Raw genomic sequence first — 108,319 nt, forward strand, 5'->3', positions numbered from 1 at the left:
CCCCTCCCCCGCCCTCGGACGCCCACTGATGCCCAGAGTCGCCGGACAGATTGACGTCGCCAAGACCGAAGCCATCCTCGACGCCGCCGTCGAGGTGATCGGCCAGCGCGGCCTGGGCGCGCCCATGGAGGCGATCGCCAAGCGGGCGGGCGTGTCCAAGCAGACCGTCTACAACCACTACGGCTCCAAGGCCGAGCTGATGCGGGCCCTGATGCACCGCCGCGTGGAGTCGATCACCGCCCCGCTTCGCGACCCCGGCGCCGTGGACAATCCCACCGAGACCCTGGAGGCCTACGCCCTCTCGCTGCTGGACACGGTGATCACCAACAAGAGCTATTCGATGATGCGGGTGGTCATGCTGGGCGCGGGCGAGATGCCCGACGTGGCCCAGGAGGTCTACGAGGCCGGCCCCCTCAGCGCCCGCCGCCAGCTGGCCGCCTTCCTCAAGGCCGAGACCGAGCTGGGCCGGATGAAGGTCGAGGACTTCGAGCAGGCCGCCGAGCTGTTCTCCGGCATGGTCATGGGCCAGGCCCAGATGCGCTCGCTGCTGCGCCTGCCGTCCGACAAGACGCCGGACGACTATCGTCGCCTGGCCCGGGAAGCCGCCGAGCGGTTCATGAAGGCCTACGCCGTCTAGAAGAAAGGCCCCCGCCGGAGAAGCGAGGGCCTTTTTCGTATCCTAGGCTTCGGCCTCGTCGGGCATGCCCATCATGTGGAAGCCCGCGTCGACGTGGACCACCTCGCCGGTGGTCGAGCGGCCCAGGTCCGAGGCCAGCCACAGGGCGGCGCCGGCGACGCCTTCCATCGAGGTGTCTTCCTTCATCGCCGAGAACGCCCGGCCCTGGGCGATCATGCCGCGACCGCCCGAGATGCCGGCCAGGGCCAGGGTGCGCATGGCGCCGGCCGAGATGGCGTTGCAGCGGATGCCCTTGGGACCCAGGTCGCGGGCGATGTAGCGGGTCGAGGCCTCGAGCGCCGCCTTGGCCACGCCCATGGTGTTGTAGTTCGGGATGGTCCGCTCCGACCCCAGATAGGTCATGGTGATCAGCGAGCCGCCGTTCGGCATGATCTTGCTGGCGCGCTTGGCCACGTCCACGAAGCTGAAGGCCGAGATGTTCATGGCCAGCAGGAAACCCTCGCGGGTGGTGTTGTCCACGAACGAGCCCTTCAGCTCGTTCTTGTTGGCGAAGGCCACCGAGTGGACGACGAAGTCGATCGTGCCAAACACCTTCTCGATTTCGGCGAAGGCGGCGTCCATCGAGGCGTCGTCGGTGACGTCGGCCGGGATCATCGTCTTGACGCCGATGCTCTCGGCCAGCGGGCGCACGCGGCGCTCCAGCTCTTCGCCCTGGTAGGTGAAGGCCATCTCGGCGCCCTGGGCGGCCAGTTGGCTGGCGATGCCCCAGGCGATCGAATTGTGGTTGGCCACGCCCATGACGAGGCCCTTCTTGCCCCGCATCAGCTCGCCCTTGGGGAATGCGTAATCGTCGGCCATTGGTCGGCTCTCCTAGAATTCGTGAGCGCTAGCTAGCAGGAGGTTTCCTCCTGGGAAACCTTTCAGAGGGGATCGATGTCGAAGCTCCGGGCCGCCGAACCGGCCGCGCGCAACCGGACCATGGCCTCGAACGCGCGCTCCAGCCCCCGCGCGAAGGCGGCCGGATCGAACGCCGACGTCTCGCGGAGGGCCTTGTCCAGGCGGGTCTTCAGGCCTTCCAGCGCGACATGGTCGCCGGCCAGGCGGGCGGCTTCGGCGACATAGGCCTGTGCATCCGGCGCGATCAGCTCGGGCAGCTCCAGCGCTGTCAGCAGCCCGGCCCCCACCCGGCTGGCGAAGCTTCGTCCCGGCAGGGTCAGCAGCGGCACGCCCATCCGCAGGGCGTCGCTGGCCGTGGTGTGGGCGCCGTAGGGCCAGGTGTCCATCATCAGGTCGGCCAGCCCCTGCCGCGCCAGGTGCCGGGCGGGCGGGACCGGGCGGGCGAACACCAGCCGGCCGGGATCGATCCCCGCCCGTTCGGCTTCGCCGCGCAGGTTGTCGACGACCCCGGGCCCGCCCTCGTAGAGCCAGAGCACCGAGCCCGGCGCGGCGTCCAGCACGGCCATCCAGGCGGCGAACACTTCGGGCGTGATCTTGGCGGGGTTGTTCAGGCAGGCGAACACGAAGGCGTCGTCCGGCAAACCCTCTTCGGCCCGCGTCGGCGGGGGCCCGTCGGGCTCGGCCAAGGCGTCGTTGGGCTGGTAGAGCGGCAGGCGCACCACCGCCTCGCTCCAGTCCGCCTCGGCGCCCGGCGGCAGCACCACCGCGTCGGCGATCACATAGTCCGCATAGGGCGCGGCCAGGGTCCCGGGATAGCCCAGCCAGCTGACCTGGATCGGCGCGGCGCGGTGGGCCAGGATCCCGGGACGGCCGTCCTGGGTGTAGCCCTTCAGGTCGACGACGATGTCGACGCCCAGCTCGCGGGCCAGGGCGGCGACGGCGGCGTCGGACATCCGGCGCACGTCGATCCGGCGCTCGAACGCCGCGTCGATCCGCCCGCGCAGGGCCCCGCCCAGGTCGGGACCGTAGGACAGGGCCAGGATCTCGAACCGCGCCCGGTCGTGGGCCTCCAGCATGCCGGCCATCAGCCGGGCGGTGGCGTGGTCGTGCAGGTCGGCCGACAGATAGGCGACGCGTATCCGCGCGGCCGGCGAGCGCTCGGGCCAGGACGGCGCCGCGACGGGCGGCGGGGCGACCAGCGCCGCGCAGGCCCGGTGCAGGGCCGGGTCGTCGAACACCGACAGGGCGGCGAACGGGCTGATCGCGGGACGGCCCGCCTCCAGCTCGCTCCGCACGGCCCGGCGCAGGGTCGCGTCGTCGCGCCAGTCGCAGGCCTGGCGGCGGACGTGCAGCAGGTCGCCCAGGGCGCGGGGATGGCGGGGATCGAGCGCGACCACCGCCTCCAGGTCGCGCGCCGCCTCGACCGGACGCCCCAGCAGGGTCAGCAGGGCCGCGCGGTTGGCCAGGGTCTTGGGGTCGCGCGGCGCGGCCACGCAGGCCCGATCGTGGGCGGCCAGGGCCTCGTCGAACCGGCCGAGATCGGTCAGGGCCGCCCCCAGGTTGGACAGGGCGTCCCCGAAGCCCGGCGACAGGACCAGAGCGCGGTCATAAGCCGACAGGGCTTCGACCGGACGTCCCAGGCGGCGGAGGGCCACGCCCTGGGCGTTCAGGACCGGCGGATTGTCGGGGTCGGCCGCCAGGGCCGCGGCGCAGGCCGGCAGGGCCTCCTCGAACCGCTCCAGCGCCACCAGGGCGGCGGCGCGGGCCGACAGGACGCCGGACCGGGCGGGATCGAGGGCCAGGGCCCCGTCGAGCGCCTCGAGGGCCTCGACCGTCAGCCCCAGGGCCAGTCGCGACACGCCCAGCACGTGCCAGGCGGCGATGGCGCCGGGATCGTCCCGGACCAGGCGCTCGCACAAGGCCGCCGCCTCCGCCGGCCGTCCGGCCTGGTAGAGGTCGAAGGCCTGGCGCGCGGTCATTTCCGGGCCATCAGGGGCGAGCGGTCAGGCTCAATCGGCCTTGCTGAAGATCAGCGTGCCGTTGGTGCCGCCGAAGCCGAAGCTGTTGGACATGACCGTGGTCAGCGGCTTGTCCGAGCGCTCGCGCAGGATCGGCAGGTCGGCGAACTCGGGGTCGAGGGTCTCGATGTTGGCGCTCTCGGCCGCGAAGCCGTTGTCCAGCATCAGGATCGAATAGATCGCCTCCTGCGCGCCGGCCGCGCCCAGGCTATGGCCGGTCAGCGACTTGGTGGAGGAGATCAGCGGGGCCTTGTCGCCGAACACGTCGCGGACAGCGCCCATCTCCTTGCTGTCGCCGACGGGGGTCGAGGTGCCGTGCGGGTTCAGGTAGTCGATGGTCCGGCCGCCGGCCTGGGCCATGGCCAACTTCATGCAGCGCGCCGCGCCCTCGCCCGACGGGGCGACCATGTCGTAGCCGTCGGAATTGGCGGCGTAGCCCACGACTTCGCCGTAGATCTTGGCCCCACGCGCCTTGGCGTGTTCGTACTCTTCCAGGACGACGATACCCGCGCCCCCGGCAATCACGAAGCCGTCGCGGTCCTTGTCGTAGGCGCGGCTGGCCACGGCCGGGCGGTCGTTGAAGTTGCTGCTCATCGCGCCCATGGCGTCGAACAGGTTGGACAGGGTCCAGTCCAGCTCCTCGCAGCCGCCGGCGAAGACGATGTCCTGCTTGCCCATCTGGATCTGCTCGGCGCCCGCGCCGATGCAGTGGGCGCTGGTCGCGCAGGCCGAGCTGATCGAATAGTTGATCCCGCGGATCTTGAACCAGGTCGATAGCACGGCCGACGGGCCCGAGCTCATCGCCTTGGGCACTGCGAACGGACCGATCCGCTTGGGACCCTTTTCCTGGGTCGTGGCCGCCGCCTCGACGATCACCCGGGTGGACGGGCCGCCCGAACCGACGATCAGGCCGGTGCGCTCGTTGGAGATCTGGGCCTCTTCCAGCCCGGCGTCGGCGATCGCCTGTTCCATGGCGATGTGCGCATAGGCGGTGCCCGGCGCCAGGAAGCGCGCGGCGCGGCGATCGACCAGAGCTTCCCAGCTGTCGAGCTTGACCGTGGCGTGGACCTGGCAGCGGAAGCCCAGTTCCGCGTATTCCGGCGCGGAGACCACGCCGGACTTGGCTTCACGCAGTGAGGCGAGCACCTCATTGGCGTTGTTGCCGATGGACGAGACGATTCCCAGTCCGGTGACGACGACGCGACGCATGAATAATCCTCTTCTCTTCCCCTGATCCCGAAGGGGTCGGCTCTAGGACGGCCGACCCTGCGACGGTGTCAGGACGCCATCTGATCGGCGGTGAACAGGCCGACCTTCAGGTCCTTGGTTTCGTAGATGACCTTGCCGTCGGCCTCCATGACGCCGTCCGCGATGCCCATCACCAGCTTGCGCATGATGACGCGCTTGAGGTCGATCTTGTAGGTGACCTTCTTGATGTCCGGAGTCACCTGGCCGGTGAACTTCACCTCGCCCACGCCCAGGGCGCGGCCGCGGCCGGGACCGCCGGACCAACCCAGGAAGAAGCCGACCAGCTGCCACAGGGCGTCCAGGCCCAGGCAGCCCGGCATGACCGGGTCGCCGATGAAGTGGCAGGCGAAGAACCAGAGATCGGGATTGATGTCGAACTCGGCCTCGACATAGCCCTTGCCGTACTTGCCGCCCTCGGCCTCGATGCGGACGATGCGATTGAACATCAGCATCGGCGGCGCGGGCAGCTGGGCGTTGCCGGGGCCGAACAGTTCGCCACGGCCGCAGGCCAGAAGTTCGTCGTAGGTGAAGGAACTTTGTTGCATGGCCTCGCCCTAGCACGGCGGCGGGCCGCGCCTCAATGTTACTTTCGGTAACGCCTGTGATCGTCAAACGCTGCCCAGGGGCGAAAACGCCCTATTCCTTGCACTGCGCGCCGGGGGCCGCGCCCCAGATCTGGTCCTGCGGGGCCCAGCCCGATTCGCCGTCGGCCTTCAGCTTGCACCAGCCCTTTTCGCAACGATCGAGATTGGCGGTGGCCCGGCCGGCCAGATAGGCGGTGACGCGGGCCCCGGCCTTGGGCTGGGCGCGCAGCGGCAGCGGCGTGGCCTGGACCCGCATCGCCGTGCGGCGGCCGTCGGTCGTGCGCTTGTGCACCCAGGCCAGGTTGCCTTCCGGATCGCAGATGCGCCGCCATTCGCGGGTCTCGGCCACCACCTGCACCGGCAGGCCCCGGACCTTGTAGATCCACAGCAGGCGATGGGCCTCGTCGGGCCCGACGCGCGCGTTCACCTCGCCGTACTTCAGCGACACGTAGCGCGGCACCTCCATGCCCGACGGCGTGACCTTCGGCGCTTGGGCCTGAGCCCCGTCCGCGAGCGCGATCAACCCGATCGCGGCGATCACCGGGGCGCCGAGCGAACGATGTTTGCAATTCGTCGGCATGTTGCTTGGCCGCATGGGGCCCCTTTGCTACAGATTTCGAACACCCGCCCGGAAACCCCGTTTGGGGAAACACCCAGCAGGCGAAGGCTTTTCGAACCGCTCATGTCAGCTCGCAAGCTCAAAGTCATCGTCACCCGCAAACTCCCCGATCCGGTGGAGACGCGGATGTGCGAGCTGTTCGACACCCAGCTGAACGTCACCGACAAACCCTTGACGGCCGATGAACTGGTCGAGGCGATGAACCAGGCCGACGTCCTGGTGCCCACCATCACCGACCGCATCGACAGCCGCCTGCTGTCGCGGGCCGGCGACCGTCTCAAGCTGATCGCCAATTTCGGCGCCGGCGTCGACAACATCGACGTCGCCACGGCCAACGCCCGGGGCATCATCGTCACCAACACCCCCGGCGTGCTGACCGAGGACACCGCCGACCTGACCATGACCCTGATCATGGCCGCCTCGCGCCGGGTGGTCGAAGGCGCCGAGGTGGTCAAGGCGGGCGGCTTCCACGGCTGGTCGCCGACCTGGATGCTCGGCCGCCGCCTATGGGGCAAGCGCCTGGGCATCATCGGCATGGGCCGCATCGGCCAGGCCGTGGCCCGCCGCGCCAAGGCCTTCGGCATGCAGGTGCACTACCACAACCGCAAGCCCGTCAGCCCGCGCATCGCCGAGGAGGTCGGGGCCACCTACTGGGAAAGCCTGGACCAGATGCTGGCCCGGATGGACTTCATCTCGGTCAACTGCCCGCACACCCCGGCCACCTACCACCTGCTGTCGGCCCGACGGCTCAAGCTGCTGCGGCCGCAGAGCATCATCGTCAACACCGCCCGCGGCGAGGTGATCGATGAAGGGGCCCTTGCCAACATGCTGGCGCGCGGCGAGATCGCCGGAGCAGGCCTGGACGTCTACGAGCACGAGCCGGCCATCAACCCCAAGCTCCTGAAGCTGCCCAACGTCGTGCTCCTGCCCCACATGGGCTCGGCCACCGTCGAGGGCCGCGTCGACATGGGCGAGAAGGTCATCGTCAACGTGAAGACCTTCATGGACGGCCACCGCCCGCCGGACCGCGTGATCCCGTCGATGCTGTAGCGGGTCAGGCTTGACCTTTCGGTTCTGAAACTCTTCTTTCGCCGAAGTTGAGTTGGGGGCCGACCATGATTTCCAGACGCCGTATCCTGGCGGGCGCCGCGGCGTCGCCTTTGGCGGCGATGGCCGGCGGCGCGACCGCCCAGGCGCCCACGCCGCCCACCCTCGAAGAGATCCTGGCCCCGCCTACCCTGCTTGGCGCGGCGCTTTCGCCCGACGGCCGGCAGCTAGCCTGCCTGCGCATGGAGCGCAAGGGCGAGCTTATGAAGGCTTATGTCCTGCTGCAACCGGCCGATCGCCCACGCGATCCGCCGACCGTCGTGCTGATCGGCGACTATGACGTCCAGCGGCTGGAATGGGCCAACAACGAGCGCCTGCTGATCTGGGTGCTGATCCACAAGAACCTCGACGGTTCGCCCACCGGCCAGACCTATGGCGAACTGTTCTTCCCCTCGCCTCAAATTCGCGTGCTGTCGGTCAGTCTGGACGGCGCGGACTCGGCGGTCCTGTTCGGCAAGGAAGGCGGCCCCGTGTCGCGCGCGGCCGATCTGGGCTCGATCGTCGACCTGCTGGTGGATGATCCCAAGAACGTGCTGATGCAGGCCTGGGACTACGACAAGGGCTGCCTGCTGCTCTACAAGGTGGACATCTACACCGGCGAGGCCGTGTTCTTCGAACGCGGAGCCCAGGAAACCTACGGCTGGCTCACCCAGAACGGCCTGCCGGTCATCCGCCTGGACACCAATCGGCGCGGCAACATCGTCTGGATCTACACCCGGCCCCCGGGTCAGACCCGCTGGACGCTGTATCGCAAACTGCGCCGCAACGAACTGGAGCAGATCTCCGATTTCAACGTTGTGGGCGCGACCGCCGAGGCCGGCGTCATGCTGGTCACCACCCAGCATGAGCGCGGCGGCGACCGGGTGCTGCAGCGCTTCGACCTGCAGACCCTGCAGCTGGGCGAGGTCCTGGCCTCCAGGAGCGATCGCGACATCGACAGCGTGGTGATGGACGAGCGCGGCGGCCTCCTGGCGGCCAGCTTCACCGACGATCGCGAGGACTACGTCTTCTTCGACCAGGCCCTGAAGGCGCATTACCGGGGCCTTCAGTCCTACTTCAAGAACGACGTCAATCTGGGCTTTATCGACGTCAGCCTGGACCACAATCGCTTCGTGATCAGCGCCAGCAGCCCCACCCGGCCCGGCTCGCTCTGGCTCTACGACAAGCCCGCCGGCGCCCTGACGCCGCTGGGCGAGATGAGGCCCTGGCTGACCGGTCGCCTGGCTCCGACCACGATCCTCAAGCTGAAGAGCCGCGACGGCCTGGATCTGACCGCCTACCTGACCACCCCGCTCAACGCGGCCGTCGGGCCTCGCCCGCTCGTGATCTTCCCGCACGGCGGCCCCGAAGCGCGCGACGCCTACGGCTTCGACCAGTTCGTCCAGGCCTTCGCGGCCCGGGGCTGGTACGTGCTGCAGGTCAATTTCCGGGGCTCCTCGGGCTACGGCAAGGCATTCGCCGACGCCGGGCGCAAGCGCTGGGGCGAGGAGATGCAGAACGACATCGAGGACGCCCTGGTCGCCGTGGTCGCCAAGGGCGGGATCGATCAGGGCCGCATCGCCATCTGCGGCGCCAGCTACGGCGGCTACGCGGCCCTGATGGGGGCGGTGAAGACCCCGAAGGTCTACCGCGCCGTGGTCTCGATCGCCGGGGTCAGCGACCTGCCGGAAATGGTGGCCTATACGCGGCGCGAAGACGGCGGCGACTCGCTGGTCTACGCCTATGTCGTCGAGACGATCGGCGATCCCGTCGCCGACAAGGCGCTTCTGGAAAGGAGCTCGCCCGCCTTCCGTGCCAAGGAGATCACGGCGCCGGTCATGCTGATCCACGGCGTGCACGACGGCGTGGTGCCGATCGAGCAATCCAACCGCATGGCCAAGGCCCTGAAGGCCGCCGGAAATCCGGCCAAGCGGCTGGACATCAAGTGGGTGGGTCACCGCGGCTGGGACGGGTTCACCACCAAGACCATCCTCAGCGCGGCGATCACCCACATCGAAACGGCGTTCAACACCGCCCAGGCCTAGCCGCCGCAGCTGGGACAGACGGGATCCGCCCCGATCCGCACCGTGCGTGTCTCGGCGGCCAGGGCGTCGTAGATCAGCAGGCGGCCGGCCAGGGTATGGCCGGCGCCGGTGATCGTCTTCACGGCCTCCAGCGCCATCATCGAGCCGATCACCCCGGCCAGGGCCCCCACCACCCCGACCAGGGCGCAGGTCTCGGCGTCGGGCGGGATCTCCGGCACCAGGCACCGGTAGCAGGGCTTTCCCTGGAACACCCCGACCTGGCCGGTCCAGCGGCCCAGGGCGCCGCTGACCAGGGTCTTGCCCTCGGCCAGGCAGGCGTCGCTGACGGCGAAGCGGGTGGCGAAATCGTCGGCGCCATCCAGCACAAGGTCATACCGGGAAATCAGCTCGCGGGCGTTGGCCTCACCCAGCCATACCGGATGGGTCTCGACGGTCAGGTGGGGGTTGAGGGCCGTCAGGTGTTCGGCCGCCGCCTCGACCTTGGGCCGGCCCGTGTCGGCGGTGGCGAACAGCACCTGGCGCTGCAGGTTCGACAGCGAGACCGTGTCGGCGTCGACCAGGCCCAGGGTCCCGACCCCGGCGGCGGCCAGGTAGAGGGCGGCGGGCGCGCCCAGCCCCCCGGCCCCGACCACCAGCACCCGCGCGGCCTTCAGCTTCTGCTGGCCCGGCCCGCCGATCTCGCGCAGCACCAAGTGGCGGGCGTAGCGTTCGACCTCGGCCTCGGAAAAGCTCATGGCGCTTGACCCTCACCGCACGGCTCGCCACATGCGAAGCCATGCAAAACAGCAATTCCTTCCCCGACTGGCACGGCACGACCATTCTGGCGGTGCGCAAGAACGGCCAGACCGTGATCGCCGGCGACGGACAGGTCTCCATGGGCCCAACCGTCGTCAAGGGCAACGCCCGCAAGGTGCGACGTCTGGCCGGCGGCAAGGTGGTGGCCGGCTTCGCCGGGGCCACCGCCGACGCCTTCACCCTGATCGAACGGCTGGAAGCCAAGCTGGAGCAGTATCCCGACCAGCTGGCCCGGGCCTGCGTGGACCTGGCCAAGGACTGGCGCACCGACCGCTACCTGCGCCGGCTGGAGGCCATGCTGCTGGTGGCCGACGCCACCTCGATCTACACGGTCACCGGCGTGGGCGACGTGCTGGAGCCCGGCGAAAGCCAGGGCGGCGGCTCGGTGGCGGCCATCGGCTCGGGCGGCAACTACGCCCTGGCGGCGGCCAAGGCCCTGATCGACCAGGACCTGAGCGCCGAGGAGATCGCCCGGCGCGCGATGGCCATCGCCGCCGAGATCTGCGTCTACACCAACGGCAACCTGACGGTCGAAAGCCTGTAAGGCCTTCAAGTTACGGCGAATTCACGAGCGGACGGCGCGTCCGCGCGCTTAGCTGCGGGCGGGAGGGGCCCTTCATGCTCAAGACCGCTCTGATCGCCTGCGCCCTGCTGGCCGCCGCGCCGGCCCTGGCCTCGACCCCATCGCCCGCCTTGTCTTCGCCTGGGGAGATCGAGAAGGCCGAGCGTGCCTTCGCGGCCGACGGCGCGGCCCTGGGGATCCGGGACTCGTTCCTGGCCCACATGGCCGACGACGCCATCGTCTTCTCGCCCGGGCCGGTCAACGCCAAGGCGCTGTACGCGGCGCGGCCCTCCAGCAAGACGCCGAAGCTGGAATGGTGGCCGCAGCGCGTGGTCATCGCCCGCTCGGGCGACCTGGGCCTGTCGGTCGGCCCCTGGGCCATCAACGGCAAGCGCGGCGCCTACTACGCCACCATCTGGCGCAAGGAACCCGACGGGACCTGGAAGTGGGTCTATGACGGCGGCGGCGACGCCGACGGCGGCAAGGGCCCCGATCCCGCCGCTCCCTCCACCCAGGGCCCGACGGCCACGACGGGCGCGGGAAGCCCGGCCGCCGGCTTCGCCCAGGCCCGCGCCGCCGAGGACCAACTGGCGAAGGCCGCAGCCCAGGACGCGGCAGGCGCCTATGACGCCGTGCTCAGCGCCGACGCGCTGCTGACCGGTCCCGGCGGGACCAAGACCCAGGCCGTCGACGACCTGGAAGGCCGCCGCAAGCTGCGTCCCGCCGCCCTGACCCTGACCCCGGTCGGCGGCGGCGCGTCCAGAGCCGGCGACCTGGTCTGGATCCACGGCCAGGCGCAATGGACGGCCGACGGTCCCAAACCCGTCGCCGCGCACTATATGCATGTCTGGCAAAGGCGCGCCGAAGGGTGGCGCCTGATCTTCGAGACCCTGATCAACGACACATGACCGAATTCTCCCCCCGCGAAATCGTCTCCGAGCTGGACCGCTACATCGTCGGCCATACCGAGGCGAAGAAGGCCGTGGCCGTGGCCCTGCGCAACCGCTGGCGTCGGCGCCGCGTGCCGGACGACCTGCGTGACGAGGTCACCCCCAAGAACATCCTGCTGATCGGCCCCACGGGCGTGGGCAAGACCGAAATCGCCCGCCGCCTGGCCAAGCTGGCCCAGGCGCCGTTCCTGAAGGTCGAGGCCACCAAGTTCACCGAGGTCGGCTATGTGGGCCGCGACGTCGACCAGATCGTCCGCGACCTGGTCGAGAGCGCCCTGTCCATGGTCCGCGACAAGCGCCGGGCGGGCGTGAAGGCCAAGGCCGAGGCCGCGGCCGAGGAGCGCATCCTCGACGCCCTGACCGGTCCCGGCGCCAGCGCCGCCCGCGACAGCTTCCGCAAGAAGCTGCGGGCCGGCGAGCTGGACGACAAGGAAGTGGAGCTGCAGCTGGCCGACACCGGCGGCGGCGGCATGTTCGAGATCCCCGGCCAGCCCGGCGCCTCGGTGCTGAACCTGTCGGAGATGATGAAGTCGTTCGGCGGCGGCGGCCGCACCAAGACCCACAAGACCACCGTGGTCGGCGCCTGGGCCCCGCTGATCGCCGAGGAGAGCGACAAGCTGCTGGACCAGGAGGCCCTGACGCAAGAGGCGCTGGAACTGGCCGAGAACCACGGCATCGTCTTCCTGGACGAGATCGACAAGGTCGCTTCGTCCAGCCAGCGCGGCGGCGCCGACGTCTCCCGCGAGGGCGTGCAGCGCGACCTGCTGCCGCTGATCGAGGGCACGACGGTCTCGACCAAGTACGGGCCGGTGAAGACCGACCACATCCTGTTCATCGCCTCGGGCGCCTTCCACGTGGCCAAGCCGTCGGATCTGCTGCCCGAGCTGCAGGGCCGCCTGCCGATCCGGGTGGAGCTGAAGGGCCTGACCCGCGACGACCTGCGCCGCATCCTCACCGAGCCGGAAGCCAACCTGATCCGCCAGCACCAGGCCCTGATGCTGACCGAGGGCGTGACCCTGGTGTTCAGCGACGAGGCCATCGACGCCGTCGCCGACGCGGCCGTGGCGGTCAACGCCTCGGTCGAGAACATCGGCGCTCGCCGGCTGCAGACCATCCTGGAGAAGGTGGTCGAGGAGATCAGCTTCTCGGCCGCCGACCGCTCCGGCGAGACGGTCACCGTGGACGCGGCCTATGTGAACGACCGCATCGGCGCCCTGGCGGGCAACGCCGACTTGAGCCGCTTCATCCTCTGAAGTCCCGCCAGTCGTCCTCGACCCCGCGCGCGGCCGCCTTGGCGTGGCCGCGCAGCCAGCCGGACTGCAAGCTGGCCAGGTGACCCGCCACGGCCGCGCGGTCGCCCACGTGGCAGGCGGCGATCTCGCGGCCCATGGCCGTCAGCATGTGGATCGACAGCAGATCGTCGACCGAGTCCTCGGCTTCGATCTTGCGGCTGTTGGGCGACAGGCGGCGGACCACCAGGCCGTCCGTGACCCGGTAGTGCGGATCGACGGCCCGGAACCGGCCCTCGGCCAGCTCGCCGCCTCGGATCGACGGGTCGCCCCCATGGCGCAGCGTCCAGGCCGAGACGACCACCGCCTTGACCTCGCGCAGCACGGGGCCGCCCCGCCAGTCGGCCCGGGCCACGAAACGCGGCCGGCCCAGGCTGCCGACGCCGGCCGTGCGCGGGAAGGTCTCGAAGGGTCCCGTCGGATCCGGCAAGGCGTCCTGCAGGGCCTGGGCGTAGCGGGCCCCGATCGGCCGCGCCTCGGACGTCATGAACTTCGCCCAGAACCGGGTGCGTTCCTTCTCGGGCAGCATGACCGCCTCGCGCAGCCACCGGTGGTCCCGCTCGAGGATGAACGGCTCGGGCGCGAGGAGACCCTGCCGATAGCCCTCGGCGACGGCGTCGCAGATGTCGCCGGCGTCTGGGCCCTTGCCGTCGCGGGCCAGCAGGGCGCTGGCCGCCAGCCGCACCAGGTCCAGCGGCCAGGGCATGACGGCCGCGTCGTCGAAATCGTTGGCGCCCCAGACCAGCCGGCCCTCGGCGTCGCGCCAGCAGCCGAAATTCTCGACGTGGGTGTCGCCGATCGCCAGCACCGGCGGGGCCGAGGCCAGGTCCGGACAGACCTTCAGGACGGTCTCGGCCCAGCGCCAGTAGGTCGCCCGCAGGAACGGGAACGCGCCCTGGCGCATCTTGTCGTGCTTCCTGGCCAGATCGGCCTCGACCAGGTCGCCGCCCAGGGCCGCGCCCAGCCAGGTCTCGTAGGCCTTGGCCGAAGCCTTGATCGAGGCGGTCATGGAGCGGTTCCCGAGGCGGCGGTCGCCCGCGAGACTAGGCCCAGGGGCGTCAGGCCGAAAGCCGCCCGCTGGCCCCGACGGCCTCCATGCCCAGCATCGCCGCCTTGCGGCCCAGGCCCCAGTGATAGCCGGTCAGCCGCCCGTCCTTGGCGATGGCCCGGTGGCAGGGGATCAGCAGCGAGATCGGATTGGCCCCGATCGCCCCGCCGGTGGCCTGGTAGGCCCGAGGCTTGCCCGCCCAGGCGGCGATCTCGCCATAGGTGCTGGTCTGGCCGGGCGGGATGCGCAGCAGGGCCTTCCAGACCTGGACGTTGAACGGCGAGCCGATCAGCACCACCGGCAGGGGCTGGTCGCCGCCGTGGAAGGCGTGGATGGCGGTGCGGGCGGCCGCCTCGTCGTCGCGGCGCCAGTCGGCGGCCGGAAAGCGCCGGTGCATGTCGTCGTAGGTCGCCTCGTCGTCGCCGTCCGAGAAGGCCAGGCCCGCCAGGCCGCGCGGGGCCATGACGAACAGGCCCTTGCCGTAGGGCGTGGGCGCCCAGCCCCAGGTCAGGCTGATCCCCTCCCCGCGCCGGCGCACGTCGCCGGGGGTGACCGCCTCCTGGGCGATGAACAGGTCGTGCAGCCGCGAGGGGCCCGAAAGGCCGGCGTCGTAGGCCGCGTCGAGCACGCTGGCCCCCTCCTCCAGCGACCGCCGGGCCTCGGCGTGGGCGATGGCGGCGACGAAGGTCTTGGGGCTGACCCCGGCCCAGCGGCTGAACACCCGCTGGAAATGGAACGGCGACAGGCCGACGGCCTGGGCGGCCTCGTCCAGGGACGGGCGTTCCTGCCAGCGGTCGGCCAGCCAGGCCAGGGCCTTGGCCATGCGATCGTAGTCGGCCGACCGCTCGGTCAGGTGGGCGAAGGCTTGCGAGGGGGAGATATCGAGGGCCATGGGGGAGAAGATAGTGGTTTGGGCGAACGCCGTCCGCCCGGTTCTTGCGGCCCTATGCGTGCCGTTCAGCGCGGGCCTTCAGGATCGCCCGCTCCAGCGCCTGGGCGAAGTCCACCCGCTCGGGCGGGCTCAAGGCGCGGCCCAGGGTCAGGCGCTTGCGCGACATCATCAGCCGCACCCGGGTCTCGTGCTCGCCCGGCTGGTCGACGCCGACGCGGGTGAAGGCGGTGGGCGAGGTCCAGATCACCCGCGCGCCCTTCTCGTCCTCGCGGCTGACGGTCACGGCCTCGGCGGTGACCCGCACCCGTTCGGACCGCTCGGCGGCCCGGAAGCTGGCCCGCATGGCCAGCACCACCGCCAGGACGTCCAGCCCCAGGAACGGCAGCACCGGCGGCGCGCCGACCACCAGCAGGAACACCGCGACCATCAGGTTGAAGGCGATCATCACGCCCAGCACGACGTACAGCCCGCGCCGGCTCATCGAGCGGTTCGGCTTGATCACGGCGTCCATGTACAGCGGCGCGGCCATGGCGCTGATTTAGGCTTCGCCCCACGCCTTGGCGAGAGGCGCGCATCACGGCATGGTCGCCGCCCATGGCCAAGCCCGCTCGCAAACCCTCCAAGCCCCTCGTGAAGAAGCGCCCCGCCGCCAAACGCGTCTCGCCGGCCGAGCGCGAGCGCGTCGAGGTGCTGTTCTCGCGGTTCGAGAGCCTGGAGCACCACCCCAAGACCGAGCTGCACTATTCCAACCCCTACACCCTGGTGACCGCCGTGGCCCTATCGGCCCAGGCCACCGACGTGCAGGTGAACAAGGCCACCGGCCCGCTGTTCGCCAAGGTCGACAGCGCCGCCAAGATGCTGGAGCTGGGAGAAGAGGGCCTGGTCCCCTACATCGCCTCGATCGGCCTGTTCCGCACCAAGGCCAAGAACGTCATCGCCGCGGCCCGCATCCTGGTCGATCAGTACGGCGGCGAGGTGCCGCTGAACCGCCAGGCGCTGGAAAGCCTGCCCGGCGTGGGCCGCAAGACCGCCAGCGTGGTGCTCAACGAGCTGGACATCGAACCGGCCATCGCCGTCGACACCCATGTATTCCGCGTCTCGCACCGCCTGAAGCTGTCGGCCGGCAAGACGCCGGACGCGGTCGAGGACGACCTGATGCGCATCGTGCCCGACCGCTTCAAGACCCGAGCGCACCACTGGCTGATCCTGCACGGACGCTATGTCTGCGTGGCGCGCAAGCCCAAGTGCGAGGTCTGCCGGATCGCGGACCTGTGTCCGTCTAGAGAACTATTCCTCGGCGCATAGGCGGCGAACACTTGCCCCCTACGGGTCGCTTCGCGACCGTCTTCCCCCGGAGGGGGAAGAGCGCTGGTGCGAAGGCTCCGCCCCCTATGGGGGCGGACGGGCGGCGAAGCCGCCAGGTGGGGGCAAGTGGGCGAGCTACAGCGCCCGTTCCACCGCCGCCGCGAACGCCGCCCCGTCGTCGTGCACGTGCTCCAGGAACAGGTCCGGTTCGATGACCTCCAGCTCCATCAGCTGCGGCGCGCCGTCCAGGCCCCGGATCAGGTCGACGCGGGCGTAGGTCAGGGGGGCTCCAGCCGCCTTCAGCACCATCTCGGCCGCGTGCAGGGCCTCGGGCTCGGGCGCGACGCCGCTGACCTGGCCGCCGAACTGCGGCTGGACCCGGAAGTCGCCGGCCACGGCCACCTTGGTCACCGCGTGGCTGAACACGCCGTCGAAATAGAACAGCGACAGCTCGCCCTCCTCGCCCACGGCCGGCAGGAACGGCTGGATCAGGGCCGGACCGGTCGTGCAGCCGGTCAGGCCGTCGGCGTGGCGCAGCTTGACCGTGTCCTGCGAGCCGCCCGAGATCTGCGGCTTGGTCACCAGCACGTCGACGCCGAACACGTCGCGGGCGTGGTCCAGGGCCTCCAGGGTCAGGCGGTCCACGGCATGGGTCGGCACGACGGGTGCGCCCTTGGCGGCCAGATCGGCCAGATAGGTCTTGGTGGTGTTCCAGCGCAGCACCGACACCGGATTGGCCAGGCGCGCGCCGGCGGCCTCCAGGGCGTCGAGCCGGACGAACCACTCGTCCGACCGCAGGTGATAGCCCCAGCTGAGCAGCGGCAGCACCACGCGGGCGCGGGCCGTGTCGGCGTCGACCCAGCTGGCGGCCGAGACCTCCAGCCCTCGGGCCCGCAGCGGCGCCGCCAGGCGCTCAAACAGCGGCGACCAGCTGTTGGCGAAGCGGGGTTCGTCGGGCGCGGGGGTGAGGATAAGGACGTCTGTTGAGGCTGGGGTCATACTTCTGGCGGTAGAACGCCGTGATCGCCGGGGCAAGGCTCGCGTTGCCTTGCGGGCCCCGATCCGGTACTCCGCGCGCGTCGCCCATTCGAAAAGGCCTTCCATGACCGCTCTCTACGACGTCGCCGCCATCGGCAACGCCATCGTCGATGTCATCGCCCAGTGCGACGACGCCTTCCTGGAGCGGGAGGGCCTGGTGAAGGGGTCCATGGCCCTGATCGATCCGGCCCGCGCGGCCAGCCTGTACGACGTCATGTCGGCGGCCATCGAGGCCTCGGGCGGTTCGGCCGCCAACACCGCCGCCGGCGTCGCCAGCTTCGGCGGCAAGGTGGCCTTCATCGGCAAGGTCGCCGACGACCAGCTGGGCGGCGTGTTCCGCCACGACATGCAGGCCATCGGCTGCGCCTTCACCACCCCGCCGCTGGCCGAAGGCCCGGCCACGGCCCAGAGCCTGATCAACGTCACGCCGGACGCCCAGCGCACGATGTCGACCTATCTGGGCGCCTGCGTCGAGCTGAACCCGGCCGACGTCGACCCGGCGATCATCGAGGCCGCCAGCTATTCGTACCTGGAAGGCTATCTGTTCGACCCGCCCGAAGCCCGCCGCGCCTTCGCCAAGGCCGCCGCCCTGAGCCACGGCGCCGGCCGCAAGATCGCCCTGACCCTCAGCGACAGCTTCGTCGTCGACCGCCACCGCGGCGGCCTGCTGGGTTTCATCGAGACCCAGTGCGACATCGTCTTCGCCAACGAGAGCGAGATCTGCTCGCTGTTCGAGACCACCGACTTCGACGCCGCCGTGAAGGCTCTGGCCAGCCGGGTCGAGATCGCCGCGGTCACCCGCAGCGAAAAAGGCTCGATCGTCGCCTCCGGAGCGGCCTTGCACGAAATCTCGGCCTATCCGGTGGAAAAAGTCGTGGACACGACCGGCGCGGGCGACCAATACGCCGCAGGTTTCCTCTACGGCCTCTCCCAGGGCCGCCCGCTGCCGGTCTGCGGCCAGCTGGGCTCCCTGGCCGCCGCCGAGGTGATCGACCACTACGGTCCGCGCCCGCAGGTCAGCCTGCGGGAACTGGCCCAGAAGAACGGACTCTAGGACGCACATGGCCCGCACCGCTGAAGTGGTCCGCGAGACGAAGGAGACCCAGATCCGGGTCTGGATCGATCTCGACGGGACCGGCGCCTCGACGATCTCCACCGGCATCGGTTTCTACGACCACATGCTGGAGAGCTTCGCGCGCCACGGCGGCTTCGACCTGAAGGTCGAGACCAAGGGCGATCTGCACATCGACATGCACCACACGGTGGAAGACACCGGGATCGTGCTGGGCCAGGCGATCAACAAGGCGCTGGACGGCTTCAAGGGCATCCGGCGCTTCGGCGCGGCCTATATCCCGATGGACGAGACCCTGACGCGCTGCGCCATCGACCTGTCCAACCGGCCCTATCTGATCTGGAAGGTCGACTTCAAGCGGCCCAAGGTCGGCGAGATGGACACCGAGCTCTTCAAGGAGTTCCACCACGCCTTCGCGATGAACTGCGGAGCCTGCGTGCACCTGGAGACGTTGTACGGCGACAACACCCACCACGTCGCCGAAAGCGGTTTCAAGGCCCTGGCCCGGGCGCTGCGCCAGGCGGTCGAGCTGGACCCCAAGACCGGCGGCCATGCCCCCTCCACCAAGGGCGTGCTGTAGGAAGCTGATTTCATGCAGACCGTCGCCCTGATCGATTACGGGTCGGGCAACCTGCGCTCGGCCGAGAAAGCCCTGCGCGAGGCGGCCCGCCGCCATGGGATCGACGCTGACATCGTTGTCACCGCCGAACCCTCGGTCGTGGCCGCCGCCGACCGCGTGTTCCTGCCGGGCGTGGGCGCCTTCGCCTCGTGCCGCGCGGGCCTGGACGCCACCGGCGTCTACGAGGCCATGAACGAGGCCGTGCACGGTCGCGGCGTCCCGTTCATGGGCATCTGCGTCGGCCATCAGCTGCTGGCCACCGAAGGCCTGGAGTTCGGCGTCACGCCGGGCCTGGACTGGATCCAGGGCCAGGTGAAGAAGCTGGAGCCCAGCGACCCGTCGCTGACCATCCCGCACATGGGCTGGAACGCGATCGCCTTCGCGCGCGACCACGTCCTGTTCCGGGGCGTCCCGGACGGCGCCCACATGTACTACGCCAACTCCTTCGCCCTGACCCCGGCCGACCCGGCCGACATCGTCGCCGTCAGCGATCACGGCGGGCCGTTCACGGCCGCTGTGGCCAAGGGCAACGTCGCGGGCGTACAGTTCCACCCCGAAAAATCCCAAGCCGCGGGGCTCGCCCTGCTCGCCAACTTCCTGGAATGGCGCCCATGATCCTCTATCCCGCCATCGACCTGAAGGACGGCCAGTGCGTGCGCCTGCTCCATGGCGACATGGAAAAGGCCACCGTCTTCAACAACAGCCCCGCCGACCAGGCCGAGCGCTTCGTGCGCGACGGCTTCTCGTGGCTGCACGTGGTCGACCTGAACGGCGCCATCGAAGGCAAGTCGGTCAACACCGCCGCCGTGCAGTCGATCCTCGAGGCCGTGTCGATCCCCGTGCAGCTGGGCGGCGGCATCCGCACCCTGGAAGGCGTCGAGGCCTGGATCGAGGCGGGCGTCAGCCGCGTGATCCTGGGCACCGTGGCCGTCCACGACCCCGAACTGGTCCGCAAGGCCGCCAAGCTGTGGCCCGAGCAGATCGCCGTGGCCGTCGACGTGCGCGACGGCAAGGTGGCGGTCGACGGCTGGACCGGCCTGTCGGACCTGGACGCCATCACCCTGGGCAAGCGCTTCGAGGACGTGGGCGTGGCCGCCCTGATCGTCACCGACATCAGCCGCGACGGCGCCCTGACCGGCGTCAATGTCGAGGGCGTGGGCGAGCTGGCCGACGCCGTGTCGATCCCGGTCATCGCCTCGGGCGGCGTGGCCTCGGTGGCCGACATCGAGCGGCTGAAGGCCCGCCAGGGCGTCGAGATCGCCGGCGCCATCCTGGGTCGCTCGCTCTACGCCGGCACCATCCGCCCGGCCGAAGCCCTGACCATAGCGGCCGCCTGATGCTGAAGACCCGGATCATTCCTTGCCTGGACGTCAAGGACGGCCGGGTGGTCAAGGGGGTCAACTTCGTCTCCCTCCGCGACGCCGGCGATCCGGTGGAGCAGGCACGGGCCTATGACGCGGCCGGCGCCGACGAGCTGATGTTCCTGGACATCACCGCCTCCAGCGAGGGCCGCGGCCTGATCCTGGACGTGATCTCGCGCACCGCCGAGGTCTGCTTCATGCCCGTCTCGGTGGGCGGCGGCGTGCGCCAGGTGGCCGACATGCGCCGCCTGCTGCTGGCCGGCGCCGACAAGGTCAGCGTCAACACCGCCGCCGTCGAGAACCCCGACCTGGTGGCCGCCGGGGCCGACGCCTTCGGCGCCCAGTGCGTGGTGGTGGCCATCGACGCCAAGGCGCGCGAGGACGGGTCGGGCTGGAACGTCTGGACCTATGGCGGCCGCAAGGACACGGGGATCGACGTGGTCGAGTGGGCCGCCAAGGTGGTCGAGCGCGGCGCCGGCGAGATCCTGCTGACCTCGATGGACCGCGACGGGGCCAAGATCGGCTACGACATCCCGCTGCTGAAGGCCGTGACGGGCGCGGTGACCGTGCCGGTGATCGCCTCGGGCGGGGCCGGCAAGACCGAACACCTGGTGGAAGCCGCCCGCGACGGCCACGCCGCCGCCGTCCTGGCCGCCTCGATCTTCCACTTCGGCGAGATCAGCATCGGCGAGGCCAAGCGGGCCATGGCCGACGCCGGCATCCCGGTGCGCCTGGACGACCTGAAGGGGGCCGCCTAATGGAAACCCAAACCGGCACGCGCCTGTTCGAGGTCCTGGAGCGCCTGGCCGCCACGATCGAGGCCCGCAAGGGCGGCGATCCGGCCGTGTCCTACACCGCCAAGCTGCTGAACGATCCTGCCCTGGCCGCCAAGAAGCTGGGCGAGGAAGCCGTCGAGACGGTGATCGCCGCCGTCGCTCAGGGCCCGGACGCCCTGGCGGCCGAAAGCGCCGACCTGCTGTACCACTGGCTGGCCCTGATGGCGGCTTCGGGCGTCTCGCTGGACGCGGTGGCCGACAAGCTGGCGGCGCGCGAGGGCACGTCGGGAATCGCCGAGAAGGCTTCGCGGGTCTAGAGGCTCACCCCCTTGCCCCCACCTGGCGGCTTCGCCGCCTGTCCGCCCCCGTAGGGGCGGAGCCTTCGCGCCGGCGCCCGCCACGGCGCTCTTCCCCCTGCGGGGGAAGACGATCGCGAAGCGATCCGTAGGGGGCAAGTGATCGCCCCCAAGACTTCTAAGATTTCCGCTTCAGCGCCACGTACAGCGCCCCCTCGCCCCCGTGGCGCTGGTCCGCCACCGAAACCCCGGCGATCATCTCCCTCAGCGCCGGATCGGCCAGCCATTCGGGCGTGCGCTGCTTCAGGACGCCGTGCCCCACCTTGCCCTTGCCGGTGATCACCAGCACGGCGCGGTGGCCGTCGTCCCAGGCCCGGCGCACGAAGGCCTCCAGGGTGGCCCGCGCGCGGTCCTGGTCCAGGCCGTGCATGTCGAGCCGGGCGCCGATCGGATCGTGCTCCTTGGCGATGCGGCGCTTGCGGTTGGGCTCGATGCGGCCCGGCGGCGGCTTGGCGACCTTGGGCCTGAGCGTCCTGATCTCGGCCGGATCGATGCGCAGCGGCGCGATCGAGGCCAGGTGGGTCGGCGGGGAGACGTCGGCGACATGGGCCAGGAGCTCGGCCCTGGCCGCCGGGCGCGGCTTGGCCTTGACCCGCATCTTGTCCGGGCGTTCAGGCGCGCGGCCTGTCACCGTCGAGGCCACCATGCGCCAGAGACGCAGGCCCTCGTCGTCGGACGGCGGTCGCTTGGTCACCTCAGCCCCTCAATCAGCCCTTGGGGACCAGACGGTAGAGGCGCAGGTCGTGGCGCACGCGCCCCGCCTCCGCCCCGGCCGCCGCGCCCGTGCCGGTATAGAGGTCGGCCCGCACGTCGCCCTTGATCGCCCCGCCCACGTCCAGGGCCAGCGCCAGGCGGCGATAGGTCGGGAAGGCCCCGCTCAGCTTGGGCGCGCCGGCGTCCAGCCAGAAGAGCTCGCCCAGGGCGTGCTTGCTGATGTCCACGGCGACGGCCCGGCCGGCCGGCAGCGGGATCCCCGCCGCGCCCACGGCCTGGCGGCCGTCGTCGGGCAAGGTCTGGAAGAACACGTAGCGCGGGTTCAGCTGCATGATCGCGTCGGCCTCGGGCCCGCGATGGTCGGCCAGCCAGGTGCGGATGGCGTCGCCGGAGGTGTTGTTGTCGGGCAGCAGGCCGCGATCGCGCATGGGGGTGGCGATGCCGACGAACGGTCGGCCGTTATGGGCCGCGAAGGCGGCGCGCACCCGACGGCCGTCCGGCAGGACCAGGATGCCCGAGCCCTGGATCTGCAGGAAGAACAGGTCTTCCGGCCGCATCCAGGCCAGGGGCCGGGTCTCGGTGGTGGCCTCGATGGCCGCGCGGTCGGGATAGGGGACGACCTGGCCGCCCCCTACTTCTCCGGTGACCTCGCCGGCGATCTTCTGGCCCACGCCGCCGGGGTTGAACTGGCCCAGGTCCACGGTCACCAGGTCGGCCGGCTTGCCGCGCATCGGCGCGCTGAACTCGGCCGAGCGCGACATCCGCGCCTCGTACTCCGGGGCGAAATAGGCGGTCAGCAGGCCCTGGCCGGGAAGGACCTCCGGGCGGAAATGGGTTTCGAGGAAGCGGCGGGCGTCGGCGTCGTTGCCCGGCCGCTCGGCCCGGGCCTGGCGGCAGACCTCGGCCATGGCCGGGTCCTTGGCCACGCCGCAGCCCTGGCGGAAGGCGTCCAGGGCGCCTAGGTGGTCTTCCTGCGCCCAACCGGGCAGGTCCTCGAACGACACGGGACGCGCCGGTTCGGCGGGCGTCACGGGCGGCGTGACGGGAGGCTGGCTCGGAACCGTAGGCGTGACGGGCGCGGTCGGCGTCACGGACGTGGTCGTACACGCCGCCAGCATCAGAAGGGCGAAGGCGGCGACAAGCCCCCCTCGCACACCAGGAAGGCGCGGCATCACGCCTCCGCGACGTCGACGCGGACCAGGGTCCAGTTCGGGTTCTTGTTCTTCAGGTCGCGCTGGAAGGTCCAGAGGTCGGCGGTGCGGCGATCGTCGACCGCCTCGCCCTCGGCGCTGGTCGAGCGGGTGCGGATTTCGGCCAGGATGCGGACCACCGCCTTGGCGACGTCGCCCTCGACGGTGATGGAATCCAGGTCGGTGCGCGGCGTGACCAGGAATTCGGCGCTCTCGACGCGGTTCTGGGCCTCGCGGGCCGCGATGGCGGCCTCGAAATTGCCCATGACGTCCGACGACAGCAGCGGCCGCAGGGTTTCGCGGTCGCCGGCGGTGAACGCCTTGACGATCATCTCGTACGCCTGGCGAGCGCCGCTCAGGAAATGGCCGACGTCGAAATCGGACTGGCGGGCGCGCAGGGCGGCCAGGCCCGACAGGGCTTCCGGCGGCGTCTCCAGCGCCTTCAGGTCGCGCGCCGGCCCGTTGGCCGGGACCACCGCGGGGGCGTCCTCGGGCTGGCGGCCGACCCGGCGACCCAGGGTGGCGTAGAGCTGATAGAGGATGACCGCGGCCAAAACCGCCAGGACAACCCATTCGAACACGTTAGACACGATATTTTCCGCTCGTTGGCCAAGGTGCGCGACCTGGACGAAACATCCTGCCTATATAGGCGATTACGGGCTCGCGCGTCAGGCGCCTGGCGTTGCGCGCCAGCCGCCCGCGTGTTAGCAGCCCGGCTCTCTCCTAGCGGCCAATTTCGACGCCGAATACGGATTTATCGCACATGACCGACACGACCGCCGCTCCGCCCGCCGCTCAGGACGACACCGCGGCCAGCGAAACCGGCATCCGCATCATCGCCCAATTCGTCCGGGATTTCTCGTTCGAGAGCCCGCACGCCCCCGACTCCCTGCGCGCCGGCGGCGCTCCGCCCGCCATCGACATGGGCGTGGAAATGAACGCCCGCGGCCGCCAGGACGGCCTGTTCGAGGTGGACCTGAAGCTGTCGGCCCGCGCCACCCGCGACGACCAGCCCGTCTTCCACGTCGAAGTGATGTACGGCGGCCTGTTCCACATCGCCGGCGTGCCGGAAGACCAACTGGAGCCGGTCCTGCTGATCGAGTGCCCGCGCTTCCTGTTCCCGTACGCCCGTCGCCTGATCTCGGACGTCACCACCGAAGGCGGCTTCCCGCCCTTCCTGATCGACCCGATCGACTTCGCCGGCGTCTACGCGGCCCGCAAGGCCCAGAGCGAAGGCGTGGTGGTCGGCAACGCCTGATCCCAAGCGCAGCGCTGAATGACAAAAGCCCCGGCCGCTTGGCGACCGGGGCTTTTTGCTGGGCTGGGGATAGTCGCATGCGACTGTCCCCGATCGTACGTCACGGCTGCAGCCGATAGCCGCCCATCTCGGTGATCAGGATCCGCGCCACGGCCGGGTCGGGCTCGATCTTCTGGCGCAGGCGGTAGACGTGGGTCTCCAGCGTGTGGGTGGTGACCCCGGCGTTGTAGCCCCAGACCTCGGTCAGCAGTTCCTCGCGCGACACCGGCTTGGAGCCGGCGCGATAGAGGTACTTGAGGATGTTGGTTTCCTTCTCGGTCAGCCGGACCTTCTTCTGCTTCTCGTCGATCAGCAGCTTGGCCGAGGGCCGGAACTCGTAGGGACCGATACGGAACAAGGCGTCTTCCGAGGCCTCGTAGCTGCGCAGCTGGGCGCGGATGCGGGCCAGCAGCACACCGAAACGGAAAGGCTTGGTCACATAGTCGTTGGCGCCCGATTCCAGGCCCAGGATCGTGTCGCTGTCGCTGGCGGCGGCCGTCAGCATGATCACCGGCGCGGTGACGCCGTTCTTGCGCATCAGGCGGCAGGCCTCTCGGCCGTCCATGTCGGGCAGGTCGACGTCCAGCAGGACCAAGTCGGGCTTGAGCTCCTTGGCCATCCGCACGCCCTCGCCGGCCGTCGGAGCCTCGGCGACCGCGAACTCCTCGTGGAGGGCGAGCTGCTCGGCCAGAGCCCCGCGCAGATCATCGTCGTCGTCGACCAGGAGAAGGGTTTTGCGTTGCGCCATGAGCGGGAACATGCACCGCTGCGCCCCCCGGCGCCAAGGCGGTTCTCGTCTGGCGTCGCATGACGCTCTTAGAGACAACGCCTTGGGAGACCCCGTCTTGACGATCTTTCGCGCCCGCCCCGACGGCTCCGACCCTTGGGACGGCCAGATCGCCTGGGATGGACAGGTCCGGCGCGCCGCCTTGGGCAAGGCCGGCGTGATCGCCGCGGCCGACAAGCGCGAGGGCGACAACCGCAGCCCGGTGGGGACCTGGCCGATCCGCCACGTGCTCTATCGGCCCGACGTCTATCCGGACGGCCCGGCGACGGCGCTGGAGATCCGGCCGATGGCGGCGGACGACGGCTGGTGCGACGCTCCGGGCGACCCGGCCTACAACCGGCCCGTCGGACTGCCCTACCCCGCCAGCGCCGAGCGGCTGTGGCGCGACGACCGGGTCTACGACCTGGTGGTGGTGCTGGGACACAACGACGATCCGCCGGTCCCCGGCCTGGGCTCGGCGATCTTCCTGCACCTGGCCCGCGACGGCTATCCCGGCACCGAGGGCTGCGTGGCCCTGGCGCGCGAGGACGTCGAAGCCCTGCTGGCGGCGGCCAGGCCGGGCGACGCGGTCGAGATCGCGGCCGGCTAGGTCCGCGCGCCGAACAGCGCCGAGCCGACCCGCACCGAGGTGGCGCCGCAGGCGATGGCGGTCTCGAAATCGTCGCTCATGCCCATCGACAGCTTGGAAAGGCCGTTGCGGGCCGCGATCTGGCCCAGCAGGCGGAAATGCGGGGCCGGGTCCAGGTCGGCCGGCGGGATGCACATCAGGCCCTCCACGGGCAGGTCCAGGTCCCGGCAAAGGGCGATGAAGCCGTCGGCCTCGCTGGGCGCGACGCCCGCCTTCTGGGGCTCCCCGCCCGTATTGACCTGGACGAACAGGCGCGGCGCCCGGCCCTGGGCCTGGATCTCGTCCGCCAGCACCCGGGCCAACTTCTCGCGGTCGAGGCTCTCGATCACGTCGAAGAAGGCCACGGCATCTCCAGCCTTGTTCGTCTGCAGGGGTCCGATCAGGCGCAGCTCGACCTGCGAACGGCGCTCGCTCCAGCGGCCCATGGCCTCCTGGACGCGATTTTCCCCGAACACCCGCTGGCCCGCGGCGAGAACAGGCGCGATATGGTCCCAGGGCTGCAGCTTGGACACCGCCACCAGGGTGACCGCGTCGGCCGGACGGCCGGCGGCCTGGGCGGCGGCCTGGATACGGGACAGAACCGAGGTATAGGCGTCAGGCATGGGCGAGAACCGGGGCGAACAGGCGATCGACGAGATGGAAGCCCTGTCTAGAACGGCCGCGCGGTTTCGCCCATGGCCGGTGCGCGGAAAGGCCCTGCCGAACCTGCTGTTCTTCACCGATCCCGAGCGGACGCCCGATCCGGAAGCCGTCGCCGAACGCCTGCCCGCGGGATCGGCCGTGGTGTTCCGCGCCTTCGGAGCGCCGGACGCGGTGACGCGCGGCGCGCGTCTGCGGGAGATCACCCGGCGGCGCGGCCTGACGCTGCTGGTCGGGGCCGATGCGGGCCTGGCCCTGGCGATCGGGGCCGACGGCGTCCACCTGCCGGAACGCCTGGCCGCCGAAGCGCCCGGACTGCGCGCCGCTCATCCGGACTGGCTGATCACCCTGGCGGCCCACGACGCGGCCGCCGCGCGGTCGGGCGCGGCCCTGGGCGTCGACGCCCTGGTGGTTTCGCCCGTCTTCCCCAGCCGCAGCCCTTCGGCGGGCGCGCCGCTGGGCGTCGAGGGCCTGGAGCGTATCGTCCAGGCGGTCGAGACGCCGGTCTACGCGCTAGGCGGCGTGCGCGCGGACACGGTCGAGCGCCTGCGGGATACGGGGATTGTCGGGATCGCGGCGGTGGAGGCGCTCAGCGCCTAGCCGAGCTTAGAACTTGAACGCGGTTTCCAGCTTCACCCGCGGGGCGGGCTCCTGGATTTCGTTCTTGCGGGCCGCCAGGGCCGGGTTCTGGTCGCCCAGGGCCACCGCGCCGCCGACGCGGATCGACGGGGTGACGCTGTAGTAGGCGCCGGCCTGGACGTCTCGGCCCTCCATCTCGCGGCCCACGGGCTGTTCGAGATCGAGCTTGAGGCCCCACTTGCCCTTCTTGTCGTCCCATTTGAGGGACTTCTTCGGGCCTTGCTGCGGATTGAAGGGGCCAGTCGGGGTCGGCGCGCTGAAGTCGCTCTTCACGGCGAAGTCGGGCGTGCTCGTGCGCGGCTTGCTCTGGGCATAGACGCTCGAAGCCGATCCCACCAGGATCAGCGCGGCGGCTCCTGCCATCAAGTACCGTGCGGCGAACATCTTACTCGAACCCAATCCCTCAACCCGCGCCTCGTAGAGTCAAAACCCTATATAGGAGCGGGCTCCCTGAATATCGATTAAAGGCCCTAGTACAACGCGGTCAACCGCAGTTGGATTGCGCCAGACGCCGCAGGAGTCGATTCAAGCGGCGCCTGTGGCGGTCGTGCCACGCGATTCCTGTTTTGACGCAGCGCGACCATGCTATAGACCGGCTTCCGGCTGCGGGGGCGCGCCAGGTCGCGCGAAGGCGCCGGGTGATACATTGGAGCGAGGTACTATGGCGTTTGAGCGTGGGTCGGTGTTGCGCGGCGTCGCCGCTGGCGTTCTGGCGTTGACCGTTCTGACCGGGGTTTCCGCCTGCGGCGGCAATAAGGGCGGCGGACAGTTCACGACCCAAAGCGACGAGCCGGGGTTCAATCCCTTCAAGGGACGTGGCGGCGGCAAGTCGGCCCCGCAGGCCGGCGCCATCGGCGTCAACAGCTTCCTGTGGCGCGCCAGCCTGGACACCCTGGCCTTCATGCCCCTGGCCTCGGCCGACCCGTACGGCGGCGTGATCGTCACCGACTGGTACACCAATCCGGAAAAGCCGGACGAGCGCTTCAAGGCGACGGTCTACATCCTGGACACCCGCCTGCGGGCCGACGGCCTGAACGTCACGATCTTCAAGCAGGTCAAGGACGCCTCGGGCGGCTGGACCGATACGGCCGCCACCGAGCAGACGGCGACCGACATCGAGAACGCCATCCTGACCCGCGCCCGTCAGCTTCGACTTTCCAACATTAAGAACTAGGGCCCGCCCTGGTTCTTCGCGGGAGCCCTTTGTCCGCGCGACAAAAGGCTCCCGTTCGCATTTTTAGAACCGCGCCCAGGCCGAAACCGCTTATGAGTTCCGCGGACCGCGCCTGAGGGCGCGAGCCCCCGCACGAACAGTCTGGTTTCATGGCCCGCTACAATCCCAAAGACACCGAGCCGAAGTGGCGCGCCGCCTGGGCGACCGCCAACACCTTCCTGACGCCGATCGCCCCCGACGCGCGTCCGAAGTACTACGTGCTCGAGATGTTCCCCTACCCGTCGGGGCGCATCCACATGGGCCACGTGCGCAACTACGCCATGGGCGACGTCGTGGCCCGCTACAAGCGCGCCCAGGGCTTCAACGTGCTGCACCCGATGGGCTGGGACGCCTTCGGCATGCCGGCCGAGAACGCGGCCATGGAGCGCGGCGTCCACCCCAAGGGCTGGACCTACGACAACATCGCCGCGATGCGCGAGCAGCTGAAGGCCCTGGGCCTGTCGGTCGACTGGTCGCGCGAATTCGCCACCTGCGACCCGGAATACTACGGCAAGCAGCAGGCCTGGTTCCTGCGCCTGCTGAAGCGCGGCCTGGTCTATCGCAAGGAAGCCTCGGTCAACTGGGACCCGGTCGACATGACCGTCCTGGCCAACGAGCAAGTCATCGACGGCAAGGGCTGGCGCTCGGGCGCGATGGTCGAGAAGCGCAAGCTGACCCAGTGGTTCCTGCGGATCACCGACTACGCCGACGCCCTGATCGACGGCCTGAAGACCCTGGATCGCTGGCCCGAGAAGGTCCGGATCATGCAGGAGAACTGGATCGGCCGGTCCAAGGGCCTGCGGTTCACCTTCAAGTTCGACGGCAAGGCGCCGGCGGGCCATGACGCCGGCCTGGAAGTCTACACCACCCGGCCCGACACCTTGTTCGGCGCCAGCTTCGTGGGCATCGCCCCCGAGCACCCGCTGGCCGAGCAGCTGGCGGCGGCCGATCCGGCCGTGGCCGCCTTCGTCGCCGAATGCCGCAAGGGCGGCACCTCGGAGGCCGACATCGAGGGCGCCGAGAAGCTGGGCCGCGACACTGGCCTGCGCGTGGTCCACCCGCTGGACCCGACCCAGACCCTGCCGGTCTGGATCGCCAACTTCATCCTGATGGATTACGGCACGGGCGCGATCTTCGCCTGCCCGGCCCACGACCAGCGTGACCTGGACTTCGCCCGCAAGTACGACCTGCCGGTGCTGCCCGTGGTGCTGCCGCCGGGCGAGGACGCCGCGACCTTCCAGGTCGGCAAGGAGGCCTATGTCGGCCCCGGCGCGATCTTCAACTCGGAATTCCTGGACGGCCTGGACATCGAGACCGCCAAGACCGAGGCGATCAACCGCATCGAGGCCATGGACCAGGGCCAGGGCGCGACGGTCTATCGCCTGCGCGACTGGGGCGTCTCGCGCCAGCGCTACTGGGGCTGCCCGATCCCGGTGATCCACTGCGAGGCCTGCGGCCCCGTGGGCGTGCCGGAAGACCAGCTGCCGGTGACGCTGCCGGACGACGTGGCGTTCGACAAGCCAGGCAACCCGCTGCTGCGCCACCCGACCTGGCGCCACACCACCTGCCCCAGCTGCGGCGGCAAGGCCGAGCGCGAGACCGACACGCTGGACACCTTCGTGGACAGCAGCTGGTACTTCGCCCGCTTCACCGACCCGACCGCCGCCGAGCCGATCGACAAGGCCGCCGCCGACCACTGGATGCCCGTCGACCAGTATATCGGCGGCGTCGAGCACGCGGTGCTGCACCTGCTGTACGCCCGCTTCATCACCCGCGCCCTGAAGGACGAGGGCCTGGTCTCGGTGGAGGAGCCGTTCGCCGGCCTGTTCACCCAGGGCATGGTCACCCACGAGGCCTACAAGAACGCGGCCGGCGAATGGGTCGAGCCCTCGGACGTGGTCGTCTCGGTCGAAGGCGCCAGCCGCTCGGCCAAGCACGCCAAGACCGGCGAGCCGATCGTCATCGGCGACATCGAGAAGATGTCGAAGTCCAAGAAGAACGTCGTCGCCCCCGAGGACATCTTCGAGGCCTACGGCGTCGACGCCGCGCGCCTGTTCGTGATGAGCGACAGCCCGCCCGAACGCGACGTGCAGTGGACCAACAGCGGCGTCGAAGGCTCCTGGCGCTTCACCCACCGGGTCTGGAACGAGTTCGAGAGCCAGCCGGCCGGCGATTTCGCCCATGACAACGCCGACGCGGCGGCCGTGGCCCTGCGCAAGGGCGCGCACCGCCTGATCGGCTTCGTCACCGACTCCATCGAGGGCTTCCGCTTCAACAGCGGCGTGGCGCGCCTGTACGAATTTCTGAACATGCTGAAGGCCGCGCCGGCCGAAGGCGCCTCCCAAGGCGTCCTGGCGGCCCGCGCCGAGGCCCTGGAGATCCTGGCCCGCCTGATCTCGCCCTTCACGCCCCACCTGGCCGAGGAAGCCTGGGCCCAGCTGGGCAAGAGCGGCATGGTCGTCGATGCGCCCTGGCCCAAGGCGGATCCCGCCCTGGCCGCCGACGACGAGCGCGTGCTGCCGATCCAGATCAACGGCAAGCGCCGCGGCGAGATCAAGGTCAAGGCCGGCACGGCCGAGGCCGAGGTCGAGAAAATCGCTCTGGCGGATCACAACGTCATGGCCCACCTTGAGGGCCTGACCGTTCGCAAGGTGATCGTGGTGAAAGACCGTATCGTCAACATCGTGGCCGGCTGATCCATGAAGCGCTTCCCGCTCTCCAAGACCCTCCCGGCCGCCTTTGTCGCGGTCATGGCCCTCGGCCTCGCCGGCTGCGGCTTCACCCCCCTGTACGGCCCCCAGACGGTCACCAAGGGGCTCAGCGCCATCGAGGTGGTCGCCCCGCCCGGCCGCGCCGGCTACCTGCTGCGCGAGAAGCTGGACGACGCCTTCGCGCGGGACGCCAACGTCCTGCCGTCCCACAAGTTCATCTATTCGGTCCAGGAGCAGCGCTACGCGCGCGGCGTCCGCGTCGACAACGTCGCCAACCGCTACGAGCTGAACCTGACCGCCCATTGGCGACTGGTGGACTCCAAGACCGGCAAGGACGTGAAGTCGGGCACGACCAGCGCGGCGGTGACCTACGACTCCGCCGACCAGCCCTACGCCTCGATCGCCGCCCAGCAGGACAGCCAGGAACGCGCCGCCACCGAGCTGGCCCGGCGGATCCAGCTGGAACTGGCGACCTGGATCGCGGGCAAGTCCAAGGCCTAGGATAGACTTTGTTTTCGCGCGTCCTCTTCACGCGAACCGGTATCCACTTCGCTCGAGTACGCTGATCATGATCCTGTCCAAGCGACCGGACATCGAACGCTTCCTGCGGGATCCCGCCGGCGACATCCGCGCCGTGGTCATCTACGGCCGCGACCGCGGCGTGGTCCGCGATCGCGCCGACCAGCTGGCCAAGAGGCTGTTCGCGAACCCCGACGATCCGTTCGACACCGCACAGCTGACCGAGAGCGACCTGGACAGCCAGGCCGGCAAGCTCGAGGACGAGCTTTCGGCGCTCTCCATGATGGGCGGGCGCCGCCTGGTGCGCCTGCGCCTGACCGGCGAGAAGGGCGGGCCCGACAAGCAGGCGGCGGAAGCCCTGACGCGCCACGTCGAGGGCCAGTTGAACCCCGACGCCTTCTTCCTGATCGAGGCCGGCGCCCTGGGCCGCGACTCCACCCTGAGGAAGGTCGCCGAGAAGGCCGCCGGCGCGGCGGTGATCCCCTGTTACGAGGACGAGGCCGGCGACTTGGCCCGCCTGGCCCGCGAGACCCTGGCCAAGGACAAGGTCAGCCTGAACGGCGAGGCCCTGGACCTGTTCGTCTCGCGCCTGCCCAAGGAGCGCGGGGTGGCCCGCGCCGAGGTCGAGCGCCTGGCCCTCTATCTCGGCCCGGGCAGCGGCGTGGTCGCCACCCCGGCCGACCTGACCGACTTCCTGGGCGTCGAGCCCGAGGCTTCGTTGTTCGACGCGGCCTCCGACGCGTTCGGCGGTCGCGTGGGCCCCGCGCAGGCGGGCCTGCGCCGCGCCGCCGCCGAGGGCGAGGGCGGACCGGCCGCCGTGCGGGCCATGGGCTTTCACCTGGGCAAGCTGCGCCGCACCCTGACCCTGCACAAGAACGGTGTCGACCTGGCGGCCGCCGCCAAGGCCTCCGGTATCTTCTGGAAGCAGGAGCGCGAGTTCCTGCGTCAAGCCCGGGCCTGGACCCTGGACCAGCTGCTGGTGGTGCAGGCCGAGGTCCTGGCGGCCGACAAGGCCTGCAAGACCTCCGGCTCGCCCGACCAGCTGATCTCCGAGCGCCTCGCGCTGCAGATCGCCGGCAAGGCGCGACGGCTGGGCCTCTAGGGCCTCCCCTCGCCCGCCGGACCGGCGAATGGACGATTCGTCAAACCCGCCGAGCCTTCATCCACAGGAATGTGCCGATTTCGGCCCCGCAACGCCTCGACCAAATTCCCTGCCGATCGCGCCATTTCCATTTGTTTTTCAGTGTGTTGTCCGGGAATCGAGACCGTGACGGCCTCGATTCTGGGGAACAGCTCGACCAGGGACACGGTCGCACGTCCTTCTGTGCGCCACAGAGGACCCTCCGCGAGGCCCTCTAGTGGCCCCGCGTCAGCCGGTTGCAGAGGTCGTCCAGTTGCTCGAGCGTCGCGTAGCGGATGGTCAGGGCGCCGGTCCCGCCGCGATGGTCGATCTCGACGTCCAGGCCCAGCACCGACGACAGGTCGGCTTCCAGCGCCTGGGTGTCGGTGTCCTTGGTCCGGGGCGGGCGGCCGCCGCTCGACTTGGTGCGGGCCTCGCCGTCGGCGGTCGGCGCGCGGCGGGCCAGGGCCTCGGCGTCGCGGACCGACAGGCCCTTGTCGATGACCTCCCGGGCCAGGGCGGCCGGGTCGGGCACGTTGGCGATGGCGCGGGCATGGCCGGCGGTCATCTCGCCCGAGGTGACGTAGTGCTGGACCGAGTCCGGCAGCGACAGCAGGCGCAGGGTGTTGGCCACGTGGCTGCGGCTCTTGCCCACGGTCTGGGCGATGATCTCCTGGGTCTGGCCGAACTTGTCGATCAGGACCTTGTAGCTCAGCGCCTCTTCGATCGCGTTCAGGTCGGCGCGCTGGACGTTCTCGATGATGCCGATCTCGAGCACGGCCAGGTCGTCCAGCTCGCGGACCATGATCGGGATGGTCTTCAGTCCGGCCCGCTGGGCCGCACGCCAGCGCCGCTCGCCGGCGACGATCTGGTACTCGCCGGGAGCGCCGGGAGCCGGACGCACCAGGATCGGCTGCAGGACGCCCTTCTCGCGGATCGAGTCCGAAAGTTCTACCAGGTCTTCCTCGCGGAACGTCCGGCGCGGCTGATCGGGGTTGCGTCGTACCAGCTCGATCGGCGCCTCGCGCGAACCGGCGCTGGTGTCACCGGGCGCCTGGGCCGGAGCGGAATCGACCTCGCCCAGCAAGGCGGACAGGCCCCGACCCAACCCACGACGACCTTCGGACATCCCCGGTTCTCCCACCACGACCGACTCCCTCACGCGCTCTTCACTCAATTTCGACAATGACTTGGATGGTTATCCTCAGGCGGACTTCTAAGCCGCTTGGGCCTGACGGTTGCGCTCGCGGCTGATCACCTCGCGCGCCAGCCGCAGGTAGGCCTGGCTGCCCGCGCATTTGAGGTCGTAGAGCAGGACGGGCTTACCGAAGGACGGCGCCTCCGACACGCGGACGTTCCGCGGTATGACCGCGTCATACACCTTGTCGCCGAAGTGATCGCGCACGTCGCGCGCCACCTGGTCCGACAGGCTGTTGCGGCGATCGTACATGGTCAGCACCACGCCCTGGATCTCCAGCTTGGGATTGAGGCTGCCGCGTACCCGCTCGATGGTCCGCATCAGCTGGGTCAGGCCTTCCAGGGCGAAGAACTCGCACTGCAGCGGCACGAACACCGCGTCGGCGGCGGTCATGGCGTTGACCGTCAGCACGTTCAGCGACGGCGGGCAGTCGATCAGCACATAGGTGTAGGGGCCGTTGGCGCGCAGCGGCTCCAGGGCGTCGCGCAGGCGGTAGGACCGGCGCGCCTGCTGGCCCAGCTCGATCTCCACGCCCGACAGGTCGGCGTCGGCGGGGATCACGTCCAGGCCCGGCAGCTCGGTCTTCACGGCGGCGTCGACCACCGGGGCCTCGCCCATCAGCACGTCATACAGGGTAGTGCGACGCTGCAGGCGGGTGATGCCCAGGCCGGTCGAGCAGTTGCCCTGCGGGTCGGCGTCGATCAGCAGCACGCGTTCGCCGCAGGCCGCCAGGGCGGTGCCCAGGTTGATCGCGGTCGTGGTCTTGCCGACCCCGCCCTTCTGGTTGGCGATGGCGAGGACGCGCAGCGGTTGGTCAGACTTTACGGACACTCTTAAGCCCCTTCACTTGCACGATCTGGCCTCGCGGGTCGCTCAGGGACGGCCGCAGGGACGACTCGAATTTCCAATATGTAGCGGCCTCGGCCAGCTCCGAAGCGACATCTTGTCCCTTCAGGAACCAGGCGACCGCGCCGCGCTTCAGGTAGGGCTGGGCGTACCCGAGCAGTCTGACCATCGGCGCGCAGGCCCGCGCGGTCACGACGTCGACCTTCAGGTCCAGCTCTTCGGCGCGGGCGTTGTGGATCTCGACGGGCAGCTCCAGCGCGTCGGCCACGACGCGCAGGAAGCGGCAGCGCTTGGCCATGCTCTCGACCAGGTGGACCTTGGCCCCGGGCGCGTCCTTCAGCAGGATCGCCAGCACCACGCCGGGCAGGCCCGCGCCCGCGCCCAGGTCGGCCCAGACCTTGGCCTCAGGCGCGAAGGTCAGCAGCTGGGCGCTGTCCCAGGCGTGACGGTTCCAGTAGGTGGCGATCGTCGCCGGGCCCACCAGGTTCATCATTTCGTTCCACTCGGCCAGCAGGGCCTGGAACCGCGTCAGGTCGGCCAACTGCGTGTCGGTGCAGCCGGTCAGCCGCTGGAAGGCGGCGGCGTCGACGGGGTCGAGCTCCTCGATGATCAGGGGGGCCGACGCCGCGGACATCAAGCGGCCTTCGAGCGGCGGACGTGGGCTAGCAGGGCCGTCAGGGCGCCGGGCGTCACGCCCTCGATCCGCGCCGCCTGGCCCAGGGTCAGGGGCTTCACCCGCGCCAGCTTCTCGCGCACCTCGTTCGACAGGCTACCGACCAGGCCGTAGTCCAGGTCGGCCGGCAGACGCAGGTCCTCTTCCTTGCGGAAGGCCTCGGCGTCGTTGCGCTGGCGGTCGAGATAGCCGGCATAGGCTGCCTCGATCTCGATCTGCTCGCGGGCCATCGGGCTCCACGTGGAAATCTCGGGCCATACCGCGGTCAGGCCGTCCAGGGTCACGTCGGGCAGGGCCAGCATGGCCAGGACGTCGCGACGCTGGCCGTCGTGATTGACCTTGAAGCCGGCGCGATTGGCCTCGCCCGGCGTCAGGGTGACCGAGCGGGCGAAGGCGCGGACGGCCTCCAGCTCGGCCTTCTTGGCGGCCCAGGCCTCGGCGCGCACGGGACCCACCATGCCCAGGGCCAGGCCCTTGTCGGTCAGGCGCTGGTCGGCGTTGTCGGCCCGCAGGATCAGGCGGAATTCGGCCCGGCTGGTGAACATCCGATAGGGCTCCGTGACGCCCCGGGTGACCAGGTCGTCGATCATCACGCCGATATAGGCCTCGTCGCGGGCGAAGACGGCGGGGTCCCTGCCCTGCGCCGCCAGCGCCGCGTTCAACCCGGCCATCAGGCCCTGGGCGCCGGCTTCCTCGTAGCCCGTCGTGCCGTTGATCTGGCCCGCCAGGTAGAGCCCGGTCAGACGCTTGGTCTCGAGGGTCGGGTAGAGCTCGCGCGGGTCGACATAGTCATACTCGATCGCGTAGCCGTATCGGATGACCTCGACGTTCTCGAGGCCCGGCATGGTGCGTAGGAACAGCAGCTGGGTCTCGGCCGAGACCGAGGTCGAGATGCCGTTCGGATAGACGGTGTCGTCGTCCAGGCCTTCCGGCTCCAGGAACACCTGGTGGCTGGTCTTGTCGGCGAAACGGACGACCTTGTCCTCGATCGACGGGCAATAGCGCGGGCCGATCCCGGTGGCGCGGCCGCCGTAGACGGCCGACTCGCCCAGGCGCTCGGCGATGATCTTGTGCGTCTCGGCCGTGGTGTAGGTGATGCCGCACTGGATCTGCGGCACCTCCACGTGAGACGTCAGGAACGAGAATGGCTCAGGCTGCTCGTCGGCCGCCTGCATTTCGAGGCGATCCCAGGCGATGGTCTTGCCGTCCAGGCGCGCCGGAGTGCCGGTTTTCAGGCGGCCCATGTCGAAGCCCAGGGCGTACAGCCGGTCGGACAGGCCGATCGACGGGGCGTCGCCCACGCGGCCGGCCGGGATGCGGGTCTCGCCCTGGTGGATCACGCCCTTCAGGAAGGTGCCGGTGGTCAGCACCACGCGCGAGGCGCGGTAGACCCCGCCCTCCCCGTCCACGACCCCGGCGACCACGCCGTCCTCGACGATCAGGTCCTCGGCCGCCGCCGCGACGACGTCCAGGTTCGGATAGGCGAACAGCTCGGCCTGCATGGCTTCGCGATAGAGCTTGCGGTCGATCTGCGAGCGCGGGCCACGCACGGCGGGACCCTTGGAGCGGTTCAGCAGGCGATACTGGATGCCGGCCTTGTCGCCGATGCGGCCCATCAGGCCGTCCAGGGCGTCGATCTCGCGGACCAGGTGGCCCTTGCCCAGGCCGCCGATGGCCGGATTGCACGACATCTCGCCCACGGTTTCGCGCTTGTGGGTCAGGAGCAGGGTGCGCGCGCCGGCGCGCGCCGAGGCGGCCGCCGCCTCGCAGCCGGCGTGACCGCCGCCGATGACAATGACATCCCAGGTGTTGGACAAGCTTGCGCGCCTCAATGCGAACGCCCCCATCCCGAGATTGGCGTCTCGGCGGGGGCGCATTAGCCTTATACGCGAGACTCCCCGCAGCGGCGAGTCGGTCCCGGGTGTTTCACGTGAAACACGCCGGAGACATCTGTGATCACCCTGTGGATAGTTCAAGGCGATGTTTCACGTGAAACATCACTTCCCGATGCAGAAGCTTGAAAACACTCGGTCGAGCACATCCTCGGGATCGATCCGGCCGGTGATACGCGACAGCGCCCGCGCCGCCAGCCGAACGTCCTCGGCAGCGAGTTCCACCTCCAGCCCGACATCCGACAGCGCGCGCTGCAGATAGCCGCGAGCCTCGGTCAGGCTCTCGGCGTGCCGGATGCGGGTGGCGGCCGGGAACTCGGCCCCAGACAGGGCGTCGACCACGTGGGTCGTCAAAGCCGCCCTAGCCGCCTCCGCCCCGCCGGGCTTGCGGGCCGCCAGCTCGATCACCCGCAGCCCCTGGACCGCCAGCAGTTCGCGCAGCTCCTCCAGGCGATAGGCATCGACGAGGTCGATCTTGTTGACCACCGCCCAGTCGCCCGACCGCAGCACGCCCAGGTCGTTGTCCTGTTTCACGTGGAACATCGCCGCGTCGATCACCCAGAGACGCAGATCGGCGCCAGCCGCCCAGGCGCGGGCCCGCCGCACGCCTTCCGCCTCGATGGCGTCCTCGGTCTCGCGCAGTCCTGCCGTGTCGGCCAGCAGGGTCTTGTAGCCGCCCAGGGTCAGCGGGACCTCGATGATGTCGCGGGTCGTACCCGGCGTGGAGGTGACGATGGCCGCGTCGCGCTCCGCCAAGGCGTTGAGCAAGGTGCTCTTGCCGGCGTTCGGCGCGCCGACCAGGGCGATGCGGAAGCCGTCCCGCACACGCCGTCCCCGTGAAGCATCGGCCAGCGCCGCGCCGATCTCGGTCTCCAGCGCCTCCAGGCCGGGACGCGCGCGGGCCGCCACGTCCTCGGGCAGTTCCTCGTCCGGGAAGTCGACCGCCGCTTCCAGCATGGCCAGGGCCTGGACCAGCAGGCCGCGCCAGGCGTCGTAGCGCTGGCTCAGCGCCCCGCCCAGCTGGCCGAGCGCCTGGCGACGCTGCGCTTCGGTCTCGGCGTCGATCAGGTCGGCCACGCCCTCGGCCTGGGACAGGTCCAGCTTGCCGTTCTCGAAGGCGCGGCGCGTGAACTCGCCCGGCTCGGCCAAGCGCAGCCCTTCGGCGGACAGGGCGTCGAGCAGGGCCTCGACCACCGCCCTGCCGCCGTGCACGTGAAACTCCGCCGCGTCCTCGCCGGTATAGCTGGCCGGTCCCTCGAACCAGAGCACCAGGGCGTCGTCCAGGGCCACGCCCCGATGGGTCAACTGGCGCAGAGCCGCCCGGCGCGGCTTGGGCAGGCTTTCCGCCAGGGCTCGGACAGCATCGGCGGTGCGCGGTCCAGACACACGGACCACCGCCACGGCCGCCCTGCCCGCGCCCGTGGCCGGCGCGTAGATCGTGTCGTTCATTCCGACTTGCCGCCCATGCCCGTCATCGCCGCGCCGGCCGCCGCGGTCATCAGCTTGCGGAACTGGTCCTGGGCTCCGGTACCGAAAGCCATCCAGTTCTTCATCAGCTCCTCGGGCGCCAGCATGGCCATGTTGGCGGTCATCCGATCCTGCATTTCCTTGACCAGGTGGTCGTTCAAGGCGCTCACATCGGGCAGGCCCAGGAAGGCGCGGGCCTCCACCGGCGTGCAGTCAATCTCAATGGTCATCTTCATGATCTGGGGTTCCCTGCCGTCGAAGCACGATGTTGTTATGCCGCGACCGCATCGGCGCACGTTAGAGCGCTTCGGTCGAAAGTCCCATCGACGCCGCGCGATCCCCCCGAGACGCCACGATACGGAGAGCCCCAATGAGCGAGACCCTCACGATCACCACGCCCGACGGCGACTTCTCCGCCTATGTGGCCCGTCCCTCAGCCGCCGAGGCGCCGGCCGTCGTCGTCATCCAGGAGATCTTCGGCGTCAACCAGGTGATGCGCGACATCTGCGACGGCCTGGCCGGACAAGGCTTCGTCGCTGTCTGCCCCGACCTGTTCTGGCGGATCGAGCCCGGCATCGACATCACCGACCAGAGCGAGGCCGAATGGAAGCGGGCCTTCGAACTGTACAACGCGTTCGACGTGGACAACGGCGTCGCCGACATCGCCGCCACCGTGGCCGCCGTCCGCGAGCTGCCGGGCGTCACCGGCAAGGTCGGCGCCGTGGGCTTCTGCCTGGGCGGCCTCCTGGCCTTCCTGACCGCCACCCGCACCGACGTCGACGCCGCCGTCGCCTACTATGGCGTCGGCATCGAGAAGTACGTGGCCGAGGCCGAGAAGCTGGCCAAGCCCCTGCTGATCCACATCGCCGAGGAGGACCAGTTCGTGCCGAAGGAAGCCCAGAAGGTGATCCTGGCCGCGCTGAAGGACCACCCGCAGATCCAGGTCCACACCTATCCCGGCCGCGACCACGCCTTCGCCCGGGTCGGCGGCGCGCACTACGACGCGGCCGACGCGGCCAAGGCGGGCGGACGCAGTCTGACCTTCTTCCAGTCCAACCTGGGCTGACGGTCATGCTGGCCATACAAGCCGTCCGCACCGGCGGCCCAGAAGTGCTCGAGGCCGTCGACCTGCCCGTCCCCTCGCCCGGTCCCGGCCAGATTCTGGTCCGTCACCAGGCGGTCGGCCTGAACTTCATCGACACCTATCACCGCTCCGGCCTCTATCCGATGAAGATGCCGGTCGTGCTGGGCCTGGAGGCCGCCGGCGTGGTCGAGGCCCCGGGCGAAGGCGTCACCCGGTTCAAGGCCGGCGACCGCGTCGCCTACAACGGCACGCTCGGCGCCTATGCCGAGGCGGCGGTCGTCCCCGCCGACCGCGCGGTGAAGGTCCCCGACGCCGTCAGCCTGGAGACCGCGGCGGCCGTCCTGCTCAAGGGCATGACCGCCGAGTTCCTGGTCCGGCGCTGCCACAAGGTCGAGCCCGGTCAGACCGTACTGATCCACGCGGCCGCCGGCGGGGTCGGGTCTATCCTGGTGCAGTGGGCCAAGGCCCTGGGCGCGACCGTGATCGCCACGGTCGGTTCTCAGGCCAAGGCCGCCCTCGCCCGCGACCATGGCGCCGATCACGTGATCCTCTACGGCGAGGAGGATGTCGCCGCGCGGGTGGCGGAGATCACAGGCGGCCAGGGCGTGGCCGTGGTCTATGACGGCGTCGGCAAGGACACGTTCGAGGCCAGCCTCAAGAGCCTGGGCCGGCGGGGCATGCTGGCCACCTTCGGCAACGCCTCGGGCGCCGCCCCCGCGATCGCGCCGCTGGAGCTGGGGACCAAGTCGCTGTTCCTGACGCGGCCTCGCCTGTTCGATTACATCGCCACCACCACCGAACTGGACGAGAGCGCGGCGGCCCTGTTCGCGGTCTTGGCGTCCGGCGCGGTGAAGATCGAGATCGGCCAGACCTTCCCCCTGGCCGAGGCCCGGGCGGCGCACGAGGCGCTGGAGGGTCGGCGGACCACCGGGGCGACGCTGCTGGTCCCGTAGGCCGCCCGCTGACGGGGACATGCCCTCGCGGCGTGTCCCCAGGTTTCGCGCCGGGCCAGGCGGTTGGGGACACGCGTGAGCGCATGTCCCCGTCACTGCGGCGATCAAGCCGCTGATATCGCTGACCTAAATCTTTATTTCCCGCACCGTTTCCCGGCGGCCGCATAATGGCTCCACCTCGACGCGGGAAAGGGCGCATGGCCAGCGACCGATGCGGCGGCGGGGGGCGATCGAGCGGGAAGCTCCTTCGGCGGTCCGAAAGGATCAAACCCCATCCATCTGGTGCCGGCTGGGCTCGGAACACGGATACAGCGTTGGATGGGGGCCGGTTGAGCAGCAGGCGGGCTGTGACAGGCTCGCGGTCCGGGACCGGGTGTCGTTGACCTGGCCCGTCCGTCGGAGGCTTCAAGGCGGCGAGGTTCTAAGAGAACTCAGCGCCGTCGCGCTTCCGGATAACGACCGCGCGGAGCGAACGGGCTTCGTCGAAACGGTATTCTCTAACTTCTTCCGGACGATGTCCGGCGCTCCGCAGCCCTTTCCATACCTTCAGCGAGAGATCGCGTGAGGCTGAAAAGCCGTGGCTCACCAACCTGGCGGCTTCGCCGCCTGTCCGCCCCCGTAGGGGGCGGAGCCGCCTGCGCGAGGCTCTTCCCCTCCGGGGGAAGACGACCGCGAAGCGGTCCGTAGGGGGCAAGGGGTCGCTGCCCAGGCCCAGCAAGCAAACAAAAAGGGCGGCCGGTTCGCACCGGCCGCCCCTCGTGTTTCACGTGAAACACCAAGCTTAAGTGTTCATGCTCTGGAAGAAATCGCCGTTCGTCTTCGACTGGCGCATCTTCTCCAGCAGGAACTCGATCGCGTCCGAGGCGCCCATCGGGTTGAGGATGCGGCGCAGGACGTAGGTCTTCTGCAGCTGGTCGCGCGGGGTGATGAGCTCTTCCTTGCGGGTGCCCGACTTGAGCACGTCGATGGCCGGGAAGATGCGCTTGTCGGCCACCTTGCGGTCCAGGACGATTTCCGAGTTACCGGTGCCCTTGAACTCTTCGAAGATCACTTCGTCCATGCGGCTGCCGGTGTCGATCAGGGCGGTGGCGATGATCGACAGCGAGCCGCCCTCCTCCACGTTGCGCGCCGCGCCGAAGAAGCGCTTGGGGCGCTGCAGGGCGTTGGCGTCGACGCCGCCGGTCAGCACCTTGCCCGACGACGGGACAGTGGTGTTGTAGGCGCGGCCCAGACGGGTGACCGAGTCCAGCAGGATGACGACGTCGCGCTTGTGCTCGACCAGGCGCTTGGCCTTCTCGATGACCATCTCGGCCACCTGCACGTGGCGGGTCGCCGGCTCGTCGAAGGTCGAGGCGATGACCTCGCCCTTCACCGTGCGCTGCATGTCGGTGACTTCTTCCGGGCGCTCGTCGATCAGCAGGACGATCAGGTAGCACTCGGGGTGGTTGGTCTCGATCGACTTGGCGATGTTCTGCAGCATCACCGTCTTGCCGACGCGCGGCGGGGCGACGATCAGGCAGCGCTGGCCCTTGCCCAGCGGGGCGACGATGTCGATGACCCGGCCCGAGCGATCCTTGATGGTCGGATCGGGCAGTTCCATGTTCAGCCGCTCTTCGGGATACAGCGGCGTCAGGTTGTCGAAGTGCACCTTGTGGCGCACGTTCTCGGGGCTCTCGAAATTGATCTTCGAGACGCTGGTCAGGGCGAAGTAGCGCTCGCCTTCGCGCGGCGAGCGGATGGCGCCCTCGACGCTGTCGCCGGTGCGCAGGCCGAACTTTCGGATCTGCGAGGGCGACACGTAGATATCGTCCGGGCCCGGAAGATAGTTGGCTTCCGGCGAGCGCAGGAAGCCGAAGCCGTCCTGCACCACTTCCATGGTGCCCGAGCCGAAGATCTCCACGCCTTCCTCGGCGAGGGTCTTCAGGATCGCGAACATCATGTCCTGCTTGCGCATGGAGTTGGCGTTCTCGACCTCGAAGGTCTCGGCGAAGGCCAGCAGGTCGGCGGGCGACTTCTCCTTCAGTTCCTGCAGCGACATGCGCGTCAGGCCCATGGCGGCCACCGCGGCGCTGATCTCGGAGTCTTCGTCGCCGTTGTCGTCGCCGTTGGCGGCGGTGTCGGCGGCCGGCTCGACCGTCGTGTCGACGACGGGTTCGAGCTCGGGATTGTCTTGGGTATCAGTCTGGTCGGTCATGATGACACTCAACGTCGCTCGGCCCGCGAAACCGCGAGCCGGGCCTTGGTTCTAAAACGGACTCGTCGCGAGGGGCGGCGAGCGGGTCGCGCCATGACGACGGCGCGTATCGATCGGGGGACAGACCTTCGGAGCTGGGCTCCGGGGGCGCGTCAGGACGAGCGCCGGTCCGTAAGAGGCGGGAACAGGCCGCAGGCGACCTGTCTGTCTGGATGGGAACCACAAGCGGCCCCGCCGGTCAAGCAAAGCCGCCTGACCGGGTCGCCGAGCTAGTGGCCCAGGAACTTGGTCGTCACCGACAGCACGATGACGATCGCCGCCAGGAACGGCAGCTCGTTGGTCATCCGCCAGAACTTCTCCGAGCGGGTGTTGGTCCCGGCCGCGAACTGGCGGCGGGCCTTCGAGACGAAGCCGTGCCAGGCGAACAGGAACAGCAGGGCCGCGATCTTGGTCAGGGCCCAGGGCTTCAGATAGAAGTCCGGCCCCAGCCGCTGGGTGTCGATCATCGCCAGCAGCAGGCCCATCAGCAGGGCCAGGATCATCGCCGGATTGATGATGATCCGCAGGGTCCGCAGCTCGGCCAGCTTGAAGACCGCGTCCATCTCCGAACCGGGCTCGGTCTTCATGTGATAGACGAAGAGGCGCGGCAGGATCAGCATGCCGGCGATCCAGGCCATCACGAAGATGATGTGCAGGCCGCGGATCAGGTCGAAATGACCGGCCAGGAAATCCATCACGCCGAAGCTCCCTGCTTGTTCGGACATTGGGTGCGGTCGCCGCCGCAGCGCCAGGCGCAGGCGGTGACCAAGCGGTGCGGCGCGCCGAGCACCCCCTGGATGGCGCGGCCCAGGCCGCGAACGAACCCGGGCGCGACGCCCAGGGCCGGCACGCGGACATAGACCGGGCAGCCGTTCTCGAAGGCCACCTGGCGATATTCGTGATCCAGCTCGACCAGGGTCTCGATGTGCTCCGAGACGAAGGCGATCGGCGTGACGACCAGGGCCAGGCCCTGCTTGCTGGCGGCGCGGATCTCGTCCTCGGTCGAGGGGCCGATCCACTTCATCGGGCCCACCCGGCTCTGATAGGTGACCCGCCAGTCCCAGCCCTCGCCCAGCTTCGCGGCCACCGCCGCGGCCGTGGCCTCGACTTGGCTCTGGTAGGGATCGCCGGCCAGGATCACCTTCTCAGGCAGGCCATGAGCGGAAAACAGCAGGCGCGCCGGACCGGGACGTCCGGCCTTGTCGTAGGCGGCCCTGATCAGGTCGGCATGCGCCTGAACCAGAGCCTCGTCCGTCGGATAGCAGCAGACCGTCGACACCCGGCCCGGGCCCTTGCGGTAGGCGCGCTTCCACGCCTTCAGCGACGAACCGGTCGTCGTGGTCGAATACTGCGGATAGAGCGGCAGCAGCACCACCTCGGCTGGGGCGAAGGCCTTCACGGCCTTGGCGGTCTGGTTGGTCAGCGGCTTCCAGTAGCGCATGGCGATGAAGCAACGGGTCTCGGCGTCCGGGAAGCGCTCGGCCAGATCGGCTTCGAGCGCCTTCGCCTGCTTCTCGGTTTCCGGCAACAGGGGCGAGCCGCCACCCATCAGGGCGTAGTTCTCCTTGGCCAGCTTCGTGCGCGTCGCGGCGATCAGGGCGGCGATCGGATAGCGCAGCGGCGCCGGCAGACCGATGATCGCCGGATCCCGGAACAGGTTGAACAGGAACGGCCGCACCGCGTCCGGCCCGTCGGGTCCGCCCAGGTTGAACAGGACGACGGCGATCTTCCGTTTCGTCCCCATCGCGTTGGTCATTTCCCGGTGACCCGGGCCAGCACCGCCTCGACGTGGGCGATCGGCGTGTCTGGCAGGATGCCGTGACCCAGATTGAAGATGTAGGGACCCTGCCCCCACTGTTCCAGCAGCTGGTCGACCCGCGCGATCAAGGCATCGCCGCCGGCCCTCAGCAGCAGCGGATCGAGCGCCCCCTGGATGGCCTTGGTCTTCTGGATCGACTGGCCCAGGGCCGCGGAGGCCTGGGTGTCCAGCGCCACGCCCTGGACGGGCGCGACCTTGGCGTAGGTCTCGACCAGGGTCCCGGCCCCGCGCGGGAAACCGATCACCGGCGTGGTCACGCCCCGGGCCCGGAGGCCTTCGATGATGGCGACGTGCGGCTTGGTCACCAGGCGCTCGAACAAGGGCTCGGAGAGGCCCTCGGCCCAGCTCTCGAACAGCTTCAGCACCTGGGCGCCCGAAGCCGCCTGCATGGCCAGGTAGTCGATGGTCGCGTCGACCAGCACCTGGATCAGGGCGTCCAGCTTGTCGGCGTGCTGATAGGCGAAGGTCCGGGCCCCGGAACGGTCGCTGGAGCCGCCTTCGATCATGTAGGTCGCCACGGTCCAGGGCGCGCCGGCGAAACCGATCAGGGTCCGCTCGGGATCCATGGCCGACCGGACACGGCTCAGCGTCTCGCCGACCGCGCCCAAGGCCTGGCCGGCCTGGCCCGTCAGGTCGCGCATCGACTCGATGGACGGCAGCTCGCCCAGCTTGGGCCCCTCGCCCGCCTCGAACCACACCTTCTGGCCCAGGGCCTGGGGGATCAGCAGGATGTCGGCGAAGACGATGGCCGCGTCGAACGGGAACCGCCGCAGGGGCTGCAGGGTGACCTCGGCGGCCTTCTCCGGGTTCAGGCAGAAATCGATGAAGGTCGGCTCGGTGGCGCGAACGGCCCGGTACTCCGGCAGATAGCGTCCCGCCTGCCGCATGAACCACACGGGCGGACGTTCGGCCTTCTGGCCATCCAGGACGGAAAGGAGCTTGGGCTTGGGAAGCGAGGTCATGCAGGCCTTAAATCCCCTCAGGCCCGTGGGCTCAAGCCCGTATCTCCCCGGAGGCCTTCTTCCCTTCTCCCTTCTCTCTTTAAGAAGATTTTAAGGAAGATTGTAGGAGATGGTGGGTAAGTGCCAAACGGGGAAAACCCGCGTGCGGCGCACCATGCCCCCTGCCGATCCGAAAACCATCCCAACGTGACCCACATGTGGGCTCGCGCCTGTGAACTATGGGGATAGTCCGCTAGGTCTTCGTAATTCCTAATGAAACGTTAAGATGGTGAACAGCGCCGTAACCATGAGCGTCCGCTCATCCCCGCTCTGGGGGAATCGGAAACGCACCGGCTGTGGAGCTCATCCGAGACTGGGGATTGTCCGGCATCAATGTGACCGTTTAACACAGGGTCAGTTCGACGCGCCGTGACTGTCCCGGATTCACCCCCGCTCATCCCCAAGGGCCAAGCCAGTGGTTAAGCAACCCTTAACAGATGATCCACAGGAAGCGGGCGCCCCTGAGGGTGAAAGAGCCGCGCCAAGGTTCGCGACCTACTTCCATATCCACCTGGTGTCGGACTCCACGGGCGAGACCCTGAACGCCATGGCCCGGGCGGTCTGCGCGCGTTTCACCGACATCCTGCCGATTGAACACATCTACGCCCTGGTGCGTTCCACGCGCCAACTCGACCGGGCGTTGGAGGAGATCGCCGGCGCGCCGGGCGTGGTCATGCACACGATCATCGACCCGGGCCTGCGGGCCGCGCTGGAGGAAGGCTGCCGACGGCTGGAGATGCCGTGCATCGCCGCCCTCGACCCGGTGGTCAGCGCCATGTCGCGCTATCTGGGCGCGCGGATCTCGACCCGGGTCGGCGCTCAGCACGCGCTCAACAACGACTATTTCGACCGGATCGAGGCCCTGGACTACGCCATCGCCCACGACGACGGCCAGGGCGGTCAGGACCTGACCCAGGCCGATGTGATCCTGGTCGGCGTGTCGCGCACGTCCAAGACGCCCACCTGCATCTATCTGGCCCACCGCGGCGTACGCGCCGCCAACGTGCCGCTGGTCCCGGGCCGGCCGCCGCCCGACGAGCTGTTCACCCTGAAGAACACCCTGATCGTCGGCCTGATGACCACGCCCGAGCGGCTGATCCAGATCCGCCGCAACCGCCTGCTGTCGCTGAAGGAGAACCGCGAGAGCGACTATATCGACACCGACGCCGTGCGGCAGGAGATCATCGCCGCCCGCCGGCTGTTCGAGCGCCAGGGCTGGCCGATCATCGACGTGACCCGCCGGTCGGTCGAGGAGACCGCGGCGGCGATCATCAACCTGCTGTCGGGCGGCCGCGGCCAGGTCGAGGTCCTGGGATGACGTCATCGTCCCGCACCCCCGTAACCCTGGCGTCCACCAGCTCGGCCCGACAGACGATCCTGCGCAACGCCGGCGTCGCCTTCGAGGCCGTCCGGTCCGGCGTCGACGAGGACGCCGCCAAGGCCGGGCTGCTGGCCGAGGGCGCCTCGCCGCGCGAAGTGGCCGACGCCCTGGCCGAACTGAAGGCGTTCAAGGTCTCGACCAAGCGCGCCGGCCTGGTGATCGGCTCGGACCAGACGCTCGACCTGGACGGCGTGCTGTTCGACAAGGTCGATACGGTCGAGGCCGCCCGCGACCAGCTGCTCCGCTTGCGCGGCAAGGTCCACAAGCTGCACTCAGCCGTGGTCGTGGCCCGCGACGGCCGCCCGATCTGGCGCGTGGTCGAGACCGCGAAGCTGTCGGTGCGGCCCTTCAGCGACGCCTGGCTGGACGGCTATCTGGCGCGCAACGCTCCCGACATCCTGTCGTCGGTCGGCTGCTACTTCCTCGAGGGTGAGGGCGTGCAGCTGTTCGACCGCATCGACGGCGACTATTTCACCATCCTGGGCCTGCCGATCACCGGCCTGCTTGATTTCCTTCGCTTGCATGGAGCTCTCGAGGCATGAGCGTGACGGGTTCGGCCATCGTCGCCGGCGTCTGTGGCCAGCCGATCCGCCACTCGATGAGCCCGGTGATCCACAACGCCTGGATCGCCGCAGCCGGGTTGAACGCCGCATATGTCCCGTTCGGACCGGGTGAGGACAATTTCGAGACCTTCGCCGAGGGCCTGCGCGGCGGGGCGATCCGGGGGCTGAACGTCACCATACCGTTCAAGGAGCAGGCCCTGGCCTGCGCTGACCGTTGCAGCGACTTGGCCAAGCTGGCCGGCGCGGCCAACCTGCTGATCTTCGAAGCCGACGGCACGATCACCGCCGACAACACCGACGGTCCGGGCCTGATCGGCGCCATCGCCGTCCAGGCGCCGGGCTTCGACATCGCCGTCTCGCCGGTGGTGATCCTGGGCGCCGGCGGCGCGGCGCGGGGCGCGGCAGCCGCCCTGGCCCTGGCCGGCGCGCCCCGGGTCAGCATCGTCAACCGCACCTTCGCCCGGGCCGAGGCGATCGCCACCTCCATCGGCGGCGTGGTCGAGGCCGCCTCGGAGACCGAGCTGGACGCCCTGCTCGCCCAGGCCGGCCTGGTGATCAACGCCACCTCCCTGGGCCTGGGCGGCGGCGCGGGCCCGGCGGCGGACCTGGCGCTGACGCCGAAGAACGCGGTCGTGGTCGACATGGTCTACAAGCCCCTCCGCACCGAGTTCCTGCGCCGCGCCGAGGCCGCCGGCCGCCGCACGGTGGACGGGCTGGAGATGCTGCTGCGCCAGGCCGTCCCCAGCTTCGAGGCCTTCTTCGGCGTCGCGCCGCCGGCCCAGGTCGACGTGCGCGCCCTGGCCCTGGCCCACCTGGGGGACGCGGCGAAATGATCGTCCTGGGCCTGACCGGTTCGATCGGCATGGGCAAGTCGACGACGTCGCAGATGTTCGTCGAGGCCGGCGTGCCGGTCTACGATTCCGATGCGGCCGTCCACGCCCTCTACGCCAGCGGCGGCGCGGCGGTCGGGCCGGTCGAGGCGGCGTTCCCGGGCGTGGTGGTCGACGGGGCCATCGACCGCGCCAGGCTCAGCGCCGCGGTGATGGGGAACTCCGAGGCCCTGGCGGTGCTGGAATCCATCGTCCACCCGCTGGTCGGCGCCCACCGGATCGGCTTCTTCGAGGACGCCCAGGCCCAGGGCGCCGACGTCGTCGTGCTGGACATCCCCCTGCTGTTCGAGACCGGCGGCGAGAAGAAGGTCGACAAGGTGGTGGTGGTCTCGGCCCCCGCCGACGTCCAGCGCCAGCGAGTGCTGGCCCGGCCGGGCATGGACCTCGCCAAGTTCGAGGCTATCCTGGCCCGCCAGACGCCCGACGCCGAGAAGCGGGCCCGCGCCGACTTCGTGATCGACACCGGCCGGGGCCTGGACCACGCCCGTCAACAGGTCCGCGACATCCTGACTCGCCTGCGCGCCGCCGCTCCGCTTGAAGGCGGCCGCGAACAGGGCCATTGAAATCCGATGGCGCGGGAAATCATCCTCGATACCGAAACCACCGGCTTCGACCCCAAGACCGGCGACCGGCTGGTCGAAATCGGCTGCATCGAGGTGGTCGACTACATGCCCACCGGGCGGTCGTTCCACGAATATTGCGACCCGCTGCGCGACATGCCGGCCGAGGCCGAGAAGGTGCACGGCCTGTCCAGCGCCTTCCTGAAGGGCAAGCCGAAGTTCGAGGAGATCGCCGACCGGTTCCTCGAGTTCGTCGGCGACGCCCCGGTCATCGCCCACAACGCCGCCTTCGACCGCAGCTTCGTCAATTTCGAGCTGGAGAAGTGTGGTCGGGCGCCGATCCACGAAAGCAGCTGGGTCGACACCCTGGCCATGGCCAAGAAGCGCTTCCCGGGCATGTACAACTCGCTCGACGCGCTGTGTAAGCGGTTCAAGATCAGCCTCGACAGCCGCGACAAGCACGGGGCCCTGATCGACGCCCACCTGCTGGCCGAGGTCTATCTCGAGCTGCAGGGCGGCAAGGAACGGGCGCTGGAGCTGACCCACGCGGTCGCCGTCAACGCCGTCTCGGTCGCCCGCGCCGGTTCGTACGGCGCCCGGGCCCGGCCGCTGGCCCCGCGCTCGACCGAGGAAGAGCGCGAGATCCACGCCGCCTTCGTGAAGAAGAACCTCAAGGACAAGGCCGTCTGGATCCAGTTCGGCGTGGGCGTCGTGGCCGCCGAGGGCTAGGCCGCCGGCCTGGACTGATGCGCGGCGCGGGTCGACAGGGCGTGGTCGATGACCGCGCGGACCTTGGGCGACAGCTGCCGGGTGGCCGGATAGAGGGCGTAGAGCTCGCGGTCCTCGACGCGCCAATCCCCGAACGTCAGCTCGACCAGGTCCGGGAAGCGGCCGGCCAGGCCCCTGGGCAGATAGGCGACCCCCAGGCCTTGGCGCGCGGCCAGGGCGCCCATCGACAGATCGTCCACCGACGCCCCCAGGGTGCGCGGGGCCATGGCGTAGGTCTCGCCGCCCGCATGGACGAACCGCCAGTTGCGGATCGGCGGGGTGAGGATCGCCGGCAGCGGGCAGAGCCGCCGGGGATGGTCCAGCCGCCGGGTTTCGGGATGGCGGTCGACGAAGTCGCGGCTGGCGCAGATCATGTAGGGCGACGACCACAGCTTGCGCGCCACGTGGCGACCTTCGGGCAGCGGGGCCAGCTGGAAGGCCACGTCGATCCCCTCCTCGATCAGGTCGGGCGCGCCGTTGGTCAACCGCAGGTCCATGACCAGATCCGGATGGCCGGCGGCGAAGGCCAGCAGGTTGGGCGCGAATTCCTCGTTGCAGACATGGTGCGGGGCGGTGACGGTCAGCCGTCCCGTGAGCCGCGCCTCGCTGGTGTCGAAACCCTTGGCGGCGGCCTCGATCTCGTCGATGGCGGCCGCGCAGCGGTCGACGAAGGCCCGGCCGTCGTCGGTCAGGCCCACCGCCCGGGTGGTCCGCCGCAGCAGCTGGACCTTGAGCCGCGCCTCCAGGGCGGCGACCCGGCGGCTGACCGAGCTGGTCGGCAGGCCCAGGGCCCGGGCGGCGGCGATGAAGCTGCCTTCCCGCGCCACCTTCAGGAAGATCGCCGCGTCGTCGAATCCCAGCATCGCCGTTCCCTCGAAGCCCGGTCCGCAGATCGGGATCGTCGGTCAGCGACGCAAGGCGCCATTGTTGCTCATCTGGAAAACAGCGCTCCATCCGGGTCGATTGTCCCGATCGGCGGTCGCCCGCATCTGACGGCCACCCCGCGAGATGGCGGGTCCGACAGGAGCAAGTCCGATGAAAGCGCTGGTCCAGGATCGTCTCGGTCCGCCTCTCGACGTGGTCGAACTGCGGGAGGTCCCCGCGCCCCGTCCCGGTCCGGGCGAGGCCCTGGTGCGGATAGTCGCCGCCGGGATCCACCCCGGCGACTTCTTCTTCACCCAGGGCCAATATCCCGAGGCCAAGCGGCCGGTCCTGCCCGGCCAGGTGGTCGGCAACCACGGCGTGGGCCGGGTGGTCGAGACCGGCGGCCGCGCCGACCTGGCGCCGGGGATGCTGGTGGCGTTCAGCGCCGGCCGCGTCTGGGCCGAGTTCGCGGCGATCGACGCACGGTCCCTGATCCCCCTGCCCGACGACTATCCGGTCGAGCGCGCCGCCCAGCTGATGCCCGCGATCACCGCCCGCGACGTCCTGACGGCCAGCGAGGTCGGGCCGGGACAATGGCTGGCGGTCACGGCGGGCCATTCGCTGGTCTCGGGCCTGGTCATCCAGATGGCCCGGCGTCGGGGCGTGCGGGTGCTGGCGATCGTGCGTCGGCGGATCGAGGGCCGCGACCTGACGGCCCTGGGCGCCGAGGCCGTGATCGCCCTCGCCGACCTGGAGATCCCGCTGGCCGAGGCGGTGCGCGCGGCGACGGGCGGCCAGGGCCTGAGCGGCGTCGTCGACGCCGTGGGCGGCGAGGTCCTGACCCAACTCCTTGAGGCCCTGGGCTTCAAGGGCCGGGCGGTCGTGGTCGGCGCCTACGATCTGCGGCCTTTCCAGGCCGGCGCGCTCAAGGTGTTGATGGACCTGCAGGAAATCCGCTCCTACGTCTACCGCTACTTCTTCGATCCGCCGGCCCCGGGGGACGCCGACTATCTGGCCAGCGTCCTGGCCGAGCTGGCCGATCCCGAGATCGAGGTCCGCATCGCCGGCCGCTGGACGCTCGAGGATCATCGCCAGGCGCTTGAAGGGGCGACGTTCCGGCCTGAGGGCGGCAAGCATGTGCTGGTCTTCGAGGACTAGCGGCGGCGACCCCTTGCCCCCTACGGACCGCTTCGCGGTCGTCCCCGGGAGGGGGAAGAGCCTCGCGCAGGCGGCTCCGCCCCCTACGGGGGCGGACAGGCGGCGAAGCCGCCAGGTGGGGGCAAGGGAGTGTGATCCCACGCCAAATGGCTGTGAGCTGATGGAAAGGGACGCGGAGCGCCGGACGACGTCCGGAGTTCTGTGTGTTGTACCGTTTCGACGAAGCCAGTCGCTCCGCGCGATGCGTTATCCGCCAGCGTCCGGTGGGCAGCCCTGTTGAGGCTTAGCCGGACCCGGGGCGGCTGTTTCCAGCTTTCCCGGCCGCCGGGGGCGCGGGCCTAAGGGCGAACACGCGCTTTGTCCCCGTTCGACGCCGACGGCGGGCGGGCTCCCCAACGATGGAAGTCCCCGGACACGCTGGAGTAACCCCCTCCAGCCCAGTCCCGCTCGATCGCCCCCCGCCGCCGCATCGGTCGCTGGCCATGCGCCCTTTCCCTGCGTCGAGGTGGGTAAAGGATAAGGCTGCTTGGAAGAGTGAGGACCAAATCAGGTCGAGAAAGTTCAGGGTGTTGAAAACGCTGAACTTCAGTCGCAATCCACCGAGCATAAGTCGCCCACTCGGAACCCTCTCCCAGAGGGAGAGGGCAGGGTGAGGGGTTACGACGTCCGACGGAGCGCCGGCAGTGCGGCGGCAGCCAAACCCGACAGGGTGAAACCCCTCACCCTCCCACGCCTGCGGCGCGGGTCCCTCCCTCTCCCTCTGGGAGAGGGTGCGAGACGCCCTCTTCACCCCGCGAAATACCCCGCCTGCTGCATATCGGTCAGCAGGTCCGGCTGGTTCGGCGTCCAGCCCAGCACCTCCCGGGTCCAGGCGCTGGAGGTCGGGGCGTCGGCGGCGGCGAAGCGGGCGAACCAGCCGAACCAGTCGGCGGCCTCGTCCGGCGACACGCTGACGACGGGCACGCCCAGCCCCGCGCCGATCGCGGCGGCGATGGCCTTGAACGGCGCGCCCTCCTCGCCGATCGCGTGGTAGCGCGCCCCGCCCTCGCCGCGCTCCAGCGCCAGCCGGTAGACCGGGGCGGCGTCGAAGCGGTGCACGGCCGGCCAGCGGTTGAGGCCCTCGCCGATATAGGCCGCGGCCCCCTTCTGCCGGGCCAGGCCGATCAGATGCGGCACGAAGCCGTGGTCGATCGCCCCGTGCACCGACGGCGGTAGCCGCACGACCGAGGCCTTGATCCCACGCGCCGCCAGGGCCGCGGCCGCCGGCTCGGACTGGCGGGGATGGCCCGGCCCGACGGGCATCCGGTCGTCCTCGGTCGCCAGGCGGCCGTCGGCCAGCAGCAGGGTCCCTGAGGTGACCAGCAGCGGCCGCTCCGTGCCCTCCAGGGCCGCGCCGATCGTCTCGATGGCCCGGCGGTCCTGTTCGCAGTTCTCCACGAACCGCGAGAAGTCGTGGTTGAAGGCGGTGTGGATCACCCCGTCGGCCGCCGCGGCGCCGCGCGCCAGGCTGTCCGGGTCCTCGAGGGAGCCCTGGTGGACCTGGGCTCCGGCCGCCTCGAGCTGCCGGGCACCGGCCTCGGACCGGGTCAGGCCCAGAACCTGGTGGCCGGCGGCGATCAGGTCCTGGACGACGGCGGAGCCGACGAAGCCGGTGGCGCCGGTGACGAAAACACGCATGGGAACTCTCCGATGTTCGACGGAGGTCATTTGGCGCGTATGCTATGCCGGTAAAAGACGAGAGATTATCAGGGTATAATGACTAACAGGATCGAGACGCCCGCGCCTCGGGACTCCCTGGCGACCTATCTGAAGGGGCGCCGGGCCAGGCTGAATCCCGCCGACTTCGGCCTGCCGACGGGGCGGCGGCGCACGCCGGGCCTGCGGCGCGAGGAGGTCGCCCAGCGGGCCGACATCAGCGCCACCTGGTACACCTGGCTGGAACAGGGACGCGGCGGCGCGCCCTCGGCCGACGTGCTGGACCGCATCGCCCGCGCCCTGCTGCTGACCGATGTCGAGCGCGAGCACCTGTTCCTGTTGGGCCTGGGGCGTCCGCCGGAGGTGCGCTACGCCAAGTCCGAGGGGGTGACGCCGCGCTTGCAGCGGGTGCTGGACGCCCTGGAGGCCAGCCCCGCCCTGATCCGCACCGCCACCTGGGACGTGGTGGCCTGGAACAAGGCCGCCGCGGCGGTGCTGACCGACTACGGCGCCCTGCCCCCGGAACAGCGCAACATCCTGCGGCTGATCTTCGGCGATCCGCGCGTGCGCGAGGCCCAGTTCGATTGGGACAGCGTGGCGCGGTTCGTGGTCGCCGCCTTCCGGGCCGACGCGGCGCGGGCGGGGGCCGGCGCCGAGGTCCAGGCCCTGGTCGAGGACCTGAGCCGGACGAGTCCGGAGTTCGCCCGGCTGTGGCGCGAGAACGACGTGCGGCACTACGGCGAAGGGGTCAAACGCCTGCGCCATCCGGTGCTGGGCCCGATCGCCTTCGAATATTCCGCCTTCGCCGTCGACGGCCGGCCGGACCTGGGCCTGGTGGTCTACAACCCGGCGACGGCCGAGGACGCCGACAATGTGCGCAGGCTGGTGGCGGCGCGAGATGTGTCCGCGAGCTAAGCGCCTCCCCCAATAGTTGTCATCCCGGACAGCCCCTGCGGGGCTTCCGAGATGACAGCCGGAAGAGCGGTGGCCCTAAACCCGCAAATCCGCGGTCACCGGGGCGTGGTCGCTGGGACGTTCCCATTCGCGCACCGTGTCGTGGACCTTCGACGACACCTTGCCGTCGACGATCGCCGCGTCGCGCAGGCCGGGGCTGGCCAGGATGTGATCCAGGCGCAGGCCGCGGTTGGACTTGCGAAAATCGGCGGCGCGGTAGCTCCACCAGCTGAACAGCTTTTCCGGCTCGGGCACAGCCAGGCGCGGCAAATCCAGCAGGTCCATCGACTTGATCATCGCGTCGAAGGCCTCGAGCTCGGCCGGCGTGTGGCTGACGACCTTCAGCATCTGGCGGTGACTCCAGACGTCGTTCTCGCCGGGCGCGATGTTCAGGTCGCCGGTGACGATCAGCGGCGCCTTGGGGTCACGCTTCTTCAGGGCCGCGGTCAGGGTCTCATAGAAGTCGAGCTTGTGGTCGAACTTCGGATTGCCGACGCGATCGGGCGTGTCGCCGCCGGCCGGGATGTAGAAGTTCTGGATGTCGACCCCGGCCACCTTGACCGCGACGCACCGGGCATGACCCTCGCGGCAGTTCATCAGCGTCGGCACGTCCTCGAAGGGCAGGCGCGAGGCGATGGCCACGCCGTGCCAGCCCTTCTGGCCCATGATCTTGATGTGCGGCAGGCCCATGGCGACGAAGGCCTCGCGCGGGAATTCCCCCTCCTGGCACTTGATCTCCTGCATGCAGAGCACGTCGGGGGCCTGCTCGTCGACGAAGCGGGCGGCCTGCTCGGCGCGCAGGCGGACGGAATTGACGTTCCAGGTGGCGATACGGAGGCGCATGCCGTTCCTCTAGAGCTTCGAAACGGCCGGCGACAACGAAAAACGCCCAGAGGCCGGAGCATCTGGGCGCCGAACCAAAACGAAAAACGCCCAGACACGAAGTGTCTGGGCGAAAGTCGGGTCTCTCATGCCGCCGCCGGGAGGGGATAGGTCCGGCACGGTTGCGAAGGGCGGGTCGGGCGCTCTTCGCCATGCGTGTTAAATCTGCCACGGCGAGAATCTAAGTCAAGAACAATCGCGTTAACATCTTGCATGTTGTGAAATTGTCGCATTTCGGCCGCGTCGAACGGCCAAAATACAACTAGGGCTTGCCGACGCGACGACGGGGGTCATTCAGGACGAACAGTTTCGGATCCAGGCCGGACGTCTTTTCGAAGTCCACCAGACGCACGCGGGTCTCCGCGCCCTTGGCGTCGGTGACGGTCCAGCCGACGAGGTCAGGGCCGCTGCTGAAGTTCAGCTCGATGCGGCCGCGGGTTTCCTTCTTGGCGTCCACCGCCTGGATGCTGAAACCGTCCGCCAGCTTGCGCACGCCGGTGATGGTCACGCCGCGGTCCAGCCGCACCTCGCGGGCCAGCAGCAGCACCAGGGGCGTGCGGCTGAGCGGATAGCTCTCGAAGGTCTTCAGCCGGGGGTCGGAGATGTTGACGCTGCTGCCGTTGCTGACCACCAGCAGGCCGTTGGGGCCGTCATAGGCGAAGCGGGCCTTGCCGGGACGCTGCAGGTAGAAGGTCCCCTGGGTCTGGGTCCCGCGCGCGTCGGTCTGGATGAAGCGCCCCTTGGCCGAGCCGAGGGTCTGGATATAGGCCGTGGCCTTGTCGACCAGCGCCTGGTCCTCGGCCGAGAGCTTGGCGGCCGCCGTCTGGGCGGCGAACGCGGGCGCGGCGGCCAGGGCGAGGCCGGTGGCGAGGATCAGGCGGCGGGTCGTGTTGGTCATGCGATCTCCTAGACGTCAACCTTTGCCCTGAGCGTGCGACGAGCGAAAGGCTCTCGCGCGACCATTTTCCGGCGCTCCGATGAAGCGCCGTTCAGGTTCGGGAGGTTGGAGGCGAAAGAAACGCCGTCGGACGGCCGAGGTTTCAGGCGGTGGGACGGTCCTACTTCTTGGCGTCCTTGACCGCGCCCTTCAGGTCGCCCTGCTTCACGTTGCCGGCGACCTTGTCTTCCTTGCCCTGCGCCTTCAGGTCCTTGTCGCCGACGACCGTCCCGAGGCCGGATTCGACCTTGCCGACGGTTTCCTGCTTGCGCCCGGCTTCCCTGTCGCAGGCGCTCAGGCCCGCCACGGCGATCACCAGGGTCAGGGCGAGGAACGGCGTGCGCGGTCGGGTCATGGGCGAGGCTCCGTGGGCGATGATCGGACGCGACGACCTCGGCCGTCACGCGCCTACAACGCAAGCGGAGCCATAAACGATCCGGCCGCGCCGGGCCGCCCCTACATCGGCGGCGGGGGCGGCGCCAGGATCTCGCGCTTGCCGGCGTGGTTGGCGGGGCCGACCACGCCCTCCTTCTCCATCCGCTCCATCAGCGAGGCGGCGCGGTTGTAGCCGATCTGCAGGCGGCGCTGGATGTAGCTGGTCGAGGCCTTGCGGTCGCGGGTGACCACGGCCACGGCGTGGTCGTAGAGGTCGTTGGCCCCGCCCTCGCCCGCGAAGGCGCCCTCGATGGCCTCTTCCTGCTCCTCGTCGCCGCCGGCGGTGACTTCGTCGAGATAGTTGGGGATGCCCTGGTCGCGCAGGAACTTGGCCACGGCCTCGACCTCGCCGTCGCTGACGAACGGGCCGTGCAGGCGGGTGATGCGGCCGCCGCCGGCCATGTAGAGCATGTCGCCCTGGCCCAGCAGCTGCTCGGCGCCCTGCTCGCCCAGGATGGTGCGGGCGTCGATCTTGCTGGTGACCTGGAAGCTGATCCGGGTCGGGAAGTTGGCCTTGATGGTGCCGGTGATGACGTCGACCGACGGGCGCTGGGTGGCCATGATCAGGTGGATGCCGGCGGCGCGGGCCATCTGGGCCAGGCGCTGGACGGCGCCTTCGATGTCCTTGCCGGCCACCATCATCAGGTCGGCCACCTCGTCGATGACCACCACCAGATAGGGCATGGGCTCGGGGCGGATCTTCTCGGTCTCGTAGATCGGGCGGCCGGCGTCGTCGAAGCCGGTCTGGACGGTCCGCTCGAAGTGCTCGCCCTTCTCCAGGGCCTCGTTGGCCTTCTCGTTGAAGCCGCCGATGTTGCGCACGCCGATCTTGGACATGCGGCGATAGCGGTCCTCCATCTCGCGGACGGTCCACTTCAGCGCCACCACGGCCTTCTTCGGATCGGTCACGACCGGGGCCAGCAGGTGCGGGATGCCGTCATAGACGCTGAGTTCCAGCATCTTCGGGTCGATCATGATGAAGCGGCACTTCTCGGGCGGCAGCTTGTACAGGATCGACAGGATCATGGCGTTGACGCCGACCGACTTGCCGGAACCGGTGGTGCCGGCGATCAGCAGGTGGGGCATCTTGGCCAGGTCGGCGATGTAGGTGTCGCCGCCGATGGTCTCGCCCAGGGCCATGGGCAGGTTGTGGCTGGCGCGCTCGTAGTCGGCGCTGCTGAGCAGGTCGCGCAGATAGACGGTCTCGCGGCGCTGGTTGGGCATCTCGATGCCGATGGCGTTGCGGCCCTGGGCCACGGCCACGCGGCACGAGATCACGCTCATCGAGCGGGCGATGTCGTCGGCCAGGGCCACGACGCGGGCGGTCTTGGTGCCGGCGGCCGGCACCAGCTCGTACATGGTCACGACGGGGCCGGGGCGGATCTGGTCGATCTGGCCGCGCACGCCGAACTCGGCCAGCACGCTTTCCAGCAGGCGGGCGTTCTGGCGCAGGGCCTCCTCGTCGAACTCGGCCGAGCGCGGCTTGGGCTTGGCCAGCATGGCCAGCTCGGGCAGCTGGAAGCCCTCGGCCTCGAAGTCGAAGGCCTTCTGCTGTTCGCGCTGCTCGCGGTTGTTGGACTTGGCGGGCGTCTTGGGCTGGGCGATGGCCAGGGGCCGCGGCTCGAAGCTGGGCTCGAAGTCGTCGTCGTCCTCCACCGGCGGCGGGGCGGCCTTGGCGGCCTTGCGCGGCGCCACGGCGGCGGCGGCCGCCTGGGGTTCGACCTCGATCACCGGGGCCGGAGCCTTGCGCGGCGCGCGCGGACGGGCGGCGGGTTCGGGGGCGGCGACGGGCTGCGGCGCGGGCGCGCGCTCGCGCGGCTGCATCAGGCCGTGGACCATGTCGCCGATCGCCTCGGGATCGATGCGGCGCACGCCGATGGCGTAGCCCAGGGCCACGGCCGCGCCGATCGCCAGCAGCAGGGCGGCGATCAGGTGGGCGCCGGGCAGGCGGGCGAAACCCAGTAGGCCGGCCAGCAGGTTCAGCACGCCGTCGCCCCAGAACCCGCCCAGACCCTTGGCCAGCGGCCAGGCGACCGGCTTGGGCGGCGCGGCCAGCAGGCCGGCCAGGGCCAGCAGCCCCAGGCCGCCGACGGCGGCGCGGACCCGCAGGTCGCGGCGGTGGGCGGCCGGGTCGGGCTGGGTGACGCGCGACATGCCGAACACCAGCATCAGGGCCGCGGCCATCCAGCCGGCCAGGCCCATCGACTGCATGACCACGTCGGCCAGGGCCGCGCCGGCTCCGCCCAGGGCGTTGGTGGCCGGCTGGCCGGTGGCGGCGTTCAGGCTGGGATCGGCGGCGTTGTAGGTGGCGACCGACAGCAGGAGGCCCGCGCCGACCACGCAGATCACCCCGCCCCGGAACCGCGCCGACCACGGCTGGGCCCAGCCGTACCGCACCGCGTCCCAGACCAGTTCAACGCTCGATCGCCGCGCCGCTCGCGCCATCAGAAGTCACCTTGCACTCGTAGACTCCCCTGTTTTGCCGCAAGAGGGTTAAGGCGTATTTACGATGATCGGGTTTGCCTGTGGTTTGAGGTCGCGTCGGAGGGTGACGAACTTGGCGAGGATACTGGCGTCGATCTTCGGGAGCCTGGGCCTCGTGGCCTTCATGATCCCGGCCGTCCTGCAGTTCACGGCGGCGGTGGGCCATGCCGATCCGGCTACCGGCCGCCTCTACGGTCTGCCCCTTAAGGGCACGACCTTCTATTTCACGCACCTGAACGCCCTGCTGTACCGTCACGCGAGCCATGTGGCCCCGGTGCTGGTCCTGCTGTTCGCGCTTTGCGTCCTTCTCCAGATGCGGGAAGACCGCCGCGGCGTCGACGTCGGCTAACAGGTCTCGGAATAGAACAAAAAGAGAACATACGTCCGGACTCGTCGTGGGCGGGAGTCATCCTGGCGCGTAACCCGCCGCTGTTGGCGGGTCAGTTGGACGCTTGGTCATGGACAAGGAGCTTTTGAGTCAGTTGCCGATCATCCTGTCGGCGGTCGCGGGCGTGTTCACCGCCTTGGCGACCTTGGTGTGGGCGTTCCGGCGACGGCCTTGATCGTCGCCGGAACCGCGTCCTCAGGCCGTGCCGAGATAGTCCTTCTTGCCGACTTCGACGCCGTTCTTGCGCAGGATCGCGTAGGCGGTGGTCAGGTGGAAGAAGAAGTTCGGCTGGGCCTGGGTCTGCAGATAGGCCAGGCCCTTGACCACGCTGGTCTCGCCGCGCCGCGTCAGGGTGATGTCGCGATCCTCGGCGCCGTCGAACGCCGCCGGGTCCAGGCCCTCGACATAGGCGATCGCGCGATCGACCCGGGCGATCAGGTCGCCGAAGCCGGTCTCGACGTCGTCCCAGGCGGGAACCTCCTGGCCAGCCAGGCGCGCGGCGCAGCCCTTGGCGAAGTCGGTGGCGATCTGCACCTGGCGCAGCAGCGGGAACATGTCGGGGAAGAGCCGCGCCTTGAGCAGGGCGTCGGGGTCCAGCTTGCGGGTCTCGACGTGGGCGGCGGCCTTGGCCAGCACGCCCTTGAGGCCCTTCAGCCCCTGGACGAAGACGGGAACGCTGGCCTGGTGGATGGTGATCGACATGGAAGCTCCGGGGGATGAGGCCGGGCCGGTCTAGCCTGCGTCGCGGAAGCGGCAAAGCGGGACCGGACGGAACGGGCCCGCCGCGTCGGGGTTTCTCAGGGGTTCAATTCACTCCCCTCAGGAGCCTTCCCATGAAAGTCAGCGACGCCATGACCAGCCAGGTCAGCACCGCCGCCCCCACCGACAGCGTGCGCAAGGTCGCCCAGGTGATGGCCCACGTCGAAACCGGCGCCGTGCCGATCGTCGAAGGCGGCAAGGTCGTCGGCCTGGTCACCGACCGCGACATCGTCCTGCGCGTGGTCGCCGAGGGCCGCAGTTTCGACAGCCCCATCTCCGAGGCGATGAGCGAGGGCGAGGTCCAGAGCGTCAAGGAGGACGACGTCCTGGCCGACGCCACCGCCAAGATGGCCAACCACCAGATCCGCCGCCTGGTCGTGCTCAACGAGGCCGGGAACCTGGCCGGCATCCTGTCGCTGGGCGACGTGGCCAAGGACTACGGCGCCAAGCAGGTGGGCCGGACGCTGGAGGAGATCTCGCAGGAAGGCGGCGAGACCTCGGCGGCCCACTAGGGTCGCTTCAAGGCCCGGGCCAGCGGGGTGATCTTCGACCACTCGAAGGGGATCACCACCGGGCCGTCGCCCACCGGCGCGCCGTCGAGCGCCTTTTCCGGCGCCACCATCATGTCGGCCACGGCCAGCATCGCCTTTTGCGCGGCGGGCGTCGGATCGCCGCTCGCGACGCATTGGGTCAGCCGCCTTTCGGCCGAGACCCGGCACTGGAGCAGGCTGACGCCGGCCGTCATGTCGACGCCGTCCAGGGCCGGCAGGGTCAGGGCCAGCCAGGGCTGCTGCTTCCACTCCAGTGCGTGCAACGCACAGAACTGGTCCGGCTTTTCAGCGGTCGGGCACGGGACGGCGTTGCGGGTCTTCGGCGCGACGCCGAGGGTCAGCACCATGGCGTTGCTGCCGGCGAGGAAACTGCTGGACGGCGGCCGCCTGTTCTGGTCGGCGAAGATGATCGGCACGATGGCCCGGTTGCGGGTCGGATCGGTGACATCGACCGTCTTCGGATCGACGCGGAAAATGCGGCCCAGCTTCAGGGCGGCTTCCCCGAATGCGTAGCCGGTCGGGAATTCGTCGACCACGCGGCAGTGGTCCAGCAAACCCTTGGCCGTCACGTCGCAATCGATGATCCCGCGGCCGACGACGGAGTCGCGCGCGGCGTTCTCCGGATAGTATTTGGCCATATCCCGGCCGGTCGGCTTGTGCAGCCAGTCCGACCCCATGGGCCAGTTGGCTTGAGGATCGGCATGAGTCTGGCCCGACGCGAGCGCGGCGACCGCCGCGACGATGAAGATGGTGCTGCGCGCCATGGAATCCCCCGAAGCGGCGAAACTGTACGGCTTCGACAGGGAAGACAATCCTGGGTCGTTCGGGTTCGCGGCCCGTTGCACGAAAAAGGGCGGCCCCGTCGGAGCCGCCCTTTCCGTATCTCGAAGGCTTGGAAAGCCTACTTCAGCGAGCTGTCGATGCCCTTGCAGGCTTCCATCAGGCCCTGGACCGAAGCGACCGAGGCGGCGAACATCGCCTTCTCGGCGTCGTTGGTTTCGAACTCGACGATCTTCTCGGCGCCGCCGGCGCCGATGACCACCGGCACGCCCACGTACAGGTCCTTCAGGCCGTATTGGCCGGTCAGGTAGGTGGCGCAGGGCAGGACGCGCTTCTTGTCCTTCAGGTAGCTGGTGGCCATGGCGATGGCCGATTCAGCCGGGGCGTAGAAGGCCGAGCCGGTCTTGAGCAGGGCGACGATCTCGCCGCCGCCCTTGCGGGTGCGCTCGACGATGGCGTCCAGCTTCTCCTGGGTCAGCCAGCCTTGCTTGACCAGCTCGGGCAGCGGCAGGCCGCCGACCGTCGAGTGACGGACCATCGGCACCATGTCGTCGCCGTGGCCGCCCAGGGTCCAGGCATGGATGTCTTCCACAGACACGCCGGTGGCTTCGGACAGGAAGTAGGCGAAGCGGGCCGAGTCCAGGACGCCGGCCATGCCGATGACCTTTTCCTTCGGCAGGCCCGAGAACTGCTGCAGGGCCCAGACCATCGCGTCCAGCGGGTTGGTGATGCAGATGACGAAGGCGTTCGGGGCGTGGGCCTTGATGCCTTCGCCGACGGCCTTCATGACCTTCAGGTTGATGCCCAGCAGGTCGTCGCGGCTCATGCCCGGCTTGCGCGGCACGCCGGCGGTGACGATGCAGACGTCGGCGCCGGCGATGTCGGCGTACTCGTTGGCGCCCTTCAGGGCCACGTCCTTGCCGAACACGGCCGAGGCTTCGGCGATGTCGAGCGCCTTGCCCTGGGGCGTGCCCTCGGCGATGTCGAACAGGATCACGTCGCCCAGCTCTTCACGAGCGGCGATGTGGGCCAGGGTGCCGCCGATCATGCCGGCGCCGATAAGGGCGATCTTCGCGCGAGCCATGGGGTCTCCATCAGGCTTGTTGGACAAGAAATGTCGCGGCGGGGTCTACGCCCGCAAAGGCTCGGCCTCAAGCCCTCTTTGAAGCCCTCTTTCCCCTTTCGCTGCGGTGCGGCAAAACGGCATGAACAACGATAAGGAGGCTTGGCCGTGAGCAAGACCGATCCGGGACGGTTTTTCGAGGATTTCAGGCTCGGCCAGGTGATCGTCCACGCCACCCCGCGCACGGTCACGGCCGGCGACGTGGCGCTGTATACGGCGCTGTACGGGCCGCGTTTCCCGCTGTTCTCGTCCGACGTCTTCGCGCGCGACTGCGGGCTGGAGACCGCTCCGGTCGACCCGCTGGTCGCCTTCCACGTGGTGTTCGGCAAGACCGTCCCCGACATCAGCCTGAACGCCGTGGCCAACCTCGGCTACGCCGAGGGCCGGTTCCTGGCCCCGGTGCATCCGGGCGACACCCTGTCGGCGAGGTCCGAGGTGATCGGGCTGAAGGAGAACTCCAACGGCAAGACCGGCGTGGTCTATGTGCGCACCACCGGGACCAACCAGCGCGGGGTGGCGGTGCTCAGCTATGTACGCTGGGTGATGGTGAGGAAGCGCGACCCCGCCGCGGTGGTCGAGGGGCAGTCGGTCCCGGACCTGGCCGCCGCCGTGGCCGCCGCCGATCTGGCGCCGCCCCCGGGGCTGGACTTCAAGCGCTACGACTTCGCCCACGCCGGCGCCCCGCACGCCTTCGAGGACTACGAAATTGGCGAGAAGATCGACCATGTCGACGGCATGGCCGTCGAAGAGGCCGAGGCCCAGATGGCCACGCGGCTGTGGCAGAACACCGCCAAAGTCCACTTCAACCAGTTCGAACGGGCCAAGGACCCTTCCGGCCGGCGGCTGGTCTATGGCGGGGTGGTGATCTCCACCGCCAAGGCCCTGTCGTTCAACGGCCTGCAGAACGCCGGACTGATCCTGGCCATCAACGGCGGGCGGCACGTCAGCCCCTATTTCGCGGGCGGCACGGTGTTCGCCTGGTCGCAGGTGCTGGACAAGGCCGACCTGGGTCCCGGCGTCGGCGCCCTGCGCCTGCGGCTGGTGGCGACCGTGGATCGTCCGTGCGGCGACTTCCCGGACAAGGACGAGGCCGGGGCCTATGCGCCGGGCGTGATCCTGGACCTCGACCATTGGGCGGCGGTCCCGAAGCGCCATGGCTGAGTTCGTCCTCGATCCGGCTTTCGTCGCCACCGCCGCCGAGCTGGGCGACCTGCCCCTGTGCCACGCCCGCCTGCAGCTGGACGCCCGCTATCCGTGGGTGGTGCTGATCCCGCGCCTAGGCGGCGCGCGCGAACTGGAGGACCTGTCGGTCGCGGCCCGCGCGCGGCTGATCGAGGAGACCGTGCTGGCCGGGGCGGCGGTCCGCGCCGTGGGCGAGGTGCTGGGCCTGGCGGTCGACAAGCTGAACGTCGGCGCCCTGGGCAACGTCACGCCCCAGCTGCACGTCCACGTCCTGGGCCGCCGGGTCGGCGATCCCGCCTGGCCGGGGCCGGTGTGGGGGCATTCGCCCGCCCAAGCCTACGAGGCTGCTGTGATGACACGGGCCCTGGCGGCGGCGCGGGAAGCGCTGGGCCTGTAGAGCCAACGCACATCGCCTCCGTCATCCCGGGCGCCGGGATGACGGAGGAAGGCGGAGCTTCGCGGACGGGCTCTTCGATCAGAGCGACAGCCCGCCGTCGGCGGTCAGACTGGCGCCGGTGACGAATCCGGCCTCCTCGCGGACCAGATAGGCGACCAGCCCGGCGATCTCGCGGGGCTCGCCCATCCGCGCCAGCGGGATCAGCGGCCGGACCATCTCGACATAGTCCGAGGTCATGTCGGTCAGGGTGGGGCCGGGCTGGATGTTGTTGACCGTGATGGCGCGCGGGGCCAGGTCGATGGCCGCGCCCTTGACCAGGGCCGCCACGGCCGCCTTGGTCATGGCGTAGGTGCTGCTGCCCGAAAACCCGATGCGGACCGCGACGTTGCTGCCGATGGTGACGATCCGGCCGCCGTCGGAAAGGTGCGGCGCGGCGTGGTGCAGGGCGGCGAACACCCCGCGGATGTTGATCGCCACCATGCGGTCGAAGTCCTCCAATCGGACCTCGTCGATCCTGCCGCGCTGCAGGATCCCGGCGTTGACCACCAGGATGTCCAGCCGACCGAAGCGGGCCAGGGTCTGGTCGACGGCCGCCTTGATCTGGTCGGCGTCGGCGCTGTCGGCCCGGACCGCCAGAGCCGTCCCGCCCTTGGCCTCGATCGCCGCCCGCAGGGTCTCGGCGTTCTCCGGCGAGCTGGCGTAGGTGAAAGCCACCTGGGCTCCGTCGGTCGCCAGGCGCTCGACGATCGCCGCGCCGATGCCGCGCGAGCCGCCTAGCACGAGGGCGACCTTGCCCTGTTGTTCTCGTTCCATCGGATGTCTCTTTCTTGACTGATCGGTCCGTAACGAGGCGGCCTTAGGGCATTATGGATCGTTCAGTCAAGAACATTCTGGACAGATCGGTCAAATATGCTAGGAAGGCGCATGGCCAGACCGATGGAATTCGATCGCGACGAGGCGCTGGCCTCGGCGATCAAGGTGTTCTCCAGCCACGGCTACGAGGGCTCGTCGACCGCGACCCTGCTGGAGCAGATGGGTATCGCCCGCCAGAGCCTGTACGGCGCGTTCGGCGACAAGCGCCGCCTGTTCCTGGAGGCGCTGAAGCGCCACAACGCCGAGAGCCTGGCCGAGATCGTCGCGCCGCTGGACGCCGACCTGCCGTGCCTGGAAGCGATGGAGGCGTCGCTGCTGGCCTTCGCCCGTCCGGGGGCCGATCCGCAGAAGGGCTGCCTGGGCGTCGGCTCGGTGGCCGAGTTCGGCCGCGCCGATCCGGACATCAACGCCATCAACGACGCCAGCGGCCAGGCCCTGCGCGCGGCCTTGGCGCGGCGCCTCCGGGCGGGCGTCGCGGCGGGCGAGGTGGCGGCCGATATCGATCCCGACCAGGCCGCGGCCTTCCTGCTGACCGTGCGGTCGGGCCTGAAGATCGCCGCGCGCGGCAACGCCGACCGCGAGGATCTGCGGGCGATGGTCGCGATGGCCTTGCGCGGCCTGCGCCCAGCCTAGCGCTTCTTCTTCTTGGTCGAGCTCTTCGAGGTCGCCTTGCCCTTGGCCGAGCCCTTACCCTTCGAGGTGACGGCCTTGCCCTTCGCGCCCTTCTTGCCTTTGGCGGTGGTCGCCTTGCCCTTGCCGGCCTTCTTGGCGGCGGCCGCGCACTTGGCCTTGGCCGCCTTCAGGGCCTTGCCCTTCTTGCCCTTGGTCGGACAGGCGGCGGTTTTGGCCGGCGCTTCGGCCGCGACGCGGGGCGCGGCGGGACGCGGGGCGCCCCAGATCACCGGGCCCCGGCCGGTGGGGACGTAGCCGGGCGGCAGGGTGGCCTGGGCCACGCGATGGGCGGTGACCAGGGTCTCGGCCCCGTTCTCGTTGAGCTTGCCGCTCCACGACCCGTCGCCGCGCGGCGTCAGGTCCAGGGTGGCCAACTGGCCCGGGCGCGGCGAGAACCGGGCCAGGAAGCCGCCGTACGAGCGGTCGACGAAGTCGATCAGGCCGGTGGAGCCCACCGTCCCGGGCCGGCGCACGTCGCGCCAGGCGCCTTCCAGCCCGTCATAGCCGCCGACCTTGTCGACCAGCTGCAGCCGGTAGAGGGCCGCGCCGTCCGGCCCCTCGATCGACCAGCCGCCGTCCAGCGGACCCTGCAGGCCCTGGGCGGCCAGGATCGAGCCCTTGACCCGCAGGTCGTAGGCCTCGGCCATCGGCACGTAGCCGCCCTGCGGAATGGCGTGGTTGGGATCGATCTCGTCGGGATCGCGCCCGGGGATCGGCAGGATGGTCGGCTTGTGCGGCGGGGCCGGCGCCTGGGGCGCGGCGTCCTCCTCGTCGGTGGTCTGGGGACCGCTCTGGGCGATCAGGTCGGCCAGGGGATCGACGGCCTGGTCGGCCGAGACCGGCGCGTCGGCGGCCGGCGGGGCGGGCACGAGCGGCGTGGCGTTCGGATCGGCGGGCGCGGCTTGGACAGGCGCGGCCTGGACCGGCGCGGTCGTGACCGGCGCCTCCTGAGCCAGGACGGGAGCGGCGGAGAAGGCCAGCAGGGAGATCAGGAGCGCGCGCATCAGGCTTCCGGTCTAGGCGGCCGAGCGTTCGGCGATGGCGGCGGCCACCGCCACCAGCCGTTCGGCCTGGACCAGGTGCAGGCGCTCGGCCATCCGGCCCTCGACGCGCAGGGCGCCCTTGCCGGCGTTCTCGGGCGCGGCGAAGGCGGCGATCACCGCCCGGCTCCAGGCGATCTCGTCGGCGGTGGGCGAGAAGACCCGGTTGCAGATCTCCAGGTGCTTGGGGTGGATCAGCGTCTTGCCGTCGAAACCGAAATCCACCGCCTGGCCGCAGACCGCCTCCAGGGCGGGAAGGTCCTCGATGTCGTTGTGCACCCCGTCCAGGACGGTCAGGCCGTGGGCCCGGGCGGCGGCCACCGACAGCGACAGGATCGGCAGGAAGGCCTCGCGGCCCGGCGTCTGGCGGGCCCGCATCTCCTTGGCCAGGTCGTTGACCCCCATCACCCAGCCGGTCAGGCGGGTGGTCTTGGACGCCGCGGCGATCTCCCACAGGTGGAAGGCGGCCTTGCAGGTCTCGATCATGGTCCAGAGCCGGGTGTGGGCCGGGGCTGCGTGCAGGGCGGCCTGGTAGGCGTAGACGTCGGCCGCGTCGTTGACCTTGGGGACCAGCACCGCGTCCGGCCCGGCCTCGGCGACGGCCTTCAGGTCGGCCTCGCCCCACGGGGTGTCCAGGCCGTTGGTGCGGACGACGATCTCGCGCGGGCCGAAGCCGCCGGCCTTGACCGCGGCGACGGCGGCTTCGCGGGCGGCGTCCTTCATGTCCGGGGCGACGGCGTCCTCCAGGTCCAGGATGATCACGTCGGCGTCCAGCGTGCGCGCCTTCTCCACCGCCTTGGCGTTGGAGGCGGGCATGTAGAGGGCGCTGCGGCGCGGCCGGGCGAGATCGGACATGAGGCTCCCTTAGTCTCGTTCCTCCCTCTTAAGCATCTGAACGCCGCCGCCGGAAGTCGTCACACGTCTTAACAGCGGAACGGTGTCCAGATTCCCCAGAACGGGGTTAAGCTCGCGCCATGACCACGCGCTACGACGACAACGCCAAGAACGTGCTGGGCCAGGAGCTCCAGCCCTGCTCGCTGAACCCGGTGACGGGCTTCTACCGCAACGGCTGCTGCGAGACCGGGCCGCACGACCTTGGCCTGCACACGGTGTGCGCGGTGATGACCGAGGAGTTCCTGGCCTTCTCGGCGGCCACAGGCAACGACCTGTCGACCCCGCGCCCGGAATACGCCTTCCGGGGCCTGGTCCCCGGCGACCGCTGGTGCCTGTGCGCCGGCCGCTGGAAGGAAGCCCTCGACGCCGGCGTCGCCCCGCAGGTGGTGCTGGAGGCGACGCACGAGGAGATGCTGGCGGTGGTCCCGCTGGGCGTGCTGAAGGATCACGCGGTCGCGTGATCGCCTCGGCCGAGGAGTTTGTCCGCCTGAGGACCAGTCAGGAGCCGGCCGACTATCACCGCGCCGCTCACGAGCCGGCGGGCACGGCGATCTGGCTGGAGGTGATCGCCCGTTACCCTGGAATGAAGCCGTGGGTGGCGCACAACAAAACCGTTCCGCTGGAAATCCTGCGTGTGTTGGCCGAGGACGCGGATCATGACGTGCGGTTCGCGGTGGCCACGAAACGCAAGCTCGACGGGCCGCTGTTCGACCGACTGTCGCGTGATCGGGATGAAGGCGTCCGCGCGCGCATCGCCCGCAATCCCAATACGCCCGCCGAAATTCGCCGACGCTTGATGGACGATCCATCGCCGCTGGTCGCTGAAGCCGCGCGCGAAACAGCCTGAAACCGTTTCGGCAGGCGCGGAAGACTCAGACCAGCGGCTTCAGTTCCCCCAGCATCGTCGGGATCAGCTCCGACACGGTCGGGTGGATGTGCACCGCGCGCTGGATCACCGTGTAGGGGGCCTTGGCGTACATCAGGTCGACCATGCCGTGGATCGCCTCGTCGCCGTTCAGGCCCAGGATCGCCGCGCCGAGGACCTGCTTGGTCTCGGCGTCGACCACCACCTTCATGAACCCTAGCGTCTCGCCCTTCTCGACCGCCCGGCCGACCCGGGTCATCGGGCGTTGGCCCACCAGCAGCGGCCGGCCCGTGGCGCGGGCCTCGGCCTCGGTCAGGCCCACCCGACCCAGGGGCGGGTCGATGAACAGGCCGTAGCAGGTGATGCGGTCGGTCACCTTCCTCGGATCCTTGTCCAGCAGGTTGGCGGCGATGATCTCGAAGTCGTTGTAGGCGGTGTGGGTGAAGGCGCCCTTGCCGTTGCAGTCGCCCATGGCCCAGACGCCGGGATTGGTCGTCTTCAGCTGGTCGTCGACCACCACGTAGCCGCGCTTGTCCAGCTCGACCCCGGCCTTCTCCAGGCCGAGGTCGTCGGTGTTGGGCTTGCGGCCGATGGCCAGCAGAACGTGCGAGCCGATGACCTGCGGCGCGCCCTCCTCGCAAGTGACATGGACGCAGACGCCCTCGGGACAGGGCGCGAAGCTGATGCACTCCGACTTCAGGCGCATGTTCACGCCCTCGGCCTCGAGGATCTCGCGCACGGCGTCGGAAATCTCCGGGTCCTCGCGGCCGATCAGGCGCGGGCCCATCTCGACCACCGTCACATCGGCGCCGAAGCGCCGGTACATCTGGGCGAACTCCAGGCCGATATAGCTGCCGCCGACGATCACCAGGTGTTTCGGCAGGGCCTCGACCTCCATCATCCCGACATTGGTCAGGTAGCTGATGTCGTCCAGGCCAGGCATGGGCGGAGCGTTGGCCCGGCCGCCGACATTGAGGAAGATCTTCGGCGCGGTCAGCAGCTCGTCGCCCACGCGGACGGTGTCGGGGCCTTCGAAGCGGGCGTGGCCCCGGAAGACCGTGCAGCCCTTCATGCCGCCCAGCCACTTTTCCAGATTGCCCCGAGCGTTGAGGGTGACGGTCCGGGCGCGGTCGTGGATGCGCTTCATGTCGACGCCGACCTCGCCGCCGCCCAGCGTCACCCCGTACTCGGCCGATCGCCGGGCCAGGTGGGCGGCGTAGGCGCTGGCCACCAGGGTCTTGGTCGGCATGCAGCCGGTGTTGACGCAGGTGCCGCCGACGTCCTTGCGCTCGACCAGGGCGACGGTCCAGCCGGCGTCGGTCAGCCGCCCGGCCAGGGACGGTCCGGCCTGGCCGGCGCCGATGATGATGGCGTCGAACCCCTGGGCGGTGTCGGAGGCCATGACGTGATCCTACTTGGTGGCCAGGACGATCAGGGCCGCGCCGCCGACGGCGACCACGTCCTCGATCAGGGCGGCGGGCAGGTCCTTGCCGAAGGCCTTGGCCAGGCGGGCGCGGACGTCGGCCCCGCCCAGGGTGCCGATCACCGCCCCGATGGCTCCGGCGATCGCGCCGCCGATCCAGGCCCCGCCCAGCATCCCGATGGCGGCGCCGCAGAAGGCTCCGCTGGCGATGCGCGTGCCGAACTGCACCGGGACCTTGCGGCTGGGGGTCTTGGGCAGCTGGTCAGCGACCAGCTCCAGCACGGCCAGGGCGGTGAACACCCAGGTGGCGATGGAGCCCCCCAACCACGCCAAAGGCGTGCCTTGAAGCGGTATCAGGCCCAGATGCGCGCCCCAGGCGGCGGCGGCGGGAGCGGTCAGGGCCCGAAGGCCGGCCACCACCCCGATCAGCAGGGCGAACAGGTAGAGCGACATGCGTATCTCCGGTTGCGGCGAGCGTCGCCTTGATCTGGCGCGCCGCCCGATCAAACCGCAAGGCCGAACGCTGTTCTTGGACGTTTAAGCTCCGCCTGGGCCCGGGCTTCAGCTCATCGGGAACTCGGCCTCCAGGCGATAGACCGAGCCGTGCTTGGTCTGCCAGCTGGAATAGAGGCCGAAGCGGTCCACCCGGAACGCCGGCGAGCGCAGCAGGTTGTGGCCCTGGATCCAGGCGGCGACCTCGGGGACCGGCGGGCGCTTCAGATAGGCCAGGGTGACGTGCGGGCGGTAGGCGCGGGTCTCGGGCTTCAAGCCCACGCGGCGGGCGGCGGCCTCGTTGGCGTGCTGCAGGCGGGCCAGTTCCGGACTGTCCTCGACCCCGGCCCAGACGGCGTGGATGTCGTCGCCCTCGCCGAAATGGCCGGCCCCGGCCATCCGCAGGTCGAAGGCCGGGACCTGGATCTTGGCCAGTTCCTCGGTCAGGTCGGCCGCGTCGGGCTCGGGCACGTCGCCGACGAAGCGCAGGGTGATGTGAAAGGCCTCGACCGGCCGCCAGTGGGCGCCGTCGATGCCGTACTGGCGCGGGACCAGGTCTTCGGCGAGGTCACGCGGGATGGCGATGGCGGTGAACAGGCGGATCATGGGGCGAACTTAGCGGACGGCCCTCGGTGGACAAGGGCGGGCGGCGACCGCGTCCGACGGTTGCGGGACCGCCCCGGCGCTGCTAGCTCCGATCCCAGGGGTTTGGGGGCATGAACATGAAACGACTGTCGTGGGGCGCGGTGTTTTTCGCGTCGGCCTTGGGTCTCGGCGCGGCCGCGGCCAATGCAGCGCCGGCCAAGATCATCACGCGTCCCGATTGGGCGGTGAAGCCGACCGGCGACGACATGGAGCGCTTCTATCCCGCCAAGGCCAAGGCGGAGAACGTCTCGGGGCGGGCGACGATCGCCTGCGAGATCACCGCCGAGGGCGCCCTGGTCGACTGCAAGGCCAAGAACGAGAGCCCCAAGGGCTACGGCTTCGGCGAGGCGGCGGTGTCGCTGGGCGGAATCTTCCAGATGAAGCCCAAGACGGTCAACGGCGAGCCGGTGGGCGGCGGCACGATCACCATCCCGATCGTCTTCCTGGCCCCGCCGGAGCAGCCGGGAATCGGCGACATGGCCATGGTCCTGACGCGCATCGGGACCCAGCCGGCGGTCGTGGCGCCGTCCGTCGAGGCGGCCGACACGCCGAAGGCGCCGGTCATTCCTTGTCCCGATGGGACGGGCATGTGCCAGGGCCACTTCTTCATGTGGCTCCAGAAGCCGACGGCGAAGCAGAACAAACGTCTGGTGGCGGCCGCCCAGCGATCCGAGGGCACGACCTTCGCCCAATGCACCGTCACCACCGAAGGCCTGCTGGACGGCTGCCAGTTCGGCGGAGACGACTACACGCCGGCCACCGAGAAGGCGATGCGCGACGCCATGGGCTTGCTCAAGGCGCCCTTCAAGACCGCCGACGGTCTGGCGACGGCCTCCACGACGGTCGTCGTCATGTTCCCGTGGGACTGGCTGACCGGCAAGAAGACGGAAGACACCCCCTAGGCCGCCCTACGGACAGGGGTTCGGCTGCAGGGCGTGCAACGCGTTGACCGCCTTCTCCATCTCCTCGGTCCAGGTCAGGTCGAAGGCGGCGATGTCGGTCTTCAGCTGGTCCATCGAGGTGGCGCCGATGATGGTGGCGGTCACGAACTCGCGGGTGTCGCAGAACTTCAGCGCCAGCTGGGCCGGGTCGAGGCCGAAATGGGCGGCCAGGTCGACATAGCCGCGGATCGCCGGCTCGGCGCCAGGGCCCTCGTAGCGCTGCATGCGGTTGTAGAGCGCCTTGCGCGAGCCCTCGGGCAGCTTGCCGTCCAGGTACTTGCCGGTCAGCTGGCCCTGGGCCAGGGGCGAATAGGCCAGCAGGCCCACCTGTTCGCGCATGGCGATCTCGGCCAGGCCGTACTCGAAGGTGCGGTTGGCCAGGTGATAGGCGTTCTGGATCGAGGCGATGCGCGGCAGGCCCTTGGTTTCGGCCTCGGCCAGGAAGCGCATCACGCCCCAGGGGAACTCGTTGGAGACGCCGATCGACCGGATCGTCCCCTTCTTCACGTGGGCGTCCAGCGCCTCGAGGATGTCGCCGAACGCCTCGAAGTCCTGTTCGTAGTCCTTGAAGGTCTGGCCGCCGAACACCCGCACCGGCCGGTCGGGCCAGTGCAGCTGGTAGAGGTCCAGATAGTCGGTCTGCAGGCGCTTGAGCGATTGCTCGACCGCGTAGTCGATCTGGGCCTTGGTCTGGCGGGTGGGGCCGCCGTCGGGGCGCATCCACGACAGTCCGCCGAACGCCGCGCCCCGGCCGGCCACCTTGGAGGCCAGGACGATCTCGCCGCGCTTGCCGGTCTTCTTCAGCCACGAGCCGATGTAGCGCTCGGTGTTGCCCTGGGTCTCGGGATTGGGCGGGCTGGAATACATCTCGGCGGTGTCCCAGAAGGTCACGCCCTGGCCCAGGGCGTAGTCCATCTGTTCATGGGCCTCCGCCTCGCTGTTCTGCGAGCCCCAGGTCATGGTGCCCAGGCAGCAGCGCGAGACCTGGATGCCGGTCCGGCCGAGTTCCACGTAATCCATGTGATCCCCATCGATAGATGCGCGGGACCTGAATAGAGGCTGTCGCCCGCCGCAGAAAGCGCAACATCTTGCATGATCCTGGCGCGGCCCCGATATTCGGGGAGCGTCCAAGCACGGGCGCGATGCTTTTTGCGAAGGGCTTTACCCCGATGAGCGACTTCAACCGCGGCTACGCGCGCTCGATCCCCGCGGATCGCGCCGACATGTCGGTTGACGCCGGCCTGCGTAGTTTCATGCTCGGCGTCTACAACAAGGTGGCGTTGGGTCTTCTGCTGTCCGCCGCCCTGGCCTTCCTGACCACCGCCTACGCGCCGGTGGCCAACCTGCTGTACGTCCTGACCCCGGACGGCCGCCTGGCCGGCTTCACGGTGCTGGGCATGGTGCTGCGGTTCGCGCCGCTGGCCATGATCCTGGTGTCGATCTTCGCCATGCGCAATCCGACCGCCCGCTCGTCCGGCGCGCTCTACTGGGCGCTGGTGGCCTCGATCGGCGCGGGCCTGGGCCTGTGGCTGCTGGTCTATCAGGTCCAGTCGGTGTTCACGACGTTCCTGGTCACCGCCATCGCCTTCGGCGGCCTCAGCCTGTTCGGCTACACCACCAAGAAGGACCTGACCGGCTTCGGCAGCTTCCTGCTGATCGGCCTGATCGGCCTGGTCCTGGCCTCGCTGGCCCAGGTGTTCCTGCAGCTGCCGGGCCTGAGCTTCATCATCAGCATCGTCGGCGTGTTCGTCTTCGCGGGCCTGATCGCCTACGACACCCAGAACCTGAAGATGACCTACTACCAGCTGGGCGGCGACCGCCAGTCGATGGCCGTGGCCACCAACTACGGCGCGCTGCGGCTCTATCTGAACTTCATCAACCTGTTCCAATTCCTGCTCAGCATCTTCGGCAGCCGCCGATAATCGCGGGCCCAGGACCGACGACCGGCCCCGGCGGGAAACCGCCGGGGCTTTTTTCTTGCCTAGAGCCGGTGGCGCAGCCGCTTCAGGCGGAAGGCCAGGATCACGATCAGCACGCCCAGGGCGATGGCCCACAGGCCGATCAGCCAGGCCAGGGCCACGGCGCCGGCCCGCGGCGCCAGGATCACCCCCACGCCGAACAGCACCGAGATCGCGCCCGATCCGATCAGCGACCATTCGTTGTCGATGACCTTGCGCAGGTGGATCGCGCCGATGATCTCCAGCAGGCCGCGCGCCACGGCCGAGGCGCCGATCAGGATGATCAGCAGGACGGCGGTCAGGTGCGGCCACAGCAGGGCGGCGGCGCCCGCGACGAGGTTAGCGATCCCGAGCATCACCAGCCACCAGCGCGGGATCCAGCCGCCGCCGCGCACCGCCTCGGCCAGGGCGAACACCCCGTCGCCGAGGGCGTAGACCGCGTAGAGGATCACCAGGATCAGCAGGGTCAGATGCGGCCACAGCAGGGCCAGGGCGCCGAACAGGATCGCCGCCACGCCGCGCGCCAAGACCAGCCACCAGGTGCGCGCCAGCAGATGGGCCACGGAAAGGGGTTCGGCGATCATGCGGCGCTCCCTGTCGGGCCCGGCTTGGGCCCGGTCCCATGGAAACGCCGGATCAGCCTTGATCCGCTCACGCGCGGCGGATCAGTCGACGACCTTGAACCGGCCCTTGTCGAACATGCGCAGCACCTGGGCCAGGTCGTGGCCGCGCTTGAGGGTCAGGCCGCCCTGGCCGATCACCGCCCACTCGCCCTGCTTGCGGGCCAGGGCCGGGCGTTTCTCGATGCGGTAGAGCGGCGCCTCGGCCGCGTGGCGGAACACCGAGAACACCGCGTGGTCGCTTTGGCCGGCCATGCCGTAGTCGCGCCATTCGCCCGCCGCGACCATCCGGCCATACAGCCGCAGGAGCTGGTCGATCTCGCGACGCTCGAAGAAAACGACACCAGCGACAGGTCGGGAATCCAGGGCCATCGGACGAAGCCTAAACCCAAATCAGGCCCCTAGGCGAGCGTCGCCATGCGGGGTCCTCGGAGCGTTGCCGGCGCGCTACAGTGACGCTTGATAATTTCCGGCTCGACGTGACCGGACACGAAATGACCTTAATTTCGACCCGTCCGCGCCCGCTTGCCCCATGATCTTGAGGGTGTCGGCTGATCGGACATCCTGCGGTTCAGGATCCTGAACAGCCCCCCCAGCCCCCTCGATCGTGGGCCGGTCGGCCGACAGACTATCCCAAGATATCGCTCGAGACCCCGCGTGGCGCCCCTCTCCACGCGGGGTCTTCGCGTGTGCGTCGTGCTGGCGCTTCGACACACGTCCGACACGAACCGCCGCGAAACGACCTTGATCGCGCCCTTCCAGCGCCGACTTGCCGGGCGAAAAGGTCAGGGTCGGTCGATCGGACGCCTCGGGTCCGGACCCTGATTGCCCCCCAGCCCCCTGATCCGGGCTCCGGTCGGCCGACGGACTAGACATTCCCCTCCCCTAAGAAGCCGTGCGGTGTCCCCTCCCCGCGCGGCTTTTCTTTTTGGGGTCCTCCCTGGGGAGGTCTCGGGGGTTACTTCTCCGCCGCTTCCTGCAGCACGCCGATCACCCGGCCGCCCTTGGCGCCCTGGACGATGATCACGGTCTTCAGCGCGTCGTCGCCGGCCGCCGGCAGGCGGTACAGCTTGGGCCGGCCCGACCAGGGGCCCAGCCGGACCAGTTCGCGCACGACGTTGCGGTGGACCAGGGTCTGGCCCCGGTTGTCGCCGCGCTTGACGGCGATGTCCTGCTCGCGCGGATCGTAGCGCACCAGCCAGACCTCGCCGCCGCCGCGCGGCGCGGGGCCCGAGCCGACCGCGACGCGACGGCCGTCGCCCAGGAATTCCATGTCCGGCGGGTTGGACGCGGCCTTGGCGGCGTCCTTGACCAGGGTCTCGACCGCCTCGGCCTTGGCGCCCGAGGCCTGCTGGCGGCCGGCCACCACCACCTGCGGCGTCGGCACGTCGCGCAGCGAGAACTTGGTGGCGTAGGCGCGCTGGCGGGCCGCGAAGGCCGGCTTGGCGAAGGTGTCGGTCCAGCCCAGGTAGTCCCAGTAGTCGACCGAATAGGTCAGGGCCAGGACGCCCTTGTCGTCAGCCATGTCGGCGACGACCTGGTTGGCCTTGCCGCACGACGAGCAACCTTGAGCGGTGAACAGCTCGACCACCACCGGCGGTTTCGCTGCGAACGCGGGCGCGGCGGAAAATCCCGAGAGGGCGGTGAGGGCGAGGAAGAGCAGGGCCTGACGCATGTGCGGGGCATTTAGGCCAAGATCGCGGCGGATGGCCGTTCACGAGGCCGTGAAGGGAGGCTTCTTTGGCCTTTCAACGCGAACCGTGGCCTGAAACCAGCGGTTGGGCGCCGTGCGTCCTTCGAGGCTCGGCTACGCCTCGCACCTCGGGATGAGGACCACAGCAAGCGGGCCTGAGCGCGCCTCGAAGGACGCACGGCCGACCAGCCAAAGAAAAAGCCGGGCCCTTCCGGACCCGGCTTCGTCTTTTCGACGCTCCGAAGAGCGGTCCGTGCGGACGCTTAGTCGGCCTTGGCCAGGTTGCGCAGCACGTAGTTCAGCACGCCGCCGTTCTTGAAGTATTCAAGCTCGGTCGGGGTGTCGATGCGGCAGCGGACCGGGAAGCGGGCGATGCGGCCGTCGGTCGGGCGGTAGAGCTCGACGATCAGCTGCTTGCGCGGGGCCAGGTCCTGCAGGCCGCGGATCGAGACAATCTCCTCGCCCGTCAGTTCCAGCTTCTGCCAGCCTTCCTGGATGAACTGCAGGGGCAGCACGCCCATGCCGACCAGGTTCGAGCGGTGGATGCGCTCGAAGCTTTCGCAGATCACCGCGCGGACGCCCAGGAGCTTTGTGCCCTTGGCGGCCCAGTCACGCGACGAGCCGGTGCCGTATTCCTTGCCGCCGAAGACCACGGCCGGACGGCCTTCTTCCTGGTACTTCATGGCCGCGTCGTAGATCGACATCACTTCGCCCGAGGGGAAGTGCTTGGTCACGCCGCCTTCGATGTCCGGGGTGATCTTGTTGCGGATGCGGATGTTGGCGAACGTGCCGCGCATCATCACCTGGTGGTTGCCGCGACGGGCGCCGTAGCCGTTGAAGTCCAGCGGATCGACGCCGTGGTCGATCAGGTACTGGCCGGCCGGGCTGGTCTTCTTGATCGAACCGGCCGGGCTGATGTGGTCGGTGGTGATCGAGTCGCCGAACACGGCCAGGACGCGGGCTTCCACGATGTCGGTGACCGGAGCGGGGGTCATCGACATGTTCGGGAAGTAGGGCGGGTTCTGGACGTAGGTCGAGTCACCTTCCCAGGCGTAGGTCTGGCCGCCGGTGATCTTGATCCCCTGCCAGTTCTTGTCGCCCTTGAAGACGTCGCCGTAGCGGCTGGCGAACATCTTTTCCGTCACCGACTTGCGCTGCAAGGCGGCGATGTCCTCGTTCGAGGGCCAGATGTCCTTCAGGTAGACGGGCTTGCCGCCCTTGCCTTCGCCCAGCGGTTCGTTGGCCAGGTCGATCTTCATCGAGCCGGCCAGGGCGTAGGCCACCACCAGCGGCGGCGAGGCCAGGTAGTTGGCGCGGACGTCCGGGTTCACGCGGCCTTCGAAGTTGCGGTTGCCCGACAGCACCGAGCAGGCCACCAGGTCGGCCTCGTTGACGGCCTTGCTGATGTTCTCGGGCAGCGGGCCCGAGTTGCCGATGCAGGTGGTGCAGCCGTAGCCGACCAGGTTGAAGCCCAGCGCATCGAGGTGCTTGGTCAGGCCGGCCTTGGCCAGGTAGTCGGTGACCACCTGCGAGCCGGGGGCCAGCGAGGTCTTCACCCACGGCTTGACCTTCAGACCCTTGGCGACCGCGTTCTTGGCCAGCAGGCCGGCGGCGATCAGCACCGAGGGGTTGGAGGTGTTGGTGCACGAGGTGATGGCCGCGATGACCACGTCGCCGTGGCCGACGTCGAAGTTCTCGCCTTCGACCGGCACGCGGGCGTTGGGGGCCTCGGCCTTGCCGAACTCACCGGCCAGCGACTCGGCGAACTTGGCGGCGGCTTCGGTCAGCAGCACGCGGTCCTGCGGACGCTTGGGGCCGGCCAGCGACGGCAGCACCGACGACAGGTCCAGCTCCAGGGTGTCGGTGAAGGTCGGCTCGGCGACGCCGGGCTCCCACCACAGGCCCTGCTCCTTGGCGTAGGCTTCCACCAGGGCGACGCGAGCGGCGTCGCGGCCGGTGCCCTTCAGATAGGCGATGGTCGCGGCCGAGATCGGGAAGAAGCCGCAGGTGGCGCCGTATTCCGGAGCCATGTTGGCGATGGTCGCCTGGTCTTCCAGGGTCAGGTTGGCCAGGGCGTCGCCGTAGAATTCGACGAACTTGCCGACCACGCCCTTCTTGCGCAGCATCTGGGTGACGGTCAGCACCAGGTCGGTGGCCGTCGCGCCTTCCGGCAGGGCGCCGTTCAGCTTGAAGCCGATGACTTCCGGGATCAGCATCGGGATCGGCTGGCCCAGCATGGCCGCCTCGGCCTCGATGCCGCCCACGCCCCAGCCCAGGACCGACAGGCCGTTGACCATGGTGGTGTGGCTGTCGGTGCCGACGACGGTGTCGGGATAGGCGACTTCGGCGCCGTCGACGGCCGCGGTCCAGACGGTCTGGGCCAGGTACTCGAGGTTCACCTGGTGGCAGATGCCGGTGCCCGGGGGCACGACGCGGAAGTTGTTGAACGCCGACGAACCCCAGCGCAGGAAGCGGTAGCGCTCCAGGTTGCGCTCGTATTCGCGGGCGACGTTGTCGTCGAAGGCCTTCGGGTTGCCGAAGTTGTCGACCATCACCGAGTGGTCGATGACCAGGTCGACGGGGTTCAGCGGGTTGATCTTGGCCGGGTCGGCGTTCAGGGCGACCATCGCGTCGCGCATGGCGGCCAGGTCGACGACGGCCGGAACGCCGGTGAAGTCCTGCATCAGCACGCGGGCCGGGCGGAAGCTGATTTCGTGCTCGACGCCGCCCTTGTTCTCGAGCCAGGCGGCCACGGCCTTGAGGTCGGCTTCGTTGACGGACACGCCGTCCTCGTAGCGCAGCAGGTTCTCCAGCAGCACCTTCATCGACACCGGCAGCTTGCCGGCGCCGTTCAGACCCGCTTCCTCAGCGGCGCGAAGGCTGTAATAGACGTAGGTCTTACCGCCGACGACGAGTTCGCGGCGGGTTTTGAGGCTGTCGACTGACGCCATTTGGAAGGATCCCTTCTCTGTCCACGGCCGCCGGAAAACCACTCCCGGGAGCGCGCGCTCGAGGCGGACCCACAGCGTCCATCCCCGCGCCGCGTTCATCCCATCCAAATCGGAGGGTGACGGCCGAGGGCTTCTTAGCCTCGGTCAGGGGCAACGTCCATGCACAGGACAGGGTCTTGAGGTCTTCGGGCCCATGTTGAGAGCTATTCGCATCAAGGACTTAAGTCTTGTGCGCGGCGAGCGACGGCTGTTCTCGGGCCTTGATCTGGAGATTTCGGCCGGCGACGCCGTGGCCCTGACCGGGCGAAACGGGGCGGGCAAGACCAGCCTGCTGCGCGCCGTGGCCGGACTGCTGCGTCCCGCCCAGGGGACCGTCGGCTTCGAGGGCGAGGCCGGTCCGCTGGAGGCCGAGGTGGCGCGCGCCGACGCCCTGCACCTGGTGGGCCACCACGATGGCCTGAAATCCACGCGCTCGGCCTGGGACGAACTCCTGTTCCAGACCCTGTGGACCGGCGGGACCGAGGCCTCGGCCCGGGCGGCCGCGACCAAGCTCGACCTGGACCGCCTGCTGGGCCTGGAGATCCGCCGTCTGTCGGCCGGCCAGCGCCGCCGCGTGGCCCTGGCGCGCCTCCTGGCCAGCCCGCGCGCGCTGTGGCTGCTGGACGAACCCATGGCCCCGCTGGACGCCGGCCATCGCGAAGGCTTCGGGGGCCTGATGGCCCAGCACCTGGCCGGCGGCGGCATGGTGCTGGCCGCCGTGCACGACCCCCTGCCCGTGCCCTGCCGCGTGGTGGAGATCGGGGGATGAGAGCGTTCCTGATCCTCCTGCGCCGCGAACTGGCCCTGGCCTGGGGCAATGGCGGCGGACCGCTGCTGGCCCTGGCCTTCTACGCCTGCGTCGTGACCCTGCTGCCCCTGGCGGCGGGCCGTGCGCCCGAGCGGCTGGCGTCCCTGGCCCCCGGCATCGCCTGGCTGGCCCTGGCCCTGGCGGCGCTGCTGTCGCTGGAGCGCCTGTTCGAGCGCGATTTCGAGGACGGGGCGCTGGACCTGCTGGCCCTGGGGCCGGCGCCGCTGGAGGCCGTGGCCGTGGCCAAGTGCCTGGCCCACTGGCTGGCGGCCGGCGCGCCCCTGGCCCTGGCCGCCCCCGTCGCCGCCCTGGCGCTCGGGGCGCCGTCGTCGATCATCCCGCTCTTGATCCCCTGCGCCCTGGCCGGGGGGCTGGCCTTCTCGTTCCTGGGCGGACTGGGCGCCAGCCTGGCTCTCGGCTCCAAACGCGGGGGCCTGCTGGTGGCGGTGATCGTCCTGCCGCTCTACGTGCCGCCGGTGATCTTCGGGGCCGGCGCCCTGGACGCCCTGGCCGGCGGCCTGCCGTGGACGGGCGGATTGTTCCTGCTGCTGGCCTATAGCACGGCGGCGGTGGCCCTGGGCCCGATCGCCATGGCGGCGGCGTGCCGGAACGCGCTGGATTAGCGCCGAAACCCCTCTCTCATAGAGAGAGGGAGGGGCCCGCCGCCGCAGGCGGTGGGAGGGTGAGAGGTTTCACCGCCTGCCGGCAAATCCAGAGCGGTTGGGCAAAGGGCGGTCCAGACCTCCGCATCGAGCGATCAACCCAAGTCGTCATCGTCAGAGTTTCGTTCTGAGAGGGTGTAACCTCTCACCCTCCCATGGCTGCGCCATGGGCCCCTCCCTCTCTCTATGAGAGAGGGGATTTTTATATCGGCCCGGCGCTCGCCGTCACCGGCGGCGCATGCCGTTCCCCCAGCACCACCGCGAAGCTGCCGGCGATGATCATCAGCCCGCCCGCCGCCAGGGCCCAGGTCAGGTGGTCGCCGAACAGCAGCACCCCGACGCAGGCCCCCATCAGCGGCTCGATGTTGATGAACACCCCGGCGCTGGCGCTGCCCACCCGGGCCGAGCCGAACTGCCAGGCGGCGGTGGCCAGCAGGGTGCCCAGGACGCCCAGGCCCAGGATGCCGGTCCAGGCCATGGGGCTGAGCGCCAGTTTCGGCGGGCCGTGCATCACCCAGGCGATCGGCAGGATCACGAAGGCGGCGACGATCACTGTCACGGCCGGGATGGCCATCGGCGTCGGGGCCCTGGGCGCGCGGCGCAGCACGATCAGCCAGGCCAGGAAGATCAGCAGCGAGCCCAGCGACAGGAAGACGCCCAGGGGCGAGCCGGCGCCGTCGGGCTTGCCGGCGATCAGGGCGGCGCCCAGGGTCGCCGCGGCCACTCCGCCCCACGAGGCGCGACTGACCTTCTCGCCCAGCAGCTTGGCCGAGATGGCGATCAGGGCCGGCATGGCCCCGACCAGCAGGGCCGCCAGGGTGACGCTGACATGGGCCAGGCCCTCGAACTGCACCATGAAGGCGATCCCGTAGAGCGCTCCGGCCGCCAGGATCACCGGCGACTTGAACAGCGCCCGGGCCTCGGGGGTGCGCAGGGCGAACGGCGCGGCGACCACCGCCGCCACCACGAACCGCAGCAGCACCATGTGGGCCGCGTCGGTCTCGCGCAGCACCAGCTTGCCCAGCGGGAAGCCCAGCCCCCAGCAGACCCCGGCGAGGATCAGGGCGACGAAGGCGATCTTTTTGGAGGGGCTTTGCATGGACCGGGCTTCTAGCGGCGTTCGCGGCGGGGGCGATAGGACGATCTAGCCGGTCCTGCTGTCAGGACGTGGCGGCAGTCACAGCTTCAGGCCCAGGCGCGGACCGATCGCCGTCATGCCCAGATAGAGGCCGATCGTCACCGCGCAACCCGTCCCCAGCGCCACCCAGAAGTTGACGCCCCGCCGCAGCAGGGCCGGAACGATCAGGAACATCGGCAGCGAGGGCAGCACGTACCAGAACGTCGCCTCGACATGGGTCGCCATCCGCCCGACGTCGTGGGTGTCGCGCCACAGCCAGATCATGCCCAGGATCGAGATCAGCGGCAGCGAGGCGACCAGGGCGCCGAAGCCGGGCTGCCGCTTGGCGATCTCGGACACCAGGGCGATGATCACGCCGGAAATCGCCGCCTTGGCCAGCAGGTACAGCATCTCGAAAGGTCCCGGACGCGCGTCGCCGCGAAAATCCGGCGCGCTGTCAAAGCCTTATGCGAAGCCTGTCCGTCAGTCCTGCAACATTCGCCCGGGATTCTGACATTCCAGCGTTACACGGGGACCCGAGGTTCCGGTCCAAGGGACTTTCCACGGAGCCGACCCATGCGCTTGCCAACGAGCCGCCTCGCCCTGATGGCCGCGGCCGCGATCATCCTTTCCACCACCGCGGCGGTCGCCGTCGCCCAGGACGGCCCGCCGCCGCCCGGCATGCCGCCCATGGCCCATGACGGTCCCGGCGGCCCGCCGATGATGCGCCATCATCGCCGCCTCGACCCCGAGGCCCGCGCCCAGCACCTGCGCGACGTGCTGCAGCTGCGCGCCGACCAGGACGGGGCCCTGAAGGCCTATCTGGCCGCGACCGAGCCGAAGGGCTGGGACAAGGACGGCCCCAAGCGCGACGTCGCCGACGCCGAGCCCAAGCCCCTGACCACGCCCGAGCGCCTGGACCGCGAGACCGAGCACCTGAACCGCGCCAAGGCCCGCATCGACGCCACCCGCGCCTTCTACGCCGCCCTGTCGCCCAGCCAGAAGAAGGCCTTCGACGCCCTGGGTCCGATGGTCGGCGGCCACGGCCCGATGATCCGCCACGCCGAGTTCCGGCGCTTCAAGGGCGGCCCGGGTCGCCCGCCGGCTCCGCCGAAGGCCGACTGAAAGGGGGCTGGCTAGGTAACCTCCACGATTGCGGGCGCCCTCCAGGTCTTCTAAGGCGTTGGGAATGGGCGCCCGTGATCCACACCACCACCCGCTGGACTTCCTGACGAACCCCGAGCGGTTCATGGCCTTCTCGCGCTGGGCCGCGCCGATGTTCGGCGCGATCGCCGCGGTGCTGGCGGTCGTCGGCCTGGTGCTGACCTTCGCCGCCCCCGAGGACTACCAGCAGGGCGACACCGTGCGGATGATGTTCATCCACGTGCCGGCGGCAGTGATCTGCATGTTCATCTATCTTTGCCTGGGCGTCGCCAGCTTCCTGGCCCTGGTGTTCCGCCACGCCCTGGCCGACGCCGCCGCCGTGGCCTGCGCCCCGCTGGGCGCGGCCTTTACCGTCCTGGCCCTGGCCACCGGCTCGCTGTGGGGCAAGCCGATGTGGGGAACCTGGTGGGTGTGGGACGCCCGCCTGACCTCGGTGCTGGTGCTGCTGCTGTTCTATCTGGGCTATCTGGCCTTGCGCTCGGCCCTCGAGGACGAGCAGAAGGCCGCCCGCGCCGCCGCCATCCTGGCCCTGGTCGGCGTGATCAACCTGCCGATCATCAAGTTCTCGGTCGAGTGGTGGAACAGCCTGCACCAGGGCAGCTCCACCCTGTTCGCCAAGCCGGGCGACGCCCTGCCGGCGGTCTACGCCTGGCCGATGCTGATCATGACCCTGGCCTATCTGTCGGCGTTCGGCTCGCTGTGGCTGGTGCGGATTCGCAGCCAAGTCTGGCGGCGCAAGGCCCGGGCCCTGGCCCTGCAGCAGGCGGAAGGCTGACGGCATGCACTTCGATTTCGACGCCGGGAAGTACGCCGTCTATGTCTGGCCGGCCTTCGCCCTGACGGCGGCGGCCTTCGTCTGGATGATCGCCGACAGCCTGGCCTCGGCCCGCCGCTGGCGGCGCGAGGCCGAGCGGCTGCAGGCGCTGAAAGAGGTTTCGAAAGAGGCGAAGCGGTGATCAAGCGCTGGATCGGCTTCACGCCGCTGATCGTCCTGGCCGGCCTGGCGGTGCTGTTCGCGGGCTACGCCCTCAAGCACGACCCGCGCGTCCAGCCCCACGCCCTGGTCGGCAAGCCCGTCCCGGCCGTCAGCCTGCCCGACCTCGACACCGGCGCCATGGTCGCGGTCCATGACGCCCCTTCCGGCCCCCGCCTGATCAACTTCTTCGCCTCGTGGTGCGCGCCCTGCCGGGTCGAGGCGCCGCAGCTGATGGCCCTGAAGGCCAAGGGCGTCACCCTGGTCGGCGTCGCCTACAAGGACGAGCCGGCCAAGACCCAGGCCTTCCTGGCCGAGCTGGGCGATCCCTTCGCCGTCAAGCTGATGGACCGCAACGGCCGGGCCGGCATCGAGTTCGGCGTCACTGGCGTGCCCGAGACCTATCTGATCGGCGCCGACGGCGTGATCCTGGCCAAGCACAGCGGCCCGCTGACCGACGCCGACGTCGACGCGCTGCTCAAGAAGCTGCGCTAGGCATGAAAAAGGCCCGGATCGCTTCCGACGATCCGAGCCTTCGTTCAGGTCAAGCGGCTCGCGCCGTTAGCAGCGGTGGCCCTTGCCGATCTGGCTGCCGGCGTAGGCGCCGACGCCCGCGCCCAGCAGGGTGCCGGGGGTGCGGTTGCCGTTCGAGACCGAGTTGCCCAGCAGGCCGCCGGCCACGGCGCCGAGGATCGCGCCGGTCGCCTTGCCGCGCTTGCGGTCCTGACGGCAGGCGTCATAGCGGCTGTAATGGCGGTCATAGCGCGACTCGTAGCGGTGGTGGTCGCGGTAGTAGCGGCTGTCGTGGGCCGAGGCGAAGCTCGGGGCCGAAGCCAGGCTGATCGCGGCGGTCGCGGCGGCCAGCAGCGAAACGGTGGTCTTGGTGGCGGTACGCATCGGGTGTCCCTTTCAAATCTTTTCCGACCGATCGCCCGGCCCCGATCCGGGTCGATCTTGAGGACACCCTAACCCCCGCTCCCTGAACGGCGTCGACAACCCGACTTTCATCTGCCGTTCATTTTTCTCCGGGTTTCGCCCGAGCTTTTTCCCCGGGTTTCCGGGGATCGAACCGCGACCATTAACCGCGCGTTGACCATGCTCGCCGACCTTGCGTTAACCATGATAGAGTCGCGTCCATGAGCACGATCCGCCCCACCGGCCTGCCGACCGTTCCGCAACGTCCTGCTTCGACGCAGGGTTCGAGCGGCGCCGGCGGCTCGCGCGCGGCGGCGTTCTTCCAGGCGGCCGTCAGCGACGCCGCCGCGACCCTGCCCACGGCCCCGCCGATCGCCGTCCAGCTGCAGACCCAGGCCCAGCCGCAGCGCCAGCCGCCGGCCCGCCCGTTCGTTCAGCCCACCGAACAGCCGCAGAAGATCCTGCGCCCGGGCTCGCTGCTGAACATCCTGGTCTAGATCGGCCCTTAGACCGGCCAAGTCTCCGGGCTCATCGCCAGCACTTCGCCCGCCAGATAGAGCGAGCCGCAGATCAGCACGTGCGGCGTCGGTTCGATCGCCAGCGCTTTCTCCAGGGCCGCCCCGACGCTGTCGCAGGCATGGGCCCGCAGGCCCGCCAGCTCGGCGGCGGCCGCCGTCTGGGCCGCGCTGGCGGCCGCATGCCCCTCGAACGTCACCGTGAACACCTTGGCCCCCAGCGGCGCGAACGGCGCGAAGAAGCCGGTGGCGTCCTTGTTGGCCAGCAGGCCCGAGATCAGGGCCACGGGGCGTCCGTCGCGGCCTGCCAGCTCGCCCAGGGCCCGGGCCACGGCCGCGCCGGCGTGCGGATTGTGGCCGCCGTCGAGCCAGAGGTCGGCGCCGGCCGCCCTGGCGGTGTCGGCCAGGGGACCGGCGGTCAGGCGCTGGAACCGCGCGGGCCAGGTCGCCGCCGCGATCCCCCGGGCCATGGCCGCCTCGTCGATCCGCGGGTCGCCCAGCGCCAGCAAGGCCGCCACGGCCAGGCCGGCGTTGGCGTACTGGTGCTCGCCGGGCAGCGAGGGCGCGGGCAGGTCCAGCAGGCGGTCCGGCATCTGCACCAGCAGCCGCCCGCGTTCGTTCCAGGCGTCGAAGTCGCGGCCCATCAGGGTCAGGGGCGCCTCGAACAGGTCGGCCTCGCGCTCGACGACGCGTTCGGCCTCCTCCCGCTGGCGGGCGCTGACCACCGGGACGTTCGGCTTGATGATCCCGGCCTTCTCCTGGGCGATCTTGCCCAGGGTGTCGCCCAGGAACTCGCGGTGGTCGATGTCGATCGGGGCGATGACGCTGACGGCCGGCATGACCACGTTGGTGGCGTCCAGCAGCCCGCCCAGCCCCACCTCGACCAGGCACAGGTCGGCCGGGACCTCGGAAAAGGCCTGGAACGCCGCGGCGGTGGTGATCTCGAAGAAGGTGATCGGCTGGCCGGCGTTGGCCGTCTCGACCCGCTCCAGCACCTCGCCCAGGTGCTCGTCGGTGATCAGGGTCCCGGCCAGGCGGATGCGCTCGGCGAAGCGAACCAGGTGCGGCGAGGTGAAGACGTGGATGCGCAGGCCCGCCGCCTCGGCCATGGCCCGCAGATAGGCGACGGTCGAGCCCTTGCCGTTGGTGCCGGCCACGTGGATCACCGGCGGCAGCTTGGTCTGCGGATCGCCCAGGGCCGCGCACAGCCGCAGCATCCGGTCCAGCGACAGGTCGATGAGCTTGGGATGCAGGGCCTGCAGCCGCGCCAGCGCGGCGTCATGGGCGCGGAGGTGGTCGGTCATCGTCTCAAGATCCTCCCCCTCTGGGGGAGGGGGACCCCGAAGGGGTGGAGGGGGCCGGCCGCCGCCCTACCCCCTCAGTCGCTTCGCGACAGCTCCCCCGGCGGGGGAGCATCTTTCGGCTCAGGCCGCCTTGAGGGCGCGCCCCATCATCAAGGTCCCGAGAATGGAGCCCAGCACGGCCGGCAGTTCCTTGCGCGGCGTGACGCGGTCGACCATGCCCTTCTCGACCAGGTATTCCGAGCGCTGGAAGCCCGGCGGCAGGGTCTCGCGGATGGTCTGCTCGATCACGCGCGGACCGGCGAAGCCAATCAGGGCGCCCGGCTCGGCCAGGTGGACGTCGCCCAGCATGGCGTAGGAGGCGGTGACGCCGCCGGTGGTCGGGTCGGTCAGGACCACGACGTAGGGCAGGCCGGCGTCCTTCATCTCGTTGATGGCCAGGGTGGTGCGGGCCATCTGCATCAGGGACAGGGCCCCTTCCTGCATCCGCGCGCCGCCGGCGGCGGTGAACACCACCAGCGGGACCTGGCGCTTGATCGCGGCCTCGGCGGCGGCGATGAAGCCTTCGCCCGCGGCCATGCCCAGCGAACCGCCCATGAAGGCGAAGTCCTGGACCAGCACCACGGCGTCGACGCCGCCGACCTTGCCGTAGGCGATGGCCATGGCGTCCTGCTCGCCGGTCGCCTTGCGGGCGGCGGCCAGGCGGTCCTTGTAGGACTTGCCGTCCGAGAAGTGCAGCGGATCCTCGACCACGGGCGGGGTCGGCAGGACCTCGTGCGCGCCGTCGTCGAAGGTGAACTTGAAGCGCGCCTCGGGACCGATGCGCATGTGGCGCCCGGCCGGGGTGACCCACAGGGCCGCCTCCAGGTCGGAGCGGTAGATCATCTCGCCCGTGTCGGGGCATTTGACCCAGAGGTTCTCGGGCGTCTCGCGCTTGGCGAACGCGCCGCGCACGCCGGGCGCGATCCGCGACAGCCAGCCGCCGCGACGGCCCTCCGCCGGCGCCTTCGTCTTGTCGCCCTTCTTGGGCCCCTGGGGTTCAGCCATCGCCATAGCCTTCAGCCTCACGCCAATTCGAGTCGCGCCGATCGCACAGCCTTAGCCAGCTCCGACGCCTTGAGAAGAACCTTCTCGGTCACGTTTTCGTTCACCTTGGCCGCGGCGGCGATTTCGTCCACCAGGGCCGAGCCGACCACCACGCCGTCCGCCACGCGGGCCACCTGGGCGGCGCGCTCGGGGGTCTTGATGCCGAAACCGACGGCCACCGGCAGGCCCGAAGCCGCCCTCAGGCGCTCCACCGGACGTCGCACGGCCTCGGCGTCGGCCTCCAGCACGCCGGTCACCCCGGCCACCGAGACATAGTAGATGAAGCCCGAGGTGCGGGCGACCACGGCTGGCAGGCGCGCGTCGTCGGTCGTCGGCGTGGCCAGGCGGATCAGGTTCATCTTGGCCGTTTCCAGGGCGTCGGTCAGCGGACCGGCCTCCTCGGGCGGGCAATCGACGATGATCACCCCGTCGGCCCCGGCGTCCGAGGCGTCGTTGGCGAAGGCCTCGTAGCCGTGGAACAGCACCGGGTTCAGATAGCCCATCAGCACGATCGGCGTCGTGGTGTTGATCTCGCGGAACCGGCGGACCAGCCCCAGCACGTCGCGCATCTTGGTGCCGGCGGCCAGCGAGCGCTGCGAGGCCAGCTGGATGGTCGGGCCCTCGGCCATCGGGTCCGAGAAGGGCATGCCCAGCTCGATGACGTCGGCGTGGTCGGCCAGGCCCTTCAGGATTTCGAACGAGGTCTCCAGGTCCGGATCGCCGGCCATCACATAGGCGATGAACAGGGCCCGGTGGTCGTTTTCCCGCTGGAAGGCGCGCTCCAGGCGGCCCGCGTCGCGATAGCTGGTCGTCATCTAGATCGTCCGTCCCAGGGCGTCGGCCACGGTGAAGATGTCCTTGTCGCCCCGGCCCGACAGGCACAGCACGATCACGCCGCCCTCGCCGATCTCCTTGGCCAGCTGGGGCAGCTTGGCCAGGGCGTGGGCGCTTTCCAGGGCGGGGATGATGCCCTCGAGCTCGGCGCACAGCTGGAAGGCCTTCAGGGCCTCGTCGTCGGTGCAGGTCAGGTACCGGGCCCGGCCGATGTCGTGCAGGAAGCTGTGCTCGGGGCCGATGCCCGGATAGTCCAGGCCGGCCGAGATCGAGTGGGCGTCCAGGATCTGGCCGTCGTCGTCCTGCAGCAGATAGGTCTTGTTGCCGTGCAGGACGCCCGGGCGGCCGCCAGTCAGCGAGGCGGCGTGCTTGTCGGTGTCCAGCCCGTGGCCCGAGGCCTCGACGCCGTAGATCTTGACGCGCTCGTCGGCCAGGAACGGGTGGAACATGCCGATGGCGTTCGACCCGCCGCCGACGCAGGCCACGACCGCGTCGGGCAGGCGGCCCTCGAGTTCCTGGATCTGCTCGCGGGTCTCGTTGCCGATCACCGCCTGGAAGTCGCGGACCATGGCCGGATAGGGGTGCGGGCCGGCGGCGGTGCCGATCATGTAATAGGTGTCGGCCACGTTGGTGACCCAGTCGCGCATGGCCTCGTTCATGGCGTCCTTCAGGGTCGCCGCGCCGGAGGTCACCGGACGCACTTCCGCGCCCAGCAGGTTCATGCGGAACACGTTCGGCTTCTGCCGGGCCACGTCGACCGCGCCCATATAGACCACGCAGGGCAGGCCGAAGCGGGCGGTCACCGTCGCCGACGCCACGCCGTGCTGGCCCGCGCCGGTCTCGGCGATGATCCGGGTCTTGCCCATGCGCTGGGCCAGCAGGATCTGGCCCATGCAGTTGTTGATCTTGTGCGCGCCGGTGTGGTTCAGCTCCTCGCGCTTGAAATAGATCTTCGCGCCGCCCAGGTGCTTGCTGAGGCGCTCGGCGAAATAGAGCGGCGAGGGCCGGCCGACATAATGGGTCAGGTAGCCCTTCAGCTCGGCCTGGAACTTCGGATCGTTCTTGGCCTCGGTGTAGGCGCGGTCCAGCTCCAGCACGAGCGGCATCAGGGTCTCGGCCACGTACAGGCCGCCGTAGTCGCCGAACCGGCCCTTGGCGTCGGGATAGGCGGACCAGTCGTTGGGCCGTTCCGGGGGCTTGGCTGAGGCGTTCACGAGCACTTCCAAAGGGTCAGGCAAATCGTCAGGCGCGTTTGACGGCGTCCAGGAACGCCGTGATCAGAGCCGGGTCCTTTAGGCCGGGACCCCGCTCAAGGCCAGAGGAAACGTCCACCAGGGGCGCGCCGGAAGCCTTGATCGCCTCGGCCACGTTCCACGGGTCCAGCCCTCCGGCCAGGAAATGCGGGCGAGAAAATCGCCGGCCCGCCAGCAGGCTCCAGTCGAACCTTGCGCCGGTTCCGCCCGGGAGGGCAGAGCCTTCCACGGGGCGGGCGTCGAACATCAGGTGCTCGACCACGCCGTCGAAGGCGCCGGCCTGGTCGACGTCGGCGGGCGAGGAGACCGAGAAGGCCTTGATGATCCCGGCGCCCGAGCGCTGGGCGATCTCGCGGACCCGGTTGGGGGTCTCCTTGCCGTGCACCTGGATCAGGTCGGGCTTCAGCGTGGCCATCAGGCGGTCGACCAGGGCGTCGTCGGGATCGACGGTGACGGCCACGGTCTTGACGGGGGTTTGGCGAAGCGGCGCGGCCAGGCGGGCGGCGGCCTCGGGCTCGAGGTTGCGGGGGCTCTTGGCGAAGAACACGAAGCCGACGAAGGCCGCGCCGCCGGTCACGGCGGCGGCGACGGTCTCGGGCGTGGAGAGCCCGCAGATCTTGGCCTTGGTGGTCATGACGGGGGAGTTACGTGCGGGGAAGGGCCAGCGCAAGGGGTCAGCGGCTCACCCCCTTGCCCCCACCTGGCGGCTTCGCCGCCTGTCCGCCCCCGTAGGGGGCGGAGCCTTCGCACTCGCGCTCTTCCCCCTGCGGGGGAAGGCGACCGCGAAGCGGTCCGTAGGGGGCAAGTGTTCGCCGCTTAGCCTCCCAACGGCGAAACCCCTTCCACCGCCTCCGACAGCGTCGCCCGCATCGCGCAGACCAGGCCCTCGGGCCGGTAGTCCATGGTGGCCGCGCCCTTCAACTCGCCGCGCAGGCTGCGTTCGATCAGCCGCGAGCCGAAGCCGCGGCGGGTGGGCGGGACCACCGGCGGGCCGCCGGTCTCGGTCCAGGTCAGGGCCAGGTCGCGGGTGTCGGCGTCGTAGGTCCAGCTCAGCACCACCTTGCCGTCGTTGTTCGACAGGGCGCCGTATTTCAGGGCGTTGGTGGCCAGCTCGTGGAAGATCAGGGCCATGGTCAGGGCCCCGCCCGGCGCCAGCCAGACCGGCGGGCCGTCGATGACCAGGCGCTTGCACCCCGGCTCGCCGTCGGGCGACGGCGGCGTGAACGGCGCCAGGGCCCGTTCGGCCACGTCGCACAGCCCCGCCCCGTGCCAGCTCTCGCGGGTCAGCACGTCGTGCACCTGGGACAGGCCCATCAGCCGGGACTCGAACTTCTCGAACGCGACCAGCGGGTGGGGTTCGTTCTTCAGCGTCTGGCTGGCCATCGACTGCACGGTGGCCAGGGTGTTCTTCACCCGGTGGTTCAGCTCGTTGATCAGCAGCCGCAGCTGGCCCTGGTAGTGCTGCTGCTCGGCCTCGACCTGCTTGCGGGCGGTGATGTCGGAGATGATCACCACCAGGTAAGGCCGCGCGTCGCCGCCGGGATCCACTCGCGAGGCGGTGACGTGCACCCAGACCACCCCGTCGTCGCGGTCGCCGGCCACCCGGCGTTCGACGGTGTAGGTGTCGATCTCGCCGGCGAACAGGGCCTGGCCCTGGGTGACCACGGCGGTGACGGTGTCCTCGCCGCGCACGATGTCCATGAAGGTCGAGGCCAGCAGGGTCTCGCGGTCGTGGCGGGTGATGGCGCAGAACTGGTCGTTGACCTCCAGGAACCGGCCCGAGCCCGAGACCCGGGCCACGCCCATGGCCGCCTGGTCGAACACCGCGCGGTAGCGGGCCTCGGCGGCCTGCAGCCGGTGCTTGGCCTCGACCGCCTTGGTGACCATCTCGGTATAGAGCACCAGCCCGCCGATCCGGCCGTCGTCGTGCCGCCAGGGGGCCATCGACCAGCGCACCCAGTGGACGTCGCCGTTGCGGTCGACATAGCGCTCGCCCTCGTCGTCGCGCAGCTCGACCCCCTCGGCCAGAACCTGGGCGTGCTTGTCGCGCCAGAACTGCGGGATCTCGGGGAAGACGTCGTAGTGGCGGCGGCCCAGCAGCGGGGTGTCGGGCGACATGTTCTGGTCGGTCAGGTACTGGCGCGAGGCGGCCAGGTAGCGCATCTGGTCGTCGAAGATGGCGATGCCCATCGGCGCGTGCTTCAGCGCGGTGGTCACGCTGGGCGAGGCGGCCAGGGGCGAGGGCGCGGCCCCGACCTCCGGCGCGGTCTGAGGGGCGTCCTGGGTCTCGGTCGGGGATCGCGCGGTCATCGCGCTCCTTTACTCGGACTCGTTCGCGGTGGGCCCATCATGCCCAGGCGGGGCCGGCTGTCGATGGGGCAATCCCGCGCAGCGCCGGATCGCGACCCTACGGGCCTCCATCGTCGGTTGCACGCTTGCCTGACACATCTAAAAATAGCAATCATGACTCTGCTCAACTCAAGGGTGGAACATGATCCGGAACGGCAAGGACATCGCCAACGGCGAGACGGTCAGCACGCAGGTCTGCATCATCGGCTCCGGCCCGGCGGGCATCACCACGGCCTGGTTCCTGCAGAAGGCTGGCCTGAAGGTCACGCTGATCGAGGGCTCGCGCGTCTATCCCGGCTATACCGCCAGCCAGGCCGACAAGGCCCTGCTCTATGACGGCCTGGCCGACGGGCTGTTCACCGGCAACGAGCGGGAATTCCTGATCCTGCGCTATCCGGGCGTGCGGGGCGGTCCGTCGGAGCGCGAGCGGTTCTTCGGCGGCACCTCCACCCACTGGGGCGGCCAGTCGCGGCCGCTGGACGCGGTCAGCTTCGAGAAGCGGCCGGGCTTCCCCGGCTGGCCTATCACCCGCGCCGACCTCGACCCGTTCTACAGCAAGGCCGCGGCCTTCTGCGACCTGCACGACGACTTCACCGCCGAGTACTGGGCCAAGGTGCTGCACGCCGACGTGCCCAAGCTGCCGGGCTTCGAGGTTGCCATGTACCAGTTCATGCCCGGCACCAACTTCGCCACCCGCTCGTTCGAGGGCCAGGGCACGATCGGCGACAGCGCCTGCGACGTGATCCTCAACGCCAGCCTGCTGGAGATCGACCATGCCGGCGGCCAGGTGAACGGCCTGCGCGTGGCCAGCATGGACGACAGCAACCCGGTCCCCAAGGCGGCCACCGAGTTCACGGTCAAGGCCGACATCTACGTCCTGGCCTGCGGGGCGGTGGAGAACGCCCGCCTGCTGCTGCTGTCGGACGCGGGCAATGAGACGGGCCAGGTGGGCAAGACCTTCATGTGCCACCCGCTGAGCGGCAACGTCATCGGGGTCAGCGGCAGCTACCTGACCTACGACCAGCAGCGGCTGATGGACGGCGTCGGCATGGCCGGCGCCCGGGCGGCCACCTTCAACGACGCCAACGGCGTGGGGGTCACCGGCCGCTTCCAGCCCGACGCCGAGCAGCAGCGCAAGCTGGGGATCGGCAGCTGCTGGTTCTGGTGGAACGGCGGCCAGTACTATTACGAGATGGCTCCCAATCCGGGCAGCCAGATCGCCCTGGCCACCGACCCCAAGTATCGCGACAAGGTCTTCGGCCAGCCCCAGACCCACATCACCTGGAAGCTCGACCCCCGCGACCAGGTCACCTACGAGAAGACCACGGCCCTGTTCCAGGCGTCGGTCGCCGGCCTGGGCGGCCGGGTCACCTTCCCCGACTGGGCGGCGATCACCCGCCAGGTGGTGGTCAACGGCCATCACATCGGCACCGCCCGCATGTCGGCCGACCCGGCCGACGGCGTGGTCGACGCCGACCTCAAGGTCCACAGCCTCGACAACCTGTACGTCGCCGGCGCCTCGGCCTTCCCCTCGGCGGGGATCTCGAACCCGACCTTCACGATCATCACCCTGTCGATCCGGCTGGCGGAGCATCTGATCGGGAAGCTGAAACCGCATTGAGCGACGGCGCGGCGTCCTCCGCCCCCTCGCCGCGACAGGCGGCGAAGCCGCCAGGTGGGGGCAAGTCGGTGAGCCACGAGTTTTCGACCTCACGCCTTGGGCTGTGAGCTGATGGAAAGGGCTGCGGAGCGCCGGACATCGTCCGGAGTGTTTGAGGAGTAACCGTTTCGACGAAGCCCGTTCGCTCCGCGCGACCATTATCCGCAAGCCCTCGGCGATAGGCCCTGTTGGAGCCGCGCCTTGTCGCCCGCGACGGGCAGGTCAGGCCAACGCGCCTGATCCCGGACCGCGGGCGTCGTCCGCCCGCCTGCTGCTTCATCGACCTTCAGTCACGTCGTATCTGTGGACCACGCCCGACCGGCACCAGAGACTGAAGTTTGGGTCCCGCCTCTACTCAAGCAGAAGGGCCCGCCGACAGAGCTTCCCGCTCGATCGCCCCCGCCGCCGCATCGGTCGCTGGCCATGCGCCCTTTCCCGCGTCGAGGTGGGATGATTATGCGGGCGGCTGGAAGGGTGAGGATAAGTTCGGTCGAAAAAGTTCGGGGCGTTGAAATCGTTGGAGTTCATCCGCTATCCGCCGAGCATAAGTCGCCCGACCGGGGACGCGCACTCACGGCAAGACCTCACCGGATCGCACCTGACGCCCGGGTGAGTGCGTGTCCCCCACTTCGGCCACGCCGCCACAGGACCAGCCCCCAAGCTCAGCGGACGACTTGGGGGACACGCACTCACACCTGGCCCTGCGTGAACTGAGCGACGCCGTGCCGTGAGTGCGCGTCCCCGTTCGGTTCACCCCCCTCACCCCGCCGGACCGCCCACGGCGGCCAGGCCGCGCCCTGAAATCCATGGTGGCGAGCCTGCTCTGGGGTCTGACCGTGTCAAGGACGGCGCGCCGCGCCGCCGCGACGCGGTCGCCGCCAAAGGTCGCCAGAGGCGATCCTTGACACGGTCAGACCCCAGAGCTCCCATTCCACCAAGGGTTTCAGGACGTGGCGTCATCCGCTGAAGGGCGGATGGCCTTAGCTTGCCGGCAACGCTCGGTAGGTTGCGGGGCGCAACTGACAGGTTGTCTCAAGTGGACCCACCAATCGGTAATAGCGAGGCTCGCTAGCAAAGCTATAGATGCGCATCAGCACGTATGCATCCCTCGCGTCGGCGGATGCCTGGACCTCATTGGCGCTGACGAAGAAGGGCGCAGCTAAACCGCCGTTTGTGGTTTTAACCTCCACTTGGATCGGCAGGCCTTCGGTGGTGAAGGAGGAAATGTCATATCCAAGGCCGTCACCAACAACTCGGGACATCCAGATGGTCCTGGCCGCGAGGTCAGGTCGACCGGCGTCTATAAGTTGCTGTTTTATTTGAGCTAGTGCCCAAGCCTCGCCTGCATTGCCAAGTAGTCTGTTGCGTTCATCGCTCGCGGCAAAGTCGATACGGACTGGCCCCCGGGCACTACGCACAGCTTCCATCGTCTTGCTTTTGGGCGGAGGTGTTTCGCGCGAGGCGTCGTGCAATGGCGTTGGGACGGGGGCTGCGCCAAACACGTCCTCGTTGACTGTGATCCAGTCGTAGACAACGGCCCGCAATAAAGTCTGGCTATTGGGGAGTTGGCCAAAGCCCCGGAGCAACGGCAACTCCATCTCTGCCAGTATTGCATTGATGTTACTGATCTTACGGCTGATCGCACTGTCGTTGCGCCAGGGGATTTCGCTAGCCGCTATTTTTAGTTGGCCCGACCGATTGTAATCGGGCGCGCCTTGCTGAACGAACATCCTGAAGAAGCGGGTGACAACCGCTTCAACCTCCTTGAGCGACCAGTCCGTCTCCGGCCGCGTAATCCCTGCTACGTCGAAGCCGAGCCTAGACAAATGACCAGCGGCATGGCCCCGCCCGCCTGAAAAGCTGTCCGAATCCAACGGCCCGCGGTCAGGATATTGCAGGCCGTAAGCAACACCGACGATAGCTTTGCTATCGTAGCTTTTGCCCTCGTGCGTTACGAAATAGCTCTCTGCCTTACCGTACCGGTAAGTCGTGAGAAAAGCCTCTCGGCCCATCTCGTCATGGCTGGCCATCGCCGCCAACACGGCTCGTCTACTGGCTAAATCCTTGTAGTCGGGCATTTATGCTGGCCACCACCGCATGCATTGAAGGCCAGAGTAGCGTCGCATACTACGGTTCCGATCTGACCCTGGGGGTGAGATCGGACGGCTGAACAAGCTCTTTCGCCCCCTACTCACCCGCCTCCAAATCCCCCGCCGGCTCGTACGCCGCCATCATCGCCATATTCAGAATCTTCGACACCGACGCCGACAGTGGCGCGATCTGCACCTGGTGGCTCAGCCCCAGCAGCACCGGCCCGATCACCGTCGCCCCGCCCAGGCTCTGCACCAGCTTGGTCGCGATCGAGGCCGAGTGGATGGCCGGCATGATCAGGATGTTGGCGCTGTCGGTCAGGCGCATGAACGGGTAGTTGGCGCGCTTTTCCGGGTCCAGGGCTAGTTCGGGCGGCATTTCGCCCTCGTACTCGAAGTCGACGTCCATCTCGTCGAGCATGGCCACGGCCTCGCGCACCTTGTCGGAGCGCTCGCCCATCGGGTTGCCGAAGGTGGAGTAGCTCATGAAGGCCACGCGCGGCTTGAAGCCCAGGCGGCGGACGGCGCGGGCGGCTTCCAGGGCGATCTCGACCAGCTCGTCGCTGTCGGGCAGCTCGGTGACGTTGGTGTCGGCCACGAACACGGTGCGGCCCTTCGCGAGGACGACCGACATGCCCATGATCCGGCCGTTGGGGGCCGGGTCGATGACGCGCAGCACCTCCTCCAGCGCCTGGTCGAAGCTGCGGGTGACGCCGGTGACCATGCCGTCGGCCTCGCCGTGGGTGACCATCGAGGCGGCGAAGCTGTTGCGGTCCTGGTTGATCAGGCGCTGGACGTCGCGGCGCAGGTAGCCCTGGCGCTGCAGGCGCTTGTAGAGGGCGTCCACATAGTCCGGATTGCGGTCGCTGAGGCGGGCGTTGACGATCTCGAGGCCGGCGGTCGCCGGATCGAGGCCGACCACCTTCATGTTCTCGTGCACCAGGTTCTCGCGGCCGCACAGGATGGCCTTGCCGAAGCCGCCGGTCTGGAAGGCGTAGGCGGCGCGGATCACCGACGGGTCCTCGCCCTCGGCGAAGACGATGCGCTTGGGATTGGCCTGCACGGCGCCGCTGATCTTCTGCAGGAAGCCCGCGGTGGGGTCCAGGCGCTGGGCCAGGCTGGCGCGATAGGCGTCCATGTCGGCGATCGGCCGGCGGGCGACGCCGGTGTCCATGGCCGCCTGGGCCACGAACGGCGGCACGTACCAGATCAGGCGCGGGTCGAAGGCCGAAGGGATGATGTAGTTGGGGCCGAACTTCAGCTGGCGGCCGTGATAGGCGGCGGCCACCTCATCGGGCACGTCCTCGCGGGCCAGCATGGCCAGGGCGTTGGCGCAGGCGATCTTCATCTCGTGATTGACGCGCCGGGCCCGCACGTCGAGCGCGCCGCGGAAGATGTAGGGGAAGCCCAGGACGTTGTTGACCTGGTTGGGATAGTCGCTGCGGCCGGTGCCCATGATCGCGTCCTTGCGGATCGCGTGGACCTCCTCGGGGGTGATCTCCGGATCGGGATTGGCCATGGCGAAGATGACCGGATTGGGGGCCATGCTGGCGATCATCTCGGGCGTGAAGGCGCCCTTGGCGGACAGGCCCAGCAGGACGTCGGCGCCCTTGACCGCCTCGGCCAGGGTGCGCAGCGGGGTGTCGACCGCGTGGGCGCTCTTCCACTGGTTCATGCCCTCGGTGCGGCCGCGATAGAGCACGCCCTTGCTGTCGGCGGCGATCACGTTCTCGGGCTTGACGCCCATGGCCTTGATCAGCTCCAGCGAGGCGATGCCCGCCGCGCCGGGGCCGTTGAGGACCACCTTCACGTCCTCGATCCGCTTGCCGGTGATGTGGCAGGCGTTGATCAGGCCGGCGGCGCAGATGATCGCCGTGCCGTGCTGGTCGTCGTGGAACACCGGGATGTCGAGCAGCTCCTGCAGCTCGGTCTCGATGCGGAAGCACTCGGGGCTCTTGATGTCCTCCAGATTGATGCCGCCGAAGGTGACGCCGATGTTCTTGACCACCGTGATGATCTCGTCGGCGTCCTTGGTGGTCACCTCGATGTCGATGGAGTCGACGTCGCCGAAGCGCTTGAAGAGGACCGACTTGCCTTCCATCACCGGCTTGGAGGCCAGGGCCCCCAGGTCGCCCAGGCCCAGGATCGCGGTGCCGTTGCTGATCACGGCCACCAGGTTGCCCTTGGAGGTGTAGTCGTAGGCGGCGTCGGGGTCCTTGGCGATGGCGTGGACCGGCACGGCGACGCCGGGGGAGTAGGCCAGCGACAGGTCGCGCTGGGTGGCCATCGGCTTGGTGGCGACGACGCCGATCTTCCCGGGGGTCGGATAGCGGTGGAAGTTCAGCGCTTCCTCGTCGGTGAAGGTCTTCTTTTCCGCGTCGCTCATGCGGCGTCCCCCTGTCCTGTACTGTCCTGCTAGTCACACGGTGTGGACGGGTCGAACGATGCGACGCGTCCTTATGATGGGCGCACCGTAGCGACCGGGCGGGGGCGTCACAACCTTACTCGGCGTAAGTTTTCGGCCGCAAACGCTTGTTCTGCTTGGATTTACGCCTGTCCAACGTTGTCATCGGGCCCGAGTTTGGCTTGACCTGAGGGGGCGTGTCGGGAGACTACCGCCCGCGTCGACCCCGGGAGATCGCCTTGAGCCAGAACGACTTAGCTCCGCAAAAAGGTACCGTTACCATTGCGCTCGCCGGGGCCCTCGGGCGGATGGGCCAGGCCCTGGCCAAGACCTTGGCCGGACGATCCGACGCGGTGGTTTTTTCGCGCTTCGACCGTCCGGGCGCGACCGGTGAGGGCCTGCTCGAACGCGACGAGGCCCTGAAGGGCGCCGACGTGGCCATCGACTTCACCATTCCGGAGGCCTCGGTGGCCCTGGCCGAGCACGCCGCGGCGAACGGCGGGCCGGCCCTGGTGATCGGCTCGACCGGCTTCACCGACGACCAGAACGCCCGCATCGCGGCGGCGGCGACCAAGGTCGCCATCGTCAAGTCGGGCAACTATTCCCTGGGCGTGAACATGCTGATGGGCCTGGTGCGCCAGACCGCCGCCGCCCTGCCCGCTTCGGACTGGGACGTCGAGGTCTACGAGGCCCACCACAAGCGCAAGGTCGACGCGCCTTCCGGTACGGCGTTGATGCTGGGCCAGGCGGCGGCCGACGGGCGCGGCGTGGGGCTGGGCCAGGTGGCCGACCGCGGCCGCGACGGCATGACCGGCCCGCGCAAGGAAGGGGCGATCGGCTTCTCCGTGGTGCGCGGCGGCGGGATCATCGGCGAACACAGCGTGATCTTCGCCGGCGAGGAGGAGGTGTTGACCCTGTCGCACTCGGCCACCGACCGGGGCCTGTTCGCGCGGGGCGCCGTGGCGGCCGCCGTCTGGGTCAAGGGCAAGGCACCCGGCCTCTACGACATGCAGGATGTGCTGGGCTTTCAGGACTAGATCGAAGATCCTTTGGACCTTTGTTTTACGCGCTTTCCCTACGTGAACGGGCTTTAGCTTCGCTGGAAAGCGCTAAGGGGCCTAACAATCGCCGCAGCTTGCGGCATTGTGCGCCCTGATGGCCGAGCCCCCACCGCCAGAGACGAACCCCGACGCCGAGGCGTCCTCCCCCGCCGAGATCGTGGAGGTCGCGGGCGCGACCCTGGTCGACATCGTGCTGGAGACGATGTCGCTGGCCGCCCTCGCCTTCATCGCGCTGGGCTTCGCCACCTATGCCGGCCGCCGCGAGATCAGCCGCGAGCTGGCCCTGGCCTGGCTGAACGACAAGGGCATCGAGGCCACCCTCGACCTGGACGACCTGGACGCCACGGGCTTCGCCGGCGCCATCCGCCTGGGCCCGAAGAACGCGCCGGTGTTTTCGGCCGAGCGGATCGAGGTGGCCTACGACCTGGCCTCGCCCTGGACGGGCGGCAAGTTCGCCCTGAACACCCGGGCCGTGCGGCTGGTGCGGCCACGCGTCAACGCCCAGCTCGACGCCAACGGCCTGAATTTCGGCTCCCTGCAGCCGCTGATCGACGAGGCGCTAAAGTCGCCGGCCCAGCCGGAGACGCCCGGCCCGGCCATCCTGATCGAGGACGCCCGGGTGCTGCTGCGCACCCCCGGCGGTCCGGCCCGCCTGACCGGCGACGCCAGCCTGGACGACGGCCAGCTGCTGCGCTTCGACGGCCGGCTGGGCCCGATGCACTACGCGACGCCGTCCCTGTCGTTCGACACCGACGGCGCCGTTCTGAGGGCCCGCAAGCGCGGCGACCGGCTGAACCTCGACGTCCAGCTGGGGGTCAAGACCCTCAGCGCCGGCCAGCTGGACCTGACCGAGGCGCAAGGCTCGCTGCAGGCCGACCTGACCTATCCGGACCTCAAGGCGCTCTCGATGGTCGGGCCGGCCGAGGCGCGCCTGGCCTTGACGGCCCGGGGCGCCGAGGTCGAGGCCGCCAGCCTGGGCGGGCTGGAGGCCAACCTGGTGGTGGCCGGCCTGCTGAGCGGCGACCTCAAGCACGGCGGCCTGACCGGCAAGACCACCCTGCACGCCCGCGGCGAGCGCCTGACGGCCGGCGCGGGCCTGGACAGCCGCGACATCGGCGCGGACCTGGACCTGTCGAACCTGGCCCTGACCTATGACGCCTCCGGCCTGCGCGGCTCGGCCCGCACGCGGCTGGCCGCCAACGCCGACCGGGCGGTGGCCGGGCCCGCGGCGCTGTCGCGCTCGGCGCTCGAGGTCCAGTCGCCCAGCCTGACCCTGGTGTCGGACAAGGCCCGCACCTCGATCAGCGGCCCGCTGAGCGTGGCCCTGGGCGGCGGGCGCGTGGCGGCGGGCGGCGTGGTGCTGTCCAGCCTGGCGGCCGACGGCAAGGGCCGGTTCTCGGCGGGGACCGACGGGATCGCCCTGGCCCTGGACGGTCGGGCCGACGCCGACGGGGCGATGAGCGGTCCCGACGCCGCGCGGATCAGCGCCGCCCTGCCCAATCCCGCCTACGGCCAGGCCGCGGCCCGGGCCCTGTCGCGCTTCGAACTCTCGGCCCCGGCCCTGAAGCTGGGGATCACCGGCGGCCAGACGACCCTGTCCCTGCCCCGCCCCGTGGCCCTGACCGCGCCGGGCGGGGCCCGGGCGACGCTGAGCGCCCCGGGCGGTCCGCTGGTGGCGGCGCGGGACGGGACGGCGAACGGCCGGGCGACGCTGGCCCTGGGCGGCGGCGGCCTGCCCGAGATCACCCTGACGGCGCCCCGCTGGCGTTCGGACGCCTCGGGCCTGACCAGCGACGTCACGGCGGAAGGCAGCCTGGACGTCCCGCCCTTCATGGGCGTGGCCGGAACCCTGTCGGGACGGGCCCAGCTGGGCGGCGGCGGGCTGATCCTGCGGCTGAACGGCTGCACGCCGATGACCGCCCGCGCGATCGCCATGGGCGAGCCGCCGATCAGCGACGTGACGTTCAGGCTCTGCCCCGCCGCCCAGCCCCTGGTGGTCGCCGCCGGCGGGGTCTGGCGGGCCTCGGCCCTGGTCAAGGACGGCGCGGCGATGGTCAATGTCGCCCAGGCGCGGCTGGAGGGCGTCGACGCCAGCTTCGTCGGCGGCGGCCGCGGCTTCGACACCGCCCAGGTCGAGGTCACCGGCGGCCGCGTCGTGGAGGCCTCCACCGAGGGCAAGCGTTTCGAGACCATCGCCGCGACGGGCGAGGTCGACCTGGCGCGCGGCCAGTGGACCGGCGGGCTGGACGGCAAGACCCTGGACGGCCGTCCTCTGGGCCGGGTCACCATCCGCCACGACGTGGCCAGCGGCCGGGGCCAGGCCGACATCGACGCCACCAGGCTGGTCTTCGCCAAGGGCGGGCTGCAGCCCCTGGGCCTGACGCCCCTGGCCGCCATCGCCCGCGACGCCGAGGGCCCCGTCGTCTTCACCGGGCGCTTCAACTGGGCGGACGAGGTCCTGACCAGCCAGGGCAAGGTCTCGACCCCGGGCCTGGATTTCCGCAGCCCGCTGGGCCAGGTCCACCGGCTGAAGGGCGAGATCGTCTTCGACAGCCTGGCCCCCCTGACCAGCCCGCCCGGCCAGGTGCTGACCGTCGACAGCGTCGACGCCATCGTGCCCATCCAGTCGGTGCGGGCCAGCCTCGCCCTCGGGGCGGAGGCCCTGCGCCTGGAGGGCGCGACCTTCGAGGCGTCGAAGGGCAGGATCACCCTGGAGCCGCTGGACCTGGCCCTGGACGGCAAGGGCGCGACCAAGGGCGTGGTCGACATCGCGGGCCTGGACCTGGGCCAGCTGGTCGCCGGCTCGTCCCTGGCCGACAAGGTCGCTGTCGAGGCGACGATCGACGGCCGCCTGCCGTTCGAGATGGACCAGGCCGGCTTCCGCTTCGTCGACGGCAAGATCTATGCGACCGGCCCCGGTCGCCTGTCGATCGCCCGCACGGCCCTGACCGGCGTGCAGGCCGGCCAGGGCGGCGTCGACCCCAACGACCCCCTGACCGTCAAGAAGGACGCGCCGGTCAACGCCATCCAGGACTTCGCCTACCAGGCCATGGAGAACCTGCGGTTCGACACCCTGGAGGCCGGGGTGAGCAGCACCGACAAGGGCCGGCTGGGCGTGCTCTTCCACATCAAGGGCGAGCACGATCCGAAGGTGCCGGAGAAGGCCAAGATCGGGCTGATGGAGCTCTTGAACGGCAGCGCCTTCAACCGCCGCATCCCCCTGCCCGCCAAGACCCCGGTCGACCTGACCCTGGACACCTCGCTGAACTTCGACGAGCTTCTGGCGGCCTGGAAGCGCGGCTGGCAGGAAAGCGCGCCGGAGGCCCCCGTCCCCGTCCCCGTTCCGACGCCGGTTCCGGAGCCGGCCCCAGGCCCCGCCCCGGAGCCCGCGCCACGTTCAGCAACGGTTCAGCGTTGAATCGTCAGATTTCCCCCGAACTGGAGACACCCGCCATGAAGCGCGCCCTGATCCTTCCCCTCCTCGCGGTGGGCGCCCTCGCGGCGTGCACCCCGACGGTGCGGGTCAAGGTCGACCCGATCAACATCTACGCCAAGCTGGACGCCGACGTGCGCGTGCGACTGGACAAGGAAGTCCAGACGCTGATCCAGCAGAACCCCAACCTGTTCTAAGAGAGGAACCGACATGATCCGCAAGACCATGACGATCCTGGCCGTGGCCGCCTCGATGGGCGCCGTGGCTCTGGCCGTTCCCGCCTTCGCCCAGTCCGCCGCCGCCAAGGCCGCCGTCGACGCCGGCAAGGCCGCCGGCACGGTGGGCGAACAGGCCGACGGCTTCCTGGGCATCGTCTCGGGCGGCGACGCCGCCACCCGCGCCGCCGTGGCCGAGATCAACGCCGGCCGCGCGGCCGTCTACAAGGACACCGCCAGCAAGACCGGCGTCACCGCCGAAGCCGCCGGCCAGGCCACCGCCAAGCAGCTCTACGCCCGCCTGGCCCCCGGCCAGTACTGGAAGCCGCTGGATGGCGGCTGGACGAAGAAGTAGGCGGACGAAGGAGGGGACACACACTCACGCGAAGGCTTCGGCCGACCTCGCACGGCCGTGCCGTGAGTGTGTGTCCCCATCTCCACGCACGGTCTTGAACCCGCCCCCGCGCATCGCCACGTAACTGTCACGTCGTTGGACGCGGCGCCGCTGTTGGGTCGTGTCCGGCGAACGAAGTCGCTTGAGCGAGGACTTCGCGATGACCCGGACGATCCTGTTCGACAGCCCCTTCCTGCTGGGCTTCGAGCACACCAGAGACCTGATCGAGCGCGCGGCCAAGGCCGCCGCCGAAAGCTATCCGCCCTACAATGTCGAGCAATCGGACGACGGCGGGGTGCGCATCACCCTGGCGGTGGCCGGCTTCTCGCCCGACCAGCTGCAGGTGACCGTCGAAGGCGGCCAGCTGGTGGTGGCCGGACGGCGCGACAGCGAGGGCAAGCCCGAGGCCGACAAGGCCTATCTGCACCGCGGCATCGCCGCCCGAGGCTTCCTGCGCACCTTCGTGCTGGCCGAGGGCATGGAGGTCACGGCCGCCACGCTCGAGCACGGCCTTCTGCACGTGGACCTGGCCCGTCCGGAACCCGAACGGCTGGTCCGCCGCATCCCGATCCGCTCGGTCGGCTGAGGTCCGAAGCCGTTCCAGCCAAGCTTTTCCCAGGATGTTCCCCACGGTCGCGGTCTGAACCGAGACGCGACACGGGGCGTTCCCTTTCCGAAGGAGGTGGTCTTATGACACCTAACCCCGCTACCCCGTTCTTCTCCGCCGAAGCCTTCGCGGCCCTGGGCGCACCCGACCTGGTCTACGTCCGGCCGATCAAGGCGGCCGAGATCCTGGCCGACGTCCCCGTCGGCGTGACCGACGAGGTCGACCTGTCGCCAGACCAGACCCTGTACGCGGTGTTCCGCGCCGACGGCGCGCGCCTGGCCGTGCTGACCGACAAGGACGCGGCCGTCGCCGCCGCCCTCGCCCACGAACTGGCGCCGGTCTCGGTGCACTAAGCCCTACGATCCGGGCCGGCCCCTCCAGGCCGGCCCGAGCGGGGCTCTAGTCGAGCCGACGCTGCACCCGCCGCAGGGCGGGCATCCCCTTCAGATGGGTCAGGACGAACGCGGGTTTGCCCGCCGCGTCGGTCGTCGCCGTGCAGGTGAAGCCCTGGAACGGCGCGCCGTCCCGACGCAGCAGCAGCAGGCCGGGCGACAGCATCTCGGCCTGGTAGGTCGCCCCGTCCGTGGCGTCGAAGTCGTCCAGCTTCTTCTGGATCGTCGGGACGTCGGTCTCGGCGCGGTCGGTCCCGTAATACATCATCCCGCCGTCGGCCTTGAACCGCATGTAGTCGCGCGGAAGGCGGGCGCTGAGCTCTTCCGCGCCGGCTTCCTTGGCGACGATCACCTGGCTCTCCCACAGGCCGACGACGTCGGCATAGGCGCAGGGGCGGCCTTCCGCCAGCGGCTCGGTCTGCAGCTGGGCTTGCGCGGCGGTCGGCGCGCCGATCAGGGCCATCAGCCCGGCGGCGACGAAAAGCGTCTTGAACATCGAATAGGCCCCCGTGGCCGACGGATCGTCGGTCGGTGGTCCTTAGCAGTCCGGCGCGAGGGCCCACAAGCCGGGGCGCGGCCAGTCGACGATCGCGCCCGGGCGCGGTAAGCCGTCACGGTCGGAGACAGGCGAGGACGACGGATGAGCGACACGGATATCGGCCGCCGGGGGCTGTTGGGTCTGGCCGGGCTGCTGGTGGCGGCCCCCGCCTGGGCCGCGCCGTCCAAGCCCCGCGTGGCGATCCAGACCGACCACGGGACGATCGTCGTCGAGCTGGAGGACAGAAAGGCCCCGATCACCTCGGCCAATTTCCTGCGCTATGTGGACGCCCACAAGTACGACGGCGGGACCTTCTACCGCGCGTCGAAGACCAAGGGCGTCAAGGGCGCCGGCTCGATCCAGGGCGGGCCGCCCGACCGGGTGCGCCGCTTCGCCCCCATCGCCCACGAAAGCACCCGCCTGACCGGGATCAAGCATCGGGCCGGGACCATCTCGATGGCCCGCAACGCGCCCGGCACGGCCACCTGCGACTTCTTCATCTGCGCCACCCCGCAGCCCTATCTGGATGCGCAACCGGGCGGCAAAGGCGACAACGAGGGCTTCGCGGCCTTCGGCGGCGTGGTCCAGGGGCTGGACGTCGTGAAGAAGATCCTGGCCCTGAAGGCCGACGGCCCGGCCCTGTACCCGGCCATGAAGGGCCAGATGCTGAACCCGCCGGTGAAGATCCTGAGCATGAAGCGGGTTTAGGGATGGAATCCCTCTCTCTTTGAGAGAGGGAGGGGCCCGCCGCCGCAGGCGGTGGGAGGGTGAGAGGTTATAATCTCTCAGGATAAGGCGCCGACAGGGCAGCGTGGAACGCCGGCCGCATCGATGATGCGGAGGCCGGGTCATCTTGGGGGCTTCAACGGCTCTGGGTTTGCTTGCCGAGGGTGAAACCACTCACCCTCCCATGGCTTCGCCATGGGCCCTTCCCTCTCTCTATGAGAGAGGGTGAAATTCGCTCACGCCGCCGTGGACTTGCTCTCGTGGGCCTGGGTCAGCATCACGTGGACGGCGTCGGCCGAGCGGGCCTTGCGCAGCTGTTCGCGCAGCTCGGGCTGGCGCATCAGGCGCGAGACGCGGGCCAGGGCGCGCAGGTGGCTGGAATCGGCTTCCTTGGGCGCGAACAGCGCCACCAGCAGGTCGACGGGCTTGTCGTCCACCGCGCCGAACGCCACCGGGGTCTCCAGGCGCACGAACACCGCCCGCACGCGGTCGATGTCGGCCAGCCGGGCGTGCGGAAGGGCCACGCCCTGGCCCACGCCGGTCGATCCGGCGCTCTCGCGCTCGACCAGGCCTTCCAGGGCTTCGTGGGCGTCGACGCCGAACGCGCGGGCGGCGACGTCGGCGATCACGCCGAGGACCTGACGCTTGTTGGCGGCGCTGACCCGCAAAGTGACCGCGCCGGGCTCCAGTAGATCGCCGATGGTCATGGTGTGGAACTCGCTCGCAGTCGGTCGTCGCGCATGTCGCCGCCTCAAGCCCCGGACACTCGAAGCTTGAGAGACGGAGCCTACCAGAACGCGCCGACCGACCCGAGGTTCGATCAGCTAACGGCTGGTGCGTGCCCGTTCAGCGACTTGGTGCGTTCGGGGTCGATCCAGCCGATATTTCCGTCAGCCCGCCGGTAAACCACCGACAAACCGTCGTGGGCGGCGTTCCTAAACACGATTGCCTGGGACTCGGTCAAGTCCAGTTCCATGACCGCCATGGAAACGGTCATGATCTTCAACGAGGCCTGGGTCTCGGCGATGATCATGCCGGCCGGCGCGCCGGCGGGATGTTCCTCCTCGACGCTCCAGTCGTCGTCGTCGACATCGTCGCTGTCCGGAGCCCGCAGCACGTACATCGCCGCGTTTTCCGCCTGCTTGGCGGAGGCGGCGATCGAGTGGCTCTTAAGTCGTCGCTTGTAGCGCCGGATGCGCGTCTCGATCTTGGCCAGGGCGGCGTCGAAGGCCGCGTGGGCGTCGCCGCCCGCTCCGTGGCTGATCAGTTGCTGGCCCGAAGCCAGCTTGACCGAACAATCGACCCGGAAGGCGAAGCCCTCCTTGCTGATCACGACATCGGCGTCGCCGCCGCGGTCGAAATACTTGCCGATGCTCAGGGCGATTTCGTCGGAGACTCGCGCTCGCAGAGCCTCACCAACGTCGACATGCTTGCCGGAGATTTGGACTTGCATGGCCTATCAACGCGCCTGTCCCGGCTCGGTGTCAAGCGTCGCAAAAGCGACTTAAAGCAGCCCCGGAATCATGTGGAGGAGGCGTTCGACGGCGGCCGCCACGACCCCGGCGCTGACCACCAGCAGGCCCACGCTGACGGCGGCCATCAGGTATCCCAGCAGCACCAGGAGCCCGTCGCGCTGCAGCAGGGCCAGGGCCAGGACGGCCACCGTGGCCCCCGGCGCCAGGTTGCCCAGCGGGATCGGCAGCACCAGCACCAGGGCCAGCAGGGTGCAGACCACGCCGATCAGCCGCTCGCCGACCGGGCCGAACAGGAAGCCCAGCCGGGGGCGGGTGACCAGCTCCATCCGGCGGACGATCGGCGTCAGTCTACGGAACAATCCGCGCAGGTCGTCGCGCTTCAGGGGGTGGTGGATCAGCTTGCGCGGCAGCCACGGGATGTCGGAACCCCAGGCGATCTGCGGGGCCAGCAACAAGATCGGCAGGCTGAGGATCGTCGACGAGCCGGGGGGCAGGGGCAGGCAGTTGAGCAGGCCGAACACCAGCAGCATGGCCCCGAAGGCGCGGCTGTCGAACTGCTCGAGCATCTGGCCGACGGTCAGGACGGGACGGGTGTCCTCGCCGAACCCCTCGATGACGTCGGACAAACTCTCGGTGGTCATGCTTCGCCTTCAGTCACGCCCTGATCAAA

General features: G+C 69.7%; 115 protein-coding genes (1 of these 115 running past the window's edge). 54 read left to right on the forward strand and 61 right to left on the reverse strand.

The annotated features are described in order from the left end of the window. Together WAE60_RS07220 and WAE60_RS07225 are read left to right on the forward strand one after the other, a co-directional pair. A protein-coding gene (locus WAE60_RS07220; RefSeq protein WP_029910168.1) for a DHA2 family efflux MFS transporter permease subunit crosses the window boundary here: on the forward strand, window positions 1-29 show its final stretch. It extends 1,576 nt beyond the left edge of the window; only the last 29 of its 1,605 coding nucleotides appear in the window; the start codon falls outside the window, past its left edge; its stop codon occupies window positions 27-29. Further along, on the forward strand, window positions 29-637 hold the full coding sequence (locus WAE60_RS07225; RefSeq protein ID WP_029910164.1) for a TetR/AcrR family transcriptional regulator: 609 nt from the start codon (window positions 29-31) through the stop codon (window positions 635-637). Before WAE60_RS07220 ends, WAE60_RS07225 begins: the two co-directional genes overlap by 1 nt. A 42-nt stretch (window positions 638-679) precedes the next feature. Here WAE60_RS07225 and WAE60_RS07230 read toward each other — a convergent pair whose 3' ends face one another. The 5 genes from WAE60_RS07230 to WAE60_RS07250 all read right to left on the reverse strand — a co-directional run bounded on the left by WAE60_RS07230 (window position 680) and on the right by WAE60_RS07250 (window position 5,964). After that, entirely contained in the window at window positions 680-1,495 is an 816-nt protein-coding gene (locus WAE60_RS07230) for an enoyl-ACP reductase (RefSeq protein ID WP_029910162.1), read from the reverse strand. 62 nt (window positions 1,496-1,557) lie between these two features. Beyond that, window positions 1,558-3,513: a tetratricopeptide repeat protein gene (locus tag WAE60_RS07235; RefSeq protein WP_337685575.1), complete on the reverse strand. Its 1,956-nt coding sequence runs from the start codon at window positions 3,511-3,513 to the stop codon at window positions 1,558-1,560. 30 nt (window positions 3,514-3,543) lie between these two features. After that, window positions 3,544-4,761 (reverse strand): beta-ketoacyl-ACP synthase I, encoded by a 1,218-nt coding sequence (fabB, locus tag WAE60_RS07240; protein ID WP_029910155.1) that lies wholly within the window; start codon window positions 4,759-4,761, stop codon window positions 3,544-3,546. Window positions 4,762-4,829: 68 nt separating this feature from the next. Then, on the reverse strand, window positions 4,830-5,345 hold the full coding sequence (gene fabA / locus WAE60_RS07245; protein ID WP_029910152.1) for a 3-hydroxyacyl-[acyl-carrier-protein] dehydratase FabA: 516 nt from the start codon (window positions 5,343-5,345) through the stop codon (window positions 4,830-4,832). Between the two features lie 91 nt (window positions 5,346-5,436). Continuing rightward, the gene (locus WAE60_RS07250; RefSeq protein ID WP_337685576.1) at window positions 5,437-5,964 is read right to left on the reverse strand and encodes an SH3 domain-containing protein; all 528 of its coding nucleotides are present in this window, start codon (window positions 5,962-5,964) and stop codon (window positions 5,437-5,439) included. 102 nt (window positions 5,965-6,066) lie between these two features. Between WAE60_RS07250 and WAE60_RS07255 the strand changes: the two genes are divergently transcribed. Then, window positions 6,067-7,053, forward strand: a complete 987-nt coding sequence (locus WAE60_RS07255; RefSeq protein ID WP_029910147.1) for a D-glycerate dehydrogenase — start codon at window positions 6,067-6,069, stop codon at window positions 7,051-7,053. Window positions 7,054-7,118: 65 nt separating this feature from the next. Beyond that, complete coding sequence (locus WAE60_RS07260; RefSeq protein ID WP_337685577.1) at window positions 7,119-9,134, forward strand: alpha/beta fold hydrolase; 2,016 nt, start codon at window positions 7,119-7,121, stop codon at window positions 9,132-9,134. Here the strand turns inward: WAE60_RS07260 and WAE60_RS07265 are convergent. After that, entirely contained in the window at window positions 9,131-9,868 is a 738-nt protein-coding gene (locus tag WAE60_RS07265; RefSeq protein ID WP_337685578.1) for a HesA/MoeB/ThiF family protein, read from the reverse strand. The genes WAE60_RS07260 and WAE60_RS07265 overlap by 4 nt on opposite strands. 5 nt (window positions 9,869-9,873) lie before the next feature. Here WAE60_RS07265 and hslV point away from each other — a divergent pair, with 5 nt between their 5' ends. From hslV to hslU, 3 genes are all read left to right on the forward strand, one after another. Beyond that, window positions 9,874-10,473: an ATP-dependent protease subunit HslV gene (gene hslV, locus WAE60_RS07270; RefSeq protein WP_337685579.1), complete on the forward strand. Its 600-nt coding sequence runs from the start codon at window positions 9,874-9,876 to the stop codon at window positions 10,471-10,473. Window positions 10,474-10,547: 74 nt separating this feature from the next. Continuing rightward, complete coding sequence (locus WAE60_RS07275; protein WP_337685580.1) at window positions 10,548-11,399, forward strand: DUF4440 domain-containing protein; 852 nt, start codon at window positions 10,548-10,550, stop codon at window positions 11,397-11,399. Then, window positions 11,396-12,694 (forward strand): ATP-dependent protease ATPase subunit HslU, encoded by a 1,299-nt coding sequence (hslU, locus tag WAE60_RS07280; protein ID WP_337685581.1) that lies wholly within the window; start codon window positions 11,396-11,398, stop codon window positions 12,692-12,694. Before WAE60_RS07275 ends, hslU begins: the two co-directional genes overlap by 4 nt. On the opposite strand, the gene WAE60_RS07285 is transcribed toward hslU, so the two are convergent. Genes WAE60_RS07285 through WAE60_RS07295 form a run of 3 tightly spaced genes read right to left on the reverse strand, consistent with a single transcriptional unit; the run spans window position 12,684 to window position 15,199 of the window. Continuing rightward, a complete protein-coding gene (locus tag WAE60_RS07285; protein ID WP_337685582.1) occupies window positions 12,684-13,739 on the reverse strand; it encodes a DUF2252 family protein in 1,056 nt (351 codons plus the stop codon). The genes hslU and WAE60_RS07285 overlap by 11 nt on opposite strands. A gap of 49 nt (window positions 13,740-13,788) precedes the next feature. Continuing rightward, a complete protein-coding gene (locus tag WAE60_RS07290) occupies window positions 13,789-14,670 on the reverse strand; it encodes a methylated-DNA--[protein]-cysteine S-methyltransferase (RefSeq protein ID WP_337685583.1) in 882 nt (293 codons plus the stop codon). 52 nt (window positions 14,671-14,722) lie between these two features. After that, complete coding sequence (locus WAE60_RS07295; protein WP_029910117.1) at window positions 14,723-15,199, reverse strand: DUF2244 domain-containing protein; 477 nt, start codon at window positions 15,197-15,199, stop codon at window positions 14,723-14,725. 65 nt (window positions 15,200-15,264) lie between these two features. Here WAE60_RS07295 and nth point away from each other — a divergent pair, with 65 nt between their 5' ends. After that, complete coding sequence (nth, locus tag WAE60_RS07300) at window positions 15,265-15,975, forward strand: endonuclease III (protein WP_337685585.1); 711 nt, start codon at window positions 15,265-15,267, stop codon at window positions 15,973-15,975. 135 nt (window positions 15,976-16,110) lie between these two features. Here nth and WAE60_RS07305 read toward each other — a convergent pair whose 3' ends face one another. Then, a complete protein-coding gene (locus WAE60_RS07305; protein ID WP_337685586.1) occupies window positions 16,111-16,974 on the reverse strand; it encodes a transporter in 864 nt (287 codons plus the stop codon). Between the two features lie 103 nt (window positions 16,975-17,077). On the opposite strand from WAE60_RS07305, the gene WAE60_RS07310 reads away from it, so the two are divergent. Genes WAE60_RS07310 through WAE60_RS07335 form a run of 6 tightly spaced genes read left to right on the forward strand, consistent with a single transcriptional unit; the run spans window position 17,078 to window position 21,158 of the window. Next, window positions 17,078-18,067, forward strand: a complete 990-nt coding sequence (locus WAE60_RS07310) for an adenosine kinase (protein WP_337685587.1) — start codon at window positions 17,078-17,080, stop codon at window positions 18,065-18,067. A 7-nt stretch (window positions 18,068-18,074) separates the two neighbouring features. Next, window positions 18,075-18,665 carry an imidazoleglycerol-phosphate dehydratase HisB gene (gene hisB / locus WAE60_RS07315; protein WP_029910108.1) on the forward strand — a complete coding sequence of 197 codons (591 nt, stop codon included), beginning with the start codon at window positions 18,075-18,077 and terminating at the stop codon, window positions 18,663-18,665. A gap of 12 nt (window positions 18,666-18,677) precedes the next feature. Then, window positions 18,678-19,319, forward strand: coding sequence for an imidazole glycerol phosphate synthase subunit HisH (gene hisH, locus WAE60_RS07320; protein WP_337685588.1), 642 nt, complete (start codon window positions 18,678-18,680; stop codon window positions 19,317-19,319). Then, on the forward strand, window positions 19,307-20,041 hold the full coding sequence (gene hisA, locus WAE60_RS07325) for a 1-(5-phosphoribosyl)-5-[(5-phosphoribosylamino)methylideneamino]imidazole-4-carboxamide isomerase (protein WP_197026667.1): 735 nt from the start codon (window positions 19,307-19,309) through the stop codon (window positions 20,039-20,041). The genes hisH and hisA overlap by 13 nt, the downstream gene beginning before the upstream one ends. Beyond that, window positions 20,041-20,823 (forward strand): imidazole glycerol phosphate synthase subunit HisF, encoded by a 783-nt coding sequence (gene hisF / locus WAE60_RS07330; RefSeq protein ID WP_035018285.1) that lies wholly within the window; start codon window positions 20,041-20,043, stop codon window positions 20,821-20,823. Before hisA ends, hisF begins: the two co-directional genes overlap by 1 nt. After that, the gene (locus WAE60_RS07335; protein ID WP_029910100.1) at window positions 20,823-21,158 is read left to right on the forward strand and encodes a phosphoribosyl-ATP diphosphatase; all 336 of its coding nucleotides are present in this window, start codon (window positions 20,823-20,825) and stop codon (window positions 21,156-21,158) included. Before hisF ends, WAE60_RS07335 begins: the two co-directional genes overlap by 1 nt. A gap of 157 nt (window positions 21,159-21,315) precedes the next feature. Here WAE60_RS07335 and WAE60_RS07340 read toward each other — a convergent pair whose 3' ends face one another. The 3 genes from WAE60_RS07340 to timA form a co-directional block, all read right to left on the reverse strand. Then, entirely contained in the window at window positions 21,316-21,843 is a 528-nt protein-coding gene (locus WAE60_RS07340) for a Smr/MutS family protein (RefSeq protein ID WP_337685710.1), read from the reverse strand. Between the two features lie 61 nt (window positions 21,844-21,904). Beyond that, window positions 21,905-23,029: an MltA domain-containing protein gene (locus tag WAE60_RS07345; protein WP_337685711.1), complete on the reverse strand. Its 1,125-nt coding sequence runs from the start codon at window positions 23,027-23,029 to the stop codon at window positions 21,905-21,907. Window positions 23,030-23,082: 53 nt separating this feature from the next. Then, the gene (gene timA / locus WAE60_RS07350; RefSeq protein WP_029910094.1) at window positions 23,083-23,682 is read right to left on the reverse strand and encodes a TIM44-related membrane protein TimA; all 600 of its coding nucleotides are present in this window, start codon (window positions 23,680-23,682) and stop codon (window positions 23,083-23,085) included. 182 nt (window positions 23,683-23,864) lie between these two features. Here timA and secB point away from each other — a divergent pair, with 182 nt between their 5' ends. Continuing rightward, window positions 23,865-24,359 (forward strand): protein-export chaperone SecB, encoded by a 495-nt coding sequence (gene secB, locus WAE60_RS07355; RefSeq protein WP_029910092.1) that lies wholly within the window; start codon window positions 23,865-23,867, stop codon window positions 24,357-24,359. A gap of 100 nt (window positions 24,360-24,459) precedes the next feature. On the opposite strand, the gene WAE60_RS07360 is transcribed toward secB, so the two are convergent. Then, the gene (locus WAE60_RS07360; RefSeq protein ID WP_028039644.1) at window positions 24,460-25,146 is read right to left on the reverse strand and encodes a response regulator transcription factor; all 687 of its coding nucleotides are present in this window, start codon (window positions 25,144-25,146) and stop codon (window positions 24,460-24,462) included. A 148-nt stretch (window positions 25,147-25,294) separates the two neighbouring features. On the opposite strand from WAE60_RS07360, the gene WAE60_RS07365 reads away from it, so the two are divergent. Next, window positions 25,295-25,774, forward strand: a complete 480-nt coding sequence (locus WAE60_RS07365; RefSeq protein WP_337685712.1) for a L,D-transpeptidase family protein — start codon at window positions 25,295-25,297, stop codon at window positions 25,772-25,774. Here WAE60_RS07365 and WAE60_RS07370 read toward each other — a convergent pair. Further along, a complete protein-coding gene (locus WAE60_RS07370) occupies window positions 25,771-26,415 on the reverse strand; it encodes a YggS family pyridoxal phosphate-dependent enzyme (RefSeq protein WP_337685589.1) in 645 nt (214 codons plus the stop codon). The genes WAE60_RS07365 and WAE60_RS07370 overlap by 4 nt on opposite strands. Between WAE60_RS07370 and WAE60_RS07375 the strand changes: the two genes are divergently transcribed. Further along, the gene (locus WAE60_RS07375; RefSeq protein ID WP_337685590.1) at window positions 26,414-27,052 is read left to right on the forward strand and encodes a thiamine phosphate synthase; all 639 of its coding nucleotides are present in this window, start codon (window positions 26,414-26,416) and stop codon (window positions 27,050-27,052) included. The two genes, WAE60_RS07370 and WAE60_RS07375, sit on opposite strands and share 2 nt — an antisense overlap. 6 nt (window positions 27,053-27,058) lie before the next feature. Here WAE60_RS07375 and WAE60_RS07380 read toward each other — a convergent pair whose 3' ends face one another. Next, window positions 27,059-27,454 (reverse strand): NtrZ family periplasmic regulatory protein, encoded by a 396-nt coding sequence (locus WAE60_RS07380; protein WP_231499423.1) that lies wholly within the window; start codon window positions 27,452-27,454, stop codon window positions 27,059-27,061. Between the two features lie 283 nt (window positions 27,455-27,737). On the opposite strand from WAE60_RS07380, the gene WAE60_RS07385 reads away from it, so the two are divergent. The 4 genes from WAE60_RS07385 to holA all read left to right on the forward strand — a co-directional run bounded on the left by WAE60_RS07385 (window position 27,738) and on the right by holA (window position 32,636). Continuing rightward, entirely contained in the window at window positions 27,738-28,265 is a 528-nt protein-coding gene (locus tag WAE60_RS07385) for a DUF3576 domain-containing protein (protein ID WP_156035669.1), read from the forward strand. Window positions 28,266-28,414: 149 nt separating this feature from the next. After that, a complete protein-coding gene (leuS, locus tag WAE60_RS07390; protein WP_337685592.1) occupies window positions 28,415-31,000 on the forward strand; it encodes a leucine--tRNA ligase in 2,586 nt (861 codons plus the stop codon). Between the two features lie 3 nt (window positions 31,001-31,003). Further along, window positions 31,004-31,516 carry an LPS assembly lipoprotein LptE gene (gene lptE / locus WAE60_RS07395; RefSeq protein WP_337685593.1) on the forward strand — a complete coding sequence of 171 codons (513 nt, stop codon included), beginning with the start codon at window positions 31,004-31,006 and terminating at the stop codon, window positions 31,514-31,516. A gap of 67 nt (window positions 31,517-31,583) precedes the next feature. Beyond that, window positions 31,584-32,636: a DNA polymerase III subunit delta gene (holA, locus tag WAE60_RS07400; RefSeq protein WP_029910069.1), complete on the forward strand. Its 1,053-nt coding sequence runs from the start codon at window positions 31,584-31,586 to the stop codon at window positions 32,634-32,636. 253 nt (window positions 32,637-32,889) lie between these two features. Here holA and WAE60_RS07405 read toward each other — a convergent pair whose 3' ends face one another. The 6 genes from WAE60_RS07405 to WAE60_RS07430 form a co-directional block, all read right to left on the reverse strand. Continuing rightward, complete coding sequence (locus tag WAE60_RS07405) at window positions 32,890-33,783, reverse strand: ParB/RepB/Spo0J family partition protein (RefSeq protein ID WP_337685594.1); 894 nt, start codon at window positions 33,781-33,783, stop codon at window positions 32,890-32,892. A gap of 87 nt (window positions 33,784-33,870) precedes the next feature. After that, window positions 33,871-34,683, reverse strand: coding sequence for a ParA family protein (locus WAE60_RS07410; protein WP_029910062.1), 813 nt, complete (start codon window positions 34,681-34,683; stop codon window positions 33,871-33,873). Continuing rightward, entirely contained in the window at window positions 34,667-35,332 is a 666-nt protein-coding gene (gene rsmG / locus WAE60_RS07415; protein WP_337685595.1) for a 16S rRNA (guanine(527)-N(7))-methyltransferase RsmG, read from the reverse strand. The genes WAE60_RS07410 and rsmG overlap by 17 nt, the downstream gene beginning before the upstream one ends. Next, window positions 35,332-37,188, reverse strand: coding sequence for a tRNA uridine-5-carboxymethylaminomethyl(34) synthesis enzyme MnmG (gene mnmG / locus WAE60_RS07420; RefSeq protein ID WP_337685597.1), 1,857 nt, complete (start codon window positions 37,186-37,188; stop codon window positions 35,332-35,334). The genes rsmG and mnmG overlap by 1 nt, the downstream gene beginning before the upstream one ends. 180 nt (window positions 37,189-37,368) lie before the next feature. Further along, on the reverse strand, window positions 37,369-38,712 hold the full coding sequence (gene mnmE, locus WAE60_RS07425; protein WP_337685598.1) for a tRNA uridine-5-carboxymethylaminomethyl(34) synthesis GTPase MnmE: 1,344 nt from the start codon (window positions 38,710-38,712) through the stop codon (window positions 37,369-37,371). Further along, window positions 38,709-38,966 (reverse strand): DUF6489 family protein, encoded by a 258-nt coding sequence (locus WAE60_RS07430; RefSeq protein ID WP_029910051.1) that lies wholly within the window; start codon window positions 38,964-38,966, stop codon window positions 38,709-38,711. The genes mnmE and WAE60_RS07430 overlap by 4 nt, the downstream gene beginning before the upstream one ends. A 134-nt stretch (window positions 38,967-39,100) precedes the next feature. Here WAE60_RS07430 and WAE60_RS07435 point away from each other — a divergent pair, with 134 nt between their 5' ends. Both WAE60_RS07435 and WAE60_RS07440 read left to right on the forward strand, forming a co-directional pair. Further along, on the forward strand, window positions 39,101-39,796 hold the full coding sequence (locus tag WAE60_RS07435; RefSeq protein ID WP_337685599.1) for a dienelactone hydrolase family protein: 696 nt from the start codon (window positions 39,101-39,103) through the stop codon (window positions 39,794-39,796). A gap of 5 nt (window positions 39,797-39,801) precedes the next feature. After that, window positions 39,802-40,767, forward strand: a complete 966-nt coding sequence (locus tag WAE60_RS07440; RefSeq protein ID WP_337685600.1) for a quinone oxidoreductase — start codon at window positions 39,802-39,804, stop codon at window positions 40,765-40,767. A 781-nt stretch (window positions 40,768-41,548) separates the two neighbouring features. On the opposite strand, the gene rho is transcribed toward WAE60_RS07440, so the two are convergent. The 4 genes from rho to hemE all read right to left on the reverse strand — a co-directional run bounded on the left by rho (window position 41,549) and on the right by hemE (window position 45,781). Next, window positions 41,549-42,961, reverse strand: coding sequence for a transcription termination factor Rho (rho, locus tag WAE60_RS07445; protein WP_029909939.1), 1,413 nt, complete (start codon window positions 42,959-42,961; stop codon window positions 41,549-41,551). A 269-nt stretch (window positions 42,962-43,230) separates the two neighbouring features. Then, the gene (locus WAE60_RS07450) at window positions 43,231-43,695 is read right to left on the reverse strand and encodes a CopD family protein (protein ID WP_029909935.1); all 465 of its coding nucleotides are present in this window, start codon (window positions 43,693-43,695) and stop codon (window positions 43,231-43,233) included. Further along, on the reverse strand, window positions 43,695-44,744 hold the full coding sequence (hemH, locus tag WAE60_RS07455; RefSeq protein ID WP_337685601.1) for a ferrochelatase: 1,050 nt from the start codon (window positions 44,742-44,744) through the stop codon (window positions 43,695-43,697). The genes WAE60_RS07450 and hemH overlap by 1 nt, the downstream gene beginning before the upstream one ends. A gap of 8 nt (window positions 44,745-44,752) precedes the next feature. Then, window positions 44,753-45,781, reverse strand: coding sequence for a uroporphyrinogen decarboxylase (gene hemE / locus WAE60_RS07460; protein WP_337685602.1), 1,029 nt, complete (start codon window positions 45,779-45,781; stop codon window positions 44,753-44,755). Window positions 45,782-46,235: 454 nt separating this feature from the next. Here hemE and WAE60_RS07465 point away from each other — a divergent pair, with 454 nt between their 5' ends. Genes WAE60_RS07465 through dnaQ form a run of 5 tightly spaced genes read left to right on the forward strand, consistent with a single transcriptional unit; the run spans window position 46,236 to window position 49,943 of the window. Further along, a complete protein-coding gene (locus tag WAE60_RS07465) occupies window positions 46,236-47,138 on the forward strand; it encodes a pyruvate, water dikinase regulatory protein (RefSeq protein WP_337685603.1) in 903 nt (300 codons plus the stop codon). Continuing rightward, entirely contained in the window at window positions 47,135-47,743 is a 609-nt protein-coding gene (locus WAE60_RS07470; protein ID WP_029909913.1) for a Maf family protein, read from the forward strand. The genes WAE60_RS07465 and WAE60_RS07470 overlap by 4 nt, the downstream gene beginning before the upstream one ends. Further along, window positions 47,740-48,597 (forward strand): shikimate dehydrogenase, encoded by an 858-nt coding sequence (aroE, locus tag WAE60_RS07475; protein WP_029909910.1) that lies wholly within the window; start codon window positions 47,740-47,742, stop codon window positions 48,595-48,597. Before WAE60_RS07470 ends, aroE begins: the two co-directional genes overlap by 4 nt. After that, window positions 48,594-49,217, forward strand: coding sequence for a dephospho-CoA kinase (coaE, locus tag WAE60_RS07480; protein WP_029909907.1), 624 nt, complete (start codon window positions 48,594-48,596; stop codon window positions 49,215-49,217). Before aroE ends, coaE begins: the two co-directional genes overlap by 4 nt. A gap of 6 nt (window positions 49,218-49,223) precedes the next feature. Further along, window positions 49,224-49,943 (forward strand): DNA polymerase III subunit epsilon, encoded by a 720-nt coding sequence (dnaQ, locus tag WAE60_RS07485; protein ID WP_337685604.1) that lies wholly within the window; start codon window positions 49,224-49,226, stop codon window positions 49,941-49,943. On the opposite strand, the gene WAE60_RS07490 is transcribed toward dnaQ, so the two are convergent. Further along, a complete protein-coding gene (locus WAE60_RS07490) occupies window positions 49,940-50,845 on the reverse strand; it encodes a LysR family transcriptional regulator (RefSeq protein ID WP_337685605.1) in 906 nt (301 codons plus the stop codon). The genes dnaQ and WAE60_RS07490 overlap by 4 nt on opposite strands. Window positions 50,846-51,017: 172 nt before the next feature. On the opposite strand from WAE60_RS07490, the gene WAE60_RS07495 reads away from it, so the two are divergent. Further along, on the forward strand, window positions 51,018-52,004 hold the full coding sequence (locus tag WAE60_RS07495) for a zinc-binding dehydrogenase (protein ID WP_337685606.1): 987 nt from the start codon (window positions 51,018-51,020) through the stop codon (window positions 52,002-52,004). Window positions 52,005-52,790: 786 nt separating this feature from the next. Here WAE60_RS07495 and WAE60_RS07500 read toward each other — a convergent pair. Further along, complete coding sequence (locus WAE60_RS07500) at window positions 52,791-53,681, reverse strand: SDR family oxidoreductase (protein WP_337685607.1); 891 nt, start codon at window positions 53,679-53,681, stop codon at window positions 52,791-52,793. Window positions 53,682-53,759: 78 nt separating this feature from the next. Between WAE60_RS07500 and WAE60_RS07505 the strand changes: the two genes are divergently transcribed. After that, window positions 53,760-54,614 carry a helix-turn-helix transcriptional regulator gene (locus WAE60_RS07505; protein WP_337685608.1) on the forward strand — a complete coding sequence of 285 codons (855 nt, stop codon included), beginning with the start codon at window positions 53,760-53,762 and terminating at the stop codon, window positions 54,612-54,614. Between the two features lie 75 nt (window positions 54,615-54,689). On the opposite strand, the gene WAE60_RS07510 is transcribed toward WAE60_RS07505, so the two are convergent. From WAE60_RS07510 to WAE60_RS07525, 4 genes are all read right to left on the reverse strand, one after another. Beyond that, entirely contained in the window at window positions 54,690-55,496 is an 807-nt protein-coding gene (locus WAE60_RS07510; protein WP_337685610.1) for an exodeoxyribonuclease III, read from the reverse strand. A gap of 301 nt (window positions 55,497-55,797) precedes the next feature. After that, a complete protein-coding gene (locus tag WAE60_RS07515) occupies window positions 55,798-56,433 on the reverse strand; it encodes an outer-membrane lipoprotein carrier protein LolA (protein ID WP_337685612.1) in 636 nt (211 codons plus the stop codon). Window positions 56,434-56,593: 160 nt separating this feature from the next. Then, window positions 56,594-56,827 carry a CsbD family protein gene (locus WAE60_RS07520; protein ID WP_337685613.1) on the reverse strand — a complete coding sequence of 78 codons (234 nt, stop codon included), beginning with the start codon at window positions 56,825-56,827 and terminating at the stop codon, window positions 56,594-56,596. 101 nt (window positions 56,828-56,928) lie between these two features. Next, window positions 56,929-59,352 carry a DNA translocase FtsK gene (locus tag WAE60_RS07525; protein WP_029909879.1) on the reverse strand — a complete coding sequence of 808 codons (2,424 nt, stop codon included), beginning with the start codon at window positions 59,350-59,352 and terminating at the stop codon, window positions 56,929-56,931. Between the two features lie 112 nt (window positions 59,353-59,464). On the opposite strand from WAE60_RS07525, the gene WAE60_RS07530 reads away from it, so the two are divergent. Further along, window positions 59,465-59,740: a hypothetical protein gene (locus tag WAE60_RS07530; RefSeq protein WP_156035628.1), complete on the forward strand. Its 276-nt coding sequence runs from the start codon at window positions 59,465-59,467 to the stop codon at window positions 59,738-59,740. 234 nt (window positions 59,741-59,974) lie between these two features. Here the strand turns inward: WAE60_RS07530 and WAE60_RS07535 are convergent, their stop codons facing one another. Next, window positions 59,975-60,481, reverse strand: a complete 507-nt coding sequence (locus WAE60_RS07535; RefSeq protein ID WP_337685614.1) for a DUF1993 family protein — start codon at window positions 60,479-60,481, stop codon at window positions 59,975-59,977. A 131-nt stretch (window positions 60,482-60,612) separates the two neighbouring features. Between WAE60_RS07535 and WAE60_RS07540 the strand changes: the two genes are divergently transcribed. Beyond that, window positions 60,613-61,050 carry a CBS domain-containing protein gene (locus WAE60_RS07540; RefSeq protein WP_029909869.1) on the forward strand — a complete coding sequence of 146 codons (438 nt, stop codon included), beginning with the start codon at window positions 60,613-60,615 and terminating at the stop codon, window positions 61,048-61,050. On the opposite strand, the gene WAE60_RS07545 is transcribed toward WAE60_RS07540, so the two are convergent. After that, the gene (locus WAE60_RS07545; RefSeq protein WP_337685615.1) at window positions 61,047-61,853 is read right to left on the reverse strand and encodes a TonB family protein; all 807 of its coding nucleotides are present in this window, start codon (window positions 61,851-61,853) and stop codon (window positions 61,047-61,049) included. The genes WAE60_RS07540 and WAE60_RS07545 overlap by 4 nt on opposite strands. Window positions 61,854-61,990: 137 nt before the next feature. Beyond that, on the reverse strand, window positions 61,991-62,953 hold the full coding sequence (mdh, locus tag WAE60_RS07550) for a malate dehydrogenase (RefSeq protein ID WP_029909863.1): 963 nt from the start codon (window positions 62,951-62,953) through the stop codon (window positions 61,991-61,993). A 147-nt stretch (window positions 62,954-63,100) separates the two neighbouring features. On the opposite strand from mdh, the gene WAE60_RS07555 reads away from it, so the two are divergent. Further along, window positions 63,101-64,153, forward strand: a complete 1,053-nt coding sequence (locus WAE60_RS07555) for a MaoC family dehydratase (protein WP_337685616.1) — start codon at window positions 63,101-63,103, stop codon at window positions 64,151-64,153. After that, window positions 64,146-64,571: an HIT domain-containing protein gene (locus WAE60_RS07560; RefSeq protein ID WP_337685617.1), complete on the forward strand. Its 426-nt coding sequence runs from the start codon at window positions 64,146-64,148 to the stop codon at window positions 64,569-64,571. The genes WAE60_RS07555 and WAE60_RS07560 overlap by 8 nt, the downstream gene beginning before the upstream one ends. Window positions 64,572-64,649: 78 nt before the next feature. On the opposite strand, the gene WAE60_RS07565 is transcribed toward WAE60_RS07560, so the two are convergent. Continuing rightward, window positions 64,650-65,384 carry a 3-oxoacyl-ACP reductase family protein gene (locus WAE60_RS07565; protein WP_337685618.1) on the reverse strand — a complete coding sequence of 245 codons (735 nt, stop codon included), beginning with the start codon at window positions 65,382-65,384 and terminating at the stop codon, window positions 64,650-64,652. A gap of 111 nt (window positions 65,385-65,495) precedes the next feature. On the opposite strand from WAE60_RS07565, the gene WAE60_RS07570 reads away from it, so the two are divergent. Then, a complete protein-coding gene (locus WAE60_RS07570; protein WP_337685619.1) occupies window positions 65,496-66,077 on the forward strand; it encodes a TetR/AcrR family transcriptional regulator in 582 nt (193 codons plus the stop codon). On the opposite strand, the gene WAE60_RS07575 is transcribed toward WAE60_RS07570, so the two are convergent. Further along, window positions 66,074-67,120 carry a hypothetical protein gene (locus WAE60_RS07575; protein WP_337685620.1) on the reverse strand — a complete coding sequence of 349 codons (1,047 nt, stop codon included), beginning with the start codon at window positions 67,118-67,120 and terminating at the stop codon, window positions 66,074-66,076. The two genes, WAE60_RS07570 and WAE60_RS07575, sit on opposite strands and share 4 nt — an antisense overlap. Before the next feature lie 12 nt (window positions 67,121-67,132). Beyond that, window positions 67,133-68,011, reverse strand: coding sequence for a CoA ester lyase (locus WAE60_RS07580; protein WP_337685621.1), 879 nt, complete (start codon window positions 68,009-68,011; stop codon window positions 67,133-67,135). A 119-nt stretch (window positions 68,012-68,130) separates the two neighbouring features. Between WAE60_RS07580 and WAE60_RS07585 the strand changes: the two genes are divergently transcribed. Further along, window positions 68,131-68,511 carry a DUF2237 family protein gene (locus WAE60_RS07585; RefSeq protein ID WP_029909842.1) on the forward strand — a complete coding sequence of 127 codons (381 nt, stop codon included), beginning with the start codon at window positions 68,131-68,133 and terminating at the stop codon, window positions 68,509-68,511. Then, on the forward strand, window positions 68,508-68,897 hold the full coding sequence (locus WAE60_RS07590; protein WP_337685622.1) for a hypothetical protein: 390 nt from the start codon (window positions 68,508-68,510) through the stop codon (window positions 68,895-68,897). Before WAE60_RS07585 ends, WAE60_RS07590 begins: the two co-directional genes overlap by 4 nt. Window positions 68,898-68,922: 25 nt before the next feature. Here the strand turns inward: WAE60_RS07590 and WAE60_RS07595 are convergent, their stop codons facing one another. The 3 genes from WAE60_RS07595 to thpR all read right to left on the reverse strand — a co-directional run bounded on the left by WAE60_RS07595 (window position 68,923) and on the right by thpR (window position 71,436). After that, on the reverse strand, window positions 68,923-70,317 hold the full coding sequence (locus tag WAE60_RS07595; protein ID WP_337685623.1) for an FAD-containing oxidoreductase: 1,395 nt from the start codon (window positions 70,315-70,317) through the stop codon (window positions 68,923-68,925). 9 nt (window positions 70,318-70,326) lie between these two features. Beyond that, window positions 70,327-70,791 carry a DUF4126 family protein gene (locus WAE60_RS07600; protein ID WP_337685624.1) on the reverse strand — a complete coding sequence of 155 codons (465 nt, stop codon included), beginning with the start codon at window positions 70,789-70,791 and terminating at the stop codon, window positions 70,327-70,329. 108 nt (window positions 70,792-70,899) lie between these two features. Next, window positions 70,900-71,436, reverse strand: a complete 537-nt coding sequence (gene thpR, locus WAE60_RS07605) for an RNA 2',3'-cyclic phosphodiesterase (protein WP_337685625.1) — start codon at window positions 71,434-71,436, stop codon at window positions 70,900-70,902. A 116-nt stretch (window positions 71,437-71,552) separates the two neighbouring features. On the opposite strand from thpR, the gene WAE60_RS07610 reads away from it, so the two are divergent. Then, on the forward strand, window positions 71,553-72,377 hold the full coding sequence (locus WAE60_RS07610) for an energy transducer TonB (protein ID WP_337685626.1): 825 nt from the start codon (window positions 71,553-71,555) through the stop codon (window positions 72,375-72,377). Between the two features lie 6 nt (window positions 72,378-72,383). Here WAE60_RS07610 and WAE60_RS07615 read toward each other — a convergent pair whose 3' ends face one another. Then, the gene (locus tag WAE60_RS07615; protein ID WP_029909833.1) at window positions 72,384-73,436 is read right to left on the reverse strand and encodes an aldo/keto reductase; all 1,053 of its coding nucleotides are present in this window, start codon (window positions 73,434-73,436) and stop codon (window positions 72,384-72,386) included. 149 nt (window positions 73,437-73,585) lie between these two features. Here WAE60_RS07615 and WAE60_RS07620 point away from each other — a divergent pair, with 149 nt between their 5' ends. Continuing rightward, a complete protein-coding gene (locus WAE60_RS07620) occupies window positions 73,586-74,338 on the forward strand; it encodes a Bax inhibitor-1/YccA family protein (RefSeq protein WP_029909828.1) in 753 nt (250 codons plus the stop codon). Window positions 74,339-74,397: 59 nt separating this feature from the next. Here WAE60_RS07620 and WAE60_RS07625 read toward each other — a convergent pair whose 3' ends face one another. The 4 genes from WAE60_RS07625 to acnA form a co-directional block, all read right to left on the reverse strand. Next, window positions 74,398-74,958 (reverse strand): HdeD family acid-resistance protein, encoded by a 561-nt coding sequence (locus WAE60_RS07625; protein WP_337685627.1) that lies wholly within the window; start codon window positions 74,956-74,958, stop codon window positions 74,398-74,400. Window positions 74,959-75,039: 81 nt separating this feature from the next. Then, complete coding sequence (locus WAE60_RS07630) at window positions 75,040-75,366, reverse strand: DUF2794 domain-containing protein (protein ID WP_029909822.1); 327 nt, start codon at window positions 75,364-75,366, stop codon at window positions 75,040-75,042. Between the two features lie 586 nt (window positions 75,367-75,952). Next, the gene (locus WAE60_RS07635) at window positions 75,953-76,669 is read right to left on the reverse strand and encodes a DUF1223 domain-containing protein (RefSeq protein ID WP_029909820.1); all 717 of its coding nucleotides are present in this window, start codon (window positions 76,667-76,669) and stop codon (window positions 75,953-75,955) included. A gap of 281 nt (window positions 76,670-76,950) precedes the next feature. Next, entirely contained in the window at window positions 76,951-79,638 is a 2,688-nt protein-coding gene (gene acnA / locus WAE60_RS07640; protein ID WP_337685629.1) for an aconitate hydratase AcnA, read from the reverse strand. 193 nt (window positions 79,639-79,831) lie between these two features. Here acnA and ccmA point away from each other — a divergent pair, with 193 nt between their 5' ends. Beyond that, on the forward strand, window positions 79,832-80,446 hold the full coding sequence (ccmA, locus tag WAE60_RS07645) for a heme ABC exporter ATP-binding protein CcmA (RefSeq protein WP_029909814.1): 615 nt from the start codon (window positions 79,832-79,834) through the stop codon (window positions 80,444-80,446). Further along, window positions 80,443-81,108 (forward strand): heme exporter protein CcmB, encoded by a 666-nt coding sequence (gene ccmB / locus WAE60_RS07650; protein WP_029909811.1) that lies wholly within the window; start codon window positions 80,443-80,445, stop codon window positions 81,106-81,108. The genes ccmA and ccmB overlap by 4 nt, the downstream gene beginning before the upstream one ends. Before the next feature lie 241 nt (window positions 81,109-81,349). Here the strand turns inward: ccmB and WAE60_RS07655 are convergent, their stop codons facing one another. Together WAE60_RS07655 and WAE60_RS07660 are read right to left on the reverse strand one after the other, a co-directional pair. After that, entirely contained in the window at window positions 81,350-82,246 is an 897-nt protein-coding gene (locus WAE60_RS07655) for a DMT family transporter (RefSeq protein ID WP_337685630.1), read from the reverse strand. Between the two features lie 78 nt (window positions 82,247-82,324). Then, window positions 82,325-82,675, reverse strand: a complete 351-nt coding sequence (locus WAE60_RS07660; RefSeq protein WP_029909803.1) for a DUF3147 family protein — start codon at window positions 82,673-82,675, stop codon at window positions 82,325-82,327. A 165-nt stretch (window positions 82,676-82,840) separates the two neighbouring features. Between WAE60_RS07660 and WAE60_RS07665 the strand changes: the two genes are divergently transcribed. From WAE60_RS07665 to WAE60_RS07680, 4 genes are all read left to right on the forward strand, one after another. Further along, a complete protein-coding gene (locus WAE60_RS07665) occupies window positions 82,841-83,389 on the forward strand; it encodes a Spy/CpxP family protein refolding chaperone (RefSeq protein WP_337685632.1) in 549 nt (182 codons plus the stop codon). Window positions 83,390-83,453: 64 nt separating this feature from the next. Then, entirely contained in the window at window positions 83,454-84,203 is a 750-nt protein-coding gene (gene ccmC / locus WAE60_RS07670; RefSeq protein ID WP_029909797.1) for a heme ABC transporter permease CcmC, read from the forward strand. Window positions 84,204-84,207: 4 nt separating this feature from the next. Further along, window positions 84,208-84,384, forward strand: a complete 177-nt coding sequence (ccmD, locus tag WAE60_RS07675) for a heme exporter protein CcmD (RefSeq protein WP_029909795.1) — start codon at window positions 84,208-84,210, stop codon at window positions 84,382-84,384. After that, window positions 84,384-84,896, forward strand: a complete 513-nt coding sequence (locus WAE60_RS07680) for a DsbE family thiol:disulfide interchange protein (protein ID WP_029909792.1) — start codon at window positions 84,384-84,386, stop codon at window positions 84,894-84,896. Before ccmD ends, WAE60_RS07680 begins: the two co-directional genes overlap by 1 nt. A gap of 66 nt (window positions 84,897-84,962) precedes the next feature. On the opposite strand, the gene WAE60_RS07685 is transcribed toward WAE60_RS07680, so the two are convergent. Further along, window positions 84,963-85,298, reverse strand: a complete 336-nt coding sequence (locus tag WAE60_RS07685; protein WP_029909790.1) for a glycine zipper 2TM domain-containing protein — start codon at window positions 85,296-85,298, stop codon at window positions 84,963-84,965. Between the two features lie 239 nt (window positions 85,299-85,537). On the opposite strand from WAE60_RS07685, the gene WAE60_RS07690 reads away from it, so the two are divergent. After that, window positions 85,538-85,813, forward strand: coding sequence for a hypothetical protein (locus tag WAE60_RS07690; protein WP_337685633.1), 276 nt, complete (start codon window positions 85,538-85,540; stop codon window positions 85,811-85,813). A gap of 8 nt (window positions 85,814-85,821) precedes the next feature. On the opposite strand, the gene WAE60_RS07695 is transcribed toward WAE60_RS07690, so the two are convergent. The 6 genes from WAE60_RS07695 to WAE60_RS07720 all read right to left on the reverse strand — a co-directional run bounded on the left by WAE60_RS07695 (window position 85,822) and on the right by WAE60_RS07720 (window position 92,615). Next, window positions 85,822-87,135 (reverse strand): folylpolyglutamate synthase/dihydrofolate synthase family protein, encoded by a 1,314-nt coding sequence (locus WAE60_RS07695; protein WP_337685634.1) that lies wholly within the window; start codon window positions 87,133-87,135, stop codon window positions 85,822-85,824. 120 nt (window positions 87,136-87,255) lie between these two features. Next, window positions 87,256-88,185: an acetyl-CoA carboxylase carboxyltransferase subunit beta gene (locus WAE60_RS07700; protein ID WP_029909784.1), complete on the reverse strand. Its 930-nt coding sequence runs from the start codon at window positions 88,183-88,185 to the stop codon at window positions 87,256-87,258. Window positions 88,186-88,196: 11 nt separating this feature from the next. Next, on the reverse strand, window positions 88,197-89,033 hold the full coding sequence (gene trpA, locus WAE60_RS07705; protein ID WP_337685635.1) for a tryptophan synthase subunit alpha: 837 nt from the start codon (window positions 89,031-89,033) through the stop codon (window positions 88,197-88,199). Then, window positions 89,034-90,266 (reverse strand): tryptophan synthase subunit beta, encoded by a 1,233-nt coding sequence (trpB, locus tag WAE60_RS07710; RefSeq protein WP_337685636.1) that lies wholly within the window; start codon window positions 90,264-90,266, stop codon window positions 89,034-89,036. 28 nt (window positions 90,267-90,294) lie between these two features. Next, window positions 90,295-90,939, reverse strand: a complete 645-nt coding sequence (locus tag WAE60_RS07715; RefSeq protein ID WP_337685638.1) for a phosphoribosylanthranilate isomerase — start codon at window positions 90,937-90,939, stop codon at window positions 90,295-90,297. Window positions 90,940-91,121: 182 nt separating this feature from the next. After that, on the reverse strand, window positions 91,122-92,615 hold the full coding sequence (locus WAE60_RS07720) for an HWE histidine kinase domain-containing protein (protein WP_337685639.1): 1,494 nt from the start codon (window positions 92,613-92,615) through the stop codon (window positions 91,122-91,124). 181 nt (window positions 92,616-92,796) lie between these two features. On the opposite strand from WAE60_RS07720, the gene WAE60_RS07725 reads away from it, so the two are divergent. Then, window positions 92,797-94,275 (forward strand): GMC family oxidoreductase, encoded by a 1,479-nt coding sequence (locus tag WAE60_RS07725; RefSeq protein ID WP_337685640.1) that lies wholly within the window; start codon window positions 92,797-92,799, stop codon window positions 94,273-94,275. Between the two features lie 1,019 nt (window positions 94,276-95,294). Here the strand turns inward: WAE60_RS07725 and WAE60_RS07730 are convergent. Next, complete coding sequence (locus WAE60_RS07730; protein ID WP_337685641.1) at window positions 95,295-96,392, reverse strand: DUF3883 domain-containing protein; 1,098 nt, start codon at window positions 96,390-96,392, stop codon at window positions 95,295-95,297. 109 nt (window positions 96,393-96,501) lie between these two features. Next, complete coding sequence (locus WAE60_RS07735) at window positions 96,502-98,790, reverse strand: NADP-dependent malic enzyme (protein ID WP_337685642.1); 2,289 nt, start codon at window positions 98,788-98,790, stop codon at window positions 96,502-96,504. Between the two features lie 257 nt (window positions 98,791-99,047). On the opposite strand from WAE60_RS07735, the gene dapB reads away from it, so the two are divergent. The 6 genes from dapB to WAE60_RS07765 all read left to right on the forward strand — a co-directional run bounded on the left by dapB (window position 99,048) and on the right by WAE60_RS07765 (window position 104,871). Beyond that, window positions 99,048-99,845: a 4-hydroxy-tetrahydrodipicolinate reductase gene (gene dapB / locus WAE60_RS07740; protein WP_337685643.1), complete on the forward strand. Its 798-nt coding sequence runs from the start codon at window positions 99,048-99,050 to the stop codon at window positions 99,843-99,845. Window positions 99,846-99,963: 118 nt separating this feature from the next. After that, window positions 99,964-103,287: a YdbH domain-containing protein gene (locus WAE60_RS07745; RefSeq protein ID WP_337685644.1), complete on the forward strand. Its 3,324-nt coding sequence runs from the start codon at window positions 99,964-99,966 to the stop codon at window positions 103,285-103,287. Between the two features lie 35 nt (window positions 103,288-103,322). After that, window positions 103,323-103,499, forward strand: coding sequence for a YnbE family lipoprotein (locus tag WAE60_RS07750; RefSeq protein ID WP_012288956.1), 177 nt, complete (start codon window positions 103,323-103,325; stop codon window positions 103,497-103,499). A 13-nt stretch (window positions 103,500-103,512) separates the two neighbouring features. Next, entirely contained in the window at window positions 103,513-103,872 is a 360-nt protein-coding gene (locus tag WAE60_RS07755) for a DUF1318 domain-containing protein (protein ID WP_029909756.1), read from the forward strand. Between the two features lie 199 nt (window positions 103,873-104,071). Continuing rightward, window positions 104,072-104,497 (forward strand): Hsp20 family protein, encoded by a 426-nt coding sequence (locus tag WAE60_RS07760; protein WP_029909754.1) that lies wholly within the window; start codon window positions 104,072-104,074, stop codon window positions 104,495-104,497. A gap of 104 nt (window positions 104,498-104,601) precedes the next feature. After that, a complete protein-coding gene (locus WAE60_RS07765; RefSeq protein ID WP_029909753.1) occupies window positions 104,602-104,871 on the forward strand; it encodes a DUF1150 family protein in 270 nt (89 codons plus the stop codon). Between the two features lie 46 nt (window positions 104,872-104,917). Here the strand turns inward: WAE60_RS07765 and WAE60_RS07770 are convergent, their stop codons facing one another. Further along, on the reverse strand, window positions 104,918-105,406 hold the full coding sequence (locus WAE60_RS07770) for a hypothetical protein (RefSeq protein WP_337685646.1): 489 nt from the start codon (window positions 105,404-105,406) through the stop codon (window positions 104,918-104,920). Window positions 105,407-105,550: 144 nt separating this feature from the next. Here WAE60_RS07770 and WAE60_RS07775 point away from each other — a divergent pair, with 144 nt between their 5' ends. Beyond that, window positions 105,551-106,156, forward strand: a complete 606-nt coding sequence (locus WAE60_RS07775) for a peptidylprolyl isomerase (protein WP_337685647.1) — start codon at window positions 105,551-105,553, stop codon at window positions 106,154-106,156. A gap of 254 nt (window positions 106,157-106,410) precedes the next feature. On the opposite strand, the gene ptsN is transcribed toward WAE60_RS07775, so the two are convergent. The 3 genes from ptsN to WAE60_RS07790 all read right to left on the reverse strand — a co-directional run bounded on the left by ptsN (window position 106,411) and on the right by WAE60_RS07790 (window position 108,290). Beyond that, entirely contained in the window at window positions 106,411-106,881 is a 471-nt protein-coding gene (ptsN, locus tag WAE60_RS07780) for a PTS IIA-like nitrogen regulatory protein PtsN (protein ID WP_029909744.1), read from the reverse strand. A gap of 113 nt (window positions 106,882-106,994) precedes the next feature. Beyond that, window positions 106,995-107,627 (reverse strand): ribosome-associated translation inhibitor RaiA, encoded by a 633-nt coding sequence (raiA, locus tag WAE60_RS07785; protein ID WP_029909741.1) that lies wholly within the window; start codon window positions 107,625-107,627, stop codon window positions 106,995-106,997. Between the two features lie 51 nt (window positions 107,628-107,678). Further along, complete coding sequence (locus WAE60_RS07790) at window positions 107,679-108,290, reverse strand: exopolysaccharide biosynthesis protein (protein ID WP_337685648.1); 612 nt, start codon at window positions 108,288-108,290, stop codon at window positions 107,679-107,681. Window positions 108,291-108,319 lie beyond the last annotated feature (29 nt).

It is taken from the genome of Caulobacter sp. CCG-8 (assembly GCF_037402475.1).
Classification (GTDB): domain Bacteria; phylum Pseudomonadota; class Alphaproteobacteria; order Caulobacterales; family Caulobacteraceae; genus Caulobacter.

Excerpts from the sequence above, each read along its gene's own strand:
- WAE60_RS07450 (WP_029909935.1), bottom strand. The coding sequence starts at position 43,695 with ATGGATTTCCTGGCCGGTCATTTCGACCTGATCCGCGGCCTGCACATC.
- WAE60_RS07545 (WP_337685615.1), bottom strand. The coding sequence starts at position 61,853 with ATGGCGCGCAGCACCATCTTCATCGTCGCGGCGGTCGCCGCGCTCGCG.
- fabA (WP_029910152.1), bottom strand. The coding sequence starts at position 5,345 with ATGCAACAAAGTTCCTTCACCTACGACGAACTTCTGGCCTGCGGCCGT.
- hemE (WP_337685602.1), bottom strand. The coding sequence starts at position 45,781 with ATGACCTCGCTTCCCAAGCCCAAGCTCCTTTCCGTCCTGGATGGCCAG.
- ccmD (WP_029909795.1), top strand. The coding sequence starts at position 84,208 with ATGCACTTCGATTTCGACGCCGGGAAGTACGCCGTCTATGTCTGGCCG.
- WAE60_RS07600 (WP_337685624.1), bottom strand. The coding sequence starts at position 70,791 with ATGTCGCTCTACCTGTTCGCCCTGCTGATCGGGGTGGTGGCCGGCCTT.
- ptsN (WP_029909744.1), bottom strand. The coding sequence starts at position 106,881 with ATGACCATCGGCGATCTACTGGAGCCCGGCGCGGTCACTTTGCGGGTC.
- WAE60_RS07265 (WP_337685578.1), bottom strand. The coding sequence starts at position 9,868 with ATGAGCTTTTCCGAGGCCGAGGTCGAACGCTACGCCCGCCACTTGGTG.
- rho (WP_029909939.1), bottom strand. The coding sequence starts at position 42,961 with ATGACCGACCAGACTGATACCCAAGACAATCCCGAGCTCGAACCCGTC.
- ccmA (WP_029909814.1), top strand. The coding sequence starts at position 79,832 with ATGTTGAGAGCTATTCGCATCAAGGACTTAAGTCTTGTGCGCGGCGAG.
- WAE60_RS07335 (WP_029910100.1), top strand. The coding sequence starts at position 20,823 with ATGGAAACCCAAACCGGCACGCGCCTGTTCGAGGTCCTGGAGCGCCTG.
- ccmC (WP_029909797.1), top strand. The coding sequence starts at position 83,454 with ATGGGCGCCCGTGATCCACACCACCACCCGCTGGACTTCCTGACGAAC.
- WAE60_RS07510 (WP_337685610.1), bottom strand. The coding sequence starts at position 55,496 with ATGCGCCTCCGTATCGCCACCTGGAACGTCAATTCCGTCCGCCTGCGC.
- WAE60_RS07750 (WP_012288956.1), top strand. The coding sequence starts at position 103,323 with ATGAAGCGCGCCCTGATCCTTCCCCTCCTCGCGGTGGGCGCCCTCGCG.
- trpA (WP_337685635.1), bottom strand. The coding sequence starts at position 89,033 with ATGACGACCAGCTATCGCGACGCGGGCCGCCTGGAGCGCGCCTTCCAG.
- WAE60_RS07630 (WP_029909822.1), bottom strand. The coding sequence starts at position 75,366 with ATGGCCCTGGATTCCCGACCTGTCGCTGGTGTCGTTTTCTTCGAGCGT.
- WAE60_RS07585 (WP_029909842.1), top strand. The coding sequence starts at position 68,131 with ATGACCACGCGCTACGACGACAACGCCAAGAACGTGCTGGGCCAGGAG.
- WAE60_RS07575 (WP_337685620.1), bottom strand. The coding sequence starts at position 67,120 with ATGCGCGCGCTCCTGATCTCCCTGCTGGCCTTCTCCGCCGCTCCCGTC.
- WAE60_RS07570 (WP_337685619.1), top strand. The coding sequence starts at position 65,496 with ATGGCCAGACCGATGGAATTCGATCGCGACGAGGCGCTGGCCTCGGCG.
- WAE60_RS07655 (WP_337685630.1), bottom strand. The coding sequence starts at position 82,246 with ATGCAAAGCCCCTCCAAAAAGATCGCCTTCGTCGCCCTGATCCTCGCC.
- WAE60_RS07380 (WP_231499423.1), bottom strand. The coding sequence starts at position 27,454 with ATGGCAGGAGCCGCCGCGCTGATCCTGGTGGGATCGGCTTCGAGCGTC.
- aroE (WP_029909910.1), top strand. The coding sequence starts at position 47,740 with ATGAGCGTGACGGGTTCGGCCATCGTCGCCGGCGTCTGTGGCCAGCCG.
- WAE60_RS07500 (WP_337685607.1), bottom strand. The coding sequence starts at position 53,681 with ATGCGTGTTTTCGTCACCGGCGCCACCGGCTTCGTCGGCTCCGCCGTC.
- WAE60_RS07770 (WP_337685646.1), bottom strand. The coding sequence starts at position 105,406 with ATGTTCAAGACGCTTTTCGTCGCCGCCGGGCTGATGGCCCTGATCGGC.
- WAE60_RS07610 (WP_337685626.1), top strand. The coding sequence starts at position 71,553 with ATGAAACGACTGTCGTGGGGCGCGGTGTTTTTCGCGTCGGCCTTGGGT.
- WAE60_RS07755 (WP_029909756.1), top strand. The coding sequence starts at position 103,513 with ATGATCCGCAAGACCATGACGATCCTGGCCGTGGCCGCCTCGATGGGC.
- mnmE (WP_337685598.1), bottom strand. The coding sequence starts at position 38,712 with ATGAACGACACGATCTACGCGCCGGCCACGGGCGCGGGCAGGGCGGCC.
- WAE60_RS07285 (WP_337685582.1), bottom strand. The coding sequence starts at position 13,739 with ATGACCGCCTCGATCAAGGCTTCGGCCAAGGCCTACGAGACCTGGCTG.
- hisA (WP_197026667.1), top strand. The coding sequence starts at position 19,307 with ATGGCGCCCATGATCCTCTATCCCGCCATCGACCTGAAGGACGGCCAG.
- WAE60_RS07440 (WP_337685600.1), top strand. The coding sequence starts at position 39,802 with ATGCTGGCCATACAAGCCGTCCGCACCGGCGGCCCAGAAGTGCTCGAG.
- WAE60_RS07735 (WP_337685642.1), bottom strand. The coding sequence starts at position 98,790 with ATGAGCGACGCGGAAAAGAAGACCTTCACCGACGAGGAAGCGCTGAAC.
- WAE60_RS07370 (WP_337685589.1), bottom strand. The coding sequence starts at position 26,415 with ATGCCTGACGCCTATACCTCGGTTCTGTCCCGTATCCAGGCCGCCGCC.
- WAE60_RS07520 (WP_337685613.1), bottom strand. The coding sequence starts at position 56,827 with ATGACCCGACCGCGCACGCCGTTCCTCGCCCTGACCCTGGTGATCGCC.
- nth (WP_337685585.1), top strand. The coding sequence starts at position 15,265 with ATGGCCAAGCCCGCTCGCAAACCCTCCAAGCCCCTCGTGAAGAAGCGC.
- WAE60_RS07690 (WP_337685633.1), top strand. The coding sequence starts at position 85,538 with ATGAGCACGATCCGCCCCACCGGCCTGCCGACCGTTCCGCAACGTCCT.
- hslU (WP_337685581.1), top strand. The coding sequence starts at position 11,396 with ATGACCGAATTCTCCCCCCGCGAAATCGTCTCCGAGCTGGACCGCTAC.
- holA (WP_029910069.1), top strand. The coding sequence starts at position 31,584 with ATGATCCTGTCCAAGCGACCGGACATCGAACGCTTCCTGCGGGATCCC.
- WAE60_RS07615 (WP_029909833.1), bottom strand. The coding sequence starts at position 73,436 with ATGGATTACGTGGAACTCGGCCGGACCGGCATCCAGGTCTCGCGCTGC.
- WAE60_RS07250 (WP_337685576.1), bottom strand. The coding sequence starts at position 5,964 with ATGCCGACGAATTGCAAACATCGTTCGCTCGGCGCCCCGGTGATCGCC.
- thpR (WP_337685625.1), bottom strand. The coding sequence starts at position 71,436 with ATGATCCGCCTGTTCACCGCCATCGCCATCCCGCGTGACCTCGCCGAA.
- WAE60_RS07665 (WP_337685632.1), top strand. The coding sequence starts at position 82,841 with ATGCGCTTGCCAACGAGCCGCCTCGCCCTGATGGCCGCGGCCGCGATC.
- coaE (WP_029909907.1), top strand. The coding sequence starts at position 48,594 with ATGATCGTCCTGGGCCTGACCGGTTCGATCGGCATGGGCAAGTCGACG.
- WAE60_RS07620 (WP_029909828.1), top strand. The coding sequence starts at position 73,586 with ATGAGCGACTTCAACCGCGGCTACGCGCGCTCGATCCCCGCGGATCGC.
- WAE60_RS07310 (WP_337685587.1), top strand. The coding sequence starts at position 17,078 with ATGACCGCTCTCTACGACGTCGCCGCCATCGGCAACGCCATCGTCGAT.
- lptE (WP_337685593.1), top strand. The coding sequence starts at position 31,004 with ATGAAGCGCTTCCCGCTCTCCAAGACCCTCCCGGCCGCCTTTGTCGCG.
- leuS (WP_337685592.1), top strand. The coding sequence starts at position 28,415 with ATGGCCCGCTACAATCCCAAAGACACCGAGCCGAAGTGGCGCGCCGCC.
- fabB (WP_029910155.1), bottom strand. The coding sequence starts at position 4,761 with ATGCGTCGCGTCGTCGTCACCGGACTGGGAATCGTCTCGTCCATCGGC.
- WAE60_RS07490 (WP_337685605.1), bottom strand. The coding sequence starts at position 50,845 with ATGCTGGGATTCGACGACGCGGCGATCTTCCTGAAGGTGGCGCGGGAA.
- WAE60_RS07790 (WP_337685648.1), bottom strand. The coding sequence starts at position 108,290 with ATGACCACCGAGAGTTTGTCCGACGTCATCGAGGGGTTCGGCGAGGAC.
- WAE60_RS07535 (WP_337685614.1), bottom strand. The coding sequence starts at position 60,481 with ATGTCGATCACCATCCACCAGGCCAGCGTTCCCGTCTTCGTCCAGGGG.
- WAE60_RS07470 (WP_029909913.1), top strand. The coding sequence starts at position 47,135 with ATGACGTCATCGTCCCGCACCCCCGTAACCCTGGCGTCCACCAGCTCG.
- ccmB (WP_029909811.1), top strand. The coding sequence starts at position 80,443 with ATGAGAGCGTTCCTGATCCTCCTGCGCCGCGAACTGGCCCTGGCCTGG.
- WAE60_RS07430 (WP_029910051.1), bottom strand. The coding sequence starts at position 38,966 with ATGAAGATGACCATTGAGATTGACTGCACGCCGGTGGAGGCCCGCGCC.
- WAE60_RS07580 (WP_337685621.1), bottom strand. The coding sequence starts at position 68,011 with ATGTCCGATCTCGCCCGGCCGCGCCGCAGCGCCCTCTACATGCCCGCC.
- WAE60_RS07230 (WP_029910162.1), bottom strand. The coding sequence starts at position 1,495 with ATGGCCGACGATTACGCATTCCCCAAGGGCGAGCTGATGCGGGGCAAG.
- WAE60_RS07275 (WP_337685580.1), top strand. The coding sequence starts at position 10,548 with ATGCTCAAGACCGCTCTGATCGCCTGCGCCCTGCTGGCCGCCGCGCCG.
- WAE60_RS07295 (WP_029910117.1), bottom strand. The coding sequence starts at position 15,199 with ATGGCCGCGCCGCTGTACATGGACGCCGTGATCAAGCCGAACCGCTCG.
- secB (WP_029910092.1), top strand. The coding sequence starts at position 23,865 with ATGACCGACACGACCGCCGCTCCGCCCGCCGCTCAGGACGACACCGCG.
- WAE60_RS07290 (WP_337685583.1), bottom strand. The coding sequence starts at position 14,670 with ATGGCCCTCGATATCTCCCCCTCGCAAGCCTTCGCCCACCTGACCGAG.
- WAE60_RS07505 (WP_337685608.1), top strand. The coding sequence starts at position 53,760 with ATGACTAACAGGATCGAGACGCCCGCGCCTCGGGACTCCCTGGCGACC.
- WAE60_RS07700 (WP_029909784.1), bottom strand. The coding sequence starts at position 88,185 with ATGGCGATGGCTGAACCCCAGGGGCCCAAGAAGGGCGACAAGACGAAG.
- WAE60_RS07745 (WP_337685644.1), top strand. The coding sequence starts at position 99,964 with ATGGCCGAGCCCCCACCGCCAGAGACGAACCCCGACGCCGAGGCGTCC.
- WAE60_RS07625 (WP_337685627.1), bottom strand. The coding sequence starts at position 74,958 with ATGATCGCCGAACCCCTTTCCGTGGCCCATCTGCTGGCGCGCACCTGG.
- WAE60_RS07405 (WP_337685594.1), bottom strand. The coding sequence starts at position 33,783 with ATGTCCGAAGGTCGTCGTGGGTTGGGTCGGGGCCTGTCCGCCTTGCTG.
- WAE60_RS07235 (WP_337685575.1), bottom strand. The coding sequence starts at position 3,513 with ATGACCGCGCGCCAGGCCTTCGACCTCTACCAGGCCGGACGGCCGGCG.
- WAE60_RS07775 (WP_337685647.1), top strand. The coding sequence starts at position 105,551 with ATGAGCGACACGGATATCGGCCGCCGGGGGCTGTTGGGTCTGGCCGGG.
- WAE60_RS07525 (WP_029909879.1), bottom strand. The coding sequence starts at position 59,352 with ATGGCGCGAGCGGCGCGGCGATCGAGCGTTGAACTGGTCTGGGACGCG.
- hisF (WP_035018285.1), top strand. The coding sequence starts at position 20,041 with ATGCTGAAGACCCGGATCATTCCTTGCCTGGACGTCAAGGACGGCCGG.
- WAE60_RS07565 (WP_337685618.1), bottom strand. The coding sequence starts at position 65,384 with ATGGAACGAGAACAACAGGGCAAGGTCGCCCTCGTGCTAGGCGGCTCG.
- WAE60_RS07760 (WP_029909754.1), top strand. The coding sequence starts at position 104,072 with ATGACCCGGACGATCCTGTTCGACAGCCCCTTCCTGCTGGGCTTCGAG.
- WAE60_RS07715 (WP_337685638.1), bottom strand. The coding sequence starts at position 90,939 with ATGACCACCAAGGCCAAGATCTGCGGGCTCTCCACGCCCGAGACCGTC.
- WAE60_RS07595 (WP_337685623.1), bottom strand. The coding sequence starts at position 70,317 with ATGGCCTCCGACACCGCCCAGGGGTTCGACGCCATCATCATCGGCGCC.
- WAE60_RS07225 (WP_029910164.1), top strand. The coding sequence starts at position 29 with ATGCCCAGAGTCGCCGGACAGATTGACGTCGCCAAGACCGAAGCCATC.
- WAE60_RS07660 (WP_029909803.1), bottom strand. The coding sequence starts at position 82,675 with ATGCTGTACCTGCTGGCCAAGGCGGCGATTTCCGGCGTGATCATCGCC.
- hemH (WP_337685601.1), bottom strand. The coding sequence starts at position 44,744 with ATGGGGACGAAACGGAAGATCGCCGTCGTCCTGTTCAACCTGGGCGGA.
- WAE60_RS07540 (WP_029909869.1), top strand. The coding sequence starts at position 60,613 with ATGAAAGTCAGCGACGCCATGACCAGCCAGGTCAGCACCGCCGCCCCC.
- mdh (WP_029909863.1), bottom strand. The coding sequence starts at position 62,953 with ATGGCTCGCGCGAAGATCGCCCTTATCGGCGCCGGCATGATCGGCGGC.
- raiA (WP_029909741.1), bottom strand. The coding sequence starts at position 107,627 with ATGCAAGTCCAAATCTCCGGCAAGCATGTCGACGTTGGTGAGGCTCTG.
- WAE60_RS07435 (WP_337685599.1), top strand. The coding sequence starts at position 39,101 with ATGAGCGAGACCCTCACGATCACCACGCCCGACGGCGACTTCTCCGCC.
- WAE60_RS07345 (WP_337685711.1), bottom strand. The coding sequence starts at position 23,029 with ATGCTGGCGGCGTGTACGACCACGTCCGTGACGCCGACCGCGCCCGTC.
- WAE60_RS07360 (WP_028039644.1), bottom strand. The coding sequence starts at position 25,146 with ATGGCGCAACGCAAAACCCTTCTCCTGGTCGACGACGACGATGATCTG.
- WAE60_RS07730 (WP_337685641.1), bottom strand. The coding sequence starts at position 96,392 with ATGCCCGACTACAAGGATTTAGCCAGTAGACGAGCCGTGTTGGCGGCG.
- WAE60_RS07255 (WP_029910147.1), top strand. The coding sequence starts at position 6,067 with ATGTCAGCTCGCAAGCTCAAAGTCATCGTCACCCGCAAACTCCCCGAT.
- hisB (WP_029910108.1), top strand. The coding sequence starts at position 18,075 with ATGGCCCGCACCGCTGAAGTGGTCCGCGAGACGAAGGAGACCCAGATC.
- WAE60_RS07685 (WP_029909790.1), bottom strand. The coding sequence starts at position 85,298 with ATGCGTACCGCCACCAAGACCACCGTTTCGCTGCTGGCCGCCGCGACC.
- WAE60_RS07375 (WP_337685590.1), top strand. The coding sequence starts at position 26,414 with ATGGGCGAGAACCGGGGCGAACAGGCGATCGACGAGATGGAAGCCCTG.
- hisH (WP_337685588.1), top strand. The coding sequence starts at position 18,678 with ATGCAGACCGTCGCCCTGATCGATTACGGGTCGGGCAACCTGCGCTCG.
- WAE60_RS07720 (WP_337685639.1), bottom strand. The coding sequence starts at position 92,615 with ATGACCGCGCGATCCCCGACCGAGACCCAGGACGCCCCTCAGACCGCG.
- WAE60_RS07635 (WP_029909820.1), bottom strand. The coding sequence starts at position 76,669 with ATGCGTCAGGCCCTGCTCTTCCTCGCCCTCACCGCCCTCTCGGGATTT.
- WAE60_RS07305 (WP_337685586.1), bottom strand. The coding sequence starts at position 16,974 with ATGACCCCAGCCTCAACAGACGTCCTTATCCTCACCCCCGCGCCCGAC.
- WAE60_RS07495 (WP_337685606.1), top strand. The coding sequence starts at position 51,018 with ATGAAAGCGCTGGTCCAGGATCGTCTCGGTCCGCCTCTCGACGTGGTC.
- dnaQ (WP_337685604.1), top strand. The coding sequence starts at position 49,224 with ATGGCGCGGGAAATCATCCTCGATACCGAAACCACCGGCTTCGACCCC.
- WAE60_RS07765 (WP_029909753.1), top strand. The coding sequence starts at position 104,602 with ATGACACCTAACCCCGCTACCCCGTTCTTCTCCGCCGAAGCCTTCGCG.
- WAE60_RS07340 (WP_337685710.1), bottom strand. The coding sequence starts at position 21,843 with ATGGTGGCCTCGACGGTGACAGGCCGCGCGCCTGAACGCCCGGACAAG.
- acnA (WP_337685629.1), bottom strand. The coding sequence starts at position 79,638 with ATGGCGTCAGTCGACAGCCTCAAAACCCGCCGCGAACTCGTCGTCGGC.
- WAE60_RS07560 (WP_337685617.1), top strand. The coding sequence starts at position 64,146 with ATGGCTGAGTTCGTCCTCGATCCGGCTTTCGTCGCCACCGCCGCCGAG.
- WAE60_RS07725 (WP_337685640.1), top strand. The coding sequence starts at position 92,797 with ATGATCCGGAACGGCAAGGACATCGCCAACGGCGAGACGGTCAGCACG.
- rsmG (WP_337685595.1), bottom strand. The coding sequence starts at position 35,332 with ATGTCCGCGGCGTCGGCCCCCCTGATCATCGAGGAGCTCGACCCCGTC.
- WAE60_RS07260 (WP_337685577.1), top strand. The coding sequence starts at position 7,119 with ATGATTTCCAGACGCCGTATCCTGGCGGGCGCCGCGGCGTCGCCTTTG.
- WAE60_RS07695 (WP_337685634.1), bottom strand. The coding sequence starts at position 87,135 with ATGACCGACCACCTCCGCGCCCATGACGCCGCGCTGGCGCGGCTGCAG.
- WAE60_RS07515 (WP_337685612.1), bottom strand. The coding sequence starts at position 56,433 with ATGACCAACACGACCCGCCGCCTGATCCTCGCCACCGGCCTCGCCCTG.